Origin of the sequence: Lysinibacillus sp. FSL K6-3209 (genome assembly GCF_037976175.1) — a bacterium.
GTDB classification, from domain to species: domain Bacteria; phylum Bacillota; class Bacilli; order Bacillales_A; family Planococcaceae; genus Lysinibacillus; species Lysinibacillus sphaericus_D.
The window spans coordinates 457577-572919 of sequence record NZ_CP150264.1 but is presented as its reverse complement, the minus strand read 5'-3'; the positions used below and the strand labels follow the sequence as shown (position 1 = coordinate 572919).

The 115343-nt window shown below is 38.6% G+C and carries 97 protein-coding genes, 1 pseudogene, 2 riboswitches and 1 other annotated feature (2 of these 101 running past the window's edge); of the genes and pseudogenes, 27 read left to right on the top strand and 71 right to left on the bottom strand.

The genetic code is table 11. The features are described 5' to 3' along the window. Together MHH88_RS02810 and MHH88_RS02805 are read right to left on the bottom strand one after the other, a co-directional pair. Window positions 1-608, bottom strand: the 5' portion of a protein-coding gene (locus MHH88_RS02810; RefSeq protein WP_339261466.1) for a class II fructose-bisphosphate aldolase. 247 nt of this gene lie to the left of the window's left edge; the window shows 608 of its 855 coding nt (coding positions 1-608); the start codon lies at window positions 606-608; its stop codon lies beyond the left edge, outside the window. Window positions 609-1384: 776 nt separating this feature from the next. Further along, the gene (locus MHH88_RS02805) at window positions 1385-1744 is read right to left on the bottom strand and encodes a response regulator (RefSeq protein WP_024362880.1); all 360 of its coding nucleotides are present in this window, start codon (window positions 1742-1744) and stop codon (window positions 1385-1387) included. A 156-nt stretch (window positions 1745-1900) separates the two neighbouring features. Here MHH88_RS02805 and MHH88_RS02800 point away from each other — a divergent pair, with 156 nt between their 5' ends. Beyond that, window positions 1901-2428, top strand: a complete 528-nt coding sequence (locus tag MHH88_RS02800; protein WP_069512835.1) for a DUF2529 family protein — start codon at window positions 1901-1903, stop codon at window positions 2426-2428. Between the two features lie 73 nt (window positions 2429-2501). Here the strand turns inward: MHH88_RS02800 and MHH88_RS02795 are convergent, their stop codons facing one another. From MHH88_RS02795 to MHH88_RS02710, 18 genes are all read right to left on the bottom strand, one after another. Then, window positions 2502-4094: a CTP synthase gene (locus MHH88_RS02795; RefSeq protein ID WP_069512836.1), complete on the bottom strand. Its 1593-nt coding sequence runs from the start codon at window positions 4092-4094 to the stop codon at window positions 2502-2504. A gap of 717 nt (window positions 4095-4811) precedes the next feature. Next, on the bottom strand, window positions 4812-5339 hold the full coding sequence (gene rpoE / locus MHH88_RS02790; RefSeq protein WP_176723217.1) for a DNA-directed RNA polymerase subunit delta: 528 nt from the start codon (window positions 5337-5339) through the stop codon (window positions 4812-4814). Window positions 5340-5802: 463 nt separating this feature from the next. Next, window positions 5803-9051 carry a fused isobutyryl-CoA mutase/GTPase IcmF gene (gene icmF, locus MHH88_RS02785; RefSeq protein ID WP_229388475.1) on the bottom strand — a complete coding sequence of 1083 codons (3249 nt, stop codon included), beginning with the start codon at window positions 9049-9051 and terminating at the stop codon, window positions 5803-5805. Between the two features lie 294 nt (window positions 9052-9345). Beyond that, window positions 9346-9978 (bottom strand): TetR/AcrR family transcriptional regulator, encoded by a 633-nt coding sequence (locus MHH88_RS02780; RefSeq protein WP_024362875.1) that lies wholly within the window; start codon window positions 9976-9978, stop codon window positions 9346-9348. Between the two features lie 3 nt (window positions 9979-9981). Next, window positions 9982-11118, bottom strand: coding sequence for an acyl-CoA dehydrogenase (locus MHH88_RS02775; protein WP_024362874.1), 1137 nt, complete (start codon window positions 11116-11118; stop codon window positions 9982-9984). A 105-nt stretch (window positions 11119-11223) separates the two neighbouring features. After that, the gene (locus MHH88_RS02770; RefSeq protein WP_024362873.1) at window positions 11224-12357 is read right to left on the bottom strand and encodes an acyl-CoA dehydrogenase; all 1134 of its coding nucleotides are present in this window, start codon (window positions 12355-12357) and stop codon (window positions 11224-11226) included. 197 nt (window positions 12358-12554) lie between these two features. Then, window positions 12555-13406, bottom strand: coding sequence for a 3-hydroxybutyryl-CoA dehydrogenase (locus tag MHH88_RS02765; protein WP_024362872.1), 852 nt, complete (start codon window positions 13404-13406; stop codon window positions 12555-12557). Continuing rightward, complete coding sequence (locus MHH88_RS02760) at window positions 13406-14611, bottom strand: acetyl-CoA C-acetyltransferase (RefSeq protein ID WP_339261459.1); 1206 nt, start codon at window positions 14609-14611, stop codon at window positions 13406-13408. Before MHH88_RS02760 ends, MHH88_RS02765 begins: the two co-directional genes overlap by 1 nt. 199 nt (window positions 14612-14810) lie before the next feature. Continuing rightward, on the bottom strand, window positions 14811-17045 hold the full coding sequence (locus MHH88_RS02755) for a heterodisulfide reductase-related iron-sulfur binding cluster (protein ID WP_339261457.1): 2235 nt from the start codon (window positions 17043-17045) through the stop codon (window positions 14811-14813). Window positions 17046-17418: 373 nt separating this feature from the next. Further along, window positions 17419-17982, bottom strand: a complete 564-nt coding sequence (locus MHH88_RS02750; protein WP_024362869.1) for a cob(I)yrinic acid a,c-diamide adenosyltransferase — start codon at window positions 17980-17982, stop codon at window positions 17419-17421. Between the two features lie 12 nt (window positions 17983-17994). Continuing rightward, entirely contained in the window at window positions 17995-19455 is a 1461-nt protein-coding gene (locus tag MHH88_RS02745; RefSeq protein ID WP_024362868.1) for an adenosylcobinamide amidohydrolase, read from the bottom strand. Continuing rightward, a complete protein-coding gene (locus tag MHH88_RS02740) occupies window positions 19452-20453 on the bottom strand; it encodes an iron ABC transporter permease (protein WP_339261454.1) in 1002 nt (333 codons plus the stop codon). Before MHH88_RS02740 ends, MHH88_RS02745 begins: the two co-directional genes overlap by 4 nt. Further along, window positions 20450-21415 (bottom strand): ABC transporter substrate-binding protein, encoded by a 966-nt coding sequence (locus MHH88_RS02735; protein WP_339261452.1) that lies wholly within the window; start codon window positions 21413-21415, stop codon window positions 20450-20452. The genes MHH88_RS02740 and MHH88_RS02735 overlap by 4 nt, the downstream gene beginning before the upstream one ends. A 213-nt stretch (window positions 21416-21628) precedes the next feature. Next, window positions 21629-21815, bottom strand: a riboswitch (cobalamin riboswitch). A 163-nt stretch (window positions 21816-21978) separates the two neighbouring features. Beyond that, window positions 21979-23646, bottom strand: coding sequence for an acyl-CoA dehydrogenase family protein (locus MHH88_RS02730; protein ID WP_339261450.1), 1668 nt, complete (start codon window positions 23644-23646; stop codon window positions 21979-21981). Window positions 23647-23648: 2 nt separating this feature from the next. Continuing rightward, window positions 23649-25151, bottom strand: coding sequence for a long-chain-fatty-acid--CoA ligase (locus MHH88_RS02725; RefSeq protein WP_339261448.1), 1503 nt, complete (start codon window positions 25149-25151; stop codon window positions 23649-23651). Further along, window positions 25144-25533, bottom strand: coding sequence for a MerR family DNA-binding transcriptional regulator (locus MHH88_RS02720; protein ID WP_025218575.1), 390 nt, complete (start codon window positions 25531-25533; stop codon window positions 25144-25146). The genes MHH88_RS02725 and MHH88_RS02720 overlap by 8 nt, the downstream gene beginning before the upstream one ends. Window positions 25534-25736: 203 nt before the next feature. After that, on the bottom strand, window positions 25737-27404 hold the full coding sequence (gene argS, locus MHH88_RS02715) for an arginine--tRNA ligase (protein ID WP_339262979.1): 1668 nt from the start codon (window positions 27402-27404) through the stop codon (window positions 25737-25739). Beyond that, window positions 27404-27832 carry a DUF1934 domain-containing protein gene (locus tag MHH88_RS02710; protein ID WP_339261445.1) on the bottom strand — a complete coding sequence of 143 codons (429 nt, stop codon included), beginning with the start codon at window positions 27830-27832 and terminating at the stop codon, window positions 27404-27406. Before MHH88_RS02710 ends, argS begins: the two co-directional genes overlap by 1 nt. A 167-nt stretch (window positions 27833-27999) precedes the next feature. Here MHH88_RS02710 and MHH88_RS02705 point away from each other — a divergent pair, with 167 nt between their 5' ends. The 6 genes from MHH88_RS02705 to MHH88_RS02680 all read left to right on the top strand — a co-directional run bounded on the left by MHH88_RS02705 (window position 28000) and on the right by MHH88_RS02680 (window position 32516). Further along, window positions 28000-29109, top strand: coding sequence for a diguanylate cyclase (locus tag MHH88_RS02705; RefSeq protein WP_339261443.1), 1110 nt, complete (start codon window positions 28000-28002; stop codon window positions 29107-29109). Between the two features lie 170 nt (window positions 29110-29279). Beyond that, window positions 29280-30221 carry a threonine/serine dehydratase gene (locus tag MHH88_RS02700; protein ID WP_339261441.1) on the top strand — a complete coding sequence of 314 codons (942 nt, stop codon included), beginning with the start codon at window positions 29280-29282 and terminating at the stop codon, window positions 30219-30221. Window positions 30222-30234: 13 nt separating this feature from the next. Next, window positions 30235-30609 (top strand): RidA family protein, encoded by a 375-nt coding sequence (locus MHH88_RS02695; protein ID WP_103977462.1) that lies wholly within the window; start codon window positions 30235-30237, stop codon window positions 30607-30609. A gap of 335 nt (window positions 30610-30944) precedes the next feature. Continuing rightward, on the top strand, window positions 30945-31490 hold the full coding sequence (locus MHH88_RS02690) for a hypothetical protein (protein WP_339261439.1): 546 nt from the start codon (window positions 30945-30947) through the stop codon (window positions 31488-31490). A gap of 415 nt (window positions 31491-31905) precedes the next feature. Next, on the top strand, window positions 31906-32031 hold the full coding sequence (locus MHH88_RS02685) for a hypothetical protein (RefSeq protein WP_339261437.1): 126 nt from the start codon (window positions 31906-31908) through the stop codon (window positions 32029-32031). A gap of 11 nt (window positions 32032-32042) precedes the next feature. Beyond that, window positions 32043-32516, top strand: a complete 474-nt coding sequence (locus MHH88_RS02680; protein WP_339261435.1) for a hypothetical protein — start codon at window positions 32043-32045, stop codon at window positions 32514-32516. A 215-nt stretch (window positions 32517-32731) separates the two neighbouring features. Here the strand turns inward: MHH88_RS02680 and bioF are convergent, their stop codons facing one another. The 4 genes from bioF to speB all read right to left on the bottom strand — a co-directional run bounded on the left by bioF (window position 32732) and on the right by speB (window position 36226). After that, window positions 32732-33901, bottom strand: coding sequence for an 8-amino-7-oxononanoate synthase (gene bioF / locus MHH88_RS02675; protein ID WP_339261433.1), 1170 nt, complete (start codon window positions 33899-33901; stop codon window positions 32732-32734). A gap of 2 nt (window positions 33902-33903) precedes the next feature. Continuing rightward, entirely contained in the window at window positions 33904-34632 is a 729-nt protein-coding gene (gene bioW / locus MHH88_RS02670) for a 6-carboxyhexanoate--CoA ligase (RefSeq protein WP_339261432.1), read from the bottom strand. Next, window positions 34613-35113: a hypothetical protein gene (locus tag MHH88_RS02665; protein WP_069512857.1), complete on the bottom strand. Its 501-nt coding sequence runs from the start codon at window positions 35111-35113 to the stop codon at window positions 34613-34615. Before MHH88_RS02665 ends, bioW begins: the two co-directional genes overlap by 20 nt. 240 nt (window positions 35114-35353) lie before the next feature. Further along, a complete protein-coding gene (gene speB, locus MHH88_RS02660) occupies window positions 35354-36226 on the bottom strand; it encodes an agmatinase (protein WP_069512861.1) in 873 nt (290 codons plus the stop codon). Window positions 36227-36535: 309 nt separating this feature from the next. Here speB and MHH88_RS02655 point away from each other — a divergent pair, with 309 nt between their 5' ends. Beyond that, on the top strand, window positions 36536-38590 hold the full coding sequence (locus MHH88_RS02655) for a PBP1A family penicillin-binding protein (protein WP_069512862.1): 2055 nt from the start codon (window positions 36536-36538) through the stop codon (window positions 38588-38590). Between the two features lie 345 nt (window positions 38591-38935). On the opposite strand, the gene MHH88_RS02650 is transcribed toward MHH88_RS02655, so the two are convergent. Continuing rightward, entirely contained in the window at window positions 38936-39451 is a 516-nt protein-coding gene (locus MHH88_RS02650; RefSeq protein ID WP_024362849.1) for a YwhD family protein, read from the bottom strand. 125 nt (window positions 39452-39576) lie between these two features. Here MHH88_RS02650 and MHH88_RS02645 point away from each other — a divergent pair, with 125 nt between their 5' ends. After that, entirely contained in the window at window positions 39577-39762 is a 186-nt protein-coding gene (locus tag MHH88_RS02645; protein WP_024362848.1) for a 2-hydroxymuconate tautomerase, read from the top strand. Between the two features lie 102 nt (window positions 39763-39864). Next, a complete protein-coding gene (locus tag MHH88_RS02640) occupies window positions 39865-40533 on the top strand; it encodes a class A sortase (protein WP_069512863.1) in 669 nt (222 codons plus the stop codon). Between the two features lie 49 nt (window positions 40534-40582). On the opposite strand, the gene MHH88_RS02635 is transcribed toward MHH88_RS02640, so the two are convergent. From MHH88_RS02635 to MHH88_RS02625, 3 genes are all read right to left on the bottom strand, one after another. Then, window positions 40583-46015, bottom strand: coding sequence for a collagen binding domain-containing protein (locus MHH88_RS02635; protein WP_339261428.1), 5433 nt, complete (start codon window positions 46013-46015; stop codon window positions 40583-40585). A gap of 467 nt (window positions 46016-46482) precedes the next feature. Next, window positions 46483-47787, bottom strand: coding sequence for an HD domain-containing protein (locus tag MHH88_RS02630; RefSeq protein WP_339261427.1), 1305 nt, complete (start codon window positions 47785-47787; stop codon window positions 46483-46485). A 182-nt stretch (window positions 47788-47969) separates the two neighbouring features. Next, window positions 47970-48197 (bottom strand): DUF1450 domain-containing protein, encoded by a 228-nt coding sequence (locus tag MHH88_RS02625; RefSeq protein ID WP_024362844.1) that lies wholly within the window; start codon window positions 48195-48197, stop codon window positions 47970-47972. 232 nt (window positions 48198-48429) lie between these two features. Between MHH88_RS02625 and MHH88_RS02620 the strand changes: the two genes are divergently transcribed. Further along, window positions 48430-49080, top strand: a complete 651-nt coding sequence (locus MHH88_RS02620) for an RsfA family transcriptional regulator (protein ID WP_103977472.1) — start codon at window positions 48430-48432, stop codon at window positions 49078-49080. Window positions 49081-49117: 37 nt separating this feature from the next. Here MHH88_RS02620 and MHH88_RS02615 read toward each other — a convergent pair whose 3' ends face one another. Beyond that, on the bottom strand, window positions 49118-49951 hold the full coding sequence (locus MHH88_RS02615) for a lipoate--protein ligase family protein (protein ID WP_339261424.1): 834 nt from the start codon (window positions 49949-49951) through the stop codon (window positions 49118-49120). A gap of 163 nt (window positions 49952-50114) precedes the next feature. On the opposite strand from MHH88_RS02615, the gene hemQ reads away from it, so the two are divergent. Continuing rightward, window positions 50115-50867: a hydrogen peroxide-dependent heme synthase gene (hemQ, locus tag MHH88_RS02610; protein ID WP_024362841.1), complete on the top strand. Its 753-nt coding sequence runs from the start codon at window positions 50115-50117 to the stop codon at window positions 50865-50867. Window positions 50868-50903: 36 nt separating this feature from the next. On the opposite strand, the gene MHH88_RS02605 is transcribed toward hemQ, so the two are convergent. Continuing rightward, window positions 50904-51086 (bottom strand): hypothetical protein, encoded by a 183-nt coding sequence (locus MHH88_RS02605; RefSeq protein ID WP_339261422.1) that lies wholly within the window; start codon window positions 51084-51086, stop codon window positions 50904-50906. Between the two features lie 655 nt (window positions 51087-51741). On the opposite strand from MHH88_RS02605, the gene MHH88_RS02600 reads away from it, so the two are divergent. Then, the gene (locus MHH88_RS02600; protein WP_081328013.1) at window positions 51742-52167 is read left to right on the top strand and encodes a cell wall hydrolase; all 426 of its coding nucleotides are present in this window, start codon (window positions 51742-51744) and stop codon (window positions 52165-52167) included. A gap of 20 nt (window positions 52168-52187) precedes the next feature. Further along, window positions 52188-52523 (top strand): spore coat protein GerQ, encoded by a 336-nt coding sequence (gene gerQ / locus MHH88_RS02595; RefSeq protein WP_069512868.1) that lies wholly within the window; start codon window positions 52188-52190, stop codon window positions 52521-52523. A 102-nt stretch (window positions 52524-52625) separates the two neighbouring features. Here the strand turns inward: gerQ and MHH88_RS02590 are convergent, their stop codons facing one another. The 5 genes from MHH88_RS02590 to MHH88_RS02570 form a co-directional block, all read right to left on the bottom strand. Further along, window positions 52626-53804, bottom strand: coding sequence for an amidohydrolase (locus MHH88_RS02590; protein ID WP_339261419.1), 1179 nt, complete (start codon window positions 53802-53804; stop codon window positions 52626-52628). A gap of 237 nt (window positions 53805-54041) precedes the next feature. Beyond that, the gene (locus MHH88_RS02585) at window positions 54042-54422 is read right to left on the bottom strand and encodes a DUF423 domain-containing protein (protein WP_339261417.1); all 381 of its coding nucleotides are present in this window, start codon (window positions 54420-54422) and stop codon (window positions 54042-54044) included. Window positions 54423-54481: 59 nt separating this feature from the next. Next, window positions 54482-54748: a YwdI family protein gene (locus tag MHH88_RS02580; RefSeq protein WP_069512870.1), complete on the bottom strand. Its 267-nt coding sequence runs from the start codon at window positions 54746-54748 to the stop codon at window positions 54482-54484. Further along, window positions 54745-54924: a hypothetical protein gene (locus MHH88_RS02575; protein WP_024362832.1), complete on the bottom strand. Its 180-nt coding sequence runs from the start codon at window positions 54922-54924 to the stop codon at window positions 54745-54747. The genes MHH88_RS02580 and MHH88_RS02575 overlap by 4 nt, the downstream gene beginning before the upstream one ends. Before the next feature lie 76 nt (window positions 54925-55000). After that, window positions 55001-55678, bottom strand: coding sequence for a uracil-DNA glycosylase (locus MHH88_RS02570; RefSeq protein WP_339261415.1), 678 nt, complete (start codon window positions 55676-55678; stop codon window positions 55001-55003). A gap of 171 nt (window positions 55679-55849) precedes the next feature. On the opposite strand from MHH88_RS02570, the gene thiD reads away from it, so the two are divergent. Next, the gene (thiD, locus tag MHH88_RS02565) at window positions 55850-56680 is read left to right on the top strand and encodes a bifunctional hydroxymethylpyrimidine kinase/phosphomethylpyrimidine kinase (protein WP_339261413.1); all 831 of its coding nucleotides are present in this window, start codon (window positions 55850-55852) and stop codon (window positions 56678-56680) included. Between the two features lie 171 nt (window positions 56681-56851). Here the strand turns inward: thiD and MHH88_RS02560 are convergent, their stop codons facing one another. Continuing rightward, window positions 56852-57400 (bottom strand): acyl-CoA thioesterase, encoded by a 549-nt coding sequence (locus MHH88_RS02560; RefSeq protein ID WP_024362829.1) that lies wholly within the window; start codon window positions 57398-57400, stop codon window positions 56852-56854. A 164-nt stretch (window positions 57401-57564) separates the two neighbouring features. Here MHH88_RS02560 and MHH88_RS02555 point away from each other — a divergent pair, with 164 nt between their 5' ends. The 3 genes from MHH88_RS02555 (at window position 57565) to bshB2 (ending at window position 59476) form a co-directional block, all read left to right on the top strand. Then, window positions 57565-57846 carry a hypothetical protein gene (locus tag MHH88_RS02555; RefSeq protein WP_024362828.1) on the top strand — a complete coding sequence of 94 codons (282 nt, stop codon included), beginning with the start codon at window positions 57565-57567 and terminating at the stop codon, window positions 57844-57846. Between the two features lie 576 nt (window positions 57847-58422). Then, window positions 58423-58773 carry a YojF family protein gene (locus MHH88_RS02550; RefSeq protein WP_024362827.1) on the top strand — a complete coding sequence of 117 codons (351 nt, stop codon included), beginning with the start codon at window positions 58423-58425 and terminating at the stop codon, window positions 58771-58773. 13 nt (window positions 58774-58786) lie between these two features. Beyond that, window positions 58787-59476 carry a bacillithiol biosynthesis deacetylase BshB2 gene (bshB2, locus tag MHH88_RS02545; RefSeq protein WP_069512873.1) on the top strand — a complete coding sequence of 230 codons (690 nt, stop codon included), beginning with the start codon at window positions 58787-58789 and terminating at the stop codon, window positions 59474-59476. A 40-nt stretch (window positions 59477-59516) separates the two neighbouring features. Here the strand turns inward: bshB2 and MHH88_RS02540 are convergent, their stop codons facing one another. Next, window positions 59517-60263, bottom strand: a complete 747-nt coding sequence (locus MHH88_RS02540) for a TerC family protein (protein WP_025218555.1) — start codon at window positions 60261-60263, stop codon at window positions 59517-59519. A gap of 281 nt (window positions 60264-60544) precedes the next feature. Between MHH88_RS02540 and ilvA the strand changes: the two genes are divergently transcribed. Then, window positions 60545-61807, top strand: coding sequence for a threonine ammonia-lyase IlvA (ilvA, locus tag MHH88_RS02535; RefSeq protein WP_069512875.1), 1263 nt, complete (start codon window positions 60545-60547; stop codon window positions 61805-61807). Window positions 61808-62000: 193 nt separating this feature from the next. On the opposite strand, the pseudogene MHH88_RS02530 reads toward ilvA, so the two are convergent. The 6 genes and pseudogenes from MHH88_RS02530 to MHH88_RS02505 form a co-directional block, all read right to left on the bottom strand. Next, a pseudogene (locus tag MHH88_RS02530) lies at window positions 62001-63398 on the bottom strand (right-handed parallel beta-helix repeat-containing protein). A gap of 100 nt (window positions 63399-63498) precedes the next feature. After that, window positions 63499-64293 carry an ABC transporter ATP-binding protein gene (locus MHH88_RS02525; RefSeq protein WP_024362822.1) on the bottom strand — a complete coding sequence of 265 codons (795 nt, stop codon included), beginning with the start codon at window positions 64291-64293 and terminating at the stop codon, window positions 63499-63501. Then, window positions 64286-65314: an ABC transporter permease gene (locus tag MHH88_RS02520; RefSeq protein ID WP_069512877.1), complete on the bottom strand. Its 1029-nt coding sequence runs from the start codon at window positions 65312-65314 to the stop codon at window positions 64286-64288. Before MHH88_RS02520 ends, MHH88_RS02525 begins: the two co-directional genes overlap by 8 nt. A 227-nt stretch (window positions 65315-65541) precedes the next feature. Next, the gene (locus MHH88_RS02515) at window positions 65542-66564 is read right to left on the bottom strand and encodes an ABC transporter substrate-binding protein (protein ID WP_339261409.1); all 1023 of its coding nucleotides are present in this window, start codon (window positions 66562-66564) and stop codon (window positions 65542-65544) included. 454 nt (window positions 66565-67018) lie between these two features. Then, complete coding sequence (locus MHH88_RS02510; protein WP_339261407.1) at window positions 67019-67534, bottom strand: hypothetical protein; 516 nt, start codon at window positions 67532-67534, stop codon at window positions 67019-67021. 237 nt (window positions 67535-67771) lie between these two features. Next, entirely contained in the window at window positions 67772-68038 is a 267-nt protein-coding gene (locus MHH88_RS02505) for a hypothetical protein (protein ID WP_339261405.1), read from the bottom strand. A 284-nt stretch (window positions 68039-68322) separates the two neighbouring features. Continuing rightward, a riboswitch (PreQ1 riboswitch) is annotated at window positions 68323-68367 on the top strand. 6 nt (window positions 68368-68373) lie between these two features. Between MHH88_RS02505 and MHH88_RS02500 the strand changes: the two genes are divergently transcribed. Beyond that, entirely contained in the window at window positions 68374-68856 is a 483-nt protein-coding gene (locus tag MHH88_RS02500; RefSeq protein ID WP_069512881.1) for a QueT transporter family protein, read from the top strand. A 123-nt stretch (window positions 68857-68979) separates the two neighbouring features. Beyond that, window positions 68980-69172, top strand: a binding site (T-box leader). Window positions 69173-69231: 59 nt separating this feature from the next. Beyond that, on the top strand, window positions 69232-70407 hold the full coding sequence (trpB, locus tag MHH88_RS02495; protein WP_339261402.1) for a tryptophan synthase subunit beta: 1176 nt from the start codon (window positions 69232-69234) through the stop codon (window positions 70405-70407). A gap of 401 nt (window positions 70408-70808) precedes the next feature. Here the strand turns inward: trpB and MHH88_RS02490 are convergent, their stop codons facing one another. From MHH88_RS02490 to MHH88_RS02480, 3 genes are all read right to left on the bottom strand, one after another. Further along, complete coding sequence (locus tag MHH88_RS02490) at window positions 70809-72434, bottom strand: long-chain fatty acid--CoA ligase (protein ID WP_339261400.1); 1626 nt, start codon at window positions 72432-72434, stop codon at window positions 70809-70811. Window positions 72435-72704: 270 nt separating this feature from the next. Next, window positions 72705-73658 (bottom strand): L-threonine 3-dehydrogenase, encoded by a 954-nt coding sequence (locus tag MHH88_RS02485; RefSeq protein ID WP_069512884.1) that lies wholly within the window; start codon window positions 73656-73658, stop codon window positions 72705-72707. Window positions 73659-73972: 314 nt separating this feature from the next. Beyond that, window positions 73973-75643 (bottom strand): methyl-accepting chemotaxis protein, encoded by a 1671-nt coding sequence (locus MHH88_RS02480; RefSeq protein WP_339261398.1) that lies wholly within the window; start codon window positions 75641-75643, stop codon window positions 73973-73975. A gap of 214 nt (window positions 75644-75857) precedes the next feature. On the opposite strand from MHH88_RS02480, the gene MHH88_RS02475 reads away from it, so the two are divergent. Next, a complete protein-coding gene (locus MHH88_RS02475; RefSeq protein WP_256093211.1) occupies window positions 75858-77024 on the top strand; it encodes an FtsW/RodA/SpoVE family cell cycle protein in 1167 nt (388 codons plus the stop codon). A 172-nt stretch (window positions 77025-77196) separates the two neighbouring features. On the opposite strand, the gene MHH88_RS02470 is transcribed toward MHH88_RS02475, so the two are convergent. Then, window positions 77197-78549, bottom strand: a complete 1353-nt coding sequence (locus MHH88_RS02470; RefSeq protein WP_339261395.1) for an aspartate aminotransferase family protein — start codon at window positions 78547-78549, stop codon at window positions 77197-77199. Window positions 78550-78860: 311 nt separating this feature from the next. Here MHH88_RS02470 and MHH88_RS02465 point away from each other — a divergent pair, with 311 nt between their 5' ends. Beyond that, on the top strand, window positions 78861-80429 hold the full coding sequence (locus tag MHH88_RS02465; RefSeq protein WP_339261393.1) for a PucR family transcriptional regulator ligand-binding domain-containing protein: 1569 nt from the start codon (window positions 78861-78863) through the stop codon (window positions 80427-80429). A gap of 90 nt (window positions 80430-80519) precedes the next feature. On the opposite strand, the gene MHH88_RS02460 is transcribed toward MHH88_RS02465, so the two are convergent. Further along, a complete protein-coding gene (locus tag MHH88_RS02460) occupies window positions 80520-81320 on the bottom strand; it encodes a carbon-nitrogen family hydrolase (protein ID WP_339261391.1) in 801 nt (266 codons plus the stop codon). 702 nt (window positions 81321-82022) lie between these two features. Between MHH88_RS02460 and MHH88_RS02455 the strand changes: the two genes are divergently transcribed. After that, complete coding sequence (locus MHH88_RS02455) at window positions 82023-82721, top strand: polysaccharide deacetylase family protein (RefSeq protein ID WP_339262977.1); 699 nt, start codon at window positions 82023-82025, stop codon at window positions 82719-82721. Between the two features lie 162 nt (window positions 82722-82883). Continuing rightward, window positions 82884-84053 carry a pyridoxal phosphate-dependent aminotransferase gene (locus MHH88_RS02450; RefSeq protein WP_339261390.1) on the top strand — a complete coding sequence of 390 codons (1170 nt, stop codon included), beginning with the start codon at window positions 82884-82886 and terminating at the stop codon, window positions 84051-84053. Window positions 84054-84105: 52 nt separating this feature from the next. Here the strand turns inward: MHH88_RS02450 and MHH88_RS02445 are convergent, their stop codons facing one another. The 18 genes from MHH88_RS02445 to MHH88_RS02360 form a co-directional block, all read right to left on the bottom strand. Beyond that, window positions 84106-84957: a MetQ/NlpA family ABC transporter substrate-binding protein gene (locus MHH88_RS02445; RefSeq protein WP_069512892.1), complete on the bottom strand. Its 852-nt coding sequence runs from the start codon at window positions 84955-84957 to the stop codon at window positions 84106-84108. A gap of 20 nt (window positions 84958-84977) precedes the next feature. Beyond that, complete coding sequence (locus MHH88_RS02440) at window positions 84978-85646, bottom strand: methionine ABC transporter permease (protein ID WP_025218541.1); 669 nt, start codon at window positions 85644-85646, stop codon at window positions 84978-84980. Further along, window positions 85639-86649 (bottom strand): methionine ABC transporter ATP-binding protein, encoded by a 1011-nt coding sequence (locus MHH88_RS02435; RefSeq protein ID WP_339261387.1) that lies wholly within the window; start codon window positions 86647-86649, stop codon window positions 85639-85641. The genes MHH88_RS02440 and MHH88_RS02435 overlap by 8 nt, the downstream gene beginning before the upstream one ends. 236 nt (window positions 86650-86885) lie before the next feature. Next, window positions 86886-88085: a glycine C-acetyltransferase gene (locus MHH88_RS02430; RefSeq protein ID WP_339261385.1), complete on the bottom strand. Its 1200-nt coding sequence runs from the start codon at window positions 88083-88085 to the stop codon at window positions 86886-86888. 227 nt (window positions 88086-88312) lie between these two features. Then, a complete protein-coding gene (locus MHH88_RS02425) occupies window positions 88313-89389 on the bottom strand; it encodes a nucleotide kinase (protein ID WP_339261383.1) in 1077 nt (358 codons plus the stop codon). Between the two features lie 129 nt (window positions 89390-89518). Next, window positions 89519-90013, bottom strand: a complete 495-nt coding sequence (gene ybaK, locus MHH88_RS02420) for a Cys-tRNA(Pro) deacylase (RefSeq protein WP_069512897.1) — start codon at window positions 90011-90013, stop codon at window positions 89519-89521. Between the two features lie 23 nt (window positions 90014-90036). Then, window positions 90037-90822 (bottom strand): putative metalloprotease CJM1_0395 family protein, encoded by a 786-nt coding sequence (locus MHH88_RS02415; protein ID WP_339261381.1) that lies wholly within the window; start codon window positions 90820-90822, stop codon window positions 90037-90039. Window positions 90823-91171: 349 nt separating this feature from the next. After that, a complete protein-coding gene (locus MHH88_RS02410) occupies window positions 91172-91744 on the bottom strand; it encodes a VanZ family protein (RefSeq protein ID WP_069512899.1) in 573 nt (190 codons plus the stop codon). A 124-nt stretch (window positions 91745-91868) separates the two neighbouring features. Beyond that, on the bottom strand, window positions 91869-93407 hold the full coding sequence (locus MHH88_RS02405) for an acyl-CoA carboxylase subunit beta (RefSeq protein ID WP_339261378.1): 1539 nt from the start codon (window positions 93405-93407) through the stop codon (window positions 91869-91871). Window positions 93408-93431: 24 nt separating this feature from the next. Next, window positions 93432-94217 (bottom strand): enoyl-CoA hydratase, encoded by a 786-nt coding sequence (locus MHH88_RS02400; RefSeq protein WP_103977492.1) that lies wholly within the window; start codon window positions 94215-94217, stop codon window positions 93432-93434. Continuing rightward, window positions 94214-95131 (bottom strand): hydroxymethylglutaryl-CoA lyase, encoded by a 918-nt coding sequence (locus MHH88_RS02395; RefSeq protein WP_103977493.1) that lies wholly within the window; start codon window positions 95129-95131, stop codon window positions 94214-94216. The genes MHH88_RS02400 and MHH88_RS02395 overlap by 4 nt, the downstream gene beginning before the upstream one ends. 12 nt (window positions 95132-95143) lie before the next feature. Continuing rightward, window positions 95144-95356, bottom strand: a complete 213-nt coding sequence (locus MHH88_RS02390) for an acetyl-CoA carboxylase biotin carboxyl carrier protein subunit (protein ID WP_107896025.1) — start codon at window positions 95354-95356, stop codon at window positions 95144-95146. Window positions 95357-95536: 180 nt separating this feature from the next. Continuing rightward, a complete protein-coding gene (locus MHH88_RS02385) occupies window positions 95537-96895 on the bottom strand; it encodes an acetyl-CoA carboxylase biotin carboxylase subunit (protein ID WP_069512903.1) in 1359 nt (452 codons plus the stop codon). A gap of 15 nt (window positions 96896-96910) precedes the next feature. After that, the gene (locus tag MHH88_RS02380) at window positions 96911-98551 is read right to left on the bottom strand and encodes an AMP-binding protein (RefSeq protein ID WP_339261372.1); all 1641 of its coding nucleotides are present in this window, start codon (window positions 98549-98551) and stop codon (window positions 96911-96913) included. Between the two features lie 31 nt (window positions 98552-98582). After that, on the bottom strand, window positions 98583-99725 hold the full coding sequence (locus MHH88_RS02375; RefSeq protein ID WP_024362792.1) for an acyl-CoA dehydrogenase: 1143 nt from the start codon (window positions 99723-99725) through the stop codon (window positions 98583-98585). Window positions 99726-99813: 88 nt separating this feature from the next. Beyond that, entirely contained in the window at window positions 99814-100464 is a 651-nt protein-coding gene (locus MHH88_RS02370) for a TetR/AcrR family transcriptional regulator (protein WP_069512905.1), read from the bottom strand. A gap of 419 nt (window positions 100465-100883) precedes the next feature. Then, entirely contained in the window at window positions 100884-102962 is a 2079-nt protein-coding gene (locus MHH88_RS02365) for a serine hydrolase domain-containing protein (protein ID WP_339261369.1), read from the bottom strand. 912 nt (window positions 102963-103874) lie between these two features. Then, on the bottom strand, window positions 103875-106070 hold the full coding sequence (locus MHH88_RS02360; protein ID WP_339261367.1) for a DNA topoisomerase III: 2196 nt from the start codon (window positions 106068-106070) through the stop codon (window positions 103875-103877). A gap of 517 nt (window positions 106071-106587) precedes the next feature. Between MHH88_RS02360 and MHH88_RS02355 the strand changes: the two genes are divergently transcribed. Continuing rightward, entirely contained in the window at window positions 106588-106722 is a 135-nt protein-coding gene (locus MHH88_RS02355) for a hypothetical protein (protein WP_256093212.1), read from the top strand. A gap of 341 nt (window positions 106723-107063) precedes the next feature. Here MHH88_RS02355 and MHH88_RS02350 read toward each other — a convergent pair whose 3' ends face one another. The 5 genes from MHH88_RS02350 to MHH88_RS02330 all read right to left on the bottom strand — a co-directional run bounded on the left by MHH88_RS02350 (window position 107064) and on the right by MHH88_RS02330 (window position 114483). Continuing rightward, a complete protein-coding gene (locus MHH88_RS02350) occupies window positions 107064-108131 on the bottom strand; it encodes a glycosyltransferase (RefSeq protein ID WP_339261364.1) in 1068 nt (355 codons plus the stop codon). A gap of 105 nt (window positions 108132-108236) precedes the next feature. Beyond that, complete coding sequence (locus MHH88_RS02345; protein WP_069512910.1) at window positions 108237-108986, bottom strand: hypothetical protein; 750 nt, start codon at window positions 108984-108986, stop codon at window positions 108237-108239. Between the two features lies 1 nt (window position 108987). After that, window positions 108988-112770 carry an AAA domain-containing protein gene (locus tag MHH88_RS02340; protein WP_339261362.1) on the bottom strand — a complete coding sequence of 1261 codons (3783 nt, stop codon included), beginning with the start codon at window positions 112768-112770 and terminating at the stop codon, window positions 108988-108990. 186 nt (window positions 112771-112956) lie between these two features. Beyond that, the gene (locus MHH88_RS02335; RefSeq protein WP_339262975.1) at window positions 112957-113511 is read right to left on the bottom strand and encodes an NADPH-dependent FMN reductase; all 555 of its coding nucleotides are present in this window, start codon (window positions 113509-113511) and stop codon (window positions 112957-112959) included. A 123-nt stretch (window positions 113512-113634) separates the two neighbouring features. Then, the gene (locus MHH88_RS02330; RefSeq protein WP_339261360.1) at window positions 113635-114483 is read right to left on the bottom strand and encodes an NAD(P)H-binding protein; all 849 of its coding nucleotides are present in this window, start codon (window positions 114481-114483) and stop codon (window positions 113635-113637) included. 208 nt (window positions 114484-114691) lie between these two features. On the opposite strand from MHH88_RS02330, the gene MHH88_RS02325 reads away from it, so the two are divergent. Further along, window positions 114692-115343, top strand: the 5' portion of a protein-coding gene (locus MHH88_RS02325) for a CMP-N-acetylneuraminic acid synthetase (RefSeq protein ID WP_069512913.1). 395 nt of this gene lie beyond the right edge of the window; the window shows 652 of its 1047 coding nt (coding positions 1-652); its start codon is at window positions 114692-114694; its stop codon lies beyond the right edge, outside the window.

Sequence of the window (115343 nt, the reverse complement as noted above, 5' to 3'; positions counted from 1 at the left end):
AGATCTGCTAATTTAGAGATTTCTTCCATTTCTTTGAAACCTAAGTTTGGTTCGCCTTTGTATGGACCATGAACAGAGCCAAGCGCTGGTGCTAAGCAATCAATATCTGTTAATTCAACCATTTTACGGCACTCTTCTGGATCAGCGTACATAATACCACCAATTACGCCATCCTCGTCTCCGCCAACTGTTCCAAGCTCAGCTTCTACAGAAACGCCTTTCGCATGTGCATATTCAACTACTTTTGAAGTAATTGCAATATTTTCTTCGAAAGGATGATGTGATGCATCAATCATAACAGAAGTAAATCCTGCATCAATCGCTTCTTTACATTTTTCAAAGCTTGAACCATGGTCAAGATGAATAGCTACTGGCACTGTCGTACCATAAGATTCCATTAAACCTTTTACCATGTGTACAACTGAAATAAATCCGCCCATATATTTACCTGCGCCCTCAGATACGCCAAGGATAACCGGTGATTTTTCTTCTTCTGCTGCTTGTAAAATTGCTTGCGTCCATTCAAGGTTGTTGATGTTGAATTGACCAACTGCATAACCTTCTGCCTTTGCTTTAATTAACATCTCTTTCATAGATACTAACGCCATACTAAAAATCCTCCTTTTAGGACTATTCTTTATACATAATTGTGCTATTCAATCATAGCAAAAATATAAGCCTCTGAAAAGAAATTTCAGGGGCTTATATTTTTGCCCCGATAGCGAAGTGCAACGTAGCGGCAGGGGCCTTTTTTCTATAAGCCCCTGAAAAGAAATTTCAGGGGCTTATATTTTTGCCCCGATAGCGAAGTGCAACGTAGCGGCAGGGGCCTTTTTTTCTATAAGCCCCTGAAAAGAAATTTCAGGGGCTTATATTTTTGCCCCGATAGCGGAGTGCAACGTAGCGGCAGGGGCACTTTTTTTCTATAAGCCCCTGAAAAGAAATTTCAGGGGCTACTATTTTTGCCCCGATAGCGAAGTGCAACGTAGCGGCAGGGGCACTTTTTTTCTATAAGAGGCTGGGACATAAGAGAAAAAGTGTTAGATTGACTGCCATCAATCTAACACTTTTTTGCTATGCCGTTGTTGTCCGCTACGGCGGTGCTTTCCGCTCAGCACTGTAAGCCGCAACCCTCGCTACGCGCGGAATGCCCGCGTCTTACGTTCTGTGCGTTCCCGTAGGAGTCACCGTCTTCGCTACCATCAACTTGTGCAGTCTGCAAAGTTTTTTCTATTGCAAAACAAAGTAAATCTAAATTATAAATTCCAAAGTTATGTCTGAGCATCGTATAATTTTGAATGAAAGTCTAGTGCAAAACGGTTAGGTAGCATTATTTTTACAACAAGTATAAAAAAACAGGCGGTGTTTGCCACTGCCTGTGTAACTATGTTTTTAACGTTTTATTTACTTCGTCACGTACTTCAAAAATATCAAACGGCTTCGTAAAATATCGTATTGCCCCTAATTCCAATGCCTCCTGAACAACATCTAATTCACCGTATGCTGTCATCATAAAGACAGGTAATTCGGGCCATTTCTCTTTTAAACGCTTTAAAATTTCTATGCCATCCATGCCAGGAATCTTCATGTCTAGCAATACACAGTCTATCGATTCTTCCTCTGCATAACGTAGTGCCTCAGCGCCATTCGCTGCTAAATATGTAACGTAACCTTCTTTTTTTAATACCTCATTTAATAGCAAACGAATTCCCTGCTGATCATCAACAATTAGTAATCGTTTCACATTGCATTCCGCCCTTTTTGAATTATTATTCTTGCACAAAAAGATCTATATATGTAATATTCTCCTTTTACAGCTTAATACCTTCTAGTATTATAAATTATCTACTCTTTTGCTTTATGCTTCACACATCCATATAATATTGATTGAGGTGGAATCATGTCAAAAATTCTAACAACACAGTTGAGCGGATTATTACAAAGAATAACACAAAATGAAGAAGAAGCTATTGAAGAAACAGCACGATTACTTGCACAAGCTGCGATAGGCGAAGGCAATGTCTATTTTGCTTGCTTTGGTGAAATGCAAGTTGTCGAATTAAATGCACTTCAAGGTGTTGAGCGTTTTTCTAAGCTCCTCCCTTGGAACGAAGATACAGTCGTTAGCGAAGCAGATCGCATTTGTATTTTTACACGTAGTGCACATGATCAAGAAGCATTAGCGTTAGCACAAAAATTGAATGCTCAATTTATACCGTTTGCAGCAGTAGCGAGTGAAATAGCCAATAACGAAAATCCATTAGCCGATTTAGCGTATACATATATCTCCACTCGTATGCGTGGTGGTTTAATGCCTAATGATTTAGGTGAGCGCATTGTTGTACCGCATGCAATTGCTGCACTGTTCATTTATGAAGCTGTAAAAATAATTTATGATGAAATGCTTGGCTTGGATGAGGAACTGTAATCGTTTTTTAATATGCAAACTAAACGCTAAAAACAAAAGGATGTCTCGTTATTATGAGACATCCTTTTTACTATTATTTAAATGTTGCACCGATGAAATCACGGAATAATGGTTGTGGACGGTTTGGACGTGACACGAACTCTGGGTGGAATTGGCATGCTACGAAGAAATTGTTTTCTGGCAGCTCAATAATTTCCACTAATTTTCCATCCGGGCTTGTTCCTGAGAATACAAGACCTTCTGCTTCCATTGCTTCACGGTATTCATTGTTAAATTCATAACGATGACGGTGACGTTCATAGACAAGCTCTTTTCCATAAGCATCACTTGCTTTTGAGCCTTCTTTTAACTTACATGGATATAAACCTAAACGTAATGTTCCACCAATATCTACGCTATCGTTTTGATCTGGTAGGAAATCGATAATAGGATATTGTGTTTCTGCATCAAGCTCTGTAGAATGTGCTCCTTTTAAGCCTAATACGTTACGAGCAAATTCAATTGTTGCTAATTGCATACCTAAGCAAATTCCTAAGAATGGTACATTATTCTCACGAGCATATTGCGTAGCTAAAATTTTACCCTCAACACCGCGATCACCAAAGCCACCAGGAACTAAAATAGCATCTGCATCTTTAAGTAACGTTACAACATTATCTGTATTTACATGCTCTGCATTAATCCAATCAATATCAATATCAGAGTTAAACGCATAACCAGCATGTTTTAACGCTTCTACTACTGAAATATAAGCATCTTGTAGCTCAACATATTTACCTACTAATGCCACTCTGCGTTTATTTGGTAGGCTCTTCACTTTTGCCACAAGGTCACGCCATTCTTCCATATCTGCCTCTGGTGCTTCAATACCGAAATGATCAAGTACGATATCATCGAAATCTTGTGCATGAAGATTTAATGGTACTTCATATAAATGTTCTGCATCACGAGATTCAATAATTTCGTGAGGTTGAACGTCACAGAATAGTGCTAGTTTTTCCTTCATTTCTTGTGGCACTTCTTGTTCTGTACGCACAACGATAATATTTGGTTGAATCCCTAAAGAACGTAATTCTTTAACAGAATGTTGTGTTGGTTTTGTTTTTAATTCACCAGCAGCTTTAATGTAAGGAATTAGTGTACAGTGCACATACATGACATTGTTATGGCCTAAATTTGTTTTCATTTGACGAATAGCTTCTAGGAATGGTAGTGATTCGATATCTCCTACAGTTCCCCCAACCTCTGTAATAACAACATCTGCGTTTGTTTCACGTCCAGCACGTTGGATACGATCTTTAATTTCATTTGTAATATGAGGAATTACTTGGACTGTTCCACCGTTGTAATCACCACGACGTTCTTTTTGTAAAACAGATTGATAAACGCGACCAGATGTCACAGTTGAATGTTTCCCTAGATTAATGTCGATGAAGCGCTCATAGTGACCTAAGTCTAAGTCAGCCTCAGCACCATCATCTGTTACAAATACCTCACCATGTTGATAAGGACTCATTGTACCTGGGTCAATATTGATATATGGGTCAAATTTTTGAATTGTGACTTCTAACCCACGGTTTTTTAATAAACGTCCTAGAGATGCTGCAACAATCCCTTTTCCAAGTGATGACACTACCCCACCTGTTACAAAAATATACTTTGTCATGAAAAATTCCTCCTTATGTTGTTCTAGATCTTGTTAGTAAAAAAAGTATATTGCGTCCATCCAATGTTACTTACGTTTACCGATTCGCCTAATTGCAGGAAGGTAATGTAAACGTTCAATACTGTTATGGACCTGAATAAGAAACATCTATGCTTTCCTATCCCTAAAATAAGAAAAGCCGAGAATGCCTACATAAGATGCAGTCAATTCGAAGCTGTAATCGTTTCTATCTCTTTTTTACTTTCCTTTTCTACATTGTCCTTCATCGTAAAGTGATTGATCATTTGATCACTTGTGAGCAATTCAATTATTCCTTCACTAGAAGCACTAACATATACTCAGTCATCGATTTACTATACAGAATGAATAGTTCGCAACATACAGCTTGCTATCCTTATCTATACGTATGGGAGTGCTTGACTGAATATTGATCAATTACACACGCGGCATATGCGTCCAGATTTATTTAAACCTGCTTAAAAAGCGGCTATTAAAACTGCACCATCTGCCAAAGCCTTTAACTTTATTCCGCTTCCTAAAAGCAAGTTAAAAACAAAAAAACGCCCCTCCTGCATAGGTTTGCAGGGGGAGCGTATTATATACACGGTCTTTCTCCTTTTTTTAAGGAGCCCAAGTAAAAGATTAAACGTAACCGTGATAGAAGTCAAGAATTTTTACTACACGTAAAAAAGTAAGAAAATTCAAAGCATGTTTATCTTACACTTCTTCCTCTTCTTCTTCTTCAAATTCTTCATCATCTTCAATGAAATCTTCATCAATTTCTTCATCAATATCTTCTATATCTTCTTCATCAAAATCGATATCTTCTTTTTCCTCGTCGATTTCTTCTTCAACAAACTCTTCATAGTCTTCATCGAAGTCAATATCATCTTCTTCTAAATCTTCTTCTAAATCCTCTTCATCATCAAGAGCGGCTTTAGATTTTTTCTTATGTGTTTTCACAGAAGGAGCTGTTTCTTCTTCGATTTGTTCAACTTTAAACCATTCACGTAAGCCCCAACCAGTTTCTTGATTGAATAAGAAACGTCCATCTACGTTCATATCAGTGTAGAATTGTAGTAGGCGTGATTTTATTTCTTCATCACTGTAGCCAACAAGCTCTTTAATAATTGTAAGCAGGTCATTAAATGACACTGAAGCACGTTTTTCTGTTAAAATTGCATAAGCTAAGTTAATTAACGATTCTTCCGCTAATTGTTCCTTTGTCATTTCACGAAAATTCAATTCGTGCACTTCCTTCCTCTCATCACAATGGACGTTTTAAAATTAAATAGTGCTTTATTTTCGGAGCGCAGCTAAAAAAGACCGCACAAAAGTAACTTTCCATACCATAAGCATAATACCCATTATATACAATGTTTTAGTCTCTTTGCTACCTTCAATTACTGTTTTTTATATTACACATTTTTTTTATCCCTAGAAAAAACAAATATATCGATAATAAAAGTAAAGGAATAGCGCCAACTTGCTTATTATACAGGAAAATGACTCCTAATACTAAAGCTAAAACAATAATGTAGTGAATAATTGATTTCATCCTCTACTGCGCCCCCCTCTTTTTTACATTTCTATTATAACGAAAATAAAAAGAAGTGCCTAATCGTATGACTAGACACTAAAAAATCAGCAGTATTTCAGATAAACTAGCATTACCGTTCCTCTATAAGCAAATTCGTAATCTTTTGATTTACATATTTCGACGGAATTGTCCACCGACTTCATATAAAGCCTTTGTAATTTGTCCTAGACTCGCTACTTTTACAGTTTCCATTAGCTCTTCGAAAATATTGCCATTGTTTACAGCAACCTCTTGTAAGCGGGCTATCGCTGCTTCTGTTGCCCCCTCATGCTGTTGCCAGAATAATTGTAAATTACGAATTTGTGTTTCTTTTTCTTCTGATGACGCACGAGCAATTTCCATATTGTCAATCGCATCATCTGTCGGCGGATTCGGGTTTAAGTATGTGTTAACACCGATGATTGGTAATTCACCTGAATGCTTTAACATTTCATAATGCATGGATTCTTCTTGAATTTTACCGCGTTGATATTGGGTTTCCATCGCACCCAGTACCCCGCCACGATCATTAATACGGTCAAACTCTTCTAACACAGCTTCCTCTACTAAATCCGTCAATTCCTCTACGATAAATGCACCTTGTAATGGGTTTTCATTTTTCGCTAAGCCATGTTCTTTTGTAATAATCATTTGTATCGCCATTGCCCGTCGTACAGATTCCTCTGTTGGCGTAGTAATGGCTTCATCATATGCATTTGTATGCAAAGAGTTACAATTATCTTGCAATGCCATGAGTGCCTGTAATGTTGTCCGAATATCATTAAAATCAATTTCTTGAGCATGCAAACTTCGCCCAGAAGTTTGGATATGATATTTAAGCTTTTGTGCACGGTCATTTGCACCGTATTTATCGCGCATTACAACTGCCCAAATGCGACGTGCTACCCGGCCAATTACCGTATACTCCGGATCTAAACCGTTTGAGAAGAAGAATGATAGATTTGGCGCAAAATCATCAATATTCATACCTCGGCTTAAATAGTATTCTACATACGTAAAGCCGTTTGCGAGTGTAAATGCGAGCTGTGAAATTGGGTTTGCTCCTGCTTCGGCAATATGATAGCCCGAAATAGAGACAGAATAGTAGTTACGCACTTTTTTGTCGATAAAATATTGTTGAATATCGCCCATCATGCGAAGCGCAAATTCCGTAGAGAAAATACATGTATTTTGCCCTTGGTCTTCTTTTAAAATATCAGCTTGTACTGTACCACGCACAACCTGCAATGTTTTCTCACGCGTCTCTGTAAATTCTTCAACTGTTAATGGTCTTCCTAGTTCTTTTTCTCGTAATTGAACTTGTTGATCAATAGCTGTATTCATAAACATCGCCAAAATAATTGGCGCTGGTCCATTAATTGTCATAGATACAGAGGTTGAAGGTGCACAAAGGTCAAAGCCTGCATAGAGCTTTTTCATATCCTCAAGCGTACAAATAGAGACGCCTGATTCACCAACTTTACCGTAAATATCCGGACGGTAATCAGGATCCTCGCCATAGAGCGTTACCGAGTCAAACGCGGTTGATAAACGTTTAGCATCATCATCTTTCGATAAATAGTGGAAGCGTTTATTTGTACGTTCTGGCGTACCCTCGCCAGCAAATTGTCGTTTCGGATCTTCTCCTTCACGCTTGAACTGGAATACACCTGCTGTATAAGGGAATTCTCCTGGTACATTTTCACGATATACCCAACGTAAAATTTCACCGTAGTCCACAAACTTCGGCAGTACAACTTTCGGTATTTTTGTGCCTGAAAGACTCGTTGTCGTTAAAATTGTACGAATTTCCTTATCGCGCACTTTGGTTACAAACTCATCCCCAGCATAAGCTTCTTTCAATGCTTGCCAATTATCTAAAATACGCTTTGATTCTGCTGTTAATTCATCTCGTACACCTTCCGCTAAAGAAGTAAGTGATGCAACAAGGGCATCATCTGGCGCCTTTTCCATTACTGCTGCGATGGCACCTTCTAATTGGAATAAGCGACGAGCAAATGCAACCTGCTGCTCTGTTTTTTTATGATAGCCACGCACTGTATCAGTTATTTCACGAAGATAATAGCGACGATCATTCGGTATAATAACATCCTGCTTTTGCGTTTTGGCAAATTGTTCATAACCTGTTTCCCAATCGCTTCCTGTTTTTTGGTTAATAATCTGAACCAATGCAGCAAATAACGCATTCGTTCCTTTATCATTAAATTGACTGGCAATCGTGCCGTAAACAGGCATTTTATCGATTGGTTCATCCCAAAGCTCTCGAGAACGTTGGTATTGCTTCTGTACTTGACGTAGTGCGTCTTCTGAGCCTTTTCGTTCAAATTTATTGATGGCAATGACATCAGCAAAATCAATCATATCGATTTTCTCAAGCTGTGTCGGTGCTCCAAATTCGCTCGTCATTACATACATGGATAAATCAGTGAATTTTGTAATTTCTGCATCGCCTTGACCAATACCACTCGTTTCAACGATGATTAAATCATAGCCTGCCACACGTACAACATCCAATACATCGCCAATAGAAGCCGAAAGCTCCGTACGAGAACCACGTGTTGCTAAACTTCGCATATAGACACGGTTATTGAAAATAGCATTCATACGAATACGATCTCCAAGTAAAGCGCCACCAGTTTTTTGCTTTGTTGGATCCACCGATAAAATTGCTACACGCTTTTCTGGGAATTCTTTTAAAAAACGACGGATAAGCTCATCCGTTAAAGAGGATTTACCAGCACCACCTGTACCTGTAATCCCTAAAATCGGTGTTCCTTTTGAGCGTTTTCGTGCTTCCTCTAGCATTCTTTTCGTTTCTTCATCGTTATTCGATTCAGCTGCTGTTATTAAATTTGCCAAAATTTCTGGTGTTTCAGTTGTTAAAGCATCTAGCTTTTCTAAATAGTCACCAGTTGCAGTTGGAAAATCTGTACCTTTAATTTGCTCATTAATCATCCCTTGCAGCCCTAATACACGACCATCTTCTGGTGAGAAAATACCTGCAACGCCGTAAGCATGTAATTCTTTAATTTCACGTGGCAAGATAACACCGCCACCGCCTCCGTATATTTTAATATGCGGTGCACCTTTCTCACGCAGTAAATCATACATATATTTAAAGTATTCCATATGGCCGCCTTGATAAGAAGATACAGCAATACCTTGCGCATCCTCTTGAATCGCAGCATTTACAACTTCTTCTACAGAGCGATTATGGCCCAAATGGATTACTTCCACACCGCTCGATTGTAAAATCCGTCGCATAATATTGACCGAAGCATCATGACCATCAAAAAGACTTGATGCTGTAACAAAACGTACGTGATTTTTTGGACGATACACTTCTACCTTTGTCATATGAAACCCCTACTTTCTCCCCTTAGTAAATCTTTTCATCAATGTTTGCATTTAGTCCATCATTTAAAAAGTACGAACACAGAACCATTTTGCTTCATACCGATGCTTTGCTAGCAAGCAGTGAATCACTGTTTAATGCCAGCTTCCACCCTGTTCAAATGAAAAATCGACACATTGTATGGGCTTTCATGAGCCTAGTGAAATACCACCAGCTCTGTGCCATACGCCATTATAAAAAAATCGGTAATTGCAATGTCGCATTATGCAATTACCGACAAACCCCTTTGGAACTTATTAAAACCCCTTAATGCCTGAAATGAACAATGTTGTTTGCATTTCAATATACTCGTCAAGCGTATGTTGACGGTGAAGCGCCCATTTGCGGAACGCCCAGCTTTGACCTTGAACAACTAAATTATTTGCTGCTAAATGAATTTGCTGATCAGTCATTGTTAGTTCCCCTGACTGCACGCAACGTTTTAACAATCGTTCAAAAGTAGCAACCATTTCAAACTCTTTACTAAAAACATAACGCTGTGCTTCTTTTGATAATGATTTCGTTTCCTGATACATGATTGTTAATTCATCTACCATGCTATCAATTTGTAAAAAATATTCACGAATCATTTCTTTTAACTCTTCTATCGTTCCTGCCTTAATCTCATAGCTTGATAGACGTTCCATCGCATGGTGGTAGATACTATCACAAACGAGGTATAGTACATCTTCTTTTGTACGAATATATTCATATAATGTACCGATACTAAAACCTGCTGCTTTAGCAATTTCCCTTGTGGTAGCACGATGGAAACCTTTTTCTTTAAATAATTTAATAGCACCTTGAATCATTTGTTCTCGGCGAATGGCAATGAGATTTTCGTCTTTCACGGTTGACTGAACTTGAGGTCTTTTGTTCTTTTCTGTCATAGATTATTTCGTCAACATACGCGAGATAACAAGACGTTGAATCTCTTGTGTACCTTCGTAAATTTGAGTGATTTTCGCATCACGCATAAAGCGTTCTACTGGATAATCTTTCGTGTAACCATAACCACCAAAGACTTGAACTGCCTCAGTTGTAACGCTCATTGCTGTATCACCAGCCATTAACTTTGCCATTGCCGATGCCTTACCGTAAGGAAGATTGTTTGTTTCTAACCAAGCAGCTTGGTATGTAAGCAGACGAGATGCTTCAATTTGCGTTGCCATATCCGCTAATTTAAAGGACACACCTTGGTTTGCAGTAATTGGCTTACCGAATTGTACACGCTCTTTGGCATATTCAACCGCAGCATCTAAAGCACCTTGCGCAATTCCTACTGCTTGAGCTGCAATGCCGTTACGTCCACCATCAAGTGTTGTCATTGCAATTTTAAAGCCGTCTCCTTCAGCCCCAAGTAAGTTTTCTTTTGGTACACGGCAGTTATCGAAAATAATTTCTGTTGTCGGTGATGAACGAATCCCTAGTTTTTTCTCCTTTTTACCGACTGAAAAACCTGCAAAACCTGCTTCAACGATAAAAGCGGACGTGCCGTTTTTCGCTTCTGGGTCTGTTACTGCAAATACGATATATGTATCTGCTACGCCACCGTTTGTAATAAAAATCTTTGAACCATTTAGAATGTAATCATCGCCATCGCGTTTTGCATACGTTCTCATACCACCAGCATCCGAACCAGAACCTGGCTCTGTTAAACCATAAGCACCGATATGTTTGCCTTCTGCCATTGGTCGCAGGTACTTTTGTTTTTGTTCTTCAGTACCAAATTTATATAGCGGCCAACCTGCTAAAGAAGTATGAGCAGATAATGTTACCCCTGTCGAAGCACATACACGAGATAATTCTTCAACAGCAATGACATAGGCAAGATAGTCAAAGCCTGCACCACCATATTCTTCTGGCCACGGAATACCTGTTAAGCCTAATTCAGCCATCTTATCAAAAATGGCACGATCAAATTCTTCATTTTCATCGCGTTCTGCGGCTGTTGGTGCTACCTCATTTAAAGCAAAGTCGCGAATCATTTCACGTAATTGTTCATGTTCTTCTGTTAATTGAAAGTTCATTGTCCATTTCCCCTTTAATTTTAATGAAGTTCGCCTGTTCCTTTATTGAATTGCCTATAAATACGTGTGCATAAACTAAATTCTTTTACGAATGTTGGCACTCTATTAAATTAAATATTTACTAATCACTAGTTTTTGAATTTCACTTGTACCTTCGTAAATTTCTGTCACTTTAGCATCACGGAAATAACGTTCTACTGGATAATCCTCGGTGTAACCGTAGCCACCAAAAATTTGTACGGCTTCAATCGCTGTTTGTACAGCTGTTCGAGAAGCAAAGAGTTTTGCCATTGATGCCTCTGCTCCACATGGTAAACCTTTGGCACGTAAATCAGCTGCACGATAGACAAGCAATTTTGCCGCTTCTACAGCCGTTGCCATATCGGCTAGCTTAAAGCCAACTCCTTGCTGTACGGCGATTGGTTTGCCAAATTGCACACGCTCTTTGGCGTATGCAGTCGCTGCTTCAAGAGCTGCTTCAGCGATTCCTAAAGCTTGTGCTGCGATTCCTATGCGCCCCACATCCAAATTTGCCATTGCGATTTTGAAGCCTTCTCCTTCTTCCCCTAGAAGGTTAGCGACCGGAATTCGACAGTTATCAAATGTTAATTGGACCGTACGTGAACCATGTAGCCCCATTTTGTGCTCATCCTTGCCTATAATTAGGCCCGGCGTACCCTTTTCAACAATAAATGCTGAAATGCCACGTGTTTTTGCAGCTTGATTAGTTGAGGCAAAAACGATATAAACATCTGCCTCGCCTCCGTTTGTAATAAATACTTTTGAGCCGTTAATGACATATTCATCACCATCACGTACTGCTTTTGACTGTAAAGAGCCTGCATCCGAACCCGCACTTGGCTCTGTTAAACAAAATGCCCCTAAATATTCACCTGCTGCTAGCTTCGGAACATAACGTTGTTTTTGCTCATCATTACCAAAATAAATAATTGGGTTTGTACCTACAGACGTATGTACTGATAATATAACACCCATTACTGCGCTCACTTTTGATAATTCATTGATTGCGATAATGTACGAAGTAAAATCCATCGCAGAGCCACCTAGTTCTTCTGGGGTTGTGATGCCCATTAAACCTAATTCACCCATTTGTGTAAGCAGTTCACGCGGAAACTCACCAGCCTCCATTCGTTCTACCCACGGTGCGATTTTCTCCTGTGAGAAATCGCGCACCATATCACGCATCATTAATTGCTCATCTGTAAATTGTAAATGCATCTATAATGTCACCCCTCTATGCTGTCACGTAGCATTACACATTAACATACTTTTAGCAAAAGCCCTCTAAATGTAACGCCTAGCTAAAGTAAGTTAAGACCTCGATGGCTAGCACAAATTTTATTGAGCCTGCACTCCAAAATCTGAACACCATTACGCCTAGGTGTAATTATTCTGAATATCCCATCCCCATAGGACTATTCGTAAACGTAAAAGCCTCTTCCTGATTTTTTACCTAGCCAACCTGCTGCTACATATTTGCGTAATAAAGGACAAGGTCTGTACTTACTATCACCTAGGCCCTCATGTAAAATTTCCATAATAGATAAACATGTATCTAAACCGATAAAGTCTGCTAATGTTAATGGCCCCATCGGATGATTCATGCCTAGTTTCATCACATCGTCGATCGCTTCTTTCGATGCGACTCCCTCATATAGTGCATAAATTGCTTCATTAATCATCGGCAGTAAAATGCGGTTTGCAATAAAGCCTGGGAAGTCATTTACTTCCACTGGTGTTTTTGCTAACTTTACAGTCATTTCTTCCACAGCTTTATACACCTCGTCAGCCGTCGCTAAACCTCTAATAATTTCGACAAGCTTCATCACAGGTACTGGATTCATAAAGTGCATCCCGATTACTTGCTCTGGTCGATTTGTGACTGCCGCAATTTCTGTAATCGGCAGAGAGGATGTATTTGTCGCCAGGATAGCGTGAGCAGGTGCAATTGTATCTAATTGCTTGAAAATGGATTGCTTCACTTCCATATTTTCAACTGCTGCCTCGATAATAATATCAACATCACTAGCATCCTTTAAATCTAGTGACATCTGAATGCGACTTAGAATAGCCATTTTTTCATCTGCTGTTTTACGACCCTTTTCTACATCACGTGTTAAGTTTTTTGTGATAACGCTTAATCCACGCTCAAAAAAGGATTGCTGTATATCATTCAATAACACGTCATAGCCAGCTTGTGCACAAACTTGCGCAATCCCTGAACCCATTTGCCCTGCACCAATTACCATTACTTTTTGAATTCCCATTATTCATGTCCCCTTTGTTTTGGTACTTCAATCATTATGGCATCGCCTTGCCCGCCACCTGAACAAATTGCCGCAATCCCGATTCCACCACCACGGCGTTTTAATTCATGTGCCAGTGTTAAGATAATGCGTGCACCGGATGCGCCAATCGGATGACCTAGCGCTACTGCACCACCGTTGACATTTACTTTTTCTGCATCAAGATTTGCCAACTGATTGCTAATAAGCGCTACTGCTGCAAAGGCTTCGTTGATTTCAATTAAATCGATGTCTGCTAATGATTTCCCCGTCTTTTTTAGTAGGCTGTTAATCACAAGACCTGGTGTTTGCGGGAAATTTTCTGGTTCAATTGCCAGTTCTGCATGACCGATAATGACAGCAAGTGGCTCTCTACCTTCCCGTATTGCGCGGTCTTCATTCATGATGACAAGAGCACATGCGCCATCATTGACACCTGGTGCATTGCCTGCTGTTATGGAACCATCCTTTTCAAAGGCTGGCTTGAGCTTAGAGAGCACTTCCTGCGTAGTGCCAGGTCTTGGTGCTTCGTCGGTATTGACTACAAGCGGATCACCCTTACGTTGTGCGATTTGTACAGGCACAATCTCCTCGGCAAAATAACCTTGTTCAATGGCTGCAATCGCACGTTCATGACTGCGGACAGCCCACGCATCTTGTTCTTGACGACTTAAGGAAAATTCACCTGCTGCCTTATTACCGTAGCTCCCCATAGGTGGTCTTGCCTGATTAAAGGCACAAGTTAAACCGTCATAAAGCATGCCGTCTACCATTGTTGAATCGCCCATTCGTAAACCTGTGCGACCATTTTGAAGATAATACGGTGCATTTGACATCGATTCCATACCACCAGCAATAATTACTTCTTCGTCCCCTAAACGAATTAACTGATTGGCTAATGTTACTGCGCGCATCCCCGACGCACAAACTTTATTGATCGTTTCAGTTTTGACTGCTACTGGTAATTCTGCCTTCAGTGAAGCCTGTCTCGATGGTATTTGTCCTTGCCCACCTTGTAAAACTGACCCTAAAATTACTTCACCTACTGCATCTGGAGCGATATTTGCCTTTTCTAATGCCCCTTTAATAGCGATAGCACCTAAGTCACTGGCGCTAAGCGTGGAAAGTGAACCACCAAATTTACCAAATGCCGTTCTTGCCCCTGCTAATATTACAGCTCTATTCAAGTAAAACACCCCTTTTGTTTTACGTTACTCGAAGAAGTATCAAAGCAATCATTGTTGACTGAACGCTCGCTCGACTCTTCTCGATAAAAAATGGGAGTTTTTTAATAACTCCCATTTCCAATTAATCTTATTCTACAAAACAATTAATTATTGTGCAATTTATATTTTTCAGATAAAGAAAATATTTCTACAATAATTATCATTTCTCTGCGTTAAGCTCTTCATTCTTGTCTTGCTCTTGTGAGTCAACAGATGCTACCACTTCTTCTAGCATTTCTTCTGTTAGTTCATCAACATTGTCTGCAACAGTTTTCACTTTTTCCCCAAACACAGAGCGTTCTAGTAATTCTGCTACATCGAATGTGCTAATAGTATCTTCAACCTCTTTTGCCTTTGTACCGTCCTCTAACATTGTTAAACAGTATGGGCATCCTGAAGAAATAACTGAAGCATTTGTTGCTAAAGCCTGCTCTGTTCGCGCTACATTGATGCGATTGCCAACATGCTCTTCCATCCACATTAAGCCACCACCTGCGCCACAGCACATGGCTGTTTCACGATTGCGTTCCATTTCCACCAGCTTCACACCTGGAATGCCTCGTAAAATTTCTCGTGGCGCATCGTAGACATCATTGTAACGACCTAAATAACAAGAGTCGTGGAAGACAATAGTTTCCTCTACTTCATAGTTCAGTACTAAACGATTTTCTTCAATCAACTGATTTAGTAATTCCGTATGGTGATAGACTTCGCCTTTCCAACCAAAATCTTGATATTCATTTTTAAAGATATTGTATGCGTGCGGATCAATTGTAACGATTTTTTTGACATCATTTTTCTCAAATTCATCAATATTGGCTGTCGCTAACTCTTGGAATAAAAATTCATTGCCTAAACGACGTGGTGTATCCCCAGAGTTTTTCTCTTTATTTCCTAAAATTGCAAACTTCACACCCGCTTCGTTCAATAGACGGCAGAAGGCTAATGCAATTTTTTGAGAGCGATTATCAAAAGCACCCATAGAGCCTACCCACAACAAGTACTCCATTTCCTCGCCTGATTTTTTCAGTTCTTTCACGGTTGGAATATTGATTGTTGGGTCTAAATCACGCCAGTTTTCTTTTTCTTTTCGATTTAGTCCCCATGGATTGCCTTGGCGTTCAATGTTTGTCATTGCTCGCTGTGCATCTGAGTTTACTTTCCCTTCCGTCATTGTTAAATAACGACGTAAGTCAATGATTTTATCGACATGCTCATTCATAACAGGACATTGATCTTCACAGTTACGGCAAGTCGTACATGCCCAAATCTCTTCCTCTGTAATTACATCCCCGATTAATGATGGACTATAAATATCCTCAATTACTGCACCTTCAGCACCTGCTGCCATTGCAAGCTGATTGCCCTTTGTATTTGCAAAAAATTGATAAGGCACCCACGGTTTTTGCTTTGTTACAACCGCACCCGTAAATGTTAAATGATCCCGAAGCTTGACGATTAAATCCATCGGTGAAAGCATTTTGCCAGTTCCTGTTGCTGGGCACATATTGGTACAACGGCCACATTCTACACAAGAATATAAATCTAGCATTTGTTTTTGCGTGAAGTCTTGAATACGCCCTACCCCGATAGACGGGATATCTTCTTCACTTTCAGCATTTTCTCCAGCTTCCTCTAGCGCCTCGAAGTCGATTGGCGTTAACGTACCTGTGCGATCTAAGCGGTTCATATACACATTGATTGGGCTGACAATCAAGTGGAAATGCTTCGATTGCGGTACATAAATTAAAAACGTTAATAATATTAATAAATGAGCCCACCATGCTATATAGAAAACAGTTGCTGCTGCAGACGTTGGTAAAAAACTAAAAATCGCTGCAATGCTAGAAGCAACAGGCTCTGTGTACGTTAAACCTTCGCCATGCCAGATAAGACCCATACCGTTTGCCAGCAATGTTGAAAGCATTAAGCCACCAATAAAAATCAATACAAGACCATTTTTCCAGCCTCGTTTTAGACGTACTAGTTTTTCCACATAGCGACGATAAAATGCCCAGACAACCGCCACTAAAATCATTAACACTACTAGCTCTTGGAAGAATGTGAATACACCATAGAATATGCCAAGTGGTAAATGAGAGCCTGGTACTAACCCCTTCCAAATTAAATCGATAGCCCCTAACTGAACCATTAAGAAACCATAAAAGAACATCACGTGAATTAAACCACTTTTAGGATCCTTTAATAGCTTATTTTGACCAAACACATTCACCATTAAATAACGAATGCGTTCTTGGACACTTTCATCAAACTCAACCTTTTTCCCCAATTGCACAAATTTATAGCGTGTTTTTAACAGATAGATAAATAACCCTACTGCATAAAGCACAACCACGACTGTTAGAACAATGTTTGCAATTACTAATGGACTCATGGTTGGTCCCCCCTTTAGTTTGTCGTAAATTTTCTCTCTTTGTGTTAATATTTCTAGCTCAAACGTAAATGTATGACATTTCACCACTATATCCACATTCTAATAAATGAGTGAGCATTCAGTCAACATAAAACGAAAAAATTTCTGATAATTTTATATTCTTACATTTTATAAGAAAAAAAGCTACCCTGATTTTTACTTTCGGAGTAGCTTTTTGCATTTAAATTTATCGTTTTATCTTCAATTACTTGAATTCATCGTCATAAATTCCGCTTAAAATATTTATTTTAAAAATGATTCTTTTTTCGCATCGTTAGGCTCAAATCTTTTGTTTATTTGCTGTTATGCGTTGCTGCCTTCTTCTCTACTTAAGTTATTTTTTAAAGACATTGCCACTACGAATATATTCAATATCAGGTAAGTTTAAACGTGCATTCACAACACGTGCTGCGGCAAATAAATAATCTGATAAACGATTTAAATATTTTTGTACAATAGTCGGTACATCTTCAATTTCTTTCATTAGTGTTACCATTTGGCGCTCTGCTCGGCGTGCAACTGTACGTGCAATGTGTAATGTTGCAGCGGCCGGCGCTCCACCAGGTAAGATAAATTTCTCTAATGGTGGCGCTTCGTCAGACAATGCATCAATACGCGCCTCTAGTACTTCAATCGGTGCTTCAGTTAACTTATAATGACGTTCCTTCATGACGTTCGCTAAATCACCGCCTGCATCAAAAAGCTCATGTTGAATCGTTTCTAAATCCACTAAAATATCTTTAAATAACGCGCGATCTAATTCACTAACAGCCTTGCCGATAAATGAGTTTAATTCATCAATTGCTCCGTATGTTTCCACACGTAGACTATCTTTGTCGACACGCCCACCAATTAAGCTTGTTTTCCCTGTATCGCCTGTCTTTGTGTAAAGTTTCATCCTGTTCCACTCCTATGCTTTATTTTTATAATTTTGAATTGCTTGCACCGTCGTCTCATAAACACCTTTACCAATAATCTTACCAACAGCCGTAATCGGTCCACCATAGCGCATTTCCTCACCCTTTTGCGTTGCCGCAATAAGCAAACTATCCGTCGCAGTACCGGTCGCAATCGTATCAGTTAGATGATCCCGAATATTTTCTGATTGTAAAGCCTTTGTTTTAGCTTCATTTGCAGTCATCAATGCTTGAAAAAATGCCTCTTCCGATAAACAGCCATTGATGACAACCCACGTATTGATAGTACCAATATATGGCGTATCCTGCCGTTCGTGTGTACGAGAGACATCTACAGCATTGCCCACACCTGCCGTTACTACGACAAACACACTCCCAAAGGCAGTGCTATATTCATTAAGTGCAAACAGTTGTGTAGGAACAGCCGTTAACATAACAACTGTGCTTGTCGGTGAAAAATGCTCCCTTTGTAAAAAGTCCGCCACTTCTTGTTTAACATCACTAATAACATAATCTCCTGGCACTGAACGATTTAATAGACAGTCATACCATCCTATACCAGGATTATGAACAGCCGAAGAAACGGTTTTTAAAGGAATAGTTGATTTTAGTTGAATATAATCTGGCGTTACTCGAAAGTCTTCTTTTACGATGTCAGCTCGTTGCTGATATTCATTGGTTGATGGCATAATTGTAATTTGCGGTTTCGGTATTTCAGGGTGGGCATAGGTTGTTACCCGTGCCTGATATACATCCTCAATTTGTGAAGCTATTAACACCTTATGTGGTACACCTAAAGCACGCACAGAGCCGCTCTCCATTAACAATAATTCATCACAATAAAGAGAGGCTAAGTTCATGTCATGTAGCACCATAATAACGGTTAAACCGCACTCGATTGCTTCCTTACGCACCATATCCAAAAGTTGACGTTGATGAGCAATATCTAAGTGATTGGTCGGCTCATCTAGCAATAATACTTCTGCTGTTTGCGCCAAAGCTTGCGCAACAAAAACCCGTTGTTGCTCGCCGCCAGATAGAAACTCCATCGATGTATGCTCATAGCGTGCTACCCCTGTTTGGTCCATAGCATATTGAACAGCTCGTTCATCTTGCTCTGACCAATTGGAAAAAAAGCCAGTTTGATGCGGATAACGACCGAGCGATACAGCTTCCCGCACGGTATTTGAAAATGCATTGGCATGTAATTGTGGTAAGACGGCCATCTTTTTCGCCAGCGCGCGCGGGCTATAGTGTTTAATATTTTTGCCATCTAAAAAAACCGTTCCTGCTGTTGCAGGCAATAGGCCGCTAATGACTTTCAATAATGTCGATTTGCCACTACCATTCGGTCCTAAAATGCCAAGGATTTTCCCCTTTTCAACGGTAAAGCTAACATCTTTGACGATAGGTACGTCCTCATAGCCACCCGATAGGTGTTCAACGATAATCATACACGTACCCCCTTGCTTCTACGTTGCTTATAGAAAATATAAGAAAAGACAGGCGCACCAATAAATGCAGTAATAACGCCTATTGGTAATTCCCGTGGGATAATGATCGTCCGCGCCACTAAATCACAAATAATTAACAATGTTGCGCCATTGATAAATGATAACGGCAATAGATGACGGTGATCCGAACCCCAAATCATACGTGTCATATGTGGCACAACTAAACCGACAAAACCGATTGTGCCAGAAACAGCAACAGCCGCACCAGTCAGCATAGAGCCCCCTACTAAAATTAAATATTTACTACGCTTTACATTGACACCTAAATGCTTCGCACGTTCTTCTCCGTATAATAGAACATTGAGCTCTCGTCTTTGCGTCCACAGAATAGCAGAGCCTATGACAACAAATGGTGTAATCATCTGCACATACGGCCAGCCCCGCATCGAAACTGAACCAAGCAACCATCCTATTACTTGGCGGAGCTCTTCACCTGATAATGCAATCATTAAGGAAATAAGAGATCCTAAAAAAGAACTAAAAATAACCCCTGTTAAAATAAGTGTTTCCATTTTCAGTGCACGGTCGACTATTCTGGCAAAGCTCATGACAGCTACCATTGTTAGTACCGCACCCACCATACTAAGCGTTGGTAATGCATACAGTCCGACAACAGGTATCGAGATACCAAAAAATAGTGTCACCACAGCACCTACTGACGCTCCCGAAGATACACCTAGCGTATATGGATCTGCCAATGGATTCTTTAACAACCCTTGGAAAGCTGCCCCTGCAATCGCCAACGATGCGCCAACAAGTCCTGCCAGCAATACGCGTGGCAACCTAATTTTCCATAAAATATTAGCGGCTGTTTCATCTGCCGCCCTATTCCAAAATACTTCAAATGGAATATGAACCGAGCCTATTGATACGCCACACCAGATGCTAACAAGAAGTAACGTTATGGCTGTAATATAGGCTAAAAATGCTCTATTCACTCGAAAGCCTCTGGATAGACGGCTTTCGCTAACTCTTCAAGCCCATCTGCTAAACGCGGACCTTGACGACTTGTTAAATTTTCATCTACTTGTACAATTGCTTTATTTTTTACAGCTGTAATAGTATCAAAGCCTGCACGTTGTGGAATTTTCGTTAAAATATCTGGCACATAATCGTATGTGACAACGATGACATCTGGATTTTTTGTAATAATTTGCTCCGCATCAATTTTGAACCAACCAGTTGTATCAGCTGCAATATTTTCAGCATGAATCATATTTAGCATTTCCTGCATAAATGTATCCTTACCAGGTGTGTAGATTTCAGGCTCATCTGACGTTTCGACAAAGACTTTCTTTGGTTCCACATCTTGCAAATTCGCTTGGATTTCTTCCACTTTGACTTTCATATTAGCAATAATTTTTTGTGCCTCCGGTAACTTACCAGTTGCGCGTCCTAATTGCTCAATCGTCGTATAAGTTTCATTAAAATCGCTTGCATTCGCCACTACAAATACCTTTACACCCGCTGCTTCAAGCTGATCCATCGCTCCATCTAACGAAGCCATTCCTGATTCATGAGCAAACACAATATCTGGCTGTAAGGCGATAATTTGTTCAATATTGAATTCCATACTGCCGACTTTTTCTTTTTTAGCTGCCTCCGGTGGATAATCATCATAATCATTGACGCCGACAATTTCATCATCTAGGCCAAGCCCAAATAATATTTCTGTATTACTCGGAATAAGAGAAACAATTTTTTCAGGCGGTGCTTCTAGCACGATATCTTTGCCAGTAGCATCTTTTATTGTCACTGGAAATGTTGCTTCTTCTTGTTTGGTTACTTGTTGCTCCTGCTGTTCTGATGTAGATTGCTCGTTTTTCGGTTGTGCTCCACATGCTGCAAGTAAACCCATTGCCAAAAATGCTGATAATCCTATCTTCCAATACTTTTTCATTGAGAATCCTCCTTAGATTGTATGTGCATTTTTTAGCTCTGTTAACTTGATTGATCGATAGTATGTTGATTGTCATTATTAAATATGGGGATTGCTCACCTTTTATTTTCAATGGTTATCGATAGTCGCCTTACAAAACATAAAAAAAGCCCTCGTCCATTTAACGAGAGGCGGGCTTGCACAAAAAACCACCATCCTATCCTCGTAGGCTGAAATGTAATGTTCTATAAAGGCAGGTCTCCTGGCTCGTGCTCCAAATGCTTTTTCATGCCTTCCCAAAATAACTTTCAGTGGCATCCATTGAAAAAACTCACACTTACAGTGGCGGGACCGCATCGGAATTACACCGATTTCCCTTTTCACTTTACTTAAGTAAAGAACCTTTATAATATTCAGTTGATTTTATTATACATGAAAATAGAAATAGGGAACGATAAAAAAAGTGACACCATTCTGGGCGCTTCAAAAATTGTGTGCGTGCCTGACACCCTAAAGACGGTAGATAAACTCACAAAAATTTGAGTTTATCTACCGTCTGATAACTTATTAAAAGGCTTATTCCCCTACATAATATCTGAAAAATACTGGACCGTTTTCATGGGTGCACCAATTTCACGCAATGCCCATGTATTTTCTAAATATATATCTGCTAGCTTTTCGTATTTGCCGCCAAATTTAGCTGCCCATTCGACTGCTACTACACTTTCATAGAGATGAGCCATTTTTTCGGCTACTCCCTTTGCTTCGTATGATTTAGTCGCTTCATCCAGACGACTAAATGTTTGTAATGTACCTTCTAATTTCACTAGCTGCTCTTCCACAATTTGTACTAATGAGCCATTTGCTAATTTAGTCAACCGCTCGTGCATTACTCGTACAAATAATTCATGGGCAAAATATTTATCGACTAAGCGAATAAGCTCTAATGCTAAAATATTCGCTGTACCTTCCCACACCGTAAGTACTTGCGCATCTCTTAGCAAACGAGGCGTAACAAAATCTTCAATAAAGCCATTTCCCCCATGTAATTCAATCGCTTCGCTTGCATAATGTACCGCTTGTTCAGCCGTTTCTTTCTTCATAATGGCGATATTCAAGCGATTAAGAACCATATCCTGCTCATCGCCCTGACCACTTGTTACCTTGTCATACAATTGAATAAGGTCAAAAACAGTAGCCACTTCTACATGGACCTTCGCCGCATATTTCCCTAATGTATCTTGAATCATAGGATATTGTATTAAAGGTTGCCCGAATGCATTCCGATTAGTCACATAATGCTTCGCCTCTAAAAATCCGCGACGCATAATACCGATAGAAGCCACTGCATTGCAAATTCTAGATAAATTAAGCGCCTCTAGCATATAATAGATTCCTTTGTTCGGTTCTCCAACGACATATGCTAAAGAACCATCAAACTCCACCTCACCTGATGGCACTGCTCTCACACCGAGCTTATCTTTTAAACGACGAATGCGAAGGTTGTTTATCTTACCATTGTCTAGACGCCAAGGGACCGCAAATAATGTTAAACCTTTCGAGCCTGTAGATGCGCCCTCAATGCGTGCTAAAACCATTGCCACACCACACATTCCTACATTCGATGCAAAATATTTTTCTCCGTACATAAGATAATGCTGTCCATCTTGTCTAGCCTTTACAATATTTGCACCAACATCCGAACCACCTTGCCGCTCTGTTAAAAATGTTGCTCCCTCATATAACTCTGTATCCCCTGTTGCACAAACATGTGGTAAAAATCGTTGCTTCAGCTCATCACTTGCATAATGATCCAGCAAATAAGCTGTTGCCATCGTTAACGTGACGGGGCAATAGAAGCCCGGCTCCGCATGAGATAGTAAATAGCCTTGCGCAAAGCTATAGACATAATTCCCCTTCCTCCCTAACTGTGGAATGTTCTTATGCACATAGCCTACAATCCCCGTGTTGTATGTTTCTTCAACGGTTTTTTTGTAGCCTTCATTGACCCAAACTTGCGAAACTTCCTCACCATATGCATTATAGCGTTGCAATCGAGGTTCGCCCTCTCGATCTGTATGCTTCGCCCTTACGTCAATAGCACCTGCACAAAGCCCACCAAAATCCGTTAATTCTCGCTTAGCATAGACGAGTAACTCTTTATCTAGCATCATGTCTAATAGTTTATGGAGCGTCTCATCCTCTGTGAAAAAATTAGTGGTCTGTCTTGCATCCTTTTGTAGCACTTTCATAGTTATCTCACCCCTTGTTCCTTCAATGATTGTTTAAGAATTTTTCCGGAAGCATTTCGCGGAAGCGCTTCCACGCGTTCAAATAGACGTGGAATTTTATATTTTGCTAGATGCTCCTCTAAATACGCTTTAAGTGTGTTCTCATCAATCTCTATTTTTGTAGCATACACAGCCTTTACCGTTTCGCCCCACTGCGGATGGGGAACTCCGATAACAGCCACCTCAAATATGCCGTCATAGCTTAAAAGCAAATCTTCAATCTCTTTCGGATATATATTGACACCGCCCGAAATAATCACATCTTTTTTTCGATCAACAATCCAAACAAAGCCGTCTTCATCTTTCCGCGCTAAATCTCCCGTTTTCAACCAACTATCTACAAACGCTGCCTTTGTAGCGATTTCATCTTTGTAATAGCCCATCATGTTGCCTTCACCAAATAACACAATCTCCCCGACCTCATTCACACCAACTTCTTCGCCACTATCGTTAATAATGCGTAGCTCCGTACCGAGTGGGGCACGTTGACCAATACTCCCTGCCTTCGTTCCATGCTCTTGCCCGAACATTAAAGAACCACTTGGCCCAGCCTCTGTTAAACCATAAACACATGTTAGATTTTCTGTTCGAAAAGCTTTTTGTATATGACGAATTTCATTTTTTGATAATGGGGCCCCTCCATAAACCCACCATTTCATTGAAGATAAATCTGCCGTTTGCAGTCTCTTTGTTTGAGCAGTTAATAAGTAAGCGACTGGTGCCCCGAAAAAATGCGTCGTCTTTTCTTGTTCTACCATGTCTAGTAATAAATCTGGTGTAAAGGTTGGCGTTAATACATTTGTGGAGCCAACAAGGACGCCTGCCATTAAAAATAAATGTAATGGGGCTGAATGCGTTAACGGCATCATAAGAAGAATACGACTTGCAGGCTTTACTTCCATTTCAACGGCAATCATCTGTGCTACTGTCAATATATTGCGATAGCTAAATAGCACGCCCTTTGGTTTTCCTGTTGTGCCTGAAGTATATAAAATCGTTGAGGCATCCTCTTCATTTAGCTGGCAATCCATTGTTTGTGTACTTGCATATTGTATTAACGTCTCATAATGAAGCCACCCTGCCTCCATATGACCCGTCTTAATCTTTAAAGGCACAACGTGGATATGCTCGACGGCAGCAAATATAGCTTCATGCACTAAAATGGCTTTAGCCTCAGCATGCTGTGCAACATACTCAACCTCCTGCAATGTAAATTTGGCATTTACAGGAACGACAATAGCGCCTATACGCTGAATCGCAAAATAACTAACAACAAACTCTACAACATTAGGCATAAAAATAATTACTTTATCATTTTGGCGAACACCATGTTCCATCAAAGCATGACCGAGTCGCGTCACTTGCTCATCTAATTCGCGGTAATTCACGCTTTTCCCATGACAAACAACAGCTTCTTTCATAGGGTACTTTCGGGCATTTCGCGCTAACAAATTTGAACTATTCATCGTGCATCTCTCCCTTTAAAGTCAATAATTTTTCGCTAAACATGCCATGTAATTGCTGTAATTCATTTTTCATTTGTGTAAGCTCAGCTATTTTACTCTCAATTTCTTGTATTTTTTGATTTCCGTATGCCACAGTCCGTTCCAATTGTTGAATCCCTGAACGATCAAAATCAAAGAGCAATACCATCTCCTTGATTTCTTCCAATGAGAAACCATAACGCTTTCCTCTAAAAATAAGCTTGAGCTTCGCCATTTCCTTTTTGGAAAAGGTTCGTTGATTCGTAGAAGATCGATGTGGACTTAGTAGCCCCAGCTCCTCGTAATAACGAATCGTACGTGTAGAAACATTAAATTGCTTCGCTACTTCCTGAATCGTTTTCAAAGCCAACTCCCCCTTCACAATTTTTCATCAGTATATCATTAACGTTAACGTCAACTTCAACAGAAAATTAGAAATAAACAGAAAAATAAGCACACAAAAGACAGAAAAACGGTGCCAGTCACTCAAACAATTCTCAAACAATTTTGTTCGTAAAAACAGAAAAACCCCGACACGCAATTGTGTCGAGGTGATAATCATTTACATTACATTTTTTCTGGTGCAGATACGCCAATTAGACGTAGTGCGTTGGCAATCGTTGTACGAACAGCTGTAATCAGTGCTAAACGCGCTTCTGTTAGCTCTTTATTCGATGCATCTAACACTTTTTCAGCGTTATAGAAGCTATGGAATGCAGCTGCTGTTTCTTGAATATAGTTAGCGATACGGTGTGGTGTACGGTGTTTTGCAGCATCCGCCACTACTTTCGGGAAATCACCAATTTTTTTCAATAAATCAATCTCTTTTTCAGCAGTTAACAGGCTTAAATTTGCTGTTGAAGTAGCGAAGCCTTGTTCTGTCGCTGAACGTAAAATAGAAGAAATACGCGCATGTGCATATTGTGCATAGTACACTGGGTTTTCATTTGATTGTGAAACCGCTAAGTCAAGGTCAAAGTCCATATGTGAATCACCAGCTGTTTTCACAAAGAAGTAACGCACAGCATCTAGACCAACCTCTTCCACCAGCTCACGCATCGTTACAGCATTCCCTGTACGTTTGGACATTTTGAATTTCTCGCCGTTTTTGTATAACTGCACCATTTGGATAATTTCCACTTCTAGTGTGTCACGGTCATAGCCAAGTGCTTGAATAGCCGCTTTCATACGTGGAATATAACCGTGGTGGTCTGCTCCCCAAATGTTAATTAGTTTATCGAAACCACGAACAATTTTATCCTCATGGTAAGCAATATCTGGTGTCAGATATGTGAAAGAGCCATCGTTTTTAATTAGGACACGGTCTTTATCGTCACCGAATGTTGTTGAACGGAACCAAGTCGCACCGTCCTCTTCAAATACATGACCATTCGCTTTTAATTTATCTAATGCTACTTCGATTTTGCCGTTGTCATATAATGATGTTTCAGAATACCACACATCAAAATTCACGCGGAAGTTCGCTAAGTCCGTTTTTAATTTATCTAATTCTAAAGCAAGACCATGTTGACGGAAAAATGCAAAACGTTCTTCATCCGGTTTTGATAAAATCGAATCGCCATGCTCGCTCGCTAATTTACCTGCAATGTCGATAATATCTTGACCATGATAGCCATCTTCAGGCATATCAGCAGTAAGGCCTAATGCTTGCTTATAGCGCGCTTCCAGTGAATAAGCCAAGTTATTAATTTGATTACCAGCATCGTTAATATAGTACTCACGAGATACAGCATAACCAGCCATATCTAAAACATTACACAATGAATCCCCTACAGATGCTCCACGTGCATGACCTAAGTGTAGGTCGCCAGTTGGATTTGCTGAAACAAATTCAACTTGCACTTTTTCACCAGCTCCTGCGTTTGAACGACCATAATCAGCACCTTGTTCAAGGATAGCTGTTACAACACCTGTTAAGAAATCTTTACGAACCGTTATATTCATAAAACCAGGACCTGCGATGTCGATTTTTTCGATATCAGTTCCTGCTGTTTCAAGGTTTTCTAAAATTGCCTCTGCAATTGCACGCGGTGGCTTTTTCGCTAATTTCGTTAATTGCATGGCAATATTTGTTGCATAATCACCGTTTGCTTTGTCTTTTGGTGTTTCAAGGTGAATCGTTAACTCTGTGCCAGCTTCGACTAAGCCTGCTTTGTCAACAGCCTGCGCAATTGCCGTTTTAATGGCTTGTTGTACTTGTTCTACTGCGTTCATCATTGTACCTCCGTAAATGTAATGTCTAATGTATAATTGCCAACGTTTTGTCCACCCATTAATAAATCGTATTGCACATGAAACTCTCCGCGCATTTCATGTCTAGTAAATAGCATGTTTTTTGTTTGTGTTACGAGTGGCATCGAACCTAATTCACTTTCATAATGGCCAATTTGTTGTTCAAAAATATTGAGTGGTAAGCGCATTTTTACTGCTCCAGCGCGCATAATAAGTGCCCGTTCCGTGTCTAACTTCATCGTCGTGCGGATCGTTTTGTCATCCTGCATCTCTTCATATTTTAAATATAGGGAATCAGCTTTATTGATTAGCTGCCCATCCAACCACATTTCCAAGGTTTCGGACTCCCCATCAATCGGACGAATCGTCGAAATGAGCTTAATGTTCACCTGCGATTTTTCTTCGTTCACCTTCATGGACGCTCCCTTTTAATCTTTTTACTATAACCTTTTTATTATAGGATAAATGTCCGCTTTTTTTCAAGATACAAGTGCGTATTGTTTTCAAGCATTGGCACAGAAAGTGAAAAGATTTACTATTATCTATATATGTTCGAGAAAGGAACTACTATTAATAGATGTTACTTCATATTTATGTCAGCTTTTGTATTACCTTTACTTTAATTATTTTAACGTATTGGCCATTTACTCATCCGACTCGAAGAAAATCATTTATCAAAGATTTTAAACCAATTTTAGTCGGCATTATTTTTGGTATGACAGGCCTTGTATTAAGTGCTATATCGTTACGTTTTTTACAAGGGACGCTTATAAACATTCATATTGTACCGCTACTTTACAGCGGACTGATTGGTGGTCCATGGTCAATTATTATAAGCGGTGCAATCATGGGTGTAGGAAGTCTCTATATCATTCCTACACAATCTTTATTGTCCATATCAAGTTTATCAAACATTAATTTAATCGTTCTTTCGATTATTCTTGCCCTTGTCGCTTGTAAAAAGCCTATTACACTTCACACTTTAACAACTTATTTTTTTAGTGTCATGGCAGAAATTATTGTAATGCTCGTACTAGCAATCTGCTTGCCACCTATACTGAAAATAGAGACCATTGTAGGATTCATCGCCTACGCTCTTTTTACATTTTTTACAATTTTCACAGTGATTAAACGTTTACAAGCGACCAGTGAAAAAGTACAGCTCATTTATCGACTTAAGGAAAAGGACTATTTAACACAGCTACCAAATAATTTGGCGATACGATCATTTGCACAAGAAATGGTACTAGAAACGGACAATTTTTCTGTACTTCATTTTGATGTCGACAATATGAAAGATATAAATATTAAGTATGGCCATTTAGCTGGCGATGGGATTATTAAGCAACTCGCTACTATTATTCATCATTATATTGAAACGAAAAACGGAATGGCCGCACGTGTTGCTGGTGAGGAGTTTTATATTATTTTAAAAGATGCCCCACCTGCTATCGCCCTCTATCATGCTGAAAAACTAAGACATGTAATTGCACATCACTCTTTTAAAATTAATGACAGGCAAACTACGCCATTGACGGTTTCTATTGGTATTAGTTCAAGTCCCGATAACGCTGTAGACTTTGATGAACTTGCCATTATTGCCACACAGGTTACTACAGAAGTGAAAGCTTTAGGTGGCAATCAAGTAGTACATGCCAACAATAGTGAATTTCATAAAGGATGCTAATGTTAGGTTCTCTATACAAGAAACTGCGAAACTTTTGCGATATTTGCAAACGTCTTGCAGTTTCTTTTTATGTGCTATGCTAGCAAACATTGACAGATATTAACTCTAATACTACATTTATATTATTCTTTCGGAATTTTCAAATTGTTTAAAGAAATGAGGTATACTTTATGCTAACGCTTGAAAAAATCCAAGCTGCCAAACTGAAAGTCGCGCCTTATATTTATGAAACACCTGTTATTCGCTTGCAAGGACTCGATGAATTATTACATTGCAACGTTTCGATAAAAGCCGAAAATATGCAAAAAACGAACTCTTTTAAATTGCGTGGGGCTCTTAACAAACTGCTGTCAATGCCAGTTGCACAATTACAACACGGCGTTGTTGCAGCTTCCTCTGGTAATCATGGCAAAGGCGTTGCTTTCGCGGCTCAACTATTAAATATTCCAGCAACCATCGTTTTACCCGATTCAGCGCCACCTATCAAAGTCGAAGGCATACGAGCCCTTGGTGCACGCATTGTACAATGTACGCTTGCCGAAAGACATCAAGTGACTGAAGCCCTAAGCGTAGAACATGGTTATGCCATTGTGCATCCTTATGATGATTACGATATTATGGCAGGGCAAGGGACAGTAGCATTGGAAATTTTAGAACAGTTCTCTCAGGTCAGTGCAATTGTTGTTCCTATTGGCGGTGGTGGTCTGCTAAGTGGTGTCGCGACTGCGGTAAAATCTTTAGCACCACATATCAAAATCATCGGTGTTGAACCAGCAGTCGTCCCACGCTATTCCAAAAGTATTCAAGTTGGTAAAAGATTGCAGTTAGCAGAACAAAAATCATTGGCTGATGCCCTATTAACTTTACAACCCGGTGAGCGAAACTTCCCGATTGTGGAAAAATTAGTTGATGACATTGTGCGTGTAGACGAGGCTTCCATACTTAACGGGATGAAGACATTGCTACTAGAAGGCAAAATATTAGCTGAACCCTCTTCTGCCATCGGTATAGGAGCAGCTCTTCAAGGCACTTTACCGATTACGAAAAACGACCATGTTTGCTTCCTTATTTCAGGTGGCAATATTGGGCTAAATCAATTACAACGTTTATAAGGAGGAACTTATTATGAAGAAAGTTTTGATAGAACAAGAGCCAATCGGGCATTATACACCAGGCATGATTAGTAACGGGAATTTATATATATCGGGGCAAACTTCAGTCGATCCAGCTACAGGCAAACCTGCAATTGGTGGCATTCACGCTGAAACATTCATGGCTCTTCAAAAGATGGAAGTCGTGCTTCAAGCAAGCGGTCTTACGAAGGAGGCTGTTGTGATGTGTCGCGTTTATATAACATCTGCTGATTTATGGGCGGACGTAAATGAAGCTTATGCACAATTTTTCGGTAGTCATAAGCCTGCCCGCGCCATTATCCCCATTAAAGAATTAAGCCATGGCTGCTTAATTGAATTAGAAGCAATTGCAGAACTTAAAGGTTAGTGCTATGTAATTAATAAGAAACAGCATCAAAACATGCTCTTTTTCGAATTTTCAAATTATTTATCGCAAAATAATTGAAATAATAGTTTTAATTATGATATTTTTTAAGTAACTCGAGTATAAGTAAATTTGTTATAACAAATTATCATTTAAAAGAATGTTTAGTAAGTATAAACAGGAGGTAATTTGTTTTGAAAAAAATAGCTTATATTTTAACTTTCTACTTATGTTTTTCAATAGTACTTACTCCTATGAGTAGTAGTATCACACTAGCAAACACTGCAACAAGTGATTTTGATTTAATAAACAACGCTACTCACATATAGGTGAACTATATGATAAAAATTGATACATTCATTGCCATCGAAACAAAAAGTCTTTATTCCCATACGATAGAACAGCTTCAACAGGAATTTACTAGCATTCAAAGTAACGATGCGCTACAAATTCTTGCAAAAAATCTAACGAAAAGTAAAGGTCATTTTTTACATGGTGCCATTATTGTAGAAATAGACGATGTTCAAATTACGTCGTTGTTTGATTGGGACGATTGTGATTTAATATGGCCAGGGTTTTTAACGATGGTCATTGATTACTTACATGATGGATTTGGTGAAACTGCTACATCATTGAATGACATTCAATGGACTTTAGAAAAAATTCTGACGAAACCAAGCCCTTTGGTTGTTTTTTCCTCAAAACATGGTCGGGGGGAAATCACCAAAGGAGTTTGCAATGAATATGACTTTCTTCAAGCAGTCTTACTTAGCGCACGCCAATACCTGACGTTAAGGCAACAAGATACCCGAACACACACTTTAAATGGCATGGCTGAAAAATATCATTATCTAAAAAGTTTAACGGGAAATTACTTCGGCTAAAAGATTTCATAGCCATTATTTTGTTTGAAATGCACTGTCTAAAATGTGCAGTACTTACATGCTAGAAGCAATACATTGGGCTAGAGTAGTAGCTTTGCTATTTTACTGGTTGTGACAATGTTATTAGTAAAGTCTAGCAATGTTAAATTGAGCATTATATAACGATAAACAAGAGTGTGATGACTGTAGATATTATTAAAGGAACTAAAAACAGTTGTTTTATCGTAAATTTATAGGGATTCACAATAAGTTTTTGAAAAGTATAATTGAGAATCAACACTGTAATAGTTGTGAAAATAAATGTTAGGATGACTGTATACATTTGAAGAAGCCCCTTCCTATCTCAATAAACTGAATATTCACATTATTAATAATATATCATAACATAGTTTCATAGAAATGGAGGAGATTGAGAGTGAGAAAGTTCTATTTCAGCTTTTTGTTAGCTGTTGTCGTCTTTGTGTCACTGTCATTTGAATCGTTCAATGTAACTGCAATAGCGGCAGAAGAAGAAACTCAGGTATTAACGCCTGCCAAATAGAAGAAATAAATGTGGTATTAGAGATTTTAAGAAATCAAGTGAATACTAGATTAGAACATGGTGAAACAAATATAACTTTGTATGGTAGTTTGAGTTTTCAGAAGGAACCTATAAGTCTTTCGTTTCAAGTCGAAGAACCGGGTTCTAGTATTTCGCCATTTTCAGTACAACAAAGAAAGACTTTTAGAACAGAGGTAAAGAATACAGCTGGATTTGATTTTGGCCATGTTTTGACAGGTAGTTTTTTGTGGGGTTCGGGTAAAGTAGGGAATTATTCTTATGATGCTTTTTTATATGGTTCTTTTTATGGTAAAACACATTCTACGAAAGCTACTAGATTGGATCCTAGTGTCGTTGAAATTTCAAGTATGGGCACTTTTAAAGCTTTGAAATATGCTCCTGTAGAGTATAACACGCATATGAAAGTAGAACTTTATGGAAGTGGTACATATCGCTTAATGGAATCTAAGTTAGCGATTAAGTAAAGCTGTATTATTTATGGATGAAAGTGAAAAGATAGAGTAGCACATATAGCTACTCTATTTTTATTTCACCGTGCCTAATATGGAATTGTTGCATTAACGTGAAATACTAATAAAACATAGATGCATCAATGTTTTTAAATTTAGCACCCTACCCCTACTAAAAACTCTCCCTAAACATCATTTACAATTCCTCTAAAACTCGATGTTAATGCTTTTTATACAATACCCATTTCTTTTCCTATTTTCTTAATTTTACTAATGACCATATCGAGCTGCTCTATTGTATGTGTAGCCATTACTGTTATACGCAACCGACTTGACCCTTTCGGCACTGTTGGTGGTCGAATCGCTGGAATAAAGACACCTTCATCCATTAGTTTCGCAGAAAACTGCATAGCTTCATGAGAAACACCAATGATAAGAGAAATAATAGGTGTTTCCCCTTCTTTTATTACAAAACCAGATTCCTCTAATTTCAAACGTAAATACTGGGCATTTTTCAGCAATTGCTTTCTCCGCTCGGGCTCATTCTGTATAATGGAAATCCCTTCTCGCGCTGCTTCAATCGCACTTGGCGATAAAGCTGTTTGGAAAATAAAAGATCGGGCGTTATTTAATAAATAGTTCTTAGCAATGGATGACGTCGATACAAATCCACCCTCTGCACCAATTGCTTTACTTAACGTGCCTACTGTAAAATCAATCTCCTCTTTCAAACCAAAATAATCAGCCGTACCACGACCACCCTTGCCAAGAACACCTGTTGCATGGGCATCATCAATCATTATGTACGCTTTGTATTCTTTGGCTAGCTCAACTATCTTTGGAAGTGGCGCAATATCACCATCCATACTAAAAACGCCATCCGTTACGATTAACTTCTTTCCATCCCCATATGATTGCCTTAATTTACGCTCTAAATCCGCCATATCCGCATGTTCATAAACAATGGTTTTGGCTTTACTTAATCGACAACCGTCTATAATACTCGCGTGATTCCAAGCATCAGAAAAGATAGTATCTCCTGTTTTCATCACACTCGAAATCACACCAACGTTCGCTAAATACCCACTGCTGAATACAATGGCCGCTTCAGTCTTTTTAAAATCTGCAATTTCAGATTCTAGCTGTTCATGAATGTCGAAATTTCCAGTTGTAAGTCGAGAACCTCCAGCCCCTGTACCGTATTTACTAATACCTTCAGTTGCTTTCTTTTTCAAACGACTATCTGTTGCAAGGCCTAAGTAGTTATTCGATGAAAATAGCAAAAATTTCTTACCATTCATCACTACCTCGCTTTCATTTCCAGTTGAAAACAAACGTAACTTCCTTGTCAATCCTTGCTCTTCTATTACTTGTAGTTCCCTTCGAAAGCGATCATTCATTTTTAATGCCCCCTAATGAGAATAGGTTCTCTTTCTAAATAGTGTATATATGATTCTAGCTCAACTTCATCTGACACAAAAAAAATACGTCCGCCACTTTCACAGCCTTCCCTTTTTAAAGGTGTAATTCTGACATAACCAATCTCATGATTGCTTACATAGCCAGTAACGTATTCTGGATCATCTGACCAACATAATTCTGCGATGGTATACGGAGAATTTGCCACTTTCGTTGCCAGAGCTAGCGCTTCACGAACACGCTCATTGAAACCCACATTAGCGTCTTGCCAATCGATTCGTGATACACGAACGCCTTTCAGTCCGCGATTGTCAAGTCGCAAGCCAGTTTGACTATGAAGGAGGATAGCCCCACGAAGATTTTGATTACTAGCAAGTAGATGAAAAGCAACATTTTGTGCCTGCTTGGAAACACCTACTGAGGTTAATATACTCCTAGCTTCTTTATGTGCCCTTTCAATTGAACTCTCATCAATTGTCGTTATTTCTAACGGTGGCATATACAGTATCTGATCACCCGTAAATTTTTCTACGGTAATTTGAATAAAGTCAGCATCTCCGCGCGAATGATTTCTTGCTTTGTTCAATAACTGTTTTACAATTGGCTCTATTTGACATTCACTCCCTATCCGTTCCCCACCAGATATATGCTTTTCTCCTTCGAGATTTTTTTCAGCTGCACGCATTCGAATGCTATAACACGTTTCTGACATGATGATCACCTGCTACTTTCTTATTAATTGCATGTAACATTTTCGTTATTGGATAAACACTGACAGCCGTAATGACCATCCCTGGAATGGCCAAAACGAATAGTGGCAAAAACGGAGTTCCTAATGTAAAGGCCAAACCAAGTCTAGCAACCATTGTTCCAATCGGTCCTGCCACAACTAGTACCGGAATTGAAGTTCCTAATAAAACAATGATTAGGCCAACAGTCAATCGGAAAATCATTGAAATTTCAACATTTAAGATGGAGTGTATACCTAGTAAAAATAAGATTAGACTTGCAATGATTCCCGCAAGAAAATATCGCTTAAATCCAAATACTGCGGCAATCGCAACGGCAATCGGTGCTGATAATTGAAACTCAGACCCAGGAATACCTGTTGGAATCTTAAACATGCCTGTAACGATGATAAGACAAGCTAGTAATGAAATCTGAGCAAGATCATATGTAGAAAACTTTCGCATCCTCCTATTCCTCCCATTCTAACTTCTTCAATTTGAGTTAACCTTAATAATAATTAAGTTAACACATTTATAGATAGGAAGGTAGATTAAAATTGATTTTTTTCATAAAGGACTATACCTTTAACGGCTGTGCGATGCAGTCATGAGATTAGCAACGTGCGCATTTTAACATAGAAAATGGGGTTAGCTCTTCGCTAACCCCATTCAAACAACCTTATAACAACCTATACAAAGCCTGTATTATTTTACCCAGCCTAAAATCATTTCTCTTAATAATTTACTTGCCGTATTAGCTGTCATTTCTGATGTGTCATAGATTGGTGCTACTTCAACTAAGTCAAAGCCTACTACATTGACGCCACTTGCAGCAATTGCATGAATAGAAGCTAATAACTCTTTCGACGTAATGCCCCCACAATCTACAGTACCTGTACCAGGTGCATGCGCTGGATCTAGTACGTCGATATCAATTGTCACGTATACATTGCGGCCTGCTAATGTTGGTAACACTTCTTTTAACGGTTCTAACACTTCAAATTTTGAAATGTGCATACCGTTTTCTTTCGCCCATTCAAATTCTTCCTTCATACCTGAACGAATACCAAATGAATAGACATTTTTCGGTCCAATATGCTCAGCAATTTTACGAATCGGTGTTGAATGGGAAAGTGGCTCTCCTTCATATTCCACACGTAAATCTGTATGTGCATCAAAATGAATAATGGCTAAGTCATCGTACTTTGCAGACACTGCCTTCATTACAGGCCAAGACACTAAATGCTCGCCGCCCATACCGACAGGAATTTTGCCATCTTCTAATAACTTCACAATGAATTTCTCAATTTCATCTAAAGAACGTTGGGCATTGCCGAATGGTAATGGAATATCCCCAGCATCAAAATACTTGACCTCTTCTAATTCGCGATCTAAATATGGGCTATACTCTTCTAGGCCAATCGACACTTCACGAATACGTTGTGGACCAAAACGTGAACCTGGACGGTAACTTACTGTCCAGTCCATCGGCATGCCGTAAATAACTGCCTGCGCATCCTCATAAGTAGGATGACTTTTTATAAAAACATTTCCTGAATAAGCTTCATCAAATCTCATATCTAGCCTCCATTAATCTCTGAACTTCCTATAATTCAGTTGTTATAGTCATTACACCAAAAGGACTTACAGGTTTGTAATGAAACCTCACTTAGTAAATCCTCGTATACATTATTGGAACGTCTAGCAAAATTCATTTAAAATCTACAAAGTGCAATGTTGTTGTCGAAAGCTAGCGTTTCATATCAGTACAAAAAAAGTATAGATGTTTTTGAATAAAGTGCAATAGTTTTTGCTTACAATTCCGATTAAAGAAGAATATTCAGACACATACTAAACGCAAGTTGTTAGAAATCGAGGTGAAGTCGGATGAAAAGAAAAAGCTATCAACGTAAGCAAAAGCGTATAAAGCGTACACGCAAAACGCTTACACTTTTTGTCGCCTTTGCATCTGCAATAGTAGTAGCATTTATTGCACTACGCGTCTATGTTCAAGTGGCTGGTGCACCGCCTTTAACTGTACCAAAAGCCTCTATTTTCTTAGATGAAAACGAGAACCAAATTGGAGACCATTTTACAAATGAACGTCGCTATTGGGTAAGTCTTGATGAGATGTCACCCTATTTAGTAAAAGCAGCCGTCGCTGTAGAAGATAAAGATTTCTACAAACATAGCGGTTTTGACTTTTCTCGTATTGCCGGTGCGTTATTAGTTGATATTAAGGCTGGTAGTAAGGTGCAAGGTGCAAGTACAATCACCCAACAATATGCTCGAAATTTATATTTATCCCATGAAAAATCATGGACTCGAAAAGCAAACGAGGCATTGTATGCTTATAGATTAGAAGTTTTTTATAATAAAGACGAAATATTAGAAGGTTATTTGAACACGGTTTACTACGGACATGGTATGTATGGCGTAGAAGCTGCAAGTCGCTATTATTACGGAAAATCAGCAAAAGACTTGACGTTAGCGGAGGCATCCATGCTGGCAGGTGTACCGAAAGGACCAAGTATTTACTCACCCATTGCCAATCTTGAAAAGGCAACAAATCGCCAGCACGTCATTTTAAAACTGATGGCAGATCAAGGCGCGATAACACAAGAAGAGAAAACGCGTGCACAAGAAGAGCAACTTGTCTTAAAGAATGATATGTGGGTTGCCGCTAAATCCGTGGCACCTTATTTCTTAGATGTAGCTTGGCAAGAAGCAAGTGAAATTTTAAAAGCAAAAAATCTGGATATTAGCGAAGGCGGTTGGACCATTCAAACAACGCTTAACCTAGGTCATCAAAAAGCAGCAGAAGAAGCTGTAGCTAAAAATATGCCAGCTAATGATTTGCAAACAGGATTTGTCAGTATGCAATCGAAAACAGGAGCTGTTACAGCGCTTGTTGGAGGGAAAGATTATGCAGCAAGCTCTTTTAACCGTGTGACACAAGCTAAACGTCAACCAGGGTCAACAATTAAGCCTGTTTTATATGCCGCAGCGTTAGAAAATGGTTATACGCCTTTAACGTTTTTAGATGTCGGACAAACTACGTTCACTATTGATAATGGACGCAGCACTTACTCTCCTAAAAACGTCAACGGTGAATTTGCAGACCATGACATGACAATGGCTCAGGCAATTGCAATTTCTGATAATATTTATGCAGTTAAAACGTTAGAGGATATAGGATTTAAGGCATTTCATAATATAGCAGACCGTTTTGGCGTAAACATAGGCTCTAAAGACAATCTATCACTTGCTCTTGGAACGATGGAAACGACACTGTACGATATGACCAACGCTTATAATATTTTAGCGTCACAAGGACAAAAAACCGTGCCGACAACGATTATCTCCATTAAAAATGCCAATGGAGAAGTTATTTACGATAATAAAAACGTTGAAAAACAAAATGAAACGGTGCTGTCAAAAGAAAATACCTATATACTAACAGAAATGATGACTGGTATTTTCGATCCAGTATTTAGTGATTATTCACCTGCTACAGGGATTAGTATTCGTTCACGTATGACCCATACGTATGCCGCAAAATCTGGTTCTACCAATAGTGATCAGTGGCTGATCGGCTTTACACCAAATCTAACAGCGGGTGTTTGGAACGGCTACGACCAAGGTAAAAACCTTACTTCGAAAGAAGATTCAGCTGCAACAAAGCAAATTTGGATCGACTTTATGGAAAGCGTCAATAAAGGGACTAAAAACGAAGATTTCACAAAACCAAAAGGCGTTAAAGGAGTAGTAATTGATATTGAAACAGGAAAGCTTGCAACAGATGCCTGCCCTAAACAACGTCTTGTATATTTAGAAACGAAAGATGTACCTAGTGAAAAATGTACAAACTTTGATATTCTGGATAGCAATACGTGGGGAGAATTTTGGAATATGCTACCGTTCTTCAATAATAAACAATAATGCGCAACCTTTAGTGGGTCATCATCGTTTTATTTAATGAAAGCTCTCGACAAAGGCTATAGACATAAAGCGAAAAAGAAAAGCTTTCTCTTCCCCGGAGACGTGTCCGTGGGAACAGAAAGCTTTTCTTATTTTTGGTCCTGGAAAGGATGAGAATCATGGGGCATTTGGCTTGGGTTTGGGTTGTTCAAATGCCGCATAGCACTCATCACATTCTGGGACCAAGTGTCCTAGCTTACTAAAATGTAAGCTCTGAATCAAGTGTACTTTTTTTCATATCTACTTTCAACCTTATATCGAAAGCGATTGCAAAATGTCACAGATTGTTCAATCATTGTAGTTCTATTATACAAATAAGTCTTGACGTAATTGCTCCTCACTGCGCATCCACAGCTCTGGATTCAGCTCCTCTAGGAAAGAAGCTAATACTTTTTTAGACGCTTCATCCATATGGTCTACAATAATTTGTCGTTTCATCGACTTATCCATTTTATTAACGTGATCTGCCAAAATTTTATATCCACGGCGTTTTTCACGATTTACTACCATTTCACAAGCTGTTACACCAGCATAGTAAGGTCCATCCGCTTTATGGTCAATCGTTACCCAAACCAACCAGTAAGGCTTCCCACCTTCTGAATCAGCACGATCTGTCGTAAATTTAATGCCCCTTTCTACATCGCTACGTGCATGCATCGCCCCAATTTCAACTGAAGCTTTACCTTCCTCTATATCAATAATGACTGGTGACACGTTTTCAAGTGAAAGCGAACCAATACCAAATCCTTTATGGCCGTCTGTCGGGTCATTTTTTATAATGGTAAAGCCCATTTTTTGTTTTGGTTTCTCTTCATTTGCCATACTTTAATTCCCTCCATTCTGCTATTATAAAGTAAAGCATATTCTTGCGCTTTTGAGCATAAGTAAGAAGTTTATAATTTCTTATAAACTAACTATACAACATAATTCTAAAAGGAGGCACTATTATGCCATATGTAACAGTAAAAATGATTGAAGGCCGTACCGAGGAGCAAAAACGCGCACTAGTAAAAGAAGTAACAGAAGCCGTTTCACGTACAGTAAACGCACCCGTTGAAAACGTAACAGTTTTCATTGAGGAAATGTCCAAAAACCATTATGGTGTGGCAGGCGTCCGCTTCAGCGATAAATAACTATAATTCGGGTAGAGCAACAGTCCGCTCTACCCATTTTTTTAACCAAATCAATCACGTTGCTACCCGCGATTCTTTCATATAAGGAGGTGACCTTACCATATGAACAAGTTTAAAATAGCAGTACTTATTTGTTTATTGATAATCGGTCTACTACTTATTTTTATTAATCCTATTCAAAATGCAGTTATTGCGCACTTAAGTCAACAATTGAATACGACCGATTACAGTGCTGAAGATATCGAAAAGAACAATCAAGCGACAGCAGATTTTGCATTTGAAGATGTTCAATCCCTGTCTATAGCTGAAGTTTTAAAAGCACAGACACAGCTGGATAACTTACCGGTCATCGGCAGTATTGCCATACCGACTGTAGAGCTATCTCTTCCTATAATTAAAGGCGTCGGGAATGCCTCCCTTGCTGTTGGCGCAGGCACGATGAAAGCAAACCAAACGTTGGGGCAAGGTAATTACGCCTTAGCAGGTCATTATTTTGAAAATAAAGATATATTATTTAGTCCATTGTATAATGCAAATATTGGTGATGCGATTTACGTAACGGATTTAACAACTATTTATGAGTACAAATTAACAACTAAAAAAGTGATTGCAGCAACAGATGTATATGTCATTGACGATATCCCAAATCAAACTATTTTAACCCTTATTACATGTGCAGATAATGGCACAAAACGCCTGGCTATCCATGCAGATTTCGTGGAGCAATATCCTTTAAACGATGCACCTGCCAAGCTATCAGAAGCTTTTTAGTATAGGAACCCCCCCAAGACTGAATGGTCATGGGGGGTTATTTTATACATTATTTCATTTCTGCCTTACGACGACGCAAGAAGAACAATGCGCCTAAAACAAGCGCTACACCCGTTAGTGTAAGAGCTGTTTGGTTGGCTCCATCTGTTTGAGGCAACTTACCTTGTGCCTGTAATTGTGTTTCTAAACGTTTTGCATCTGCTTTGATTTTATCAATATCAAGTGATTTTGCAATTTCTTCCTGCTCCGCTTTTGATAATTGATTATAGTTGTTGATGAAATCTTTATACGCATCTAGCGTATCTTTATTTGCAGTAGAAGGATTGATTGACGGCAAGTTTTTCCCTTGATCAATCACATCTTGTACAGATGGTTTAGACGTTTCTGTTTTTCCAGGAGCTGTTGGATCTTTTGAATCTGTTGATGGATTCGTTGGATTACTTGGCTCTTCTGTATTTGTTGATGGATTTTCAGGATTCACCGGTTGTTCTGGATCTGGTGTTGGCTTGTTCGGATTCACCGGCTTGCCTGGTTCTGGTGTTGGCTTGTTCGGATCCACCGGCTTGCCTGGTTCTGGTGTCGGCTTGTTCGGATCCACCGGCTTGCCTGGTTCTGGTGTTGGCTTGTTCGGATCTACCGGTTTGCCTGGTTCTGGTGTTGGTTTATTTGGTTCCACCGGTTTACCTGGTTCTGGTGGTGTTGAACCACCGCCACCGCCTCCACCGTTATCACCTGGTAATGACGGTTTTACAAGTGCAGAACATGTATCTTTTACAACGAATGAGCCAATTAAACGACTTCCTTCGTATACATTATACGTTCCTTGTTGAATTGCTTTATCTGGTAAAACAATTGTTCCAGCAACAGTCGTTGTTAACTTGTCGTTACCATTCGCATCTTTAATCGTATTTCCTTTCACATCTTTCACAGTGACTGTCGCATTTGCAAGCGGCGTACCAAATGCAGTTTGTACAGTCAATGTAAACGAAGGACATGTAGGTGCTGCTACAATTTCCGCATGACAATTAACGGAATATTGAACTGTAATTTGACCAATAAATAGGTCGCCTTGATACACGCTATAGTCCCCAGAAGGAATATCTTGAGATGGCATCGTCACTTGACCTAATGCATCTGTTGTTTTGTTTGAAGCAATTGTTGCGCCATTTTTATCTTTAATCATAATATTACTTACATTCGGGCGAACATTACCATTTTCATCTTTCACCGTTAATGTAAAGATTGGACAAGAAGGTGCTGGTTGCACTGTTGCTTCACAGTCAACATTCGATTGGAAGCTACCATTTTCTTTGCCATTGACTTCAACTTTATAAATACCTGGTTGCAGATTTGTTAATTCCAGCACACCATTCGTTGTCGGTTTTGTCGCAACAATTTTATCATCTGTATCTTTCACTGTTACAGAAGTACCGTCTGCAACTAAGTTGCCATCAACATCCTTAACAGTTAGTTTAAACGTTTCACATTTTGGTGCTTGTGTAATCGCAGTTTCACAATTCCCTTTGTATGAGATATTAACTTTACTTAAAAATTGATTGCCCTCATATAAATAGTATTCTCCTGCTTTAACACCATTTACATCTTGAATTGACGGAACTGTAAACTTACCATCTTTATCAGTTGTTACAGCTACAATTTCGCTACCCGTTGAATCTTTCAACGTGACAGTTACTCCTGCACGAGGTACATCAACTCCAGCTTTTTTCTCATTTAATGTAATTGTAAATGCTGGACAAGCTGGTATTGGCGCAATTTCATCTTTACAGCCATCTGTATATTTCACAGTTACATTTCCAATTTTTGTATCATTTGCATCATAAACATCGTATTGTCCTGCTAATAAAGTGTTCGGCACTTTTACAACACCATTAGTAGTTGCACCCGTGTATTTCACTGTACCGTTTGCATCTTTTAATGTTACATTTTGATCAGCTATAGCAGAACCATCTAGATCTTTAATTGTTAATTCAAATTCTTTACACGCATTTGCTGGTGGTGCAATATCTTCAACGTTAACAATTGTATAAGGCTTCTTTGTAACCTCGAAGTTGTTGCTATCATTAAACCTTACTTCAACTGGTAAAACCTCTTTATAGCCTGTCGGTTTTGTTTCTTCTAGTTTATAAATACCGTAGCGTAAATTTTCGAATGTCAGTTCACCATCAACTGTCGACCCTTCTGCTAAGGTAATGGTTCCATCACGGTTTAATAACTTAAATCCTACGCCATCAAGTGTTGTTGTTGCACCTGTATTCGGATTTACACCTTGTTTCTTAATTTTAAACGTACCCTTTTTAGCTGAAGCATTTGTATCAGATGTACTGTACTTAAATAACTTCTTATCTCCACCTGTAGCGGATGTACCTGCGGAAGTAGCACCTGCATAGTTAATGGATGCATTATTAGATACATTTTCACCCTCATTCGGGTCACCCATAAAGTACGTTTTGTATTTAATAATATAGCCCTTACCATCGACATTTCCTAAATCTAATGTAAAGGTACCATCTGGCTGTACTTGAATATCGCTAGGACTAATCGTAATTAGTGTACCAACGTTTTGTGATTTTCCTGTGGCATTTAACTTAATTTCTTGCTTTGTAAATGTGTTTGTTAATAGCTTTTGGTTAGCTGAAGGCGTATCCGTTAACGTAATATTACCTAACTTTGAGTTAGATTCGTTAATCGTTACTGTCCATTCAATCGTATCTGATGTTGGTTGTGGAATAGCTGTCTTAGTAATTAACTTGTTCGCTTTATCTGTAATCGTTGCGATTGCATCATACGAATATTTACCATTATCAGGAGTATCTAAAACGGCACTATTCGTATATTTTCGAGCATCTGTACTTCCATTTCCGTAAACATCATCTGAATCTTTTGATTTGTACTCTATCAAGTACGCTTCATTATTTTCTGCAGCCGTTAACCCTGTAAATGTCAGTTCATAACTTGTTACATTGCCTTGGGCATCTTGTGTAACAGATTTCACATCCCATTTAGTAGGATCTAATGGCGCATCTTTTGTGCCTCTTTCATCGTTCACACCTAATTTTAAAAGATTTACAGTAATAGCATCTTTTAAACTTTGACCATCTGGCACAATAATATGGTGTCCTGTACCTAATGTATCTATTAGTACGGCACCTTCGATATTTTGCTTATTGATGTTAATACCAATTTTCCAAGAAAATTCTTGTTTGCTATTATCGACAATTGCATTGTCTTTATAACCATTTTTACCTGTAGGCGATGTTGCGGATGGTTTATAGCTAGCATTTTTTTGTGCTTTATTATTTGTACTTGTTTGACCATCCCACGTAGCATCTGCTACATTGTCATAGCTTTGTGCCACGCCACCGTTTGATTCAATATCAAACTTTGTTTTGTATTCAATTGTTACAGTTCCTGAAGGGATCGATGCGAATGTCATTGTAAATGCTTCGTCTCCGATTTCTCCCCCATTATTAATTGTTGGTGCACTACTATTTGTAACATGGAATATTTTACTCGAACCATCCCACGATGTTAACTTATGCTTTAACGTTTTACCGCTCGCATTTTTCGTTGAAATAGTATCTGCAATGATAAAGTTTGTTAATGGTTTTTCAGCGTTAATTGTTAGTTTCCATGTAATTGTTTTGTTGACATAGTCAATTGCGCCACGCTCTTTGCTAAAGATATTCGATACAATGCTTACAGTATCTGATTTTGAACTATCATCATCTAAACGCTTTACAGTATTGGTGATACTTCCTGCATTTGCATCTGTGACAAATTCTTGATCAAACTCTGTATTATACTTAATCAAATAAGCTGCACGCGGATTAGCAGCAACATCTTTAGAAAAATCAATAGTAAATCCTTGCGCAGTATCATCATTTAATGCATAATCTGTATCTTCCGTTAACAGTGTTTCTGACGCTGCTGTTTGACCATCATCATTTAACGTTACACGATACACTTGGAAATTAGCATCATATTGTATATTGTGCTTTGCCCCATTATTGTTTGCTGGAATGGTATCAGTTAATGATTGGGAAGATTTTTTGCTAAGATCTTCTCCTAACCAGTTGTACTTAATTTCCCAAGATGCTTCGTATTTATTATTCGACGTGATAGTTTTTAGTAAAGCTGGTCCATACGGGATATTTACTTGTCCTGGACTTGCCTTAGTAACGCCATTATTCGTGAATTCTGCAGTGTTCTTGTACTGCATATTGGAGCTTGTTGGATCTGCTGTAACTTTCGTTTTATACGTTAGTTTGTATGCAAAACCTCCCGCATCCAAATTGACAGGGAATGCTGTTGAACCACTGTTATAACTTACTGGCGTTCCTGGATTACTTTTGTTAATACCATTTAAACCGATTGGATATTTCTCAACTACTAAACTACCTGCTATAAATGCATGATTGGCATCTGGCGTATCGTCTACTGTAGCACCTGAAACAATTGGTTTACCTTCTGTGTTGACCCAGACTGTCCAATCAATTTCAGCGCCATCCGCTTCACGTGTAATTGCACCAGATGATTTAGTGATTGGTTCGCCACTACCCGTAGGCTGAAATATGAACGGTAACGTAATATCCGCTTTGCCTAACACAGGCATTACTAATTCTTGCTCAAGTTTAGACTCGTCTTGGAAATTGCCAAACTTGGCCATAAAATCAAATTCAATCTCTCCATCGACGCCATCTTCAATCTCACTCTCTAATGTTACGAGTATTTTACCAGCAGAATAGCTATACGAATAAGTAGCATATTCTGTAGTTTTCGAACCTGAAAATGAGTTACCTACTTGCTCAATCATATATTGTGGTAAATCAAACGTAAATGTTGAACCTACACCATAGCCTTGCGTAGGTTTCACTTCAAACACATAGTTTAAATAAACTGTGTCACCTTTTTTGGGTGCAGCGTCTGCTGGAATTTGTGATGAGTTCTCGATTACCTCGCCTGTTGGACCAGTTAGTCGAATACCCGCAGATACACCACTTACATTACCTTGCATATCACCAGCAGTTAACGCGAATGGTGCTATGTTCATAGGTGCTATTTCCGGTGTCGTTGCGTCAGTCGCCTCTCCACTTGGCTTTTCTTCACCTTCAGCTCCGTCAACTTTGTCAGATTCATCCGGTGGTGTCACAGTTGAATTGTCCGTGCCCCCCGTATTAGCATCAGTCCCATCAACTTCCCCAGGTGTTGGCACTGTTGCATCTGGATTACCTGTTTCACCAGGTGTCGGCACTGTTGCATCTGGATTGTCTGTTTCACCAGGTGTCGGCACCGTTGCATCTGGATTGCCTGTGTCCGGCGAATTAGAAGTAGTTTCATCATTTCCGGCTTCAACTGCTGGAGGTACAGCAGGCTCCGTATCTTCCGCAAATACGGAAATCGGCGACAGTACCGTTTGGAACACTAGCAATAATGTAATGATTGCTAAATTTAATTTTTTCATGTTTCTCTCCCTTTTTAAGTTCAGAGAGATCCCTTAAAGTGTTTGCGGACGACATTATAAGCTTTCACACTATGCGAAAACTTTGCTACAAACATTCGGTTTGCCCCTCTTCCCCTCTAATAACGTGTCGTCTCATTGATACATTAGAACCCTTCATACACTCGGTACACATACCGTTTTTGTATCGAAAACTGGTGTGTGACGCCTTCTGCTGTATAGAATGGCCTCACCCCCTTTTAAGTTTTCATTCATTATAAAAAATGATTCTAAACAAATTCTAAACATTCCCATTTTTTTCATTAACAATTCCTATATTAATGACACTTTTTATAATCAGATATGTAATTACGCATAAGAAAAAGCACTAAACCGTCACTGTTTTCTAGTGAGTTTAGTGCTTTTGTATTATATTTATAAAATAAGCAGTTTATATATATCTGTATTAGATAGATTTACACTTGATGTGTTCATTGTATTTGTAATAACTTTAAAATTTGTTGTTTCACTGATGCTTGTGTACTAGAGTCCTCTAATATATCGAGTGGAAAATATACTTTATGATCTCGTTTCATGCGTCCTGAAATGGAATCCACGATAATTGATTCGCGTGATAATTCACGTAATTCTCCGTTTTTCATTTCTAAAAAGATAGGGACACGTACTTCTTCCTCACCTGGTCGATAAAAATCGTAAGGAAGATCTGCCGTTGTATCATGGACAAGATAGTAGTCTGGGTTGATGTCTGCTTGTTTAAATAATGCTTGTAACTTTTGATATTTTTCAAGTTCTACCCCTGGATCTAAATCAATGTATTGGAATAGCTTACGATTCACAAAACGGCGACTTAAATCACTTAATATCGCATCATCTTCTTGCATCCATAATTGAAAATATGTAAACAGAATACTTTCATCTAGGGCAAGGTAATCTTCCAACGAAATAGTATTTTGGAAAAATGCCAAAAAGTGTGTGGGCTCATGCTTAAACTTATAGCCTGCATAGCTTAATTGCTTTGCTCGCTTTAAAATATTATTCAAAATTACTTCTGCACTTCGCGATACAGGATGGAAATAGATTTGTAAGTACATTTGATAGCGACTCATAATATAATCTTCTACAGCATGCATGCCTGTTGCTTTAATTACTACTTGATTTTTACGTGGACGCATGACACGTAATATACGTTCCATATCAAAATGACCATAGCTTACACCTGTAAAATAGGCGTCACGTTGTAAGTAATCCATTCGATCCGCATCGATTTGACTTGATATTAAGCTTATAACTTGCTTGTTCGGATATGTTTTTTCAATTACTTGTGATACTTTTTCAGGAAAATCGGGTGCTACTTTTTTTAGCACTGCATGTACTTCCGTATCCCCAAGCAAAATTTGTCTTGTGTAAAATTCATGATCTAACTCAAACACATTTTCAAATGCATGTGAAAATGGACCATGTCCTAAATCATGTAATAGGGCTGCACAAAGCACTAGCAGTCGCTCGTCTTCATCCCAATCAGGGCGACCTACAAAAACATCATCGATAATGCGACGCACTATTTCATAAACACCAAGTGAATGACTAAAGCGACTATGCTCTGCTCCGTGGAATACTAAAAACGTAGTGCCTAGTTGCCGAATTCTACGCAAACGTTGAAATTCTCTTGTTCCTACTAAATCCCAAATAACTTGATCTCGTACATGTACATAACGATGTACAGGATCTTTAAATACTTTTTCTTCTTGTAATTTTGCCTTTGCATAATGTGTCATTTGTACAGCACCTCCATTTCATCTTTCTTCTATTATATGCAAACATGATAGAACTAGCATAGAGATTACACTGTAATTATAGAGACTATCAACCTAATTAAACGTAATTTCCACTTCATACAGGTTATTATCTTCATAAAACAAACAAAAACTACCTTCAACCGTGTGAAGATAGTCTTTTATTACTTATTTTTTAATTTAGCTAAAACTTTTTCCATTAGTTCTTCTTCCGTTAATGCAGCAACAGGGCGACTATTTACAAATGTAAATGTTTTTTTTCGACCTGGGCCACAATAAGAGTGACAGCCAATTTCGATGGTTGCATCAGGATCGATTTCCTTTAATTTTGGAATTAACGTTTTTAAGTTAACGGCCTGACATTCATCGCAAACTTTAAATTCGTTTGCCATTTTGTCAACAACCCTTTCTATATAGTATTTTTCAATAAAATTTTCTAATGTCCGCATAATCTTCACATATTTAAGTATGTAGCATACGCACAAACCTACAATCGGTATTGTATCGTATTATTCCCCTTGTATTCAAGCATAATTCCTTTCACATAGATGAATAAAAGGTTAAAAGATTGGTCATGCTAGACATAAATAAAGAAATTCCAAATAAAGGTGGGAGGATTTTATAATGAGTAAAGTAAGACAAGATGCTTGGTTAGAAGAAAATGATGAATTGCTAGCAGAGGCAGTAATTCGTCACGTAACGGAAGGAAGTACACAATTAAATGCTTTTGAAGAAGCTGGTGATGCGTTAAATCGTACGGCTGCTGCATGTGGTTTCCGTTGGAATGCTGTTGTTCGTAAAGCTTATGAGGAGCAACTAGCTGAAGCAAAAAAAGAAAGAAAAGAGAGAATGCGAGTGTTGGGTGCACCAGCAAGACGTCGTTCCACAAGTATGTTTACAATAAATAATAGTGATACAGATAGCAAGTCAATTCCTTTATCTGCCCTATCTCTTGATATTGTCATAGCATATTTACTACGTTTACAACATTCTGGTGAAATAGGTAATGAGTCTTCAAAATGGAGACAACTTGTGCACGTAACATCCGAGAAAAATAAAAAGCTAGAGAAAACCATTGCGCAGCTAGAAGAAGAAAACCGTGCAATTCGCAAAGACTATGAGCAGTTTGTACAAATTATGAACCGCGCTAGACGCCTTGTAACGTTAGATGAAGAGGAAGAACGTATTGCGCCTGTTTTCAAAATGGAGAAAAACGGAAATCTAGTTGTTAGCGGTCCAACCTATCAAAAAGAAAATGGCGATGTGCTTAGTTAGCACCATCGCCTTTTTTTGCTAGAAAATATGATTACATTTACTTCAACGCAAGCATTTTGGCATTTCGCTCTAATACTCGTTGTAAATAAAATGCATATAATGGCAATTCTTCATCGTGAAATGGCTCTAACCGAACTTCTTCAGCCATTGTATGAAGTATTTGCTGTAAACGAATTACTACGTCTTTGACTGTCAAAGAGGCATCCACTAATTCACTTAACGAAGCCATTACATCTGGTAGTATTTGAGGATACGTAAATTTCGTTACCTCTCCTTGTAAACTTTCAGCGTAAAAATCACGAATTAGTGCCGCACGCTCCGCTCCGCTTCCTTCAATACATAAATAAATTTGCACTGCTACACCTTGTCGTAATCGTCTTTGGGAAATACCTGCAAATTTCTTGCCTTCAATACTTAAATCATAGGAACCTGGGCAATAGGAGCCGACTATTTCATAGGCTTCGATTTTATCAGCAGCTTCAGGAAATAGTGCTTTAATCAGCGCAACCATGACATCATAGCCATCATTAATGCCTATGGCTGTTGTTTGTTCAGATAAAACAACTGATAGATTCAGTATCCCTTCATCTAACACAACAGCAAGACCACCTGAATTGCGAACAATGGGATGATAGCCTCGCTTCTCAAGCAACTTCATGCCTTGCTGTACATGAGGTAACCGATGATCTTGAATGCCAAGTACCACCGAAGCATTATGTACCCATGTACGAATAGTCGGTGGTGATACGTGCTGTCCTACCAATTGACATAATGTATCATCTGTTGCAAATGATTCAAGGGGGCTGCTATTTTTCAAGCTAATAGATTGATCATAAAAACGCCAAATGGGCTGTTGTAAATTACTGTTCATGTATTTTAAAGCTCCTCTATTTCCATCATCTCTTCTCTTTAGCATACATCATCCATAGATGGTGTCAAATTGGTGAAAATCAATCATGAATTTAGGGATTTTGTACAAACTATGATAAACTAAATTAAGAATGATTTTCACTTATAAAGGAGTGCTTTGCATAATGAATGAAGCAGCAATTACATTAGACGGTTGGTACGCTTTACATGATTTCCGCTCAATTGACTGGGCTTCTTGGAAACTTGTGTCCGCAGAAGAACGTCAAGCAGCAGTTGAAGAATTTATTGCTTATTTAGAAAAGTTAAATGAAGCAGATGTTGCTAAAACAGGTGCTCATGCTTTCTACGCGATTGTTGGTCAAAAGGCCGACTTTATGATTATGACATTACGCGAAACAATGGATGAATTACAAGAGTTGGAAGCGGAATTTAATAAATTAGCTATTGCTGATTTTACTATTCCTACATATTCTTATGTATCTGTTGTTGAGCTTTCAAACTACTTAGCTGGCGAATCAAATGAAGACCCATACCAAAATCCACATGTCCGTGCACGACTATACCCGGAACTACCTCGTTCTAAGTATGTTTGCTTCTACCCAATGGACAAGCGTCGCCAAGGGAATGATAACTGGTATATGCTATCAATGGACGAGCGTAAGTCATTAATGCGTTCTCACGGTATGATTGGTCGCGGCTATGCTGGTAAAGTAAAACAAATTATCACTGGTTCTGTAGGTTTTGATGACCACGAATGGGGCGTTACATTATTTGCAGATGACGTATTACAGTTCAAAAAACTCGTTTATGAAATGCGTTTTGACGAAGTTTCTGCTCGTTACGGTGAGTTCGGTGAATTTTTCGTCGGTAACCTACTTGATAACGAAAAATTGGTTAATTTCCTATCAGTTAAATAAAAAAACGCGAGTCCATATCGAATGGGCTCGCATTTTTTATACTTCATTTTCCTCACTGTATTCCGATTCTACTATTAAAATAATGGTATGAATAAAAAATCCAATAAGAATCATGAAAAATACTAAATACCAATCATATGGCTGATTATAATACTCAGCAATTCCAACAGCCATAAATGCACTTGCGATAATGGCTACAAACATACCGAAAATACGCATTGTACTACTCCTTTTTATAAAAACAATAATCAGTTTCACTTTAGTATGTCACAATGCATTTTCAATATACTTGCAAATCATAAGTTTTTTCACATTTTTTCGCAAAAAAATAATAAAAAATTTATTACTTCCCTTGTACTTGGTCATTATTCAAGTGGGGAGAGCATATACATCTTCTTGTTAATTGTAATGAGGTACTCCTCGTTGAACATTCAACAAGAAGTACCTTATGAATGGTACATTACGTAAAGCTTTAAGAGCCTTCATCCTTCACTTTTAAAATTATAATAATCGTATTAATGAAAAAACCTACCAAGATTATTATTATAAAAAGATACCAATGGAGGGGTTGACCATAGATATTACCAAGCAAAAATGCGAGCACTGCACTTATTAAAATTCCAACCCAAACACCTTTCTCCATCTCTCGTCACCTCACATGTATTCATACACATGTAATTTTCTCTCTCATAATCCCCTAATGTAATGTTTATTTTATCTTTACCTCATTAGTAACTATCGAAAACGACCTTTTGTTGACGGACTCCCCCGTTATTACTAATATATGCTTCATCATTTTGATTTGTGAATTTCTTTCTTATCAAAATTGAACATGTCTACAATACCTTCATGCATATACTGTTTGCGAGGAGGTTTGAAAATCGCTGTAATAAAGACGAATGATGCACAGACAGCTTTGCTTGCAAGGCTTATGCGTGCAGAAGCTGAAGGCGAAGGTGAATTAGGCATGCTGATGGTCGGCAATGTTGGCGTCAATCGTGTACGAGCAGATTGTCTAGATTTTGGTGATATTCGAACACTGGAGCAAATGGTTTATCAACGACCAGGGGGGTTTGAAGCAACAACAAAAAGTTATTTTTATCAACGGGCACGTGAACAAGATCTTCGATTAGCAAAAAGGGTTATTGAAGGTGAAAGATTTCATCCAGCTACTCGCTCTCTGTGGTTTTTCAGACCTGAGGGTAACTGCCCTGCACAATGGTATGGACAGTGGAATACGGGACGGTTCAAATCGCATTGCTTCTTCTCTCCAACGGAAGAAGATTGCCCTCAAATTTAAATGAAAGAAGGTTGATACTTATGATGCCTTACTATTGGACACCGACAACACAGCAACAAATGACGCCTCCTCCAGTGACGCTTCCAAGCGGACGGCCACCTGGACGTGAGGAATCGTATATTGAAAACATCTTACGTTTGAATCGAGGAAAACCTGGTACTTTCCACTTTTCCTTCGAACATGCTATTGAGCAAGGGAAAAACACCAAGACTGTAAGAGGTGTTGTAGAAGCAGCTGGTCGGGATCACGTTATTTTACGAGAAATCAAATCGAATCATCGTTTTTTATTCCCAATGATTTACTTTGATTTCGCAGAATACGATGAGGAAATGTCTTATTTCAATCAAAATCCATAACTGAAATGGGGTAAGGAAAAAAAGAAAAAGTGTTAGATTGACGCAATCAATCTAACACTTTTTTGCTGCGCACGTATTATCCGATACAACGGCTATCAGCACCTATTCATTTTCTTGTAAATATTGCAAAGTCGCTTTTCCTAATGTTTTTGCTGCAATAAGCATTGCACGTTCATCAAAATCAAAGCGGGCGTGGTGGTGGGGATAGGCTGTTTGCCATTCGGGCTTTTTAGCACCTGTAAAGAAAAACGTACCAGGCACTTGTTCAAGATAATAGGCAAAGTCCTCACCAATCATAAACGGCGGGCACGTAATGACATTTTCTACTCCTGGGATATTTGCCGCCAGCTGGGCAACGAACTGGGTTTCATTTGCATGATTATAGACAGGAGGATACCCTCTTGTATAACGATATTCATAACTTGCTCCGAAGGCAAGACAAGTAGCTTTTAAGACCGCTTCAAGCTCTTGTTCCATTTGTGTACGTACCTGTTCCTCAAATGTCCGTACTGTACCTGTTAATGCTACTCGTTCTGCAATAACATTAAATGGATTAATGGCTTCAAAATGTCCAATTGTCAAAACTGCTGATTTTAATGGATCTATTCGTCGAGCGACTAATTGCTGGGCATTGATAACAAATTGAGAGGCTAGTACAACTGCATCAATGGAATGGTGTGGTTCTGCTCCATGGCCGCCTTTTCCTTGAATAAGAATTTCTGCTTTATCGGCGGCTGCCATTATAGCTCCCTCTCTTACTAAAATATCCCCAAGTGGTGTTGGTGCCCATAAATGTGTCCCAAAGATCACATCGACCCCATCTAGGCAACCATCTTCAATCATCGGCTTTGCCCCGCCTGGTGCAACTTCCTCCGCATGTTGATGAATAAACACAACATTACCTACCAGGTCATCCTTCATTGCATTAAGCGCTTTAGCCAATCCAAGTAAAGTGGCTGTATGTCCGTCATGTCCACATGCATGCATTTTACCGTCGATTAATGATTTATAAGGCACATCATTTTCTTCTTGAATAGCTAATGCATCAAAATCAGCACGTAACGCTACGGTTTGTCCTGTCTTTGCACCGCGTAACGTTGCCACAACGCCTCGTCCGCCTACTTGTTCCCGTACTTCATGCCCTAACGCTCTATGAAAAGCTGCTATGTATGCAGGTGTTTCCACTTCTTCAAAAGATATTTCCGGATACTGATGTAGATGACGACGAATTGCTACCATTTCCTCATAGCCATCATCTAATAACGCAAATAATTTTTCCATATACCCATTAACCTCACTTTCTACTTTCGTTCCTTTTTTAGTAATACTAGTGTACCCTACAAATCCTTACAAAAACAATAGGAATTAATATAATCAAAATGCTGTTTCTATTGTGGAAAGACTTTCTATTGATAAAAAAATAGTATGCCAGTTTACCTAGCATACTATTTTAAAGTTTAGGGCCATACCCTCGTTACATATTTTTTGTACAAATACCTGAGAGGAAAAATTCATTTCTCATTTTGCTTGTTTTAACGCACTAACGATAATTAGCACCCAACCAGCTAAAAATAACACGCCACCAATTGGTGTAATTGCCCCTAATACTTTAATGCCACTTACTGCTAACACATATAAACTTCCTGCAAAAAAAACAATTCCTAAATTAAAGAAAATACCTGCTAACTTTAATTGTTTTACCTCACCTAGCAATTTCGAGCTCATTAAAAGACCGATGACTAGCAGACCTGTAGCATGGAACATTTGGTATTGCACAGCTGTTTCCCAAATGCTAAGACCATATTCATCTACAACATCTTTTAATGCATGTGCACCAAATGCACCTAGTGCCACTGCTAAAAAGCCATGAAGTGCACCTGTGACAATAAATTTTTTCATCGTATTTACCCTACCTTTTTCTCTACTACTCAATTTTTTAGTCTAATGTTGCCCACTAATTAAAAATCAAAGATTGAATCACCATTTGCGCCATCATCATGTTGGATTTTTGCGGTATATAAATTGGACGGCTTTTGTTCAGTAGCTAACATTTGCGGTAGATGTTTTGACTGAACATTGGAAGTTTCTATAGGTAAATCCAGCACTACATCGCATAATGCACGAATAGCTGTCAGTGCTTCACGTATATGCTGTTCATTCGTTGCATTTTTTACACTAGCTAATTGTTTTTCAAGCTGCTGTATGACAGCTTCATATGATATCATTGCGCTCTCTCACCTTCTGCTTTTGGCACGAATTTTAGGCAGTTCATACCAGACGATTGTTTAACAACAACTGATGGCATTTGCTTCGTTTTAAAGCCATATGCCACACAAGCACGCGGTGTTTGCGGGTCCCACGTTACTTTAAAATATTGACATTTAAAACAATTTACCTGCATCGCTGTGCCCCTCTTTCTTCTATTATAAACTGTACCATGATTTTTCTAGTGTATAAAGCAAACGATTTGTGCCACTTTATACTAAACACCAATCAATCGGTTGTTCTCCCCACTCCAGTAGTTGTGCATTGACTTGTGAATACGGTTTGCTACCAAAAAAGCCTCTATATGCACTTAATGGACTCGGATGTGGCGCTTCTAAGATGACATGTGGGGTTGCGTGCTGATGAATTATTTGCTTTTTGCGCTGCGCAGGCTTGCCCCATAGCACGAAGATAATTGGTTTTTGTCGTGCAGCCAGTTTATCAATCACCGTATCCGTAAACTGTTCCCAGCCTTGCTCCTTATGGGAGTGAGCTTGTCCTGCTCTTACTGTCAGCACTGTATTTAAGAGCATTACACCCTGCTCTGCCCATTTCGTCAATGTACCATGCTGTGGTATTGGACAACCAATATCATCTTGTAATTCCTGTAGCATATTGCGTAAGCTTGGTGGATGTGGGACATTGGGCTTTACAGAAAAGCTTAGACCATGCGCTTGATTCGGTCCATGGTACGGATCTTGTCCTAAGATTACCACTTTTACATCCCGATAAGCTGTGCAATAAAATGCATTCATAACATCATTCATTGGTGGATAAATGGTCTGTGTAGAATATTCATGGGCCACAAATTGACGTAAACGTTGATAATATGGTTTTTCTAATTCTTCTGCTAGTATTGTTTGCCAATCATTTGGGAATACTTCTTTCATTGAAATGCCCCTTTCTTTTATTTACAACGGTACAAAAAAATAACGTGTTATTCAAGTTTCAATTAATACTGACCTTATAAAAATATTGATTTCTGACTATTTTTACAGAATCAGATTAAGACTATACTAAACGGTAGATTAAACTATTCTTTCATGAAGGAGATCTTTCACATGGCTCTTAAAAAAACTTTAACAATCGCAGGTTCAGATACATCTGGCGGCGCAGGTATGCAAGCCGACCTAAAAACTTTCCAAGAACATGGCACATACGGTATGGTGGCATTAACAGTAGTTGTGACAATGGATCCAAATGGATGGACACATAATGTAACGCCATTGCCAACAGAGCTTCTTCAAAAACAAATTGATACAGCATTATCAACAGGCATTGATGCAGTAAAAACAGGGATGCTTTCAACAGAAGAAATTATTCGAATTGCTGGTGAGGCGATTGCCAAGTCTGGTACTTCAAATGTTGTGATTGATCCTGTTATGGTATGCAAAGGGGATGACGAGGTTTTAAACCCTGGCAACACAGATGCTATGATTCAACACTTGCTACCACTGGCTGCGGTAACAACACCAAACCTTTTTGAAGCTGGTCAATTAGCTGGTACAGGTACACCAAAGTCAATTGATGAGATGAAAACAGCGGCCAAAAAAATTCATGAACTAGGTGCAAAAGCAGTTGTCATTAAAGGCGGAAAAGCATTAGCAACTGAAAAAGCAACAGACTTATTTTTTGATGGTGCAACATTCTACTTATTAGAATCAGAAAAAGTCGCTTCTACGTTTAACCACGGCGCAGGCTGTACATTCGCTGCTTCTGTGACAGCTAATCTTGCCAATGGACTATCTGTCAAAGAAGCTGTAATTGAAGCAAAAGAATTTGTATCGACTGCCATCGCACATGGGTGGGCGTTAAATGAATATGTAGGACCAGTTATGCACGGTGCTAAATCTCGATTTGGTGCACCAGCAGTTACTGTAACTGAAATTTAATAAATCATAAATAAGAAAAAGTGTTAGATTGATGGCAGTCAATCTAACACTTTTTTGCGTGAATCAGTAGACGCTTGCCGAGAGGTTTACCAACGTTTTTTCTAGCATATCGGCGATTTATGGGCTTTTACACCCGCGAGGTACAGGCTTTTACTAGAGGTTTACCTCTATTTACATGTAATTTTCCATCAGTTCGAGCCGATAATCCCATGGATCGTTCATGGAGATAAAACTAGCTAATGCCTTACTTTCTTTTTTGCGCTCCGCACGTACTTTTGCTCTTTCTGAAGCAGTCTCGTGCAATTTGGTTTCCTCTACTGTTTCAGGTATAACGCGTGGAACTGCAGCAGGTCGATTCTGTTCATCTAGTGCTACAAAAGTTAATAAAGCTGTCGCTGCAACTTTACGCTCACCTGTTTTTAAATTTTCGGAGATGACTTTCACAAACACCTCCATCGAGGACGTCCCTGTCCATGTTACATATGACTCAAAATAGACAGAATCTGTAGGACGAATCGGATGTAAGAAATCGACCGAATCGGTGGAAGCGGTGACACAATCTCTCCGACTATGCTTAGCAGCGGAAATTGATGCGACCTGATCAATATCGCTCATTAAACGACCACCAAAAAGAGTATTATGATTGTTTACATCATTCGGAAAAACACGACTTGTCCGCATAACTCTTGATTCCTTACAAAACTTATAATCTTTTATCACATCAATTCCCCCTATTACTTTTTTCTACTATAATGCAATATATTTCTAAAAAAAGCAATTAAATTATCTGAATATTACAATACTTTACATTTACATAATAAAAGCGGACAAGATACCGTAGCACAACACATGCCATATATTAGCTGTATATGGGAGGGAGACGTATGAAAAAACATAAATCTGAGGAGACAACTGAAGAATCACGCTTGTTAGCTGGAGAAATAACATCTTCTAAAATGGAAGTAATCGCTTCAATTGTATTAACCCTCGGGTATTCACTATCCACCCTCGCAACGATATTAGCGTTACAAGAGGAAGAGGAAGATGCGCAATTACTCGCTTCCAATTCACAAGATCAAAATCAACAATTTAAACAAATGTGTAAACAACTACAAAATGTTAATAATCGTTTAGAATCCATTGAAAAGAAACTTAATCGTTTTTAAAAGAGACATATCTTCCCGCACGCTCCGCGTTTAACCTTAGGAAGCTTTAAGAGCAATCTGATTTTAATGCCCATTATTGCAAAAAAACCACAATTCTCCGTCATAAAAGAGAATTGTGGCTTTTTTACTATACTATGATAATGAGCTTTCATGTCTTCTTTGCACGCTACAGCTCTATACCAGATGTAGAAGGACGTCATCTATTGTACCAAGATAGAAATCGTTTTTGTCTAGCTTATATTCCCCTTCTGCATGGTAAACTGTCACTCTACGTGTGAGAAGTCAAATATGCAACATCTTTTCGTATTGTGAAACCGCATACAAAATAAAACGACACTTTTTGTACAAATTTGCTTTCACACTCTATATATTGATACATCGCAATAACTTTTTCAAGAATTTTGCTTCAAGAAATGGCAAGGGAATTATAGGCATTTCCAATTCCTATATCTATCCAATTACTAAACATTCCAAAAATGAACCTAACATAAATTTGTCATAAAAAGGGCATTCAATTTCCCTTTATGACCTTTTTTGACTATACTTAATAAAGAAATAATCGAGAGGAGTGTTAAGATGCAAGAAGTACAAGTAGAGACGTTGCAGGAATTATTGAATTCTTTCGCCAACAAAGACGTTTATATTCATCTTGAGACGACAAACGGTTCTTACGCAGCACACTACGATGAAAAATTTTTTAATGCCGGGGCTTTTATTCGCAATGCAAAAATTAATTACGAACTGGCTAAAGTAGTGGATGACTCTCCACATCGTGTCGGTTTAAAAATGGCACATGGTTGGGTTTATGCTCAAGGTATTACACATTATGAATTAGATGATTTAGGCCGTTTGTTAATGGCTGGACTAGACTATTCAGGTAAATTGGCGATAGCACTGGAAATTAGCGAAACGCCATTTACTTATTAAGGGGGACGATTATTTGAATTTACAACCACAACGTCATATTTTAATTGTTTACCCTCACCCAGATGATGAGGCTTTTTCAGTTGCTGGAACGATTGCCTATTATACGAAAAAGATGAATACACCTGTTACATATGCCTGTTTAACATTAGGTGAAATGGGTCGTAATTTAGGAAATCCACCATTTGCTACGCGTGAATCGTTGCCAGAAATTCGCCGCAAGGAGCTTGTCGCTGCTGCTGACGCAATGGGCATTCAAGATTTACGTATGCTCGGCTTACGCGATAAAACCATTGAATTTGAAGACGACGAAAAAATGGTCAAGCTTGTAGAAGGTTTAATTGAAGAGTTAATGCCTTCGCTTATTTTTACTTTCCTTCCTGGCTTCGCGGTGCATCCTGACCATGAAGCAACAGCACGTGCTGTTGTAGAAGCTGTGCGTCGCATGCCTAAAGCAGCGCGACCTCAAATTTTTGGTTGCGCCTTTGCGAACGATACAATTGCTAAAAATGGTGAACCACATGTCCAAATTGACATCCGCGAAATGAAGATGGATAAAGTAAAGGCTTTACAAGCTCATGCTTCTCAAACTGGATGGATGATGCAAGAAACAGAAAAACGCATTGATGACGGAGAGCCAATGAGCGAGAGCTGGCTGAATGTTGAAAAGTTCTACATTGTTAACCCTGATAATTATGTAAAATAATACAAAAAAGCGGTTGTAACCTTTTAAGGCACAACCGCTTTTATTTAGCTATTTTTAATTTATTAAACACATGGATAATCATCGTCAAACCAAAGGCAATGACTAAAATAATAAAAAATAAATAATGCGGTACATATATACCAAATACAGTCACTAACATTTTAAGCGCAATAATCCCAATTATGATAAATGCCGTCGCCTCAAGCTCTGGAATTTTTTCGATAATAATTAAAAATAATCCTGCAATTGTTCGCATCATTAATATACCAAGCATGCCGCCTATTAATAACACCCAAACCTGATCAGATATTGCAAAGGCAGCAAAAATGGAATCAACCGAAAACGCAATATCCATTAGCTCTACAGAAATAACAGTAGCCCAAAACACACCAAATATCCGCACCATTATTCCAGACTTTTTTACTTCTTTGACACTGTCCTCTTGTCCGAGTTGTAAAAAATGCGCAATACTAATCCACCCTAAATACAACGCTCCCAACACTTTAATAAACCAAAACTCTACTAAATACACGCCAATTCCGATAAATAAAAAACGGAAAAAATAAGCCCCTAGCATACCATACATTAATGCCCGTTTACGTTGCTTATCCGGTAAATGTTTGACAAGTACCGCTAGTACGAGTGCATTATCTGCCGACAGTAATCCCTCAATGACAATGAGCGATGAAATTAATCCCCACGATACTGGATCTGCTAATACTTTTTTCCACATATCCCAATCGAAAAATTGCATATATGTAGATAGTATCCCATGAATAATGTCCAAATGCTTACCCCCTACTTGTCCTAAACTAATATATGCTCGGCGTTCTTCGTTATGAAAGTTTCTCCTTCTGTCATTTTTAAAAAATTTTTGATAATTCAATTTCTAGAAAACTCGAACAATAGACGTATTTTCTCGAACATCATAAATTATGCTACTTCCATGAAATAAGCTAAGAAAATGGACACCGAAAATTTAGAATTTACTAAAAATTTATAACAAAAATCGAAAAAAATATGCTATCATAGATGAATGTTTTATACGTAAAACGGAGGATGAATACTATGGAAGTTGCTGACACTAAAACAGTGCAAGTAGAGAATATCTTAATTGCACATCACTTTTTAAAAGATGTAGTCGTGCATACGCCACTACAGAAAAACGATTATTTATCAGAGAAATATGGTGCTAATATTTATTTCAAACGTGAGGATTTACAGCATGTTCGCTCATTTAAACTTCGCGGTGCTTACTATAAAATTAAAAAAATTGAAGAAGACGCACGCATTAATGGCGTTGTCTGTGCCAGTGCTGGGAACCATGCACAAGGTGTTGCTTATGCCTGCGCACAGTTAAAAATTCAAGCGAGCATTTTTATGCCTCAAACAACCCCAAAACAAAAAATCGACCAAGTGCGTATGTTTGGCCGTGATTACGCTGAAATTATTTTAGCAGGAGATACTTTTGATGATGCTGCTGAAAGTGCAATGGCCTACTGCGAAGAACAAGGTAAAATTTTTATCCACCCATTCGACGATTTTGACGTCATCGCTGGACAAGGCACAGTTGCTGTTGAAATCATGAATGACATGGAAGAACCAATTGACTATGTATTCGGTAGTATTGGCGGCGGTGGATTAATGTCAGGTGTTTCAGCTTATGTGAAAAACCTTTCTCCAAACAGTAAAATTATCGGTGTAGAGCCAGCCGGTGCAGGCAGTATGAAGGCTGCATTTGCAGAGGGTGGAGCAGTGGCACTTGATTGGATTGACAAGTTTGTTGACGGTGCTGCCGTAAAATGTGTCGGTCACCACACTTATGATGTTTGTCGCCGTTATTTAGACGATATCGTACTTGTTCCCGAAGGAAAAGTATGTACAACCATCTTAGATTTGTACAATAAACACGCGATTATAGCTGAACCCGCTGGCGCATTATCCGTTGCTGCTCTTGATAGTTATAAAGAAGAGATTAAAGGCAAATCGGTTGTAGTTATTATTAGTGGCGGTAATAACGATATCGGGCGTATGCAAGAGATTAAAGAGAAATCTTTAATTCACGAAGGATTACTATACTACTTTATCGTAAGTTTCCCTCAACGTGCAGGTGCACTTCGTCAATTCCTAACAAGCGTTCTTGGACCAAATGATGATATTACAACTTTTGAATATACGAAGAAAAACAATAAAGAGAGTGGTCCTGCCTTAGTGGGCATTGAGCTAGGCAACCGCGATGACTATGAGGGATTGTTAAAACGTATGAAAGAGTTTGGTTTTAACTACAAAGAAGTAAATAATGACATCCAATTATTCGGCTTACTCGTGTAAGGTCTTTTAGGGCTACTAAAAGGAAAATAGCGCACTAGAAATAGTTCTAGTACGCTATTTTTTATAAGTGCCAGGCACTCAAACAATTCTGAATTCTGACATAACGAAGCTCCCTAGATCATAGCATAGAATTATTGACAATAGCATAGACCCACAAAACAAATAAGAACAATACGCGTCCTAGAATACAAAATCAATATACAATTTTTTTTGCAAGAGAATCCTCTTTTAACCTAAAATCATATTTGTTTGCATTTTGATATTTCGGGTCTATATAGCTAGACTTCTCATCACTTTTTGAGGCTTTTTGAAATTTAGGAAAAGATGTATATTCTTTCTCTTTCCATATCCAAATACCCGTTTCTCCTTTTTCTTTATGGAATACATTCTTTTGGAGTTTATTTTTTTGATTGGCTGTAAAATAGTTGGAGATAAAAATCCGTGATGGTCCAGCGGTTAAAACATTTCTTTCTATCACATTGTTTTTTGTATTATATTGTAATAATAGCTGTCCCCCATCTAGCCCCTTCGTGTCATTTCGATAAAGAATATTTTGAGAGATAGTAGAATTAATCGTACCTCCCCGATTTTCATCATACCCACCAATCGATAGCCCAGTGTAAAAGTTTTCATAAATAATATTGTTTATTATTTTAATGTTATCAGCGTATTTTTTAGCATGCTCAGAGGTTGCTTCTATTCCAATATCACTTTTATAAACGGTATTCTTTTCAATGGTTATATTTTTGCCACCATCTACATAAATTCCTCCAGCAGCATAATCCTTCCCATAAGCTGGATTGCCATAAGAGGATATTTCATAAACTATATTATTCTTTATGATGCCATTCCGTACAAAGTCCACTTTTTTATCATTTGAAATGCCTTCATAACCAATTAGGTCAATCCCGATATTATCACTACGGCGAACTATATTATTTTCTACTTTAAAAACGTCAATATTGCCATTTAGAACAAGAGATTCACTTGCCCCTAGTTTCAAGTCTTCCAACGTATTATTTGAAATATTTATATCTTTCATTGTGCCAGTTCCGTATATAGCAATTCCATGGCCATTCCCATCATCTGCATGGGTTTCAATGCGCTACACATGATTATTTTCTAGTGTAATATGGCTACTAGAACCTGTTACATAAATCCCCATTACTGTTTCACCTGCTAAATCAGTAGATAAATCCTGGATAGTTAGTCCACTGATGGTCACGTAATTTTTATTATTTATCACCACTAAGGCTACATCCTCTTCAACATCCTTCAAGTCCTTTCCACTAAGAACAACCTTCTCCTTGTTGTAAGCTTTAAATGTTATTGGTTTTGACTTGGTGCCACTATGTTTTACGACAAGTTTTTCATGATAATTTCCTTTTCGTATGAGGACGGTAGTACCTGCGTTTGCTTCTGAAGCCGCTTTTTTTAATGTGCGAAATGGCTTTGATTTTGTACCAACATTATCATCATTTCCATTTGTCGCAACGTAAATAGCTTGATCCTGCTTATCTTCATTATTGTTTAAAACAAAGACAATCACCATAGCAACTGCTACCAAGAGGATAAAATAAATTTTTTTCATTAAATCATTCCTTATTAATAAATGTGCCAGGCACCCAAACAATTCAGAATTTTCACCAGCACAATAAAAACGCCCATACCTATGTGTGGGCGTTTAATCATTAGCCTAGCAATGCACGGTCAGAATTCATTTTTTCACCGCGGATGCGTTCGAATTCAGCCATTAAATCAGGAATTGTCAGTTCGTGTTTGCGATCCTCGCCGACCTCCAAGATAATCTGACCTTTATCCATCATAATAAGACGGTTTCCTAAATCCAATGCTTGTTGCATGTTGTGTGTGACCATTAGTGTTGTAAGATTATCCTTTTCAACTAAATGCTTCGTAATACGCGTAATAAGCTCCGCACGCGAAGGGTCAAGTGCTGCCGTATGCTCATCTAGCAATAGAATCGATGGCTTCGTAAACGTAGCCATTAACAGTGATAATGCCTGACGTTCACCACCCGAAAGCAAGCCAACCTTTGCAGATAGGCGACTTTCTAAGTTTAAGCCTAGCATTTCTAATGATTCCTTAAAAAATTGTCGGCGTTTTTTATCTACGCCTATACGTAGACCACGACTTTTGTTTCTTGAATACGCAAGTGCTAAGTTTTCTTCAATCGTCATAGTCGGTGCTGTTCCCGCCATCGGGTCCTGAAACACGCGACCAATGAAATGAGACCTTTTATATTCTGGCAAACTCGTGACATTATTACCATCGATTAATACGGAACCAAAATCTGGTGTTAACGCACCTGAAATCATATTCATCATCGTAGATTTGCCCGCACCATTACTGCCGATAATTGTAACAAAATCGCCTGGTTTTAAATGTAAGTTTATTTCAGCAAGTGCAATTTTCTCATCGGGTGTACCTTCATTAAAAATTTTATTAATGCCGTCTAATTTAAGCAAGGCCTTTTCCTCCCTGCTCTACCGTTTTCACTTGTGAACGTTCTGCTGCCCGTTTTGCTTTGCGCTTTCGTTCTTTGTTTTTATCGACAAACTGTGGTACGACAAGCGCTAAAATAACAATAATAGCCGTAATGAGTTTCATATCTCCTGAATCAAGGAAATCGACACGCAATGCTAACGCTAAAATAATGCGGTAAATAATAGCACCAGCGATTACAGCCAATGTAGTACGCATAATTGTTTTTGTACCAAAGATGGCTTCCCCTATAATAACCGAAGCAAGACCGATAACAATCATACCGATCCCCATACTAACATCCGAAAACTTCGAATATTGTGCGATTAAAGCTCCAGAAAATGCGACAAGTGCATTCGAAAGACCAAGACCAAGAATAATAAGCGTATCTGTATTCGCAGAGAAACTACGAATCATACGTTTATTATCACCTGTTGCTCGAATAGCTAGCCCGACTTCTGTTTTTAAGAACCAGTCCGCAATAAATTTAATTAAAATCGTGATGAGTAAAACTACAATCAACGTACCCCAAGTTGACGGTACTTGCTGAATGCCGATGCTTTTTAATACGTTATTTAATGCAGCATCGATACCTAAATTACTCCAAAATGTTTGAAACGTTGAAAACAATGTTTCAGAGTTTAATAATGGAATATTCGGACGACCTATCGTATTTTCTGCAGTTAACCCCATGATGCGCAAGTTAAGCGAATACAAGGCAATCATCATTAAAATCCCTGATAATAGCGGATTGATCTTCCCCTTTGTGTGAAGAATTCCTGTCATACATCCTGCAATAAATCCAGCAACAATTGCCACTAAAGTCGCTAAGATTGGGTTGTAGCCAAGCAGAATCATTGTTGCTGCCGTGGCCGCCCCTGTTACAAAGCTTCCATCAACCGTTAAGTCCGGAAAATCTAACACACGGAATGTTAAGTAAACACCGAGTGCCATAATTGCATAGATGATTCCTTGCTCCACTGAGCCAAATATTGCTGTAAACATTGTTGAATCATCTCCTAAAAATTATCGTATCAATTATACCGAGGCGTCATTGCGCCAAGGTGTTATCTAGCTTGTTCAAAAGCTTCTCTTAAAATCTGTAAAATTTACTTGGAACTTCAAATCTCTTATTGATAAATGCAAAGATTGTCTGCTTTAACAAGTTAAAATGAAGAGAAAGCGGGGATAGTTCTCCCCCGCTTCAGCTTAAATGTAACATGACATATGCATTATTTTTCTAAAAGCTCTGCGCCCCAAGAATCTTTAATTTCAATCCCTAATTCATCAGCAACTTTTTTGTTCACTACTAATTTTAAGTTTTGTGGATATTGAGCTGGTGTATCAGCAGGTGTTGCTTCACCTTTTAAGATTTTGACAGCCATTTGACCAGCTTCATAGCCGATATCATAGTACTCAAAGCCGTATGCAGCTAAGCCACCACGTTCTACAGAATCAAGCTCACCAACAATAAGTGGTAATTTATTTGCTTTTGCTACATCAATAACAGATTCTAATGCAGAAACAACTGTATTATCTGTAATAATATAAAAAGCCTCTACTTTACCAATTAACGATTCAGCCGCTTGTTTAACATCCGCTGAAGTTGCAGCTGAAGCCTCTTTTACTTCAAGACCTTGTTCAGCCATCACTTTTTTCACTTCTTTTACTTGTGCTACTGAATTTTGCTCACCAGCATTGTAAACCATACCGACGTTTTTAGCGCCAAGTTCTTTTAATAATGCTACCGTTTTAGAAATCGTATCAGGATGTAAATCAATTGTTCCCGTTACATTTTTCCCTGGTTTGTCCATCGAATCAATTAACTGCGCGCCCACTGCATCTGTCACAGAAGTAAAGATAATTGGAATATCACCCGTTGCCGTAGCTGCTGCTTGTGCAGAAGGTGTAGAGTTAGCAAAAATTAAATCTACGTTTGCACTTACTAGGTTATTGGCAATTGTTGTATTTAAGCTGTTATCACCTTGTGCAATTTGTGGATCATATTCCACTTTTAAGCCTGAATCCTCAATCGCTTTTTTGAATCCTTCTGTTGCAGCATTTAAAGATGGATGCTCAACAATTTGAGTAATCCCGATTTTATATGTTTTTTGATCTACACTACCGCTCTCACTTGCACTATTTTTTTCGTCACCTTTTGCATCTGATGAACTAGAACTACCGCTACCACAAGCAGCAAGCAATAATAATAATCCAAATAATAGGAACGAAAGCTGTTTCATATTGCGCTTCACAAATAATCCCCCCGACTAATACTCTATTATCTATCACACTTCACTCGAGCAAAGTATGAATGTATCGCTATATTATCGTTATTATCGCTATTCGTCAACAACATTATGAATGTTCTGACTTTTAAATTTGACAAAATATTTTACTTTTTCACTTAATTTGTCGCTTTAAACCGCTAAACTACTACATTTCTTAATTTATAATTCTTTTGTAATATAATAATAATTGTATGGCAATTTTTCGACAGTTAAAGGTTGCTTTCATAATCCAAAAATCGAGAAGAGCATAAAAAGAGAAAAAGTGTTAGATTGACTACAATCAATCTAACACTTTTTTGCTGCACCATTGTTGTTCGCTTCGGCGGTGCTTTCCGCGGGCACACCTAAGCAACAAGCGTGCGAGGTGTCCCCATCTTGCATTAAGTGCAGGGGTCTTGCCTTCACTGCGCCATTTGAATTAACTACTTACAGATTCAATAGTAGCAAAAATTCGCGAGTAAACATCTTGAATATTCTGTTTCTTTTCCAGCTTATATCTCCATGTATGTTCTTTAATTTTCTCATCTGTTCCTAAATCGAGAAACCCTGTTGCGAAATTAGCAGGGTCAACATCGATAATATCATCATACTGAACACCTTCATTGACAAATGGTACATGTACTTTAGTCGATTGCATAAAAAATGTAGGAATTTTTAACGACCTATAAGCAGCTACATATTGGTCATCATCTGCTTCATGTAAAAATTCTTTCATAATCATAATGGCATCTAGCTCTTTAGATAAGGATTCCGTATTATTTTTCAACTCCTCAAAAGTAATATCTTGAAAATCTATATTTTCTTCCATTACTTCTGGAATCGCCCCAATTACCCCAATTTTTAAATCCCGCCCTTGATAAATGCCAAATGCTGTATTGTTGCACCCGACGAGACAGATTAAAACCCCGATAAGCAAAGATGTAATTTTCTTCAAACGACATCCCTCCAGTTACGGATAAGATCATTTTACTTTATCCTATCTAATAACCTAACACATCCCGTTTTGTCCTTAAGATTGTTAACGATGCATAATAATTACTAGTTGAGGCAACTGAATAAGTAGCACTAAAAACTGTAGTGACTCCAGCAGTGCCTGTATGTGTAGTTGATGTAGATTCATAAAAATTTCCATTCACTGTATAATAAAAGTGACCATTGTATAATTCAACTACTATTGACTATCTGACATTGCCTGGTAAGGTTCGTCTAAAGAAACACCTTTTATTTCTGCATAATGTTCAGCTACTTGTTCATCAGTTAGTTCTATCGTAAATTCTTCACCTGAGTTTAAGATTGCATCCAACTCTTCCTCACTCATATTTTTCCCATCTAATATTTTAATTATGTTTGAATTAGTTTCATCATTAGCCTTTACATCCGAATCAACTAATGGAAAAAAAATCAAAAGAAATAGTGTGAGTTTAAGTATCCTCATCATGCTTTGCACCCCTTTTTCTTTTTCAAATTCAACTTTAATTTATTAAGTCATTTGAAATGGTTGCTATAGCAAATTTAAATATACTCGAGTTAATTTAATTTTATCGAAAACAGTACCGACATTTCAACCGACATTTTTTCTGTCGGTACATCCGTTCTTTATCCTTAAAAACAGGAAATTTTTACATCCCACACAAAAGATGAAATACTACGAATATTCGTGCTATATCTATTTTTCATAGAGCTATTTACAAACCCGCACCATTACTGCTATGATTGCACTTGCTTTACGTGGTTCGTAACCATCCCACGAAAAAAAACTAAGGAGAAATGAATATGAAAGTGAAATTTTTAGCAGCAAGTGGCATTATTGCCGCGCTCTATATTGCTGTTACAATGCTCGTCGCACCATTTGGTTTTACAGAGGTGCAATTCCGCGTATCGGAAATTTTTAATCATTTAGTTGCCTTTAACCCTCGCTTTGCCGTTGGGATTATTATGGGTGTGTTTATTTCCAATCTATTTTCACCACTCGGTGCCTATGATTTAGTGTTTGGCGTTGGGCAGACAATGATTACGCTTGGCCTTTTAATTGTGATTTGTAAATTTGTCCAAAATATATGGGCGCGTTTAATCATTAACACATTTTTATTTACATGCACAATGTTTATCATCGCCTTCGAACTGAACTTAGCATTAGAATTACCATTCCTGTGGACATGGTTAACTGTCGCAGCGGGTGAATTTGTTGTATTAGCAGTCGGTGCACCGATTATGTATATGCTCAACAAGCGCCTAAATTTCAAAAATATGATTTAGATAGACGAGTCTTTTCGATTCGTCTTTTTTAATTTGAGCACTGATCCTCTTGCCAATAAGGCTAAAAAGAGCCTTTTTCTTTTTCTTGACACTATTCTGAAAATATATTAAAATTTTTCAATAATAAATGCGTAGAAGAAGAGGAGTAGCAAGAAATCGTACTTTTAGAGAGCTGATGGTTGGTGTAAATCAGCAGTATGAACTTGTGAATGGACTTCGGAGCAGCCTTCTAAAAGGTCGAACTAACTCCCCGTTACAGGAGTACAAGCGCGCATTTTTGCGAATAAAGGTGGCACCACGGTTACTCGTCCTTTTTATAGAGGAGTGGAGTGACCTTTTTTTATGGAAAATTTAGAATAGAGGAGTCGAGTGAAGATGGGTACAGCAGTAGAGCAAAAGGGATATTTCGGTGAATTTGGAGGTAGCTTCGTTCCTGAAGAGCTTCAAAATGTATTAAATATTTTAGATGAGAATTTCCAAAAATATAAAGATGATGAAGAGTTTAAAAATGAACTAGACTATTATTTCCGTGAATATATTGGTCGAAAATCGCCACTGTATTTTGCAGAAAATTTAACGAAGCAACTTGGCGGCGCTAAAATTTACTTAAAGCGTGAAGATTTAAATCATACTGGTTCACATAAAATCAATAATGTACTAGGTCAAATTTTACTTGCAAAACGTATGGGCGCAAATCGTGTTATCGCCGAGACGGGCGCAGGTCAACACGGCGTTGCAACAGCTACTGCTTGCGCAATGTTTGGCATGGATTGCACAGTTTACATGGGACTAGAAGATACAAAGCGACAAGCATTAAATGTATTCCGTATGGAGTTATTAGGTGCTAAAGTTGTTGCCGTTGATAAAGGCCAAGGTCGTCTGAAAGATGCAGTAGACGAAGCATTTGCTGATTTAGTAGAAAACTATGAAACAACTTTCTATTTATTAGGCTCTGCGGTAGGGCCACATCCATTCCCTTCAATGGTGAAACATTTCCAATCAGTGATTAGCCGTGAAAGTCGTGAGCAAATTTTAGAAAAAGAAGGCAAGCTCCCTGCTGCAGTTCTTGCATGTGTCGGTGGTGGTAGTAATGCAATCGGTGCATTTGCAGAATATATCGCCGATGAAGGCGTTCGTTTAATCGGTATTGAACCAGAAAAAGCAGCAACATTAAATGAAGGTACTCCAGGTGAATTGCATGGTTTTAAATGCTTAGTATTGCAAGATGCACAAGGTAATCCATTACCAACATATTCAATTGCTGCTGGTCTTGACTACCCTGGGGCTGGCCCTGAACATAGTTATTTAAAAACAATTGGCCGCGGCGAATATGTAACTGTATCAAATGAAGAAGTGCTTGAAGCATTCCAAGTACTATCAAAAGTGGAGGGAATTATCCCCGCACTAGAGAGCTCGCATGCTGTAGCACATGCTATAAAATTAGCACCAACGCTATCGCCTGACGAAAGTATTATTATTAATATTTCAGGTCGTGGAGATAAAGACGTTGAACAAGTATTCAATATGTTAAAAAATAAAGCTACACTATAAATTACTTTTTGCATTCAGATGCGTTCTGCGGGCACATCGGAAGCCACAACTATCGCATCATATCGATAAAAAAGACAAAGGAGGCTGGGACAAAAGAGAAAAGTGTTAGATTGAACCCAATCAATCTAACACTTTTTTGCTATGCCGTTGTTGTCCGCTACAGCGGTGCTTTCCGCGGGCACACCGTAAGCCGCAACCCTCGCTACGCGCGGTCTGTTGCGTCTAACATTATGTGCTGTTCCCGCTGGAGTCACCGCCTTCGCTACCAACAACTAGTGAACACTTCTAATTTTTTTAATTGCAAAAGCAAGAATAGCTAAGGTCTCCATATAGCAAAAATTTATGAACAGCTTTCCTCTATTCCTTAAATTTTTTTAGTTATGTCCCAGCCTCTTTTCCTATTACACTAGCGTATTTAGTTTCGGATAGATTTCCGCTACATTGTCACGTAACTTAGCCTTTAAGAACTTTCCTACAGATGTTTTTGGGATTTCATCTAAAAAGACAATATCGTCTGGCACCCACCATTTCGCAAATTGACTTTCTAAAAATGCTAGCAATTCTTCTTCTGTTGCTGCCATTCCTTCTTTTAAAACGACGCAGGCAAGTGGCCGTTCTTGCCATTTGGCATGTGGAATTGCAATAACTGCTGCTTCGAAAATAGCATCGTGCGTCATTAATGCATTTTCCAAATCTACAGAAGAAATCCACTCACCACCAGATTTAATTAAATCTTTAGTTCGGTCGGTAATTTTAATAAAGCCATCAGCCGTACGAACCGCAATATCTCCCGTAAATAACCAGCCATCTCGATAGGCATCCTTTGTGCGCTCATCACGATAGTACTCGTGTGAAATCCACGGACCACGTAGACGTAATTCACCCATGGTCTCACCGTCCCATGGCACTTCCCCATGATCGTTGATAATGCTTGACTCAATACCAGCCATTGTCATTCCTTGCGTAGCACGAGCTTCAATACGTTTTTCAATCGGCCATTCTTCCATCCATGACATATAATTTGATAACGCAACGATTGGCGTTGTCTCTGTCATACCATATACCACGATGTATGGTATGCCGTATTTTTCTTCAAACGTGCGAATTAAACGTGTTGGTGAAGCCGAGCCACCACAACAAATCGCACGAAGCGAACTGATATCTCGCTCTCGCTTCTCCTGTTCTTGCAGTGCACCAATCCAAATGGTCGGCACACCCGCAGTCAATGTCACCTGTTCTTGCTCCACTAAATCTAAAATCAAATCAGAAGTAAATTGAGGTCCTGGCAGCACTTGGGTTGCACCGACATTGACACTTGCAAATGGCAACCCCCATGCATTTGCATGAAACATTGGTACAATTGGCATCACAACATCGCGCTCTGAAATACCCATAGAGTCAGACATACTCAACATCATACTGTGTAACACTAAGCCACGATGTGAATAAACAACCCCTTTTGGATTTCCTGTTGTGGCACTTGTATAACACATACCAGCAGGTGCTTCTTCCTCTAAATCATCTGGAAATTCGAAGTTTTCATCTGCAGCAGCTAATAATTCTTCATAGGATAAAGCATTCGGTAACGTTGTCCCTGGTAACGTCTCTTCATCAGTCATAATAATATAGTGTTTTACTGTTTTTAGCTCACTTGCGATATTTTCAATGATAGGAACCAAATCAATATCAATCATTAAAATTTCATCCTCGGCATGGTTAATGATATAAATTAAATGCTCTTCGGATAAGCGAATATTCACCATATGCAAAATGGCACCAGAACATGGCACTGCAAAATACGCCTCTAAGTGGCGATGCTGATTCCACGCGAAGGAACCAATCTTCTTCCCCTTTTCCATCCCCAGCTTTGTCAGCGCATCTGCTAAACGACGCGTCCTTTTTGCCCATTCTCCATATGTTAAACGGTGAATTTTATGTGCACTTGTACGCGACACGATTGTCTTTCTAGCGAAGTAACTCTCAGCTCGCTTAAAAAAGTTTGTTAATACTAATGGTGTTTGCATCATATAACATCCATCCCTTCTTTTAAGTGAATTCCCCCAAACACTTGTAGAACATCTATGTATTCTTTAACAGAATACTATTAATATTCTGAATATGATTATATTAGAAAATTAATCATTATGCTATATATTCCAAAAATTTTCTTTTTTATACTCTCTTTTTCTACCCTTTTCTTCTTTAAATAGTGTTATGTAAACAAAAAACAGGCAAAGAAAAACAATTTCGTTTTTCTTTGCCTGCGTTAATTTTCTTTTGAAAAAGCTTTTATTTTTTTATGAAATAGCCTTCTTTTGCAGTTTAATTTTTAATTTCTCCAACATATCAATAGTCATTTTTGCTAAATCATACTCTGCTTTAAAGCCCCATTCATTTTTGGCTGCATCAACATTGATAGAATTTGGCCAACTATCCGCAATCGCCTGACGAACCGGATCGACGTTATAATCCATTCGGAATTGTGGCAAATGTTTTTTAATTTCGGCTGCAATTTGTGATGGTTCAAAACTCATCGCCGTAATATTAAATGCATTGCGATGAATTAGTTTACTACTATCAGCCTCCATTAAATCGACAATAGCTTGTAACGCATCTGGCATATACATCATATCCATGTAAGTTCCTTCTTGAATATAGGAAGTATACTTCCCTTGTTCAATCGCTTCATAGAAGATTTCTACGGCATAATCCGTTGTACCGCCGCCAGGAGGCGTTACGTATGAAATCAAACCTGGGAAGCGTACACCACGTGTATCTACGCCAAAACGATTAAAATAATAGTCACATAATAATTCTCCTGCGACTTTATTTACACCATACATCGTTGTTGGACGCTGTAATGTATCTTGCGGCGTATTATCCTTAGGTGTTGATGGACCAAATGCACCGATCGAACTTGGCGTAAAAAATTGTAAATTTAACTCACGGGAAACTTCTAACGCATTCATCAGACCACCCATGTTTAAATTCCAAGCAAGCAATGGATTTCTTTCTGCAGTTGCAGATAATAGTGCGGCTAAATGCATCATTGTATCTGCACCGAAATCCTTGGCTAAATCATGCATCCTTTGTCCATCCGTCACGTCCAGCACTTCGAATGGCCCCTTTGTATGTTCAAGCTTTCGTATATCGGTAGCTAATACATTGTCCTCTCCATAAATACTACGAAGTTTTTCTACCAGCTCAGAGCCTATTTGCCCAAGAGCACCTGTAACCATAATCTTTTCCATTTCTCCAAACCTCCACATATGAACAATTGTACTTCTCAAAAGTACAATATTTTATACTGAAACATTGATTTAATAACACTTCTGATGCATTTCATTATAAAGTGTTCATATAAAAAATACAACAACAATCTATACAAGTTTCAATAAAGGACGTGAAATCCCTTATTATCAGTATATGATTTTTGATAAAACTTGTGCTGTCTCACAACACAAAAATACATTTGTATTTTCCAAAAATACAATTATCTATTTTTTTCATAAAAAAAGAACCTCTTTACACAATCATAAAGAGGTTCAACTTTTTTCTTGTTCCATTAGATTGAAAAACGTTTAACAGCAATTTGTAATACCTTTGAAACTTTTCGTAATTCTTTAATCGTATGATGAAATTGTTGCTGAGCATTTAATTGATCTGTCGTTAACTTCGCTACATGTTTAGTCGAGGCTGCATTCGTATCTGAAAGAGCTGTTAACATACCTGCATCTTCATTAACCTTCTTTGTATGTTCAGCTATATCTTGTACTGTCGTCGATACTTCTACAATATATGGCTGAATGATATTGACCTTTTCTAAAATTTGATCGAAGCTTGTTGCTGTTTCTGACGTTACATTTACACCCTTTTCTGTAGCACTTAGTACGCCTTCCATCATCTTGACAGCGTAGTGAGAATCGGTTTGGATATTTTGTACAATAGACGTAATGGTTTGAGTTGAATGTACTGTTTGTTCAGCTAGTTTACGTACTTCGTTGGCGACGATCGCAAATCCTTGCCCATGTTCACCAGCTCTCGCCGCTTCGATGGACGCATTTAGCGCAAGCAGATTGGTTTGAGCTGTTATTTTTTCAATCACTTCAACCATATGGTCGATTGTAGAGGCTCTTTCCACTAGTTTAAAAATAGCTATATTTGATTTTTCAACAGCGCGCTTTATAGCTTGAATTTGGGTTAAATTCGCCTGTACAATATCTGTACCACTTTCTGCCTCACGGGCAGTCTCATGTGCAAAGCTCTCTACAAGCTGCACTTTTTCTAAGACAATCTGTACACCGTTTAATACTTCTTCTAATGAAGCAGAATTGGACGCTAATTTACTAGTAGATGCAGATGTCAAATCTGCAATACTTTGCACATCCTTTGCTATTTTTACTGTAGCTGTAGAAGATCGCTCCGAGGATTCTTGAAGATTTTCCGTCATTCCTGCAACCTCTTGCGCACTATTTGTAACCGTATGTAACAATCGCTTTACTTCTGTTGCCATCTGATTATATGACAATACAACTTCTCCAAGTTCATCATGCGCCACATAGCTCGCATTCGCTGTAAAATCACCTTGTTCTGCACGTTTTAATAGTGATTTCAACTGACGTGTCGGTACATTAACAGCCTTCGTTGCGATGAAGCCAATGAAAACAACTAATAGTACGACAAATGTACAAACACTCCCTAATAACCAATAACCAAATTGCACATCTTTTTGGTACGCTTGTTGCTGTTCATCTGCTCTTTGAACTAAATAGCTCTGCGTCTCTTCTAAAATGGCATGGCTTTGTTGGCTAATCGGTAAATAGGACTGCTCATAAAACTGCTGACGTTTTTGCGTATTTAACTGCTGATAACTTTCAACTAATTCTATCTGCTGTGAGAATACCGAATTATACTTATTTACTTGATGATTCATCTTTTTATCGATTACTATCTTTTCTAAATCGCTTAAAGGCTGTTCAATATTTTTTAGAATAGCTGTCATCTCTTGATATTCGCCACCTGAATCCATTAAATAATCCAAGTGTCGTTGCGCTTCCTCAAGCTCATTCAGCCATCCAATCGGTACAAGTGCCTCGGTATAACTTTCGCTTGCATGCCATGACATTTTCCGTAAATAATCCACACTAAATATACCTAGTAGGACATTCGATAGTACACAAACAATCATGAGTACAAGCAGCTTATCTTTTACCTTAATATAACGAAAAAAATGCATTATTTTCGGCTCCTTCTCCAACTCTTACCAATAATCATAGTATGGAGATATAAAGCTAGTGTTATGTTTTTGTAAAATTTTCTAACGAAATTACAGAACATACCATTATTTAATAAATTCGACACAATATAAAAACTTGCGCAACCTTCTTTACATTCTATCGTTTACTATTAATAGCTAATTTTTACAAATACGAAAGAGAGGTGTTTAACTGTTGCAGTTAAAGAAATTAGATAGCAGTTTAGCAATAAGTCTATTGTTGCTAGGTATTACTAGTTGCCTCTTCGTACACTCTAGCAGTACAGCGTTTGAACAGTATTCTAGTCTGTTTATCATAAAGCAATTTATCTATTATAGTCTGGGCTTTTTAATTATGTATGGCGTAGCAACACTTGATATTGAGCAACTAAAAAAAATCGGCTGGCCCTTTTATTGGGTTATAGTAGCGCTAACATTCGGATTATTTATCGCACCGGAAAGCATCGCGCGCACCATAAATGAAGCAAAATCTTGGTATCAGATTCCACTTTTAGGGTCGTTACAACCATCAGAATTTTTGAAGTTCGCATTTTTAATTGTTGTCAGTAAAGTGATTGTCGCCCATCAAGCAAAATATGTGCGTCCTTCCTTTTTATCAGATATGCGATTGCTATTGATGATTGGCATCATTACACTTCCACCAACACTCGCTGTATATAAGCAACCGGATACAGGCATGGTTATGTTATATATGGCGATGATATTACCGATGATTTACTTTTCAGGTATCCAAACAAAATTACTCGTCATTTTCACAGCTATTCCTGTGACCATCGTTAGTGCAATCGTTATTCTCTATGTAAAATTTAATGATTTTTTTACAGAAAAAATATTAAGTAAGTTATCCGGGCATCAAGTTTCTCGTATTTACGGGTGGTTACAACCCTATGAATATACAGACTCCTCCTTTCAAACTAGACAAGGCTTTATGGCCATCGGTACAGGAGAATTTACTGGTAAAGGCTATTTACAAAATAATGTCTATGTTCCAGAAAAGCATACCGATTTTATTTTTTCTGCCATCGCTGAAGAATTAGGATTTGTTGGTGGAGCCTTTGTCATTACATTATTATTTTTTGTAATTTATCGTATTGTTCTTATTACAGTAGAAGCAAAGGATCCATTTATGACCCTTATGGGTGCGGGTATCTCCAGTTTACTAGCATTCCAAATTACACAAAATATTGGCATGACGATTGGACTTTTACCTGTAACAGGTGTAACGTTACCGTTTTTAAGTTACGGAGGTAGTTCACTACTATCAAATTTCATGCTAATGGGTATTGTTATGGTTATCCATAATTCTTATAGCGGCTATATGTTTAAAACCTCACAAGTTTAGGAGGACGCATTTATCGGTGAATACTCATGTAAAGAAGCGAATTTTCTTATTACTTTACCTGACAGGAGGCGTGTTGTGCATACTCATTCTTCGCCTAGCCTTTCTGATGCTTTAAAAGCTGTCCTGAAAGCCCTTGATAGCGACTTTTAGAGACAGCTTTCTTTGTACATAATTATATTTTTTTTATATTTTCAATAACAACTTCAATTATTTTATCTAAATCATGTTGGACAATATTTAGTGGTGGGGATAGCGTTAGAACATTGTTAAACCCTGCTACTGTTGCACCATTTTTCCCGATTATCACACCCTGCCCTTTGCATGCAGCAATGACAGCGTTCACTTTATCCACTGGTAAGGGCTCTTTTGACTCCTTATCTACGACTAATTCAATTCCTATTAATAAGCCTTTGCCACGTACATCCCCAACATGTGGATGTGTATTTAAAGCTTGGTGAAGTGTTTGGAGTGTACTAGCTCCCACTACCTTGGAGCGCTCGAATAATGCTTCCCGCTCTAGAATTTCGATATTCTTCAATGCGACAGCACAGGCCACAGGAGAGCCACCAAATGTATTGACATGGCGGAAATAACCGTAGGCATCTGAACCTGTAAACGCCTCATAAATTTCGCGTTTCACTGCCGTTGCTGATAATGGTAAATACCCACTTGTAATACCTTTAGCCATTGTGATAATGTCAGGTTTCACCCCATAGTTCATAAAACCAAACGGCTTTCCTGTGCGACCAAATCCACAAATGACTTCATCGACAATCATTAATGCCCCATGTTTTTGACAAACCGCCTCGATGCCCTTCATGTAATTTTCCGGTGGCATGATTACACCACCACCCGTAATAATTGGTTCTAATATCATCGCAGCAATCGTATCGCCAAGTTCCCATGTCATCAACTTATCGACAGCCTTGACACTTGCTAGCTCACCGGAAGCTGTTGCATCATTTTCCGGATCTCGATATTGGTCTGGTGGCGCCACATGAATAAATCCCGGTGTTAGCGGTTCATATTTATATTTTCGTTCTGCTTGCCCCGTTGCAGCTAAAGCTCCAAACGAACTTCCGTGGTAAGCCCGATAACGTGAGACAATTTTATAGCGTGCACTTTGCCCTTTTTGCTGATGGTATTGACGGGCAATTTTAAATGCTGTTTCATTTGCTTCAGAACCACTATTCGAAAAGAAAATAACATAATCGCCACCAAGCATTTGATTAATCTTTTCAGCTAATTCAACTGCAGGTAAATGCCCTTGCGATAGAGGTGCATAGGCGTTTTTCATCATCTGCTCATGTGCAACATCTGCTAATTCCTTCCGTCCATAGCCTGCATTGACACACCATAAACCTGCCATCGCATCAATGTATTCAATACCTTCCGTATCAACGATTCTTGCCCCATCCGATTTCTCTACTACATAAGTGGCTTGCGGATTATAAGGCTTCATTGAATGCCAGACATACTGTTCATCCTTTTTTAATACGTCACTCTTCAGATTTGTTTGAACCATTTACATGCACCCCTTTAATTTATAATGTTGTTCCATTATTAAAGCAGTTTGTATTGTTCTAGCGAATGTAAAAAACGACCTGATGTCACCCCTTTTTCAAAATTGCACTATTTCTTACAAAAAATTTTACAACTTTTAGCAAAACGAAGGAATAGACAACTTGTATAATTCTATGACTTTGTTTTTAACATAATGTAAAATAGAATAAACTTTCTTTAAAGAAGATATTTCGTAAACTACTAGCTAAATATTCACAATTGTCGTAAGTTACTATTTTTTATATCATGCAGTACTTTGAGTGGAGGGCTACGATGAGTCAATTTAAACTTCAAGTGAAGGATGTATTAAAAAATGAACACTTTCAAAGTGCAGAGGTCATTGCAGGAAAAGACGGATTATTACGCATTGTTAAGTGGGCACATGTTATTGAAATTGTGCAAGTGGATAATTTCTTAGCAGGGGACGAATTAATTTTGACGACGGGGATTAGTTTACAGCATCATCTTGAGGACTTTATCTTTTTCGTCGAGATGTTAATTAAAAAAAATTGTGCAGCACTGTGCATAGAATACGGCACTTACTTACAGGCAATACCTGAAGCTATACAATCACTGGCTAATCGCCATGACTTTCCAATCATTGTATTTCATGAGACAGTGCCCTTTGTTCGGATTACACAGGATTTACATAGCCAAATTATGAATCAACAATATTTCATGATTTCCTCATTAGAAAATTACGCACAAACGTTAAACAAAAATGCCCTTCTTGGACAAAACACTGATGACATTTTGCAAACCATTCATCATACATTACGTACACAAATCATTTTTTCCATTAAAGACCGAGATGCTATCTTTTTCCCAAACATGCCTCTAGCGAAACGACAGCAATTATTAACGTTGCCACAATCAGCACCACAATTTAAACATGCACCTATTTTTATTGTCGATCAGCATTATGCCGATTTGACCCTTTATCGAACGGATGGATTATTTTCTGAATTTGAATTACTCATTTTAGACCGCACAGCAACGGCGCTCGCCCAGCTTTTAATGCGTGAGTTTTATATAGAAGAGAAAAGAGATATTGAGGATGCCACTATTTTAGCGGATTGGATTGATCACAAGCTGACGAAAGAAGAAATCTATAAATTTATCGTATCCCATCATGCTAACTTTACGCACTCTAGTAATGCTGTCTTTATTTTATCGTCGCCTTATACAATGATGAAAGGTCAGGAGGATATTGTTTATAGCAAACTTTACTATAGAAATTTATTTGAACAGAATGGTTTTGTCCCCTTTCTGTTCGAGCGAAAGAGCTATGTTGTATTTATCTTACTCCACACTAAAGATTGTAAAGCGAGTCGTGATTTATTAAATTCGCTCTTTTCTACGCTCCAGACAACGGATTTTTATAAAAAGCAGCAAGCACAGGGCTATCAACTAGCTATTGGTAAGATTGTGGGGGATGTCGAGGAAATTCCGAAGAGTTATCAAACAGCTTTGGAAACATTATATATTTGTCGCAAAGTTCAAACGACATCATTTTTTTATGATGACTTACATTTATATTACCTAATTTATAAATTACAAATGCAAGTAGACTTGCAAGAAGTCATTCAGGATTATTTACAGCCTGTGATTGAATATGATAAAAAATACAACAGCAAGCTGTTAGAAACATTGCAAGTCTACTTACAAACGAATGGCTCGAAACAACAAACAGCAAATCAATTGTTTATCGTGCGACAAACACTCTATCATCGCCTAAAGAAGCTTGAAAATTTGCTAGGAGAAAATTTCATGAAAGGGCACAATCGGATTACACTTGAGTTTATGCTTCTAGCCCATTCGTTAATTGAAGATAAAAAGTGAAATTAGTCAGAATTGTTCGGGTGACTGGCACCACACGCAGGCATGTTGCAGCTTACGTTACACGCGTTCCCATGGGATTTTTGTAAATTTTCAGAATTGTTTCGGTGACTGGCACATGCTATACAATCCTGGTCTGCGGTCATCGTACACTGGAATTCTGCCGCGCACTTCATCGACAATTGAAAAATCAACATCAATAACTGCTACTTCTTCATCGTCTGCTCCAACCCATAACACTTCTCCCCAAGGTTGAATCACCATAGATTGCCCATTGAAGTTTTCTACTTTGTTGGCAATACGGTTAACTGCAATGACGAAGCATTGATTTTCAATCGCACGTGCCTGTAATAATGTTTTCCAATGGTCAATACGTGGTGTTGGCCATTGGGCTGGCACGAATAACACCTTTGCGCCTGTTAATGCGTGCGCTCTCAACCATTCTGGGAAGCGAATATCATAGCAAATAACGCCTGCCGCTTCAATATCTCCTAGTGCAAAGCGATTCATTTCATCGCCTGCTTCTAAAAATAGATGCTCATCCATCAAACGGAATAAATGTGCCTTACTGTATTCGCCAACCAGTTTTCCATCTTTATCAAACGTATACATCGTATTGAAAAATTTATCGCCCTTCTTCGTTGCCACAGAGCCCCCGACAATATGTACGCCAAGTTCCATTGCTAAACCTTGTAGAAATGCTTTCGCTCGTTCTCCATCCACATCTGCAAGCTCAGGTAATTTTTCAAGCGCGTAACCTGTATTCCACATTTCTGGAAGTACAATAATTTCTGCACCTAATGTTGCAGCCTCACGAATCTTTTCTTCAGCCCTTGCAAAATTTTCTTCCACTTTGCCAAATCCTACATTTAATTGAATACAACCTATTTTCATTTTTCATTCCCCCTGTGTAAAAATAGTTTTTAAATTCGAGGTATATATAGCTTTTAAACATTGCCAAAAGCGCTGACCATTCTATCGCTTTTCTACTGTTCATTATACTACAGTTAAAAGTGCACTAATTTAGATTTTTTGCACAATTGGTCGATTCCGCTATCTAACAAGCTCCAATTTTATCTAGAACCTCTTTCACTAAGAATGTCATATTTTAACCTATGTACGGTTGAAGAAAATCAAATCCGGATATCTGTTACTAACCTTCCATTTTTAGCGTTTAATGACAATAACCATGTTTATTGCTATATTTAATATATACATAAACGAAAGGTTTTCTCGATATTATACGAAGGAAGGTAACATCATTTATGGGAAGTACATTATTCGCTTTATTACCTCTTTTAAGTTTATTCATCTACATAGCGCCAGTGATTTTTATCATTTGGTTTCTCCTTAAATTTCTTAAAGTACAACAGGAACAAGTGCAAATTCTTAAACGTATATCTGATAAATTAGATCAACGCTAAAAGGATGGGATTTCCCATTCTTTTTAGTTTTGCTCTACTATTATTCTAAAAATAGACTAGTAAATTCATTGTAATGAAGTGAAATACTTTTCTTCTATATATAAAGGGGAATACGGCTTTCCAATAGAATAAAGCACTATATCAAAACTGCTACATGGAAGAAAGGCGTATGATGAAAAAGAAAACTTTACTAATCGGGTCTGTATGCCTATTCGTTGTTCTTCTATTACTAGGCACCTATAAATTAATGAATTCTAGAACCTACCAGTTATTCGGGAATATAACTAAACAAGTAGAGACCACTCAAAAAGTGGTCGCTTTAACTTTTGATGATGGACCAGCAAAAAACGTCAACATAATATTGCCCCTATTAGCTAAGTACAATGCCAAAGCGACCTTTTTTCTGATTGGTGAAGAAATCGAAAAGTACCCTGAAGAAACGAAAATTATTGTAAAAGAGGGACACCAAATTGGCAATCATACCTATTCTCATCATCGAATGGTTTTTAAGAGCCTTTCTTACTACAAAAAAGAGATTGAAAAAACAGATGTATTAATTCGAAATGCTGGGTTTAACGGAGAAATTGATGTTCGTCCTCCAAATGGCAAAAAACTAATCGGACTTCCTTATTACCTAAATAAACAGCATCGAGACACGATTACTTGGAATCTCGAACCCGATAGTTATTTCAATACAGTTTCAGACAAAGTAAATGATGTAAAAGAAAATATTAAACCTGGGTCGATTATTTTACTACATCCAATGTATGATGACGCGGACAAAGTACGTCAAACAATTGAAGGTATTTTACAAGACCTTTCAAATAAAGGCTATACATTTATTACAGTAAATGAACTGCAAGATTACTAATATAAAAACAGCGTTAGTTTTGAACGAATCTTCTTTGCTAGTCTGCAATTTAGTGAAGCGCAACTTATTTAGCCATATAGGGTCTAGACAATCGGTTGAAAAAGTAATAGTATTTGCAACATATCTACAATAATTATTATATTCTGAAAAAGGTGAACATTCATGGAATTATCTAAAAAACTACAACAACTCCCTACTCAATTTTTTGCCGCACTTGTGCAAAAGGTCAATGCGGCATTAGCAGAAGGGCGCGACATTATTAATCTTGGGCAGGGCAATCCTGACCAGCCGACCCCTCCTCATATTATTAAAGCGCTACAAGAAGCGGCGGAAAACCCCCAGCATCATAAATACTCTCCATTTCGTGGTATAGCCGAATTACGGCAAGCTGCTGCAGATTTTTATCAACGCGAATACAATGTAACGATCAATCCCGATACAGAAGTTGCGATTTTAGGTGGTACGAAAATAGGGCTTGTAGAGCTACCAATGGCTGTGTTAAACCCTGGTGATACAATGTTATTACCTGACCCTGGGTATCCAGATTATTTATCTGGTGTGGTCTTAGGAGACGTTCAATACGATGTCATGCCACTTTTTGCAGAAAATAATTTCTTGCCTGACTATGATGCATTGTCCGATGAAGTAAAAGAAAAAGCGAAGCTTCTTTACTTGAATTACCCTAACAACCCTACTGGCGGAACAGCAACACTTGAATTTTTTGAAGAAACTGTGCGTTTTGCTAAAGAACATCAGATTATTGTTGCACACGATTTCGCCTATGGTGCTATTGGCTTTGATGGCAATAAACCCATAAGCTTCTTACAGGCAGACGGTGCTAAAGAGGTTGGCATAGAACTATATACATTATCAAAAACTTATAATATGGCTGGCTGGCGCATCGGTTTTGCAGTTGGTAATGCCCAAATTATCGAAGCGATTAATCTTATTCAAGATCATTTATTCTGTAGCCAATTCCCAGCAGTTCAACAGGCAGCCGCTGTCGCTTTAACCTCTTCACAAACTTGTGCGCAAGAGCTTAGTGCGACATATGAGCGACGTCGTAACGTATTAATCGAAGAAGCACAGCGCATCGGTTGGCAAGTAACAGCGCCAAAAGGCTCGTTTTTTGCATGGCTCCCTGTTCCATTAGGCTATACGAGTGAGCAATTTGCCGATGTATTGCTCGATAAAGCGGATATTGCAGTAGCGGCTGGCAACGGCTTCGGCCATTTTGGCGAAGGCTATGTACGCATCGGTTTACTTGTAAGTGAGGAACGCTTACGCGAAGCAATTAGCCGTATAGAAAAACTTAACCTTTTTAAACAATAATTCCACAGTACAAGAAGCACCCGCCATATGGCGAGTGCTTCTTGTTTCATCTTTATTTACGATTTTTCATCCACTCTGGTTTTCCAAAGCCTTTGAAGTCTGCATCAATCACTTCTTCAAATTTAGCTGATTCTACAATTTCAACTAGATCCTTTGATAATTGCGAATCTTTATTTTCTGCCTTTACCGCGATAACGTTGCGGAATTGGTCAGGCATATTTTCTAAAAATACAGCATCTAGTAAATCTAATCCAGCCGCTAAAGCAAAGTTACCAGGAACTCCTGCTAAATCAACACTTTCTACTGTACGTGGAAGTGCTGCCGCCTCAATCGGTTGGAATACTAAATTTTTGTCATTTTTCACAACATCTTTTTCTGATGCTTTTAATTCTTCGATTTTAGGATCAATCTCGATTAAGCCTTGTTCTTGCAATGATAACAATGTACGTGCTGCATTAGAAGGGTCATTGGCAATTGCCACTGTCGCGCCATTTGGAATTTCATCAATAGATTTATATTTGTTTGAGAAGAAGCCCATCGGCGCTGTCGGCACAATAATTAATGGTTCTAAATCCATATTGTTCTGTTCTTCAAAGTTTTCTAAGTAAATTGTATGCTGGAATAAGTTTGCATCAATATCCCCATTATCTAAAGCTTTGTTCGGTTGTACATAATCACTGAATTCTACTAATTCTACTTCATAACCCTTTTCTTCAAGCTGTGGAATAATCGCTTTTTTCAACATATCACTATAAGGACCTGCTGTTGCACCTAATTTAATCGATTTGCTTTCCCCTGCTGCATCTGAACCTTTTTTTGACTCTGCTCCTTTGTCGCTTGCGCCACATGCTGCTAACACAACAGCAAGGATGATCGTCAAAAATGCTAATAACGATTTTTTCATCTTATCTTTCTCTCCTCTTTTTATCTTTTATCAATTGATTTTGCAAACCAGTCACCAGCAATTTGTATCGCTTGCACGAGCAAAATAAGTATCGCAACGGTAGCAATCATAATTGTATTATCATAACGGTAGTAGCCGAATCGAATGGCTAAATCACCAATACCACCACCACCTACTACACCTGCCATTGCAGAGAAAGCTACTAAACTAATTACCGTAACTGTCACTGCTTGGATGATGCTTGATTTTGCTTCAGGAATTAAGACATCCTTAATTATCATCCACGGCGTTGCTCCTACTGCAATAGATGCTTCTATTACCCCTTTATCAATTTCTCGTAACGACGTTTCCACTAAACGTGCAAAAAACGGAATGGCTGCAACCGATAATGAAACACTCGCTGCAATGGGTCCAATTGTTTGTCCAACAAGCAACTTCGTCAACGGGAATAAAGCAACCAATAAAATGATGTATGGAATCGAACGAATTAAGTTCACCGCAAAGCCAAATACGCTTTTAATCAATCGATTTTCCCAAAACAATCCCTTATCCGTAACGAATAATAAAATACCCAGTGGTAGACCTAATACAATCGACACAGATAAGGAAATACCAATCATAATAATGGTTTCTTGAAAGGCCTTTAATAAATCTGGAACCATATCTATAAAATGTGTAACATCAAACATGCAAAACCACCTCCACAATCGCACCACGTTCGGTCATATAGGCACTAGCTTTCGCTAACTCGCTGTCCTCACCTTGTAGCTCCATTAAAAAAATACCCAGTGGTCGCTCTTGAATGTACTCGATTGTGCCATGAAGGAAATTCCCTTTTACCTCAAAACGTTGCATCGTATCTGATATAACCCCTTCACCTGCAACATTTCCTTTGAATAAAATTTTAACGATTTGACCTCGTACATCTTTTAGAATTGTTTTTGGAATATCAAAAGATACAACACTACTAATAAACTCCTGTGTTAATATCTTTTGAGGACTGGCGAAAATATCATACACGTCCCCTTCTTCTATCACTTTTCCGTCCTGCATCACAGCCATACGATTACAAATTTCCTTCACAACATCCATTTCATGTGTAATAAGGACAATTGTAATGCCTAACTTTTTATTTATTTCCTTTAATAATCGTAAAATCGACACTGTCGTTTTTGGATCGAGAGCTGATGTTGCTTCATCGCATAGCAACATCGCCGGATTATTTGCTAAAGCTCTGGCAATACCTACTCTTTGTTTTTGACCACCACTAAGCTGTGCAGGATAAACATCTCGTTTTTCTGCTAAACCAACCATCTCTAGTAGCTCATCCACTCGAGCAGGAATCTCATTGGCTGGCATACTCGCTGCTTTTAAAGCAAAGGCAATATTTTCACCAACTGTTTTTTGACTGATTAAATAAAAATGCTGGAATATCATGCCGATTTTTAAACGGGCTAAACGCAGTTCATTTCGGGATAGCTTCGTTAAATCCTTACCATTTATTAATATTTCACCACTAGTAGGTCGTTCTAGTAGATTTATACAACGCAGGAGGGAACTTTTCCCCGCCCCCGAATAGCCTACAATACCGAAAATATCACCACTATTAATTGTTAAGGATACATTATCTACACCAACAACCTCTTTTTTCTTTGCGCTATAAACTTTGGATACATTACGAAATTCGAGCATATTGTTCTCCTTACTCAATTATTCAATATCTAAAAACCTACTATTCTAATATGCTTTATAGAATAGTTTGAATTATGTTATTTGTCAATCTCTTTCGACAATAAGCTTATCCCTCATTATCTAATTTCCGTTTAAAACGATGAATATTGAGCAATATCTCGAAATTTCACAGTAAAACTAACAATGCAAGAAAAAAAGCACTATTGTTCAAATTGAACAATAGTGCTCTGTCTTTATTATTGAATTACACCTAGTTCACGACCTACTTTTTCGTAAATCGCCAATGCATTGTCTAGCATTTCTTTTGTATGAGCCGCTGTCGGCATATTACGGACACGCCCAGTGCCTTTTGGTACAGTTGGGAAAACGATAGATTTTGCATACACGCCTTCCTCAAATAAGCGACGAGAGAATGCCTGTGTTAGCTTTTCATCCCCAATAATGCATGGTGTAATCGGTGTTTCAGAGGCACCAATATTAAAGCCTAACTTCGCTAATCCTGCTTTTAAATAATCGCCATTTTCCCATAGCTTATCATGTAGCTCTGTCGAGTCAATAAGCATTTGCACTGCTGCTGTAATGGCCGCAACATCACCTGGTGGTAACGCAGTTGAGAATAAAAATGGTCGAGAACGTACTTTCAACCAGTCAATTAAATTTTTCTTACCAGCTACATAACCACCGACTACGCCAATTGCCTTTGACAACGTGCCGATTTGGAAGTCGATTTCTTTTTCAAGTCCGAAATGTTTTACAGTACCTTTGCCTTTGCCTGTCACACCTGAACCATGTGCATCATCGACATACGTAATTAAATCAAATTCCTTGGCAATTTCGACGATTTCAGGCAGTTTGGCAATATCCCCATCCATCGAGAATACGCCATCTGTAATGACCATCACTTTATTATACAAACCTGATTCTGTCGCTTCTTTTGCCTTTGAGCGTAAATCCTCCATATCCGAGTGATTGTACGCAATAATTTTCGCGCGCGATAAGCGACATCCATCAATAATCGACGCATGGTTTAATTGATCTGATAAAATCGCATCGTTTTTATCCATAACAGCTGAAATTGCCGCCATATTACAGTTGAATCCCGATTGATAGGAAATCGCCGCTTCCGTTCCTTTAAATTCAGCGAGCTTTTCTTCTAATTTAACGTGTAGATCGAGCGTGCCGTTAATTGTACGAACAGCCCCTGCGCCTACACCATATTGTTCTGTTGCTTCTTTAGCAATTTGCTTTAATTGCTCATTTGTTGCTAAGCCGAGATAGTTATTAGAGGAAAGATTGATGAGATGCTGACCTCGAACCTGAATAATGGGTCCATTTGCGCCTTCTACTGCGTCAATTTCATTGTATAAGCCTTGATCTCGTAAGGCTTGTAAGTTTTCATCTAAAAATGCGTTTAGTACTTTAGACAAGAGTATCATCCTTTCTACAATTCATTTCTTCTCGGCGTCATAATATTCGGATTTTAGTCCATGCATGCATTGTAAAATCCAAGGCTTCAGCCAGAGGCATTCTCTTCATTTAGCTAGCTTTTGAACATCTTTGCAACTAAGGGGTCACTTGCATCGATTGTTCTTGAGCAATTAGCTATTAATTGAAGATTGACTAGTCTACCCATAGTGTAGCATAAGCGTGCAATTAGAATAAATTACTTTGCTAATCTTTCAAATAAAGGTGCTGTTTTTTCACGCCATATCGCAGTCGATACACAATGATCCATTAGCTGGCGAATCGTTTTCTCCGCTTCAGCATAACGCGTCGTATAACCAATTGCATCTTGCATGGCACTTTTATATTTCACACGGATATCTTCAATTTGAGCTTCGGCTTGCTCTGATAGCTTACAATGCTGACCCATATCAAAAATTTCATCGCCTAATCTTCCATCCTGTGGATTAAATACATGCGGTTCTGTGCTATCAAATATACAAAAATTTAATTCTGGTATGATGACCATATCCACTGATCCAGCATCTAAGCCACACCAAACAATTTGTGCATCTAATCCCCTTGCATTTGCTTCATCAGCCAATCCTTTCATTAATGAAGATTTACCTGTACCGGGCTTCCCTTTAATCATCAATCGTCTTGTTAAATTTTTTGTCATGCTGTCTACTGTATTTTCTGCTCCACGAGGTGTAAGTGTTCCTAATAGTCGATGTGTACGTCGGCCTGTTTTATTTAACACAATGGATTGGAAAATAGTTGACTTTAATCGGGCAACTTGTTCATCTAACGCTTGCCAGTCCATGCAACTTTGCGTGACAACTTCCCAGTCATCATGTATTTTTTTTGCAATTTCAAGCATTGTAATACACTTCTCACGCCACAAATCTCGCTCTTTTATCGCAGCAGCCAGCTTTTCACCTATTTTTTCAAGCTGTTGTTCTTCTAGGCAATCATAAAAGGACAGCACGCGATGCTTCGTACCAAGTAAAGTTGGTTCAATACCCCATGTTGAAGTCCAAACAAAAAGTCGATTACAACCTCTAACAAAGACTCCTTCTATTACGTTCTCTAACAATGCGTGTTGAAACCACTCTACTGCAAAGCCCTGTTTTACATAAAAATAACCAAGCTCCTTTAGAAGCTCTGACCCTTTAAACGTTGATGCGCCTTGCAGAACATAAACGAGTTCCGCTTCGTCCATCATTTCTTTATATAAATGTTTGACTCCTTGCCCCGTAAGTGCGTGTCCAAAATAGTAGGTCACATTTCCGTTCAATGTCGCTCCTCCTTTTTTTATGCCATGACAGTATATGAACTATCAAAGAAAAAAATGAAAGAAGGTTTTAATTGTGCGAGAATTGTGTGAGAATTGCGTGAGTGCCTGACACTAAAAAACTATCCAAGATTATTCTTGGATAGTTGTAATTGGTGCCAGTTGCGCCTTTGTTACGGCGAGTAAATCATCTAGTTGTATATGCATTTGCATGCCGATTTTTCCTGCACTAACAATAATACTTCCTTGTTCCCGTGCAGATGCATCCACAACCGTCGGATACAGTTTTTTCATGCCGACAGGTGAGCAGCCACCACGAATATAGCCTGTATAACCTAGAAGCTCCTTTACTGCTAGCATCTCAATCTTCTTCTCTCCAACAACTTTAGCCGCAGCTTTTAAATCCAATTCTTCCGCAACTGGAATGACAAAAACAAATAGCTTTTGGGCGCTCGCCTTTGCGACTAATGTTTTAAAGACACAGGACACAGGATGACCAATTTTTTCAGCCACTGAAACCCCATCTACTTGACCGTCACCTGTTTCGTATTCCAATACATCAAATTGTATTTTTTGCTGCTCTAATAGTCTAATCGCATTTGTTTTCGTATGCTTTGCCTTTGCCACAATAAAATCCCCTATCTACACTATTAAGCTGTCATTGAAAACAACGAGTTATCCCCAAAAAGATAACCGTTTTTAGCCATTTTAATATGTGCTGCATATGTTGCAGACGCCAGTTTAAATGTGTGTACCTTCAATGCCTCTTCATAACTCTTACCGAAAATTGTATCTGCAAATGGGTCCAATTTCAATGCCTTCGCAAATCGCTCTGGCACCTTTACATCTATCGTTTCCGTAACATAAGCTGGTTCTAGTTCTGCTTCATCCAACTCTATTCCATCTAACTTTGCCTGAATTTGTTGTATTTGAGTATCTGCACTAGCCGCTACACGTAAATCCTGTGAAGATGGGACAGTTGGCGCAAGTGCCGCACTTCGAACCTGCTGTAAAATTTGCAACGTATCGACATCACCACTATCTTTATCAAGTGCAACAATCGATGAATCATCTAATGCTATAGATCCCTCAGCATTCACTTCTGAAGACAATAACAAATCATCAGCCTCACTGCCAACTGCTTTATAAGCTTGCTCATGTGCTCTTACACTTTTCTCTGCTTGTTGTAAGTCTTGAATCATAGCTTGTTGTTGTGGCGTTACATCTTTCGCTTCTTCTTTATGTTGCTCATATAAATCTTGATCTGTGCGTCCTAATAAAAGATTTTCGAGCTCTTGCAAAATGGGATTTTTTTTCGGTTGGAAATACTGTGCATTTTTACGATAAGCATCACCAGCCTCTTTACGCTGAAGAATCTTTTTTCGATTATAAAAGGCTGATTGTCTTTCTTGTTCTATTACATTTGATAGTTTCATAACATCACCTCGACTTTCTTTTTTAATATGCAAGTTACATCGTAAATATGAACAATTCACTCATAACTATTTTTATTCGAACAAAAGCATTCTGTACTCTTATTATCGGAATTTTCCATTATAAATTCAAGTGTAAATTGATACTAACCTCCTAAAGAAACAATAATCCAATTATCAGATAGGTAAAAAGACACTGTGAAAATCCATTTTTTCAGTGAGCATTCCATTTCTTTATTACTTTATAATTTAGTTTCAATAAATTTTATCACTTTAAACACGTGGTAAATAGTGTAAACATAACAATAAAAAACAGCCCATACATAAACGGACTGTTTTTTCCTCTTCTTTTTTAAACGTTTCTTTTTGGAAAAATGAGAATACATTTGTAAGCTAAGTATCCAAACCAAGCGCCTAGCGTATTTAAAATCAAGTCATCGACATCCGCAGAACCTACCCTGAAAATAAACTGGACTGTTTCCACAGCAAGGCTTGAGAAAAAGCCTGCACAAACTACAATCCACACCTTCCGAAAGCGCTTTGATAGTAATGGTAACAAAAAGCCCATCGGTGTAAATATTAACAAATTGCCTAATAAGTTTAGGATAATTAAATCTAAATTAAAATAATGGGAGTAGTTGATATAACGTAAAATCGTTTCAAACGGTATAAAATTTGTCGTTACGCGCCAGCTACTATAATCAAATAAACCAATTTCACTTAAAGTATTTTCGCCTCGGAACAAACTAACACTGACATTCACTAAGCGATTAATGACTAATTTGTAAAAGGCGATAAATGTGTAAAAGCTGAAAAATACCCAGCCTATTACTTTAAGCTGTATGTAATACGTATCAATCCACGCGCGATATGGTAATGGTAGCTTGGCATCATCTTGAATACTAGGTATATTATTTTTTACCATGCTAATTCACCCACTTCCTCTTATCCATCCCATATTTTAATATGTCTGCCCATACCCATGCAAGGGGTGAAATATATCAAAAAATGCACACCAGCATGAACTGGGTGCATTTAAGTAAATCCTCTTAGACAGGATTTACACCATGTTTTCGTTGTGAAAATAACAAGTATTTTGACATATACAACTCCAAACGTGTTTCAAGTGCTCTACGTAAGTCATTCGGCTCAATGACATCATCAATAATTAGCTCAGATGCTAAGCGATAAATGTCAATTTCCTCTTGATACTCTTTCCGTTTTTCCGCAATAAAGCTAGCTTGTTCCTCTTTCGGCAATTCCGCAATTTTATTGGCATATACTGCATTTATCGCTGCCTCTGGACCCATTACCGCAATTTGTGCGCTCGATAAGGCAATACAACAATCCGGTTCAAAGGCTGGGCCTGCCATAGCATAGAGTCCCGCACCATACGCCTTACGAACAATTACAGTTAGCTTTGGTACAGTTGCCTCACTCATGGCAAAAATCATTTTGGCACCATGACGGATAATACCCGCCTTTTCAACTTGTGTGCCAATCATAAAGCCCGGCACATCTACAAGGAAAATAAGCGGTATATTAAAAGCATCACATAACGAAATAAATTTTGCCGCTTTATCTGCCGAATCGTGGAACAATACGCCACCCTTCACACGTGGTTGGTTGGCTATAATCCCTACTGATTGTCCATTAATGCGCCCAAGCCCTGTTATTAATTCTGAAGCAAATAATTTCTTTATTTCACAAAATGAATCTTCATCAATCAATCGCTCAATTAACTGATACATATCAAACGGCGAGTTCTGATTTTTAGGTATTAAGTCTTCAATTGATTTTTCAAAAGATGCTGGTGGCTTTGGTGCTTCGACTTTGCTACGCTCAGCATAGTTATTCGGAAAATAGCTCAAGTATTTACGAGCATAAGCAATCGCTTCCTGCTCTGTTTTTACAAGCACGTCCCCACAGCCAGATACGGAACAGTGCATTTTCGCGCCACCCATTGTCTCTAAATCTACCTTTTCACCAATCACCATTTCCGCCATACGCGGTGACCCTAAATACATGGAGGCATTACCTTCCACCATCACCACAATATCAGAAAATGCAGGAATATAAGCGCCACCTGCTGCTGAAGGCCCAAACAACAAGCAAATTTGTGGCACTTTACCAGAAAGCTTCACCTGATTGTAGAAAATACGTCCTGCGCCACGACGCCCTGGGAACATCTCTAGTTGGTCTGTAATACGCGCACCTGCCGAATCGACTAAATAAAATAATGGACAATTTAGCTTCTCCGCCGTTTCTTGAATACGAATCATTTTTTCGACAGTTCGTTTTCCCCAAGATCCTGCTTTAATGGTTGAATCATTGGCTAACACACATACTGTACGACCATGGATTTTACCGATTCCTGTAATGACACCATCTGCCGGTAAATCACCTGCTAAACAGTTTGCGTATAGCCCATCCTCTGATTGAAGTCCATCATCTAATAATAATTCCAAGCGCTCTCGGACAAATAGCTTGCCTTGTTGTGCATTTTTATCGTGATATTTTGGCAAACCCCCTGCTAAAATTTGATCTTTCATCGCATTGGATGTGTTTTCTGTAGATACATTACTCATGTTCCATTCCCCCTTTGCAGTCCATTACTTCCCTAAGTATTGCGGTGCTCTTTTTTCTTGGAAAGCTCGTAAGCCCTCCAAACGATCTTCCGTTGGAATCAATGCACTATAGGCCAGTGATTCAATTTTCAAGCCTGTAGCCAAATCTACTTCCATCCCATTATTGATAGCATTTTTCGCCTGAATCAATGATAGCGGCGCATTTTTCGCCATTTCCAGTGCAAGTTGAAGCGCTCTTTCCTGCACTTCATGCCCCTCATAGACATATTCCACAATACCAAAACGCTGTGCTTCCACGGCATCAATTCGACGTGCTGTATAAATTAGTTCCTTTGCTTTTCCAATGCCGATAAGTCGCGGTAAGCGCTGTGTTCCTCCTGCCCCAGGAATAATGCCAAGTGAAGTTTCCGTAAGTCCCACTTTTATATGTGTAGCTGCTACCCGTAAATCACAAGCTAAAGCAAGTTCTAGCCCGCCCCCAAATGCAACGCCATTTAACACGGCAATCACAGGTTGCGCCAATGCTTCAACTTTCGCAATGGTTGTGCCGATTCGTTGTACAATTTGCTTTACTTGTCGGTCGGACATACCATTGCGTTCTTTTAAATCAGCACCTGCACAAAATGCCTTTTCTCCTGCACCCGTTAGTAAAACAACCCGCACTGCTGGATCAGCATTTATTTTATCTAGCGTCGCACTAAGGTCGTTTAGTAATTGTACGGACATGGCATTTGCAGCTTCGGGTCTAGAAAGTGTAATAAGCCCGATATTACCTGGTAATACATCAAATTGAACGAGTTGTTGTGTCACGTGACATTCGCACTCCCTTCATTACGAACAATTGCCATTTGCTTAGATGCAACGTCCTTCCCTAGCCTCTGTTCGATAAATCGTACTGCATCTAGCAACTTTTCCATGTTAACGCTGGTTGCTATGCCCATGCCGTCTAATAGATACAGCAAATCTTCTGTGGCAACATTGCCGGTTGCCCCTTTTGCATAAGGACAACCTCCTAAACCACCAAGGGAACTATCAAATTTTGTAATCCCCATTTCTAAGGATTTCGTAATATTGGCAAGTGCTGTACCACGCGTATCATGAAAATGCATGGCAAATTTTTCAACCGGATATCTCTTTAACAGCTCTTCTAAAAGATACTCAACTTGTGTCGGTACGCCGACACCGATTGTATCCCCTAGCGATATTTCATCAACGCCCATTTCTAATAATTTATCTGTAACTTGTAAAACCTTTTCTGGGTGTATGTAACCCTCGTAAGGGCAACCAATTACTGTTGAAATATAACCGCGTACGTGCTTGTTTTCAGCCTTTGCCCCAATAACTACTTCCTTCAAGATTGGCAATGTTTCAAGTATTGTTTTGTTAATATTTTTTTGGTTATGGCTTTCACTTGCCGACATAAAAATGCTTGCTTCATCAATGCCCGCTAGCAATGCACGTTCTAGTCCTCGCATATTCGGCACAAGGGCTGCGTACGTTATATCTTTTTCTCGCTTAATCGCTTGCAACACTTCTACCGCATCTGCCAATTGTGGAATCCACTTCGGATGAACAAAAGACGTTACTTCTATATAATTTAATCCCGACTGACTAAGTAAATTGACTAGCTGTATTTTATCTTCAGTTGCGATGTGTACCTTTTCATTTTGCAGACCATCACGAGGACCAACTTCCTTCAACGTAACATGCTTCGGTAAGTGCATAGAAATGCCTCCCTATTCAATTTCTAAAATATCATCATCTACGTTAATAAAATCGCCCTCATTCGCGATGATTTTTGTGACAATACCATCCTCTTCAGCGGCAATAGGAATCTCCATTTTCATGGACTCTAAAATCGCAACATCTTGCCCCGCTGTCACCTTTTCTCCTTCTGCCACTACGATTTTCCATACTGTTCCTGCCATGCTTGCTTTTACTGTTGCCATATTAACCCCTCCAAATTGTTAATGACTGTATTTAAGTGCTTAAATCACACTTAAATACATACATTGATTATCATTTTGTAACGCATGCTTACTCACTCCACGCTTTGCATAAGCTACTCAGTATGAAAACATCTTTTCGTCATCTCGTACTTTAAAGCACGCATGACGAATGCTCATATCTTATTTTGTTTCTGTTAATTGTGGTAAATAGAATTCCTCGACAAATTTTGTTGTTGTATGCCCTTGTAAAAATTGCTCGTGACTGACAGTTTTTAAAAGCATCGGTATATTTGTTTGAATTCCTTCAATTTTATATTCCTTTAGTGCCTGTATAAGGCGTTGACATGCAATTGCCCGCGTATCTCCCCATACGATTAATTTACTAATCATTGGATCATAGAAAGGCGTCACCGTCGTGCCTGCTTCTACACCGCATTCATGTCGAATGCCTTCACCTATTGGCAATACCAATTCTGTAATTTTGCCTGGAGACGGGAAAAACGTTGTAGGGTTTTCTGCATAAATTCGTACTTCAATGGCATGCCCCTGTTTATCAATGCTGTCACGTGTAAAGCTCAATGACTGTCCCGCAGCTACTTTTAATTGCTCTTCCACAAGATCCAGTTTTGTTATTTCTTCTGTGACGGGATGCTCGACTTGCAAACGTGTATTCATCTCTAAGAAATAAAAATTTTGCTCTGCATCGACTAAATATTCTATTGTTCCTGCATTGACATAACCGATATGCTTCACTGCCTGTACAGAAGCTTCTAACATCCTTGCTCTCGTGTCTTCAGAGATAAATGGAGAGGGAGCTTCCTCCACCACTTTTTGATTGCGTCGTTGAATGGAGCATTCTCGTTCAAACAACGGAACGACATTGCCTTTGCTATCTGCAATAATTTGCACTTCAACATGATGTGGATTTGCAATAAAACGTTCCATGTACATCGTGCCATCACCGAAAAATGATTGTGCACGTTTCTGATTACCCTCGAATGCTTTTGCGAGCTCTTCTGCATCTGTCACCAGTTGCATGCCGATGCCACCACCACCAGCAGAGGCTTTAAGCATAATGGGATAACCTAAGCGTGAAGCGATTTCAACTGCTTCTGTTACATCTTTAACAGGCGCTTCTACCCCTTCTACAATCGGTACACCCGCAGCTTTCATCGTTTTACGCGCTTCTAATTTACTGCCCATTGACGCAATCACAGTTGCACTTGGCCCAATAAATACGAGTCCTGCCTCCGTACAACGTTTGGCAAAATCAGCGTTCTCTGATAGTAAGCCATACCCTGGATGTACGGCATCAGCACCGCTTTCCTTAGCGATTTCAAGAATGCGTTCAATATTTAAATAGCTTTGTACAACAGGTGGTTTACCTACGCAGTATGCTTCATCCGCATCTTTGACATGTAAACTTTCTGCATCCGCCTCGGAATAGACCGCAACCGTTAGAATATTTAATCGCTTACATGTGCGTATAACCCGTCTAGCAATTTCCCCACGATTGGCAATTAATACTTTTTTAAACATTATGTTGCCCCCTTCCTATTTCACCTTAACTGCTGCCAGAAATTCTTCGCGTAGCTTAAATTTCTGTACTTTTCCTGAAGCAGTCATTGGGTAGCTATCGATAAAGAAAATATGTCTTGGAATTTTATGTTTGGAAATTTTATCGCGACAAAATGCTCGAATTTCTTCTTCTGTCGCCTGTTCCCCTTCTCGTAAAATAATCCATGCTGCCGCTTCTTCTCCATACTTAGGATCGGGAACACCAGCGACCTGCACATCTGCAATTTTTGGGAACGTGTATAAAAATTCTTCAATTTCACGTGGATATAAATTTTCTCCCCCACGAATAATCATGTCCTTCAAACGACCGGTTACTCTGACATAACCATCCTCATCCATCGTCGCTAAATCACCCGTATGCAGCCAACCGTCTTGATCGATTGCAAGTTGAGTTTCTTCTTGGTTGTTATAATAGCCTTTCATCACATGGTAGCCTCTTGTACAAAGCTCTCCTTGCTCGTTTATCGGCGCTTCCACATCTGTACCGGGAACAACAATTTTAACTTCTAGATTTGGTAATGCTCGACCGACCGTCTCTACTTTTAAATGCAATGGATCATCTGCTCGCGTTTGTGTAATAACAGGTGAAGATTCCGTTTGACCATAACAAATGGTTATGTCAGTCATCCCCATTTTTTCGATGACCGCTTTCATGACTTCGATTGGGCAGTTAGAGCCTGCCATTACGCCCGTACGCAATGTCGATAAGTCGTATGACGAAAAATTCTGTAAATTCAATTCACTTATAAACATTGTTGGTACACCATGTAATGCTGTACATTTCTCTTTTTCAACTGTTCGTAACACTTCCTCAGGTGCGTATTCTTGTACTGGGACCATTGTTCCACCACTTGTCGTAATGGCTAGTGTACCGATGACACAACCGAAACAATGGAAAAATGGCACAGGAATACATAAACGATCTTCTGAAGTTAGACGCATACATTCAGCGATGTTAACGGCATTATTAACTAGGTTATAATGTGTTAACATCACACCTTTTGGAAAACCCGTTGTTCCTGAAGTATATTGAATATTAATGACATCATCATAATGTAATGAAGCCTGTATTTGCTCTAATTGCTGCTCTGTTACTTGCTTTGCAGCTGCCAATACATCTGACCAATTCAGGACACCTGGGTATTTTGTTTCGCCAATTAAAATAACATTTTTTAATAGAGGTAGTCGCTTCGATTGCAAATTACCCGGTTCACAATGTTCAAGCTCAGGACATATTTCTTGGAGTGTATTTATAAAAGAATGGTCGCGAAAATTTTCGATTAAAATAATCGTCTTTGCATCGGATTGTCTTAGTAAATATTCCAGCTCATGGGCACGATAATTGGTGTTGACAGTGACAATTGGCGCACCCATTTTTCCTGTACCAAACTGTAACTGTACCCACTCTGGAACATTTGTTGTCCACACGGCAATATGGTCCCCTTTTTCAATACCAAGGGACAGTAACCCCCTTGCCACTAAACGACTTTGCTGATTTAATTCCTCATAAGTCAACCGCAAGTCTCTATCTGCATACACGAGCGCTTCATGTTTAGGATATTTTTTAGCCTGTTCATCGAGCAATTGACCAATTGTTTGATACACAAGTTCTGCCATGAAAATCCCCCTTAAATATGCTATTTAATTTTTAACAGCCAATTAGACGAGAAATAACGAGACGTTGAATTTCAGATGTTCCTTCACCGATTTCCATTAACTTAATATCACGCAAATGACGTTCTACATCATATTCCTTCATATAACCTGAACCACCATGAATTTGAATGGCTTGATTACAAGTACGGAAGCCCATCTCAGAAGCAAATAATTTCGCCATCGCTGCCTCTTTAGCAAATGGTTTTTTCTGATCTTTAAGCCACGCTGCTTTATGTACTAGCGTACGAGCTAGCTCAATTTCCATTGCCATATCTGCTAACTTAAACTGTATTGCTTGAAACTTGGCAATTGGTGCCCCAAATTGCTCTCTTTCGTTCGCATATTTTAATGCCTTTTCATATGCAGACTGTGCAATGCCGACTGATAACGCGGCTATGGAAATACGACCACCATCTAATGTATTTAAAAATTGGCTGAATCCACGTTTTTCGTCCCCTAATAAATTCGTTCTTGGTACGCGAACATTTTGCAAAATAATTTCACAAGTATTGGAACCACGCACACCCATCTTGTCATAATTACAATTGATTGTGACACCAGGGGTGTTCGTTGGCACGATAATGGATGAAATGATTTTTTTGCCATCTTCACGTTTACCTGTTACTGCCGTGACAATAATTTGGCGCGCATGACCTGCATTAGTAATCCAGCATTTTTCACCGTTAATTACGTAATCATCACCGTCTATAACTGCTGTTGTACGTGTACCGCCAGCATCAGACCCCGCATTAGGTTCCGTTAAGCCAAAAGCACCTAATGTTTCCCCTTTCGCTAAAGGAACAAGCCATTCACGCTTTTGCTCTTCCGTACCAAAATTATAAATAGGAGCGGCGCCTAAGCTCACTGCTGCTGCATAGCTTAAACCCGTACCACCACACGCACGTCCAATTTCTTCAACAGCAATTGCATAGGAAACCGTGTCTCCTCCAGAACCACCATATTCCTCTGGAAACGGGATACCCAATAAGCCTAGCTCAGCCATTTTTTCAAAGCTTTCTATTCTCATTGTTGATGTCTCGTCGACTTCACGAGCATAAGGTTTAATCTCTTTCTCTGCAAAATCACGTACCATGTCTCGAATCATCGCTTGCTCTTTCGTTAGTTCAAAGTTCATTCCCATTTCCCCCTAATATCCAATTTGCCATAGCGGAATTTATTCAGACGACAGTTACACAAAATTTAGACCGACTAGTCGGTCTGTATTAAACATTAATAAAACCAGCTTGTTCTTCTGGCTTCATCTTTACCATAAATTGAGTTGCTTCTTCCATAGCTTGGTCTGTCACAATTGCACGTAATATCATATCTGTAAATACTTCTGTAATTTCCTCCATTGTTAATGGACCCGTTTGTTTAAACCACATATATGTCCAGTTAATCATCCCTACAATGGCCATAGTTACAATTGTACAAGGCAACTCCGCACGAAAATCCTTTGTCTGCTGCCCTTCTTCAATTACCTTTTGTAAAATATCCCGATATTGATCCCGCTTCTTATGAATGATTGCACTATATTCTTCTGATAAAGAACGGCTTTCCTCATAAAATACGGTAATATGAGATTGGTACACATCAAACACTTGTGTCAGCGTTTGAAGCATTGCACATAAGCGTTGAATCGGTGTATCGTATTTGTCATACGCTTCCTGTGACTGTTTAATTACATAGGAAATAAATACATCATGAACCTCATACAACAATTCATCTTTCGATTTAAAATTATGATAAAACCCACCTTTTGATGCGCCAATATACTCCACAATGCGTTCAACCGTTACATTATGATAGCCATCTTGCTGAAACAGTACTACAGAAGCATCTACAATTCTTTGTTTTAACGTTTTTTTTACCATAGGCACCTATCATCCTTCTTTTATAACACTTACCCCTTTGTTCCCTATAACTAGGTCTAACATTTTCTTAATTTTCCTAATTATAAAAACTATGACACTCTAAATATAGCATCACAAAAAATCACTGTCTAGTTTAAAAAAAGAATTTTAATGACATTAAAAAGAAAATAAACTACATTAAACAGAATAAAACAATGCACCACTTTCGTAAAACACATACAATAACTGTATGCACACCAGTTAAAATTCATTCCTTGCGTGCCAGTCACTCAAACAACTCAAACAATTTAAAAATACATGAGGTATTTTGTCGACTTTGCCGTAATGAGCATTTGCTGATATAACCTTAAACAAGCAAAACCAGCAAAACACCTTTCCGATGTCTCACTGGTTTTGATGAAATTGCTCTTGAATTGTAGCTAGTTCAACGTGATTGCAAATTCCGAATTCGATGCCCCAACAAATACAACCGTTCCGTTCTTCGGCAGTATTACTTTGTTATTACCGCTTACAACCGTAAAATTGATACATAATCCCTTGTCATCATACACCGCAAATGAACTATTCGATGGTAACTCCACGGTCATCGTTTTCCCTGCTAACGCTTCAGGGATTGTAAACCATCTCGCATGTCCATTCGCTTGTAGTGTAACTTTGGAGGATTGACTTGCATCAAGCGGTTTTAAGTTGGATTCACTTACGTATAAAAATCCGGACATCTCTAAAAACTCATCGTCACCTTCTGTATAGAAACGTGTTTCCGTCGTATCACGTCCACCCATCACAGGTATTTGGAGCTGATGCATCGCCATGTTAGGACCTGTAATTTTACTGCTTCCCCAATAGCCTTCCATCGCTTCCTTGCTATTAATTTGGATAGGCACGATTGGTGCAAAATATAGCAAAGAACTAAATTTCTCACTCACAAGATAAAACTTGACGCCTTCTCGCTTTGCCCATGCGGCAGCTGTTTCCTTCGGTAGCACATTGTCTTCAAGTTTCTCGGCTACATAATGCGTAATCGCTATTTGCCCTAAATCTGGCAGCGACGAATATGTGCTCTCCTTTAAATAAGTTCGTCCATTCTTCTCCGTGACGAAATTGAACTTGGCGGTACCATTCTCATTCATAAAGCTTCCATCGGCAGTATATATATATTTTTCTTCTGGATTAGTTGGCAAGATTAGTTCGCCATTCTTCGTAATCTCTATTTTGAAATGACCGGAACTATTGCCGTAAAAACCTGCTTTCTTCGCTAGATCTTCAGGCATTTTGTCCTTGACTGGCTTGCCAAAGGATTTACTCGGCTTGATGTCCTTAATTGTGCCTTTCTCTTTAAGCGCAGCGAGCAGTATTTCAGTCGCCATCAGTTGATTTGTCATGCTGCTACCGCCAGAGGATAACACAGCCATTGCCATCTTCTGCTCAGGAAGTACGACCAGTGAAGCATGTTGCAGTCCCGTGTCGCCGCCTTTAGCCAAACCCTTTATCCCATATTCATTAAATGGATATATTTTCACACTATCCCAACCAAGACCATAGTTGATAATACTATCTCCATCCTCTGGCCACATTCCTTTTTTATATTCCTCTTGCTCCATCGCCTGAACTGCCTTGTCAGAGAGGATTCCTTTTCCCTGCCCCATAAATATTTGTGAGAATTGCACAACATCTTCGGCAGTGGAAGAAATCCCTCCCGTACCAATCACATTCACTGATTCAGGTGGAAGCTGTCCTTGATACGTTGGAAAATAAAGTCCTGCCCGCTTATCGTTTTCCCATTCGTCCTGTGGCGTTTTCGTATGATCTAGCTTTAAAGGTTCTGTAAACTGTTGATGGATAAATTCCGTAAAGCTCTTACCACTGACTCTTTCGACCAGTATCTCAGCTAGCGTAAAACCGTCGTTGCAGTATACTGAGAACGCGCCAGGATCAGCCTTCAATTGTTGGTCGGACAATTGCTGTAACAAGTTATCATGGGCATAAGTATCATTATCGTTAAATAAAAAAGTATTACTAAACGTACTACCTTGCAAGCCAGAGGAATGGTTCAATAGCATACGTGGCGTAATGTTTTTGTAACGCTCGTCTTTCATCTTGAAATCAGGAATATAGTGGACAACAGGTGCATCCAAATCGACTTTTCCTTCATCGACCAATTTCATAACAGCCGCAGTTGCATACATTTTACTGACTGAACCAATCCCATATAGAGTATCTTTAGTCAGCGGCTGTTTGCCTTCCATATCATTCTTCCCTGTCTGACCTGACAAAACAAGTTTACCATTATCAATTAGCGCATACTGCACGCTAGTCGTCTCATAGGTATTCGTAAGTAGCGCAGCCTTCTCTTCCGCAATCTTTTTTAGTTCTTGACTAGCTAATTCTTGGCTAGCCACAACCGCAGTCTGACTGTTAGAAAACGCCAACGCCCCAGTTGGTAGACTTATTGTTAATGCTAATGTAGCGGCTAACACCGCAGATAGTTTATTTTTCATAATTGCCCCCTTAGATAAGTAATCGATTTCATTGCTTCTACCTTGTTTAGCAGTCTAGCTCAACTAATCTAGATCAGAACCTCTCCTTCCAACTAATTTGGGTAATATTCACAGCAAATCTGTTATACAAAAAATAACACAGTTTTGTTATTACAGTCAAATATTTCTATTAATATAAATATCCAACAAAAAACCACCTCCCAACTATAGAATGGAGATGATTGATTTTAATCCTCATAATTTATCGAACTTCAGCATTTCAGGGGAAACTTCAATTAATTTCATTATTTCTTATGTCCTCAATTAACATTTTTGACCCCGTCATTCCTTTGTACGTCTACCAATTAATGTTCACATAGTCTTTAAGTGAGGTGATTAAAATAACGGTTAGTAGAGAGAGTTGGTGTTTTAGAGAAATTGGAAAGGTAGAAGGGCTAGCAGAAAGTGTGGACTCAAACTTCTTATTGTGTAGAAATGGCGCGTGGACATAGGAATATTACTTTACTAATGTTAGGCAAAAACCCTAAATACGGATTGGAGGACTTTCTAATTTGTTTCTTAACCCCAAAACTGACAAAAAAATATCTCCCTATTGGATAAACAGATTATCTGTCTATCCAACAGGGAGCAAATCAAATGCATTAAGAGCGCTACGTTCTTTAACTTTAATTTCAGTTAAATAGCGATTTTATACCTCGTGTCTCATCGCTTCGATTGGATTTAATTTGGTTGCTTTGTTAGCTGTTCATATTCCAAATAATATACCGATAGCGGTAGAAGATATGAGACCTACGATCAGAATTGAGCGTGAGAATTAATTTTCCCATCCTGCAAATTTGACAACTAGTTAACAGACAATGGGCAAACTCAAATTCCATTGAATTTGCCCATTGTCCTAAATCTTCCGATGATTTAATTATCAGAGTTAAAGCCTTTTAATAAATCTGCAAAAGGATTATTCAAAGGTTCTTCTTCTTTGGCTTGTTGTTTCAAATACTTCTGCACACTTCGCTTATCCACTTTTCCGCCACCTTCTTTTTTGCGTCGAGCTTCAAAGGCAGATAGTTTTTCACGGTGACCACATTTACATACGAAGATTTGACCATCGCCTTCACCGCGTAACTCTAGTTTTTTCTTACATTGAGGACAACGTGCGTTCGTTATGCGAGCTACGTTTTTCTTGTATCCACATTCACGATCTTGGCAGACAAGCATCTTACCTTTCTTACCGTTTACTTCAAGCATTGGTTTGTTGCAATCAGGGCATGATTTCGTTGAAATATTATCATGCTTATACTTCTTATCACTGGATTTGATTTCTGCAACAATTTTTTTCGTGTGTTGCTTCATTTCATTGATAAATACTTCTTTCTTTAATTTCCCTTTCGCAATCAACTCCAACTTTTGTTCCCATTCAGCAGTCGTTGCAGGTGAGCGTAATTCTTCAGGCACTAAATCTAATAACTGGCGACCTTTTGAGGTAATATAAATTTCTTTCCCGCCTCGTTGCTCAATCATAAAGGAATTAAAAAGCTTATCAATAATATCGGCACGCGTTGCTACAGTACCTAATCCCCCTGTTGATTTTAAAGTATCGGCTAACTGTTTATCATTACTCTCTAAATACTTTGTCGGATTTTCCATCGCAGATAGTAATGTTGCTTCATTGAAACGTGCTGGAGGCTTTGTTTGACCCGATGTTTGTGCAATTAAACGAACTTCTAATGTTGTGCCATTTTCGATTCGAGGGAAAACTTGCTCTTTTAAGTCGTCATTCGATTCCTCATCATCAAAGCGGTTTTCATATACTTCCTTCCAACCAGCTGCAATGATTGTTTTTCCTTTTGCAACAAAATTTTCATCACTAATTTTCGCGCGTAACGTTAATTGTTCAAATTCATGGGCTGGGAAAAATACCGCTAAGAAACGTTTGACAACTAAATCATAAATCTTACGTTCTTTATCATTAAAGTTAGCGAAATTTACGTATTCTTCAGTTGGAATGATCGCATGGTGATCAGAAACTTTAGAATCATCTACGAACGCTTTAGTTGCTTTTATAGGTTTAGATAATACTTTGTTAGCAAACGGGCGATATTCCCCAATTCCGCATGCTTTTAGACGTTCAGGTAACGTTGCTACGATATCGCTTGAAATAAATCGTGAATCAGTACGAGGATACGTTAATACTTTATGTTGCTCATATAGCTTCTGCATAATATTTAAAGTTTCTTTTGCAGAGTAACCAAAAATTTTATTCGCATCGCGTTGTAATTCTGTTAAATCATACAACCCAGGTGCAAACGATTTTTTAGGCTTACGCTCTACTTCAATAACCTTTGCGTTGTTGTCACCTAGTTTTTTTATGATGTTATCGATTTTACCTTTTTCAAAGCTACGGCTATTGCCTTTTGCATCTTGCCAAGTAAGTTTTAATTCATCTTTTGTTTTTGCTTCAATACCATAATATGTTTGAGGTTTAAAATTTTTAATTTCATCTTCGCGAGCTGCAACCATGGCAACAACAGGTGTTTGTACACGCCCGCAGTTTAATTGGGCATTAAAACGTGTAGTTAAAGCACGTGTAGCATTCAATCCGATATACCAGTCAGCTTCACTACGAGCTACAGCAGCATGATATAGATTTTCATAATTTTTGCCTGGCTTAAGATTTGCAAAGCCCTCTTTAATTGCTTTGTCGGTTACAGAAGAAATCCATAGACGTTTGATTGGCTTTTTAGTGTTTGCTTTTTCAATGATCCAGCGTGCTACTAATTCGCCCTCTCTTCCAGCGTCCGTAGCTACAATTATTTCTGTTACATCATTACGAGTTAGTTGCGATTTGACCGCATTATATTGTTTGCCTGTTTGCTTCATTACAACCAATTTCATGCGTTCTGGTAGCATTGGTAAATCTTCTAAATTCCATGTTTTATACTTCACGTCATATACTTCTGGGTCCGCTAATGTTACAAGATGTCCTAATGCCCACGTCACAATATATTTGTCGCCTTCTAAAAAACCATTCCCTTTTTTTGTGCATTTTAGTACATTTGCGATGTCACGCGCAACGGATGGTTTTTCGGCAATTACTAAACTTTTCGCCATATTTTCATACTCCTTTACTTACATCTGTCATGTTAAATATACCACAAGTAAAGCGTTAATTTTTTTTAGCTACTCTTACTTAGGAGTCATAATGGACATAACCTAGTTATTGGAAATCTTACGTACATCAGTTGAATCTGCAATATAACATTTTATTAAGTATCCTTAAAATTTCATTGCAGTCAACTGGTTCAATATTCAAAACATGATTTATCATACAATTTATATGTATGCCCATTCTCTTTAAAAAAATAGGTAGACACAGATAAATGTGCGCAGAAGAAATGTTGTGTGAAATTGATTAGTTACGACTTGAATTTTCTTTTTTTCATCTAGTAAAATATACATAAGCTAGTAAAATTCTTAACTGTTGCATCATTCATCGTTCCATTCCTCATATTTGCCTATGTTGTATAAACATTTACATAAAAAGTATTTTTAAAACTGCATACTCCTATTCCCTTAACATATATTTAATTGCCATAATATTCACAAAATTGTGAAGGAGGAAAAGAAAATGCAAGCTCAAGACTTTAGACCACGAAATGTGATTATTATTACGATTATTGTTGTTTTGTCACTTATTATTGGTCACGCGATTTATGTAGATTATATTGAGGTTTCTTCATATGCAAATGAAATCGTTGAATAAGTTCTAAGGTATTCCATTGGATTGTGTAAAACTGAATCACGTGATGCGTGTGGCAGTCATTAATATGTAAGTGGAATCATCCCATAAATTTATTTTTATATCGTAATAAAAAGAAGAATCTGCATAGCACTCTTTACTGTTACGAGAGGCGTATAGGCAGATTCTTTTTTCTACACTTATGGGAGTTTATAGTGCTTTAATGGTGTGTTGCCTTGCTTCGCGGGTAAAGTGCTTTGCTCCGCGGGTATTCTGCTTCCTTTCGCGGGTAAACGCCTTTGCTCCGCGGGTATTTCACTCCGTGCCGCGAATATCACCGTGCATTACAGGAAAAAATTTCAAACTCACCTATTCAGCTGTTTGCGAAGATATTGTTGATGGTCAAGTATGTGTTGATCGTTTGGTTTATGGTGGCGTGCTGCTTCATTGTGTTCATAAGCATTTTCATAAAGCCGTAAACGATCATATAGTAGACTTAATTGATAATGCGGTATCCATGTTGAGTAAGCTCGTTTGTAAACGCCGATAGTGCAAGGCGTTACTTGTAAAGCTTGGGAATACCAATAAATTGCTTCCTTATTTTTCGATTGCTCCATAAAGTGATGGCCGATTCGACAGCATGTTTCCGGTTTTGGTTGATCATACAATAATGATTGAAAAACAGCCTGTGTCGCATTCTTGGTATCTTGTAATTGCTCATAGCAATCTGCTAAATTTAAACAAGCCTGAACTTGTTCCTCAGATGTTTCGAGTGCTGTATCTAAAAATGTATGATAGTGATTAATCGCTTCTAAAAAACGACCGTGTTGTTTTAATTCATTTGCATAGTGAAAAAAATCTCTTGGCGCAAATGAATATCCGTCTGCAATTAAACGCTCATAAATGCGTAGGTTACGAGCTGTTTGCTGCTTTACTGGTAAATGCACAACTGCTACATCACTTTTACAGATGTTACCTGTTACATCCAAAAACTCATGTACTGCTCCTCGCCACTGATAATGACGTGCACGTTTTACTAGACGGTATCTTTTTTCACTCATTGCTACAGTGCCATCCGCCTCTAACATTACAACATAATCCATTGAAACTGCATCAATGCTTGGATAAAGAAATTGCTTTAATTGTACTAATTTTTGCTGATCTTCAGATGTGAGCACATCATCAGCATCTAGCCAGAAAATATAATCTTTCGTTGCTTGCTGGAAGGAAAAATTACGCGCCTTTGCAAAATCATCGCACCACGGAAAATCAAAAATTCTAGAGGTATAGTGCTGTGCAATATCCTTTGTACAATCAGTTGAGCCCGTATCAATAATATTGATTTCATCCACTACATGTTGGACGGAATCCAAACATCTTTCGAGCAAGCTTTCTTCATTTTTAACAATCATACATAAACTAATCGTTATCATTAGGACCCTCCTTTATGTAAGTAATATATGCAGGCTATAAAATTTGCACGCTGTTATCTAAATGCACAAAAAACGAACGGTACTTGTACCGTTCGTTCTCGCATTTTATAAATATTGTGCACGCCATTGTGGCTGCTCTTGGTCTGTAAGTTGCCGTTCCAACTCTTCATCCCATTTATTTAACAAGGTATTCCATACACGAACGTAGAAAATATCTTGGTCCTTATCGTAAAGAAGAAATTCTAGACATGGAATATCATTGATTTGTTTCGCTTCTGATGTCACAATGGTTTCGATTATTTTCTGTGAGCTAGATGCTTCTTGCTCTTCTTGCTGTAAAGCAATAAGCAACATTGCTTCATCAAATTGTTCTTGCTGCTCCGCCTCTTTATCAACATAACGATAAGGAGCTGGCAACTCATCAAACTCCTCTATATCCTCTTCTCCAGCAGGGAGTATGGCTTGGTGGCATGGACTAAATAACAAAGTCGCTGTTTCGACTTCTAGCTCCTCTTCGAAAATGCCACGTGCCAACTGTTGTTGTCCTTTAGGGGTTAATGTATAGAAGCCCTCCGATTGTTCGATAAGGCGCACGCGAGACATTAATGATACTAAATCCTCAATAAACAATGGGTCTACTAGTAACAGCTCACTTAACTCCTGCACATTTTGAAACTTCGCTTCCTGCATGCTTATTAACAGCATTTGCATCAAGACATCCATCGTAGAGCGACGAATCGGCTCATATGTTACCTCAATGGTGCGAATTGGAATACACCAATCCGTTGATTTTACTATTTTGACATGACGATTTTGCTGTAACTCTCGCATTAAACGTTGCTGTATTTTCAACACCCTACATCACCTGTCCTTTATGATTACGTAAGCCATTGTAGGATTTCACCGTTGTTAAAAGATTGCTGTACATATCACGTGTATCTTGATGTTTCGCACGTTTTGCAAACATATCAGCACTACCGACAAGCATTAACAGTTCTCGCGCACGAGATAGTGCGACATTTAACCTGCGATAATCTCTCGCAAAGCCAATGTCCCCTCCCTTTGGCGTATTGCGCACCATACTAACTAAGATGACATCCATCTCCATCCCTTGGAACTTATCGACTGTGCCCGTTCTAAATTGAAGATGTGGTAACTGTAATTCCTGTTGGAGAAGGCGATTGATTTTCTTCACCTGCTCGCCATAGAAGCTAATAACGCCTACACTTTTCTGTGCATCCTGTGGTATGCGACCAGCCTTTTTCGCCTCCATCACGGCAGTATTCAAATCTGTTAAAATATGACGAATTGTTTGTAATTCTCCTTCATTATAACGACTTGTGCCGCCCTTAACTTGTTCCTCTAAAAACGGTTTTTCCGCTGGCATATCGATCCATAGCAAATGATCATCACGACCGACAAATTGCCCTTCTAAGCCATGGTCACGGGCTGCATCCGAATCTGGTAATCCACATTGCAGGCCGTTTTCTTCCTTGGCGTAAAATGGTGTAATGCTGTGCATAATTTTTTCATGCATACGATACTGCAATGCAAGCATTTGCTTATGTGTTGACGGTAGGTTATTAAATAATCGCTCAAATAGCGATTCACGGAGCAAGCTTTTCAACTCTTGCGCCCCATCAAAATTAGGATTTTCTTCTAGCATGCCTTTCAACGTTTCCTCCAACGTATCATCCCCAAGTAATGGTGGTAACTGATGATGGTCACCCACTAAAATTATTTTTTTACCTTTTAACATTGGTAATAATAGCTCTGGCGGTGTAGCCTTAGATACTTCATCAATAATCACAACATCAAACGTTGGATAGTTTTCCATAAACTCCTTGCTTGCAGAAGCAACGCATGTTGTGCCGATTACGTTGGCATGACGCACATACAATTTACGAATTTCATCTAAATCATATTCCGTGGCGTTTTGCAGCTTATCGCGCCATTGCTCTTGTAATTTCTTACGTAGAGGTAGCTGCTGTTGTTTTCGATGTAGCTCTTCTAAACTATCATTTGCTGTTTGAATAGCTTCCTTCACTTCTTCTAATGTGCGCTCTGGCGTGGATTGTAGCAATGTTGTTAAAGCCGTTAGTTGTTTTTCCTTTTTTAGTCCTTCTATATTAATGGCTTTAATTTTTTCTTCTAATTGCGATAGCTCTTCGTCAATCTCTTGTAAGCTTGCCTTAGCTGTTTGATGTGCCGCTCTTTTCGGTAAGAGCTGTGTATTTGCTTGTTCAACAGCCTGAAACTGCTGACGGGCTGTTTGCACAGAGGATTGCGTTGTAGTTACGAGCATTTTCAACTGCTCTACGGATTCTTCTGGTATAGCCTCAGCTTGGAATGTATTTGCAAGTTGTTGTAAACGCTCGGTATGAGTTAAATATGGCTGCAATTGACGCTGCAAGCTTTGTACATCGAAGCTTGTAATCGCACATTCTTGGTGTATTAAACTTGCGATATTTTTGCGGAGCGACTCAAATTCACGATCTTTATGCTCCTGTTGTTGGCGAAGTGCCATCCCCTTTTGCCACACAAAATCGCGACGCATATACAGTCCCAGTAAATAGCTTTTTAACTGTTCCACTGACGGTGTTTGCCCTTCTTGAAATGAAGCATTTAGCTGTGCAAAAACGCCGTTTAAATTTTGTAGGGAAAACGATTGAACAGGCTGTTGCCGACTTTTCGCAAGCGCCCGCTCTTTCCCTTCAGGTGAAACCAACGCTTCAAGTTTGGCAATTGCTTTTTGTAGACGCGTATTAATAGTTGCCCATGCTTCTAAATCTTTCGCATCCTCTAAATGCTCTAGTCGTCGAATTTGCTGTGCTAACACAGCTGAAGGTTGAACGTGATAATGCTGTAAAAACCGTTGAATACGTTCATAGGATGTTAATGAACCGATATAATTTTGACTTTCCTTCATTAAAAGCAAACGCTTATTTTCTTGTTCATATTTCGCTTGAATATCTTGAAACTGCGTTGTGAGCTCTTGTTTTTCTACAAGTAATTCTTTATATTGAATAGCCGTTTGCCATTGCTCTATTTTGATGGTGCTATCTTGAATCGTTTGTTGTAACTGTTCAGCAGATGCGTATTCAGCTACTATTTGCTCCTGTGATTGAATAGCGGACGCTAACTGTGCAAGCTGTTTTTCATAGTGCTCTTTTTGTGCTTCACTCGCTTCTTTTTCCGCTTTTGCCGTTTTTAACTCTTTTTTTAGCGATTGTATTTCTTTTTGTAAAATCGGTTCATCTATTGCCGCTTGCTCCTTAGCAGCAATTTCCTTTGTTAGTTCTTCGAGCCACGCTTGCAATTTCGCTAGCTCATCAGTTGTTTTACTTATACTCACTTGTAATTCTTGTTCACGTTCAGTAAAAGCAGTAATTTCTTCTTCAACAGCAGCTAATGTTTGCTCACGCCAATGTAGGGCAACATTTTCCTCAATGAATTTTTTCCCCTCTTCTTCAATACTTTCTGTTCGGCCATATCGTAAAATACGAATTTCTTGATTGGAGAGAAGTCTTCCTAAGGCATTATCTACAGCTAAGTTTGACTGCGAGGCAACGAGTGTTTTTAAGCCTGCTTTTACGTTTTGCTGGCAAATCTCTGAAATAACCGTTGTTTTCCCAGTTCCAGGGGGTCCTTGAATAACATACAAATCTTCTACAGATAATGCGCCAATTACAGCTTTACGTTGATATTCATTTAAATTATTATGAAACTCAATATCTTCACGGAGCTTTGCTGTACGGACAGTCGGACGCTTTTCGAATAAAATCGTCTCTAAGTTAGCATTTACTGCTTCACCTTTTTCAAGCTTTGTAAAGCCGTTACGTAAGCGTCGAATTTGACTTAATGTCGCAAAATTACTAAAGCTTACTTGTTTTGAGCGCAAGTTTAGCTGGTCTTTGCGCGCTTGCTCCTGTGCAAAAGGCTTTAAGTCAATTTCCACTGTTTGCTTACCAGCATTCGCTTTTAACACTTGTCCAATTTCACCACGTACCCCTTGGATGCTCACACTTAACCCTTCGAGTTGCTTCCATTCCTTCGCCTTCACATATGGACATACAAGTGTTAAACGTGAGAAATCTTCATTATAGTAGCTTTGTTTAAAATCCGTATGAATATCATCAATTGTCGCATCACGTTCTTGAATTTTTAAATAGCCTTCCCAGCTTGCAATACGCTTTTTCACATATTCTGTCCGTTCCTCTGCAATCGGTAGCTCTCTAATTTTCGTGTGAAGATCAAGTGGGATACCAGCGCCATTATTGGGCTTTGTGACAAATTGCAATGCCGCTGGTAAACGACGATTCGTACTAATTGGACCACGCATATGTACAAAACGAATATTTGTTGCTAATAACCCTTCCACTTTTAGCACGCAATCCATAATCGCTGTTTTTCCTGCCAATATACTGTCTAACTTTTCATTATGCTCTGCATTAAAATAAATCGATAAAAACGTTTCGCCAATTGTTTTTGCTTTTCTTTTTTCAATATAGACGGTCAATGTTTTTTGTAACGCAAAAAAGGCATGCTCATTTGCTGAGCATTCCTCTACCGCCTCCTTCGCCTTATTCGTCAAAATTAAATTACAGCGTTGTTTCTCTAGTAAAGCGATGTTCTGCATGAGCTGCCCTCCCTTCCGATTTCACTAAAGTATTATTTTATCATATCGTAAAAGGAATTCTGAAAAGAAAAATCCCCTGCACAGTGATTTCCTTCCACTGTACAAGGGACTTTATAATATTGCAAAATTACGCATCAGTGTAACTCTTGCTCGTCATAGCTGTTTAGGAACAGTACTTGCCTTTGTTTAATGTTGGTCTATTGTTTCTTTCGGTAATGTTTTACTCATTTCGCAGTACTGAACAAAAACGCGAGCCATTTCACGTAAACGATTATGAACATCCTCGTCTACAATTTTATTGTCTGCATCAAAATGTGATGTATGTGTATAGACATAGTTTGGTGTTACAAGCGCACGGAAGTAGTCTAAAATTGGTTTTAGTTGATTTTCAACTACTAAATGGTGCTGATATGTGCCACCATTCGCTACGATAGAAACAGGCTTATAACGCATCGTTTTCGGATGTAAGAAATCAAATGCATTTTTTAACACACCTGGAATTGAAGCTTGGAAAATTGGCGTAGCAATAATATACGCATCCGCTTCTTCAAATTTTTGAATCATTTTTTTCATATCATCATTTAATGGTGAACCATCGACAATTTGATGCTTATATTCACTAAAATGCATAATTTCTAAGTCGAAACTAGCATCGAATTCTTTAATATAATGCTCTACTTGCTCTAAAATAGCACCAGTTTTACGCCCAAACATTGTGCCATCAACGAGTAAAATTTTCATATTCATTTTGCCTCCACATTCATCTTCTACAATAATATTGTAACAAATGAATAGAGTCACGGAAAGAATTGTAGCAGTCAAAACATGAAATTCAGTCTTTAGGCGGAATGATATGAAAGGAACCTATTTTTCATTCTCGCGATGAAATGTCACCTCTTTGTCTACTACGCTTTCCTCTACTTTAAATTTATCTCGATTAATGATGACCTCTCGATTTACCTTATCCGCTTCAGTTACATCTGCACCTTTTCGCTTTTGCCAATTAAATAGCTCCTCACGCGTAAATTCTTCATGAGCCACTTTTGGAAAATTCATTGTAGCTAATTGTTGGGAAGGATAGATGGTCACTGGTTGCTTCTTGCCATGTAATGCAATAACAATCATCGCTTTTGCCACCTGCGAAGCATTGATAGAGCGCATACGTTTTAATGGTCCTACTAGCAAAGGTTTAGCAAGTTTTAACACCTTTTCGCCCGCCTTTTCGCCAAAACGAAATTCATCTCGATGCCCTACTAACAGCGATGGACGAATAATGGATAAGCGTTGCATACCAAGCTCTATTAAAGCCTGCTCCAGCTTACCCTTTACCCGATTGTAGTAAATTTTTGACCGTTCATTCGCACCCATTGCCGTTATAACAAGCAAATGTGGAATCCCTTGTTTTTTTGCTAATGAAGCAATAGCTAGTGGATATTCAAAATCCACTTTTTCAAATTCTTCACGTGAGCCTGCCTTTTTGATCGTTGTACCTAAACAACAATATAGCTCATGCGCAAATTCAATATCTTTTTCTTCTAGTGTGTCGAAGTTACGAATCTTGACCTCTAACTTCGGGTGTTCATAGTGAAGCTTTCTTCGTGCAATAACGATTACCGAAACGTATTCATCATTTTCACATAACTGTTCTATGAGCGAGCTTCCCGTTAATCCAGTGGCTCCCACGACAATTGCCGAACGCATACCCAATTTCATATTCCTCCTATCTGCCTTAACATAGACAATTACTAGATATGTATATTAGGAATAAGAACATTTGCTTATCCTCTCTATTATTCATCGGTACGACAAACGCCATTTTTGAAGTTTCACTGCATACTTTATTTATCTAATGTTAATTTTTACACATACTTGCCCATTTTTCACCATAATTTAAATAGACAGATGAAAGGATGGGATACATTTGCAAAACGAAACACAAACAATAAAACCGAAAAAATCGATTGTTTTCATAATTGAAAGCTGTATTGATAAAGGGCTGTATCCTTTTGAACGGGTTGCAACTTTGGCTAAGTTGCTTGTGCAAGAGGACGTTTTCATATTCGTCAAAACCCCTTCTAATGATGGGATTCAAATTTTAATGAATCACAATCTTTCACCAATACTATTCGATCTTTTTGACGAATTACCTAAGCAAATCAAAGCCATACAGCCTGATTTAATTGTCAGGGACGGTCGCAACTCCGAAAGCTGGCAAGTGGAAAGTTTACGACCATTCTGTAAAACGATAATTCATTTTGATGATTTTGGTGATGGTGGCCAAGCCTGCGATTGTGTGTTACTCGCACTCTATCAAGAAGTAAAAGATTATTTTCCATCTCATTATATTGGTGGCAGTTTCGCCTTTGCATTACCAGCAGCCTATCAACATTCTGAATCATTACCTGATGTTAAAGTCCCTGAAAACCCGCCTCATATTGTTGTTGCTTTTGAGGATGGGGACGAGCATAACTTAACGTATCGAACTCTTCGCCACTTAACCCAGCTACAAATCCCACTACAAATTACAGTCATGATAGATGATAGCTATCGCCATGCGACGGATGACTTGCAAA

Excerpts from the sequence above, each read along its gene's own strand:
- MHH88_RS02460 (WP_339261391.1), bottom strand. The coding sequence starts at position 81,320 with ATGAAAATAGGTTGTATTCAATTAAATGTAGGATTTGGCAAAGTGGAA.
- MHH88_RS02580 (WP_069512870.1), bottom strand. The coding sequence starts at position 54,748 with ATGATATCATATGAAGCTGTCATACAGCAGCTTGAAAAACAATTAGCT.
- MHH88_RS02375 (WP_024362792.1), bottom strand. The coding sequence starts at position 99,725 with ATGAACTTTGAACTAACGAAAGAGCAAGCGATGATTCGAGACATGGTA.
- MHH88_RS02435 (WP_339261387.1), bottom strand. The coding sequence starts at position 86,649 with ATGCTCGAATTTCGTAATGTATCCAAAGTTTATAGCGCAAAGAAAAAA.
- MHH88_RS02700 (WP_339261441.1), top strand. The coding sequence starts at position 29,280 with ATGCTAACGCTTGAAAAAATCCAAGCTGCCAAACTGAAAGTCGCGCCT.
- MHH88_RS02505 (WP_339261405.1), bottom strand. The coding sequence starts at position 68,038 with ATGATGAGGATACTTAAACTCACACTATTTCTTTTGATTTTTTTTCCA.
- MHH88_RS02365 (WP_339261369.1), bottom strand. The coding sequence starts at position 102,962 with ATGAAAAATAAACTATCTGCGGTGTTAGCCGCTACATTAGCATTAACA.
- MHH88_RS02765 (WP_024362872.1), bottom strand. The coding sequence starts at position 13,406 with ATGGGAATTCAAAAAGTAATGGTAATTGGTGCAGGGCAAATGGGTTCA.
- speB (WP_069512861.1), bottom strand. The coding sequence starts at position 36,226 with ATGAGATTTGATGAAGCTTATTCAGGAAATGTTTTTATAAAAAGTCAT.
- MHH88_RS02725 (WP_339261448.1), bottom strand. The coding sequence starts at position 25,151 with ATGAATAGTTCAAATTTGTTAGCGCGAAATGCCCGAAAGTACCCTATG.
- MHH88_RS02665 (WP_069512857.1), bottom strand. The coding sequence starts at position 35,113 with ATGCGAAAGTTTTCTACATATGATCTTGCTCAGATTTCATTACTAGCT.
- MHH88_RS02370 (WP_069512905.1), bottom strand. The coding sequence starts at position 100,464 with ATGGTAAAAAAAACGTTAAAACAAAGAATTGTAGATGCTTCTGTAGTA.
- MHH88_RS02695 (WP_103977462.1), top strand. The coding sequence starts at position 30,235 with ATGAAGAAAGTTTTGATAGAACAAGAGCCAATCGGGCATTATACACCA.
- MHH88_RS02590 (WP_339261419.1), bottom strand. The coding sequence starts at position 53,804 with ATGGAAAAATTATTTGCGTTATTAGATGATGGCTATGAGGAAATGGTA.
- MHH88_RS02500 (WP_069512881.1), top strand. The coding sequence starts at position 68,374 with ATGAAAGTGAAATTTTTAGCAGCAAGTGGCATTATTGCCGCGCTCTAT.
- MHH88_RS02750 (WP_024362869.1), bottom strand. The coding sequence starts at position 17,982 with ATGAAACTTTACACAAAGACAGGCGATACAGGGAAAACAAGCTTAATT.
- icmF (WP_229388475.1), bottom strand. The coding sequence starts at position 9,051 with ATGACAAAGGTAGAAGTGTATCGTCCAAAAAATCACGTACGTTTTGTT.
- thiD (WP_339261413.1), top strand. The coding sequence starts at position 55,850 with ATGGCTCTTAAAAAAACTTTAACAATCGCAGGTTCAGATACATCTGGC.
- MHH88_RS02480 (WP_339261398.1), bottom strand. The coding sequence starts at position 75,643 with ATGCATTTTTTTCGTTATATTAAGGTAAAAGATAAGCTGCTTGTACTC.
- MHH88_RS02780 (WP_024362875.1), bottom strand. The coding sequence starts at position 9,978 with ATGACAGAAAAGAACAAAAGACCTCAAGTTCAGTCAACCGTGAAAGAC.
- MHH88_RS02395 (WP_103977493.1), bottom strand. The coding sequence starts at position 95,131 with ATGCACTTACCGAAGCATGTTACGTTGAAGGAAGTTGGTCCTCGTGAT.
- argS (WP_339262979.1), bottom strand. The coding sequence starts at position 27,404 with ATGAACGCAGTAGAACAAGTACAACAAGCCATTAAAACGGCAATTGCG.
- MHH88_RS02485 (WP_069512884.1), bottom strand. The coding sequence starts at position 73,658 with ATGGAAAAGATTATGGTTACAGGTGCTCTTGGGCAAATAGGCTCTGAG.
- MHH88_RS02655 (WP_069512862.1), top strand. The coding sequence starts at position 36,536 with ATGAAAAGAAAAAGCTATCAACGTAAGCAAAAGCGTATAAAGCGTACA.
- MHH88_RS02705 (WP_339261443.1), top strand. The coding sequence starts at position 28,000 with ATGTTACTTCATATTTATGTCAGCTTTTGTATTACCTTTACTTTAATT.
- MHH88_RS02450 (WP_339261390.1), top strand. The coding sequence starts at position 82,884 with ATGGAATTATCTAAAAAACTACAACAACTCCCTACTCAATTTTTTGCC.
- MHH88_RS02350 (WP_339261364.1), bottom strand. The coding sequence starts at position 108,131 with ATGATAACGATTAGTTTATGTATGATTGTTAAAAATGAAGAAAGCTTG.
- MHH88_RS02645 (WP_024362848.1), top strand. The coding sequence starts at position 39,577 with ATGCCATATGTAACAGTAAAAATGATTGAAGGCCGTACCGAGGAGCAA.
- MHH88_RS02795 (WP_069512836.1), bottom strand. The coding sequence starts at position 4,094 with ATGACAAAGTATATTTTTGTAACAGGTGGGGTAGTGTCATCACTTGGA.
- MHH88_RS02550 (WP_024362827.1), top strand. The coding sequence starts at position 58,423 with ATGCAAGAAGTACAAGTAGAGACGTTGCAGGAATTATTGAATTCTTTC.
- MHH88_RS02465 (WP_339261393.1), top strand. The coding sequence starts at position 78,861 with ATGAGTCAATTTAAACTTCAAGTGAAGGATGTATTAAAAAATGAACAC.
- MHH88_RS02775 (WP_024362874.1), bottom strand. The coding sequence starts at position 11,118 with ATGAACTTTCAATTAACAGAAGAACATGAACAATTACGTGAAATGATT.
- MHH88_RS02770 (WP_024362873.1), bottom strand. The coding sequence starts at position 12,357 with ATGCATTTACAATTTACAGATGAGCAATTAATGATGCGTGATATGGTG.
- hemQ (WP_024362841.1), top strand. The coding sequence starts at position 50,115 with ATGAATGAAGCAGCAATTACATTAGACGGTTGGTACGCTTTACATGAT.
- MHH88_RS02340 (WP_339261362.1), bottom strand. The coding sequence starts at position 112,770 with ATGCAGAACATCGCTTTACTAGAGAAACAACGCTGTAATTTAATTTTG.
- MHH88_RS02330 (WP_339261360.1), bottom strand. The coding sequence starts at position 114,483 with ATGAAATTGGGTATGCGTTCGGCAATTGTCGTGGGAGCCACTGGATTA.
- MHH88_RS02730 (WP_339261450.1), bottom strand. The coding sequence starts at position 23,646 with ATGAAAGTGCTACAAAAGGATGCAAGACAGACCACTAATTTTTTCACA.
- MHH88_RS02555 (WP_024362828.1), top strand. The coding sequence starts at position 57,565 with ATGAAAAAACATAAATCTGAGGAGACAACTGAAGAATCACGCTTGTTA.
- MHH88_RS02335 (WP_339262975.1), bottom strand. The coding sequence starts at position 113,511 with ATGAAAATTTTACTCGTTGATGGCACAATGTTTGGGCGTAAAACTGGT.
- MHH88_RS02360 (WP_339261367.1), bottom strand. The coding sequence starts at position 106,070 with ATGGCGAAAAGTTTAGTAATTGCCGAAAAACCATCCGTTGCGCGTGAC.
- MHH88_RS02690 (WP_339261439.1), top strand. The coding sequence starts at position 30,945 with ATGATAAAAATTGATACATTCATTGCCATCGAAACAAAAAGTCTTTAT.
- MHH88_RS02455 (WP_339262977.1), top strand. The coding sequence starts at position 82,023 with ATGAAAAAGAAAACTTTACTAATCGGGTCTGTATGCCTATTCGTTGTT.
- MHH88_RS02625 (WP_024362844.1), bottom strand. The coding sequence starts at position 48,197 with ATGGCAAACGAATTTAAAGTTTGCGATGAATGTCAGGCCGTTAACTTA.
- trpB (WP_339261402.1), top strand. The coding sequence starts at position 69,232 with ATGGGTACAGCAGTAGAGCAAAAGGGATATTTCGGTGAATTTGGAGGT.
- MHH88_RS02630 (WP_339261427.1), bottom strand. The coding sequence starts at position 47,787 with ATGACACATTATGCAAAGGCAAAATTACAAGAAGAAAAAGTATTTAAA.
- MHH88_RS02575 (WP_024362832.1), bottom strand. The coding sequence starts at position 54,924 with ATGCAGGTAAATTGTTTTAAATGTCAATATTTTAAAGTAACGTGGGAC.
- MHH88_RS02800 (WP_069512835.1), top strand. The coding sequence starts at position 1,901 with ATGTCAAAAATTCTAACAACACAGTTGAGCGGATTATTACAAAGAATA.
- MHH88_RS02355 (WP_256093212.1), top strand. The coding sequence starts at position 106,588 with ATGCAAGCTCAAGACTTTAGACCACGAAATGTGATTATTATTACGATT.
- MHH88_RS02470 (WP_339261395.1), bottom strand. The coding sequence starts at position 78,549 with ATGGTTCAAACAAATCTGAAGAGTGACGTATTAAAAAAGGATGAACAG.
- gerQ (WP_069512868.1), top strand. The coding sequence starts at position 52,188 with ATGATGCCTTACTATTGGACACCGACAACACAGCAACAAATGACGCCT.
- MHH88_RS02635 (WP_339261428.1), bottom strand. The coding sequence starts at position 46,015 with ATGAAAAAATTAAATTTAGCAATCATTACATTATTGCTAGTGTTCCAA.
- MHH88_RS02585 (WP_339261417.1), bottom strand. The coding sequence starts at position 54,422 with ATGAAAAAATTTATTGTCACAGGTGCACTTCATGGCTTTTTAGCAGTG.
- MHH88_RS02410 (WP_069512899.1), bottom strand. The coding sequence starts at position 91,744 with ATGGTAAAAAATAATATACCTAGTATTCAAGATGATGCCAAGCTACCA.
- MHH88_RS02415 (WP_339261381.1), bottom strand. The coding sequence starts at position 90,822 with ATGAAACTATCAAATGTAATAGAACAAGAAAGACAATCAGCCTTTTAT.
- MHH88_RS02615 (WP_339261424.1), bottom strand. The coding sequence starts at position 49,951 with ATGAACAGTAATTTACAACAGCCCATTTGGCGTTTTTATGATCAATCT.
- MHH88_RS02380 (WP_339261372.1), bottom strand. The coding sequence starts at position 98,551 with ATGGCAGAACTTGTGTATCAAACAATTGGTCAATTGCTCGATGAACAG.
- MHH88_RS02650 (WP_024362849.1), bottom strand. The coding sequence starts at position 39,451 with ATGGCAAATGAAGAGAAACCAAAACAAAAAATGGGCTTTACCATTATA.
- MHH88_RS02570 (WP_339261415.1), bottom strand. The coding sequence starts at position 55,678 with ATGAAAGAAGTATTCCCAAATGATTGGCAAACAATACTAGCAGAAGAA.
- MHH88_RS02755 (WP_339261457.1), bottom strand. The coding sequence starts at position 17,045 with ATGAGTCCATTAGTAATTGCAAACATTGTTCTAACAGTCGTGGTTGTG.
- MHH88_RS02390 (WP_107896025.1), bottom strand. The coding sequence starts at position 95,356 with ATGGCAACAGTAAAAGCAAGCATGGCAGGAACAGTATGGAAAATCGTA.
- bioF (WP_339261433.1), bottom strand. The coding sequence starts at position 33,901 with ATGAATGATCGCTTTCGAAGGGAACTACAAGTAATAGAAGAGCAAGGA.
- MHH88_RS02440 (WP_025218541.1), bottom strand. The coding sequence starts at position 85,646 with ATGTTTGATGTTACACATTTTATAGATATGGTTCCAGATTTATTAAAG.
- MHH88_RS02430 (WP_339261385.1), bottom strand. The coding sequence starts at position 88,085 with ATGATACTCTTGTCTAAAGTACTAAACGCATTTTTAGATGAAAACTTA.
- MHH88_RS02640 (WP_069512863.1), top strand. The coding sequence starts at position 39,865 with ATGAACAAGTTTAAAATAGCAGTACTTATTTGTTTATTGATAATCGGT.
- ilvA (WP_069512875.1), top strand. The coding sequence starts at position 60,545 with ATGGAAGTTGCTGACACTAAAACAGTGCAAGTAGAGAATATCTTAATT.
- MHH88_RS02620 (WP_103977472.1), top strand. The coding sequence starts at position 48,430 with ATGAGTAAAGTAAGACAAGATGCTTGGTTAGAAGAAAATGATGAATTG.
- MHH88_RS02735 (WP_339261452.1), bottom strand. The coding sequence starts at position 21,415 with ATGAAAAAGTATTGGAAGATAGGATTATCAGCATTTTTGGCAATGGGT.
- MHH88_RS02605 (WP_339261422.1), bottom strand. The coding sequence starts at position 51,086 with ATGCGTATTTTCGGTATGTTTGTAGCCATTATCGCAAGTGCATTTATG.
- MHH88_RS02405 (WP_339261378.1), bottom strand. The coding sequence starts at position 93,407 with ATGAGTAATGTATCTACAGAAAACACATCCAATGCGATGAAAGATCAA.
- bioW (WP_339261432.1), bottom strand. The coding sequence starts at position 34,632 with ATGTCAGAAACGTGTTATAGCATTCGAATGCGTGCAGCTGAAAAAAAT.
- MHH88_RS02490 (WP_339261400.1), bottom strand. The coding sequence starts at position 72,434 with ATGATGCAAACACCATTAGTATTAACAAACTTTTTTAAGCGAGCTGAG.
- MHH88_RS02745 (WP_024362868.1), bottom strand. The coding sequence starts at position 19,455 with ATGATTATCGTTGAACACCTATCGGGTGGCTATGAGGACGTACCTATC.
- MHH88_RS02520 (WP_069512877.1), bottom strand. The coding sequence starts at position 65,314 with ATGTTTACAGCAATATTTGGCTCAGTGGAGCAAGGAATCATCTATGCA.
- MHH88_RS02445 (WP_069512892.1), bottom strand. The coding sequence starts at position 84,957 with ATGAAAAAATCGTTATTAGCATTTTTGACGATCATCCTTGCTGTTGTG.
- MHH88_RS02385 (WP_069512903.1), bottom strand. The coding sequence starts at position 96,895 with ATGTTTAAAAAAGTATTAATTGCCAATCGTGGGGAAATTGCTAGACGG.